Genomic DNA, 115,343 nt, shown 5'->3' on the forward strand with positions numbered 1-115,343 from the left:
GATCTCGTCGAGAGGCAGGCCTTTGCGGACCCGGTCCGGCCAGTCCCTGTTGCCTAGGGCCGCCTTGCCCAGCGCCACGACGTCGGCCGCGCCGTCAGCCAGCATGGACACGGCCGTCTCCGGGTCATCCAGGTGGCCGTTGGCGATCACCGGCAGCCCGGAGTGCTGCTTGGCTAGGGCGGCCAGCGAGGGGCCCTTGTCGCCGAAGGCCGGGGCGTAGGCCTTGTACTCGGTGGTGTGGATGAAGTCGACGCCCGTGCCGGCCAGGGTGGAGAAGATAACTTCCGCCTCCTCGGCCCCGCCGGCCCACCGGTGGTCGTGGTCGCTGACCTTGGACTGGGAGATCCGAATGCCCACAGTCATCTCCGGGCCCACGGCCTCGCGCACGGTGCGGGCGATCTCCGCGGGGAAACGCACACGGTTCTGCGGGGAGCCGCCGTACTCGTCGGTGCGCAGATTCAGATAGTCGGTGAGGAACTGGTCCAGCAGGTAGCCGTTGGCGCCGTGGATTTCCACACCGTCGAACCCGGCCTCCTTCGCGCGCAGCGCGGCGGCCACGAAGCCCTGGCGGACCTCCTCCATCTGCTCCCGGGTAATTTCCGCGGGCACCCGGTAGGGGCCCTCGCCGCGGTAGAAGCCCAGCTGCTCCCCCTTGGGGGCGACCGCCGAGGGAGCGATCGTGGAGTCCACGAAGCGGCTGCCCTGCGCCTGGGACCCGGCGTGCATGAGCTGGGCGAAGATCGTAGACCTGGCTGCATGGACGACGTCGACGACCGTGGCCCAGGACTGGGCCTGCTCGTCCGTGGCCAGACCGGGCTGGTACAGGTAGCCCTGGCTGTAAGCGGTGTCAGGGTAGATCCCCTCGGTAATCAGTAGGGCGAAGCCGCCCCGGGCGAAGGCCTCGTAGTACGAGATCATCTTCTCCGTCACCAGCCCGTCCTCGGTGGCGCTGATACGGGTCATGGGCGCCAGCGCCACACGGTTGGGCAACTGCGTGGAACCGATCTGCAGGGGCGACCAGAGCGGGGCGAGGTTCGTCATGATGATCTCCTTAAAGTCTTTCAGGCCTAGGGTTCACCCTGTGCTGATGTACGACGGGCTTCGTACGACTAGAGTTATCGCACAATCGGTGCGGAGTCAGTCAAGTGGTTAGGAGGCTGGTTGCAGGTGCGCGCCCTCGCTCACCCCGACCGGGGCGAGTTGCAGCCGGATACCGTACTGTCCGCTTGTCGGGTCCAGTGCGGCGACGGATCGTCGGTTTGCCCGCGGATGGCCCTGACGACCAGGCATGCCGTGCCGTCCAGCTGCCGGTCATCAAGTCCACCTCCACGCACCACTTCAGGGTCCTGCACGAGGCCAGCCTGATCGAACAGCACTACAGGGGCACCTCGATCCTCAACACGCTGCGGGCAGACGAACTCGAAGCGAGGTTCCCGGGTCTCCTTCAGTCGGTCCTTCAAGCTTACCGCCGCGAAGCACCCTCCCCCACTGCCGAGCGGCTGCAACCGGCAGCAGGCCTGCCAGCCACCTGCTGAGAGGCATATGATGCCTGGCGCTTCCGCTGTTCACTCACAGCTCACGCTCGCGGACTGCGAACGAGACCACCGATAACGGTGCGTATGACAACTAGACCAAGATCAGGACCGGTTTAGCGGGCGGCGTGGGCCTGGAGGAACTGGTAGACCTCGGTTTCGTCGACGCCGGGGAAGGCGCCGGGCGGCAGGGCGGCGAGGAGGTGGGTGTTGGCGCGGGCGGCCGGCCAGGCCTGGCCGCCCCACTGGGCGGCGAGGTCCGCGGGCGGGCGCCGGCAGCAGGACTCGTCGGGGCAAAGCGACTTGGAGCGTTCGGAGCGGCTGCGGAGGATGTCCGAGATGGCGTGCTGGCCGTCGCTGTCCGCGCAGACCACGCCCCGGTCCGGATGGTGCCGCGCCACGTAGTCGAAGCCGGTCTTCAGGGCCTGGCCCTTGCCGCGGTTGCGCGGGTAGCCGATCACGGTGGCTCCGGCAGACCGCGCGGCGGCGAACACCGGCGCGAAGTCCGGCCCGCTGCCGTCGTCGACCACCAGGACGGTGAGCCGCCGGTCCGCGGCGCGCAGGCCCGCGACGAGGGTGATGAGCTTCCGGTCCGGCTCGAAGGCGGGAATCAGGATGATCATGGCTGCTGCCCAATGTAGAGGATGTCGGAGGTGCCGCGTTCCTCGCCCCGGCCCAGCGGGTTGTTCACCAGCGCGCCGTTGAAGTACATCGTGGAGGAGCCGCCGCCGTCGATGTTGTACGCGGTTTCGGCGCCCAGGTCCTGCAGGATGCCGGCCAGCTCGGTCATGGTGGCGCCGTCGCTGTAGCCCTCGGCGCCCGTCGACGACGACGAACACCAGGTGGTTCTCGTCGATCACGCCGACGGCGGTGCGCGGCTGTTCGCCCTGGATGGAGTGGTTGCCGAAGTTGGTGTCCACCTCGACGTCCTCGATGCCGTCGATGATCTGGCCGTCTTCCAGCAGCGCGGGCCCGAAGGAGAGGGTGTTCCACACGCCGTCGTCCACCAGCTGCTGGGCGGTCGTGGCGGTCTCGTCGTACACTTTGGCGGTGCCGTCCTGGTAGAAGGCGAGGCCCTCGCGGGCGCCCTCGTCCCGGTAGGCCACGCCATTGCGGATCACGATCCCGGTGCTGCGGAAGCCGTAGTAGTCGCCGTTGATGGCGAACAGGGCGTTGTTGTTCTCGGCGATGGCCGACGTGGTTTCGGTGATGTTTTCGCCGAAGCTGTCCTGGGCGAAGGCGGAGCGGAGGGTGGTGGCGTCGGAGAGAACGACGTCGGCAACGTAGTAGGTGACCGTCTCAGCTCCCGTGCCGGTCACCACGGTGGAGATGTCGATGCTGTCGCCGCGGGACCGGTAGGAGGTGTCGGTGAGGGTTTCTTTTATATCGGCAGAGTCGGCTGTGGTGCCGGTGTCGGAAGAGCCGGCCGAGCCGGAATCGTCGGTTCCAGCATCGCCGGAGGCAGAGCCGGCGGAGGTCGCCGCGGTCTGGCTGGCCTCGTAGTCGGAGACGTTCGAGATCTCGACCTTTTCGACCACGAACCGGTCGACGGCCCAGACGGCGGTGCCGCCCGCGGCGAGGGTCAGGGCCAGGGTGGTGGCGAGGACGGTCTTGCGGATGCGCCCCAGCGGGCGGGTGCTTTTTGTTGTCATGCCTCCGTTTTACGGAGGCATCCTATGCCGCAATTGACCGTTCTTGTGCCGCTCCTGTGAAACGTTCGGTTCGTCCGGGACGGCCGCCGGGAGGACCACGGTGAAGCGGGTGCAGCCGGGCCGGCTGTCCACGCCGACCGTCCCGCCGTTCGCCTCGAGCAGGGCCTGGACAATCGCCAGCCCCAGCCCCGAGCTGCCGGTTTTCCCTGTTCCTGCCGTGCCGTCGGCCGGCCCGGTACGGGCCGAATCCGCCCGGCTGAACCGGGAGAAGATGCTGTCCAGGAAGGCCGGGTCAATGCCCGGTCCGTTGTCGGTCACCGTCATACACGCCCTGCCGTCGGCGACCCGCAGCGCGGTCACCACGTCCCCGGCGGCGTGTGCTTGTGAGCGTTGGAGAGCAGGTTGATCAGTACCTGCCGCAGCTCGTCTTCCACGCCGGGAACGACGACGGGGTCCTCCGGCAGCTCCAGCTTCCACTCGTAGTCCGGGGCCGACACCTGCGCGTCGCTGGTAGCCTCGATGATCAGCTCGGTGAGGTCCACGTCGGACGGCTCCCCGCGCTGTCCCTCGTCCAGCCGGGCGAGCAGCAGGAGGTCTTCCACCAGCGCGGACATGCGCTTGGACTCGCTGTCGACGCGCTCCAGCGCGGCCCGCTCGGTTGGATCGACCTGTGCCCGGTCCAGGACCAGCTCGGTGTAGCCGCGGATGGCGGTCAGCGGGGTGCGCAGTTCGTGGCTGGCGTCGGCGACGAACTGGCGGACCTTCGTCTCGCTCGCGTGCCGTGCCCGCAGTGCGTTCGTGACGTGGTCGATCATCTTGTTGAGCGCCAGTCCGACCGTCCCCACCTCGGATCCCGGGTGCGACACGGCCGGCGGAACCCGCACGGGGATCTCCACCTCGCCCGACTCCAGCGGCAGCTGGGAGACGGAATTGGCGACGGCGGCGAGCTCCTCGAGCGGACGCAGGGACCGGCGGATGATGATGGTGCCGACGAGCCCGGTGGCCAGCAGGCCGGCCAGCGACAGGCCCGCCATCGTGATGTCGAGCGAGGCCAGGGCGCTGTCGCGTTCCGCCGTCGAGAGGCCGGTGACTAGGACGGTGCCTTCGGGGGCGGCCTGCGCGGGCAGGTCCGCCGCCACCACGCGGTAGCGTCCGGTGGACAGGACCAGGTCGGTCGGCCCGCTGGCCGGATCGACGGCGCTCAACAGCTCCAGGCCCTCCGCGGACAACGGCTGGGTGCTGCCGTCGTCCTGCACCAGGGCCGAGTTCTGCACCGCGCCGTCCCTGAACACCGCGTTGAGGGTGCCCGGACGCTGGCCGGCGGCGTTTTCCGGGTTCACTCCCCCGGCGGGCGGCTCTATCTCTCCCGACCGCCGTCCGGGAAGCCGGCCCGCCCCGCCGCGTGCGTCAGGCCACCGTCGATCTCCCCTGTCAAATAGCTGCTCATCGACAGATGGCTGAAGACGCCGATCGCCACACAGATGGCCGTCAGCAGGGCCAGCGTGGCGACGATGAGCCTGGTCCGGAGGTGCCCGTTGCGCACCCGCGGCTGGCCCGGGGAATCCGAGGCATGACGGGTGCTCACGACGCGGCGGGTTTCAGGACATAGCCGACGCCCCGGACCGAGTGGATCATGGGCGCGCGGCCGGCATCGATCTTCTTGCGCAGGTAGGAGATGTAGAGTTCGACGACGTTCGCCTGGCCGCCGAAGTCGTACTTCCAAACGTTGTCGAGGATCTGCGCCTTGCTCAGCACGTGCTTGGGATTCTCCATCAGGTACCGGAGCAGCTCCCACTGGGTGGAGGTGAGCGAGATGTCTTCGCCGCCGCGGGCGACCTCGCGGGTGTCAAGGTTCAGCACCAGATCGCCTACCACGAGATCCGCCGAGTCGGTGGCGGCCACGCCCGACCGCTGGACCAGCCGGTGCAGCCGCAGGACGAGCTCCTCCATGCTGAACGGCTTGGTCACGTAGTCGTCCCCGCCCGCCGCGAGTCCCTCAATCCGGTCCCGCACCGCGTCCTTCGCAGTGAGGAACAGCGCCGCACCTCGGGGGGAACGCCCGGATCTTTTCGAGCGCCGCCAGTCCGTCGAGGCCTGGCATCATCACGTCGAGGACCAGGACATCCGGGCGGAAGTCCCGCGCCGCGCTGACCGCCGCCTGCCCGTCCCCCACGGTGACCACATCCCAGCCGATCATGCCCAGCCCCATGCTCACCAGTTCCGCCAGGCTCGCCTCGTCGTCGACGACCAGCGCACGGATCGGGCTGCCGTCTGGGTGCGCCAGACGCGGCAGCTCGCGGGTCGTGGACTGGCGCGGGGAATCGGGCATGTAGAAATCCTCTGGATCGGGTCCTCGTCGGACGTCCTGGCGGACTGCACACTCCGCTGCACAACGGCAGCCGGTACGGCAAGTGCCGGGCGCTGGGTTAACCCTAATTCTGCCCCGCCCACATTGTCCGTTCCTGTCCCGAACCTGTGACGAAACTGTGCGCCGGACGCCCGGGATGAGCATTGTCGGACACGTGCCCGCTGACCGGCACTTCGTGTGCCTCGGAGTTTTTGCCGCCGGCGGCCTCGGGCTCGTCGTCGCCGAAGGATGCATTCATCGTCGCCGAAGGCGGCGTCTCCTACCGGGACGCCGGGCTGTGGAACGACGCGTAGCGAGACGCGCCGAAGCCAGTTGTCTGCCGCCCTGAGGTCAGTTGAGCTTGCGCAGTTGGGAGGGACTGACTGCCACCGCAACGTCCCGCACGAAAGCTTGTCCGGTACCGCAGAGCCGAAGGCGTCCCCTGCAAGAGGCGGTTTCTGCGGTTTCGGCGAGGGCTTCCACCGGGTCGGCCTCGTTTAGGCCCTAACCGGAGGCACGGACCGGACGAACCGGCCGTCCTGTCGGAGATGGAAGGACGTGGTGCCGCCGTAGCCGGCTTTGGAGATCGCCGTCGGCGCCGCCCGCTCCCAGACGGCTGTCTCGTCACTCATCTCCCGCACCACCTGCGATTTGGGCCGATGCCGGACGATCTCCGAACGCGGGCCTCGGTCCGGCGCACCTGTATCCAGGCTATGTGCTCATTCATGTCCACACAGATGTCATCCTTGGACTCAGCGACGTCTAGGCGCCAGTTCAACCGGGCCCACCCGGCGTGAGGTGCGTTGCCGACTTGAGGCGATCGTCGCCGGAATACGCCGCCGGTCGCCGCCTCAGACCGGGAGCGGGTCTGGGCCTTCGTCCTCCTACCGGGTTGCCTTTACGCCATCATCTGCTGCAATTACGATCGTCCATCTCAGTGCGATCAGACCGCAGTTCATACTTATGAACTGCGGTCGGAGTCCGGACCTGCTTTGACGACGTAGTCCCCTATGTCAGAGCAATGCTGGGGATGTGGCGGCCATTTGTTGCCGGGACAGGGGCGTGGGTACTGGCAGATAGCAGCCAGCTGAACGGGTTCCGTGGGCGCTGCGTGCCGCCGCTCTAGCCATAGCTTTGGGCAGGGTTTGCGGCGCCGCACGGAAAGCTATTACGTCGGTGTTACTGGTTAGGCTGGTCCGGTGAGCGTTATCCGTGCGGCGCTAACCGCGCAAAGACTGCTGGCCGAGGAACCGGCCTGGAAAATGCTGCGTGCCCGTAACGCGGCCATGGCCGTAGCACTGCTGGGTGAGCACCTCGGGGGCGAACAGCGCCGTCTCCCGGCACCGGTCCTCTTCGAACGGCTGGAGGAAGACCTCGAGGAATTGCGCGGCAACGGTTTCGACCTGCCACAGACGGCCCAGGCATACTGCACAGAATGGCGGAATGACAATATCCTGATCCGGCGCACCTCGGAGGCCGCCCGTGAGGAGACCTTGGAGCTATCGCAGGGTGCGCTCGCAGCCATTCGCTTTGTTAGCCAGCTCACCGAACCCCGTCAAGCGGTCACAGAGTCCCGCCTTGCCACCATCCTCGACCGGCTCCGTGTGTTGGCCCGTGACACCGATCCGGACTCCACTGCCCGCTTGGCGTCGCTGCAGGAGGAACGGGACCGACTGGATCAGCTGATCGACCGGGTCGCCGCGGGGGACGTCGGTATTTTGCCCATGGAACAGGCCGTGGAGCGTGTCCGGGACATCCTCTCCATGGTCGAAGAGGTTCCCACGGATTTCGCCCGCGTCCGGGGCGACTTGGAGCAGCTCAACCGATCGCTTCGGGAGCGCCTTATCGGGCAGGAAGAATCCCGTGGCACCGTACTCGAGGACATTTTTCGCGGTGTCGATCTCTTGGAGCAGTCCGAAGCCGGCCGCAGCTTCAGCGGATTTTATACCCTGCTGCTGGATCCCGAACGCGGACTCGAGTTCGAGGACAGCATCGCCGGCATCCTGGAGAGGGAGTTCATCGACCGCCTCACCCCGGCCCAGACCCGAACTTTGCGGCGAATCCTGCCCACCTTGCAGGATCGCAGCTCGGAAATCCATGCGGTCATGACGGCTTTCAGCCGCAGCCTGCGCCGTTTCGTCCAGTCGCAGGAACTGCAGGAAGACCGACTGATTAACCAGAATCTGCGCAATGCCCTGAGGGAGGCGATGAACACGGCGCAGACCGTCCGCGCATATGCCCGAACTCAGCTGGTCCTGGACCTGACAAGCGTCCCGCTGGGCTCCGTGTCGGCCCTGAAATTGCATAACCCTGCGGATTTCGAATCGGCACAGGAAGTCGTCGCCCATGAAGCGGCACCTGTCAACATCGAGGATCTGCGTGAGCTCGCCCGCGCCTCGGAAATCGACATGGAGGAACTGACCGTCAACGTGAACCTCGTCCTCGACGAACAGGGCCCGGCCACCATCTCGGACGTCCTCGCCGCGCGTCCTGCGACCCAGGGTGTGGCCAGCGTCGTGGGCTTGCTCGTCCTGGCAGAGGAGCACGCGCGCCAGTTGGACGGACGCGAGGACATCGCTTGGCAGTCGACCCTGGGCGCTATCCGCCGCGGCAGCGTGAGCCGCTACCTGTTCTGCGAAAGGATCAATCCGTGACCGAGCCAGTCACCGCCTCCGACGGCGTGCTTACAAAGCCGAACTCCGACGTCGCAGTGTGGGACGGCGACCCCGGCGCCTTGCGCGAGCCGTCCCGCCGGGCCTTGGTCCAGTTGTTGCGTGGTCCGTACTTATCGGCGGCTAACCATTCCCACCTGTGGACCGCGCTCCTTGCGGACGAGGACTCGATCCGATCCCGGCTGGCGGACATGTTTCTGGAGCTCGTCACGGACGAGGCCGCGCAGGTTGCGTTTGTGCGCAATATCAGCGCAGAAGCCGAGACACCCAAGGTCCTGCGCACCGCCACACTGACGTTCCTTGACACCGCGCTGCTGCTGCATCTGCGCCAGCAGCTGCTCCATGACGCCAGCGGAGGAAAAACCATTGTCGGTGCCGACGAAATAGCGGACCAGCTACAGGTGTATCGAGGTAAGGACAATGCCGACCCGGCCGGGTTTTCGAAGCGGGTCAATTCTTCATGGCAGAAGATGGTGAAGTATGGGCTCCTTGCCACCACTTCCACCGAGGGCCGGTATGAGGTCTCCCCGGTACTGCGGCTAGTCTTCGGGCCTGAGGAAATCGCCGCAGTGCAGCAGGAGTACCGCCGGCTCGCCGCCGAGGCGCGCAAGGATTCCGACGACGGCGAAGCATCCGAGCGTGTGGATGCCGGGGATGAGGAGGGCGAATGAATTCCAGCAATCGCGCCGCCGGCAGCCAGATCCACCCCGGACAATGGCGACTGGACCGGTTAGAGGTACTGAACTGGGGTACCTTCCAGGGCCACCATCGGGTGGACGTTGCCCGCAGGGGCTTCCTGCTCACCGGTCATTCCGGCTCGGGCAAGTCATCGCTGGTGGACGCCATCTCGGCAGTGCTGACGCCCCGGATGCAGCTGCGTTTCAATGCCGCCGCGCAGGACACCGCCGCCCGTGGGGAAGACCGCAGCCTGGTCAGCTATTTGCGCGGTGCCTGGCGACGCAGTGCGAACGAGGAAACGGGGGAAGTCTCCAGCGACTACCTGCGCACCGGGGCTACCTTCAGCGGCATCCTACTGCGGTACACAAACGGCACCGGCGGCAAGCCCGTAGTTCTGGTCAAGCTCTACCACCTGCGCCGCGGCAGCAACACCCCGGCCGAGGTTTCCGAGCTCAGCCTGCTCCTGCAGGAAGAGGTGGCGTTGACGAACTTCGTCGACTACCTGCGCAACGGGTTGGAGACGCGGCGGATCAAGGCGGACTGGCCGGATGCCTCCGTGACAGACCAGCATTCGCGTTTCTCCGCCCGCTTCTGCCGACTGCTGGGCATCCAAGGTGAGAACGCCGTGCTGCTGCTACACAAGACGCAGTCAGCGAAGTCGCTGGGGAATCTGGATGAGCTGTTCCGGTCCTTCATGCTGGATAAACCAAAGACCTTCGCGCTGGCGGAGAACGCGGTGGCGCAGTTCGGGGAACTGTCCGAGGCCCACCGGCTCGTGGTGGAGGCCCGCGCACAGGTGGAGTTGCTGCGCCGGCTGGAGGAGCCGTCCCGGATCTTCGAGGACAGCAGCGCGGCGGCCGCCGCTGCAGAACGGCTGGCACAGGCGCTTCCGGTTTTCAAGAACGCCTGGAAGCTGAAACTAGCTGAGCATGAACGGGGCGAAGCGGAAACGGCCGTGCGGGCCGCCGACCATGAGGTGTTGCAGGCAACGAAACTGGTCGACGAACTCGAAACTGCGCATAGTCTGGCGCGCCAACAGGCGGACCAGCGCGGCGGCCAAGAGCTGAAGCTGCAGCAGGATCGGCTCGACCTGGCCGTCGAGCAGGAACGCGATGTCCGCGCCCGCCGGGCGGAGGCAGCCGGCCGACTGGAGGCTGTAGGGGTTACCTTCCCCGAAACCTTCGCCGAGTTCGAGGAACTACGCGCCACCGCCCGCACGGAACGGGCCGCGCTGGACGCCGCTCAGCAGCAGGGCAAGGCTACGCTGCTGGAGCTGCACGAGGAATTCGCTGCAGCCAAGGGCTCGGTGCGGGAACTCGAGAAGGAACTGGCCTCGCTGCGCAGGAGGCGCTCCAATCTGCCGGACCGCCTGGTCGCGGCCCGTCAACACGTGGCCGCTACAGCTGGCCTGCCAGCCACCGCCTTTCCGTTCGCCGGTGAACTGCTGCAGGTGCGCAGCGAATTCGCTGACTGGACGGGCGCAGTTGAACGCGTGTTGCGGCCGCTGGCCACCGTGATGCTGGTTCCCGAAGCCCACATTGCCGCCGTGCGTGAGGCCGTTGACGGACTCTTCCTCGGCGCGCGGTTGGTGTTCGAGAGCGTGCCTACACACCCGGGACCGGTGCGGACGGTGCATTCCGCCAATTCGCTGGTGCACCGCGTCGAGGTCCAGCAAGGCCCGATGTTCACTTGGCTGTCCTCGGTGCTCTCCCGCCAGTACGATTTCGAATGTGTCGAGTCCGCGGCGGAGCTTGCTGGACCAGATCAGGCCGTGACAAGGGCAGGACAGGTCAAGCGCTCCCGCACCCGCCATGAAAAGGACGACCGGAGCCGGGTCGATGACCGCAGCCAGTGGCTCCTTGGCTTCGACAACGCGGATAAGGTGGAACATCTGGTGTCGCTGGTAAGGCGGGCCCGCGCTGACCAGGCCGAGGCAGAGAGCCGGCTGGACCGCGCCCAGGCGGCACAGGACGCTGAACAACAGCGTGTCCGGGCACTTGAGTTCCTGGACCAACGGGACTGGGACCAGCTCGACGTCGAATCGGCAGTCGAGCGCACCGCAGCCCAACGGGACCAGCTGGCCGAACTGCGCGTAACGAGGAAGGACCTGCAGGCCGCCGAGGCCGCGGCCGAAGCGGCGGCCAACCGGCTGGAGGCTGCCCGGAAGTCGCAGCAGGCGCGCTTAAGGAAGCACGCCGCAGCGGCCGCCGTGCTGGACGGTATCGCCCGCGTCATTGAGCAGCTCTCGGCGACCGTGGATGCCAGGATTCCGGTGCCCGGTCCGCTCGCCGAGGCCCTCGAACAGCGGTTCCTCGCCGTGCGGCGCAGTATTTCGCATCAGGTGATCGACGACGTCGCTCTCAGCGTAGCCAACCGGCTCACCGCCGAGGAGAAGCAGGCCACAGCGCTGGCTGATAAGGCCCGCACCACGTTCATGGCTGTAGCGACTGACTTTTCCCGGAGGTGGCCGGCCAAGGCCGGGGACCTGAGCCCCTCAATCGAGGACCGGGCCGGGTACCTAGCTATGCTCGGCCAGCTCGTCGCGGACCGGCTACCCGACTTTGAATCGCGGTTTTTCGAGCTGCTGGAACGGCAGTCGCAGCAGAACGTGGCACAGCTGGCCAACGAAATCCGGCGCGCGCCAGGAGAAGTGCGGGAACGCATCGCCCCGGTCAATACGTCATTGGGCCGCTCCGCCTTCGATGCCGGCCGGTTCCTGAAGATCGTGGTGAAGGAGAACCGCGGCGAGCTGGGACGCCAGTTCCTGGCGGATCTGCAAACTATCAGTGCCGGTTCCTGGATGGTGCAGGAGCGCGACGCGGCCGAGGCCAAATTCGAAGTCATGCGGCGGCTCATGGAGCGGCTGGCGTCCAGCGAGGCGGCCGATGCGTCCTGGCGGCGGCACTGCCTGGACACGCGCCTGCATGTCCGTTTTACCGCTACCGAGGTCGACGGCGAGGGCCGGACCGTGAACGTGCACGATTCCAGCGCCGGACTCTCCGGCGGCCAGCGGCAGAAGCTGGTCACGTTCTGCCTGGCCGCCGCCCTCCGCTACCAATTGGCGGGAGAGGACGAGGACATCCCCCGATACGGGACCGTCATCATGGATGAAGCATTCGACAAGGCGGACAGCCGGTTCACCCGCATGGCCATGGACATCTTCCAGGAATTCGGTTTCCACATGGTGCTGGCCACGCCGCTAAAGCTGCTGCAGACGCTCGAGGACTACATCGGTGGTATGGCCGTTGTGACCTGCAAGGACTTCCGCGATTCGCAGGTCGGTTCGGTGGAGATCGCCGATTCCAGCGGAGATATTGCTTCCGGACCCGATGAGCCTACGGATCTCAAAGTCGAGCCCGATGCCGCGGAGGTGGCATTGTTTTGAACCCTGCCCCAGTGACTCCCCAAGCGGCCCGTGCACAGGTCCGCAGAAAGTATGAGCGATTGTTCGGCAGCTGGGCCACATCGGAGACCACCAGCCCTCTGCTCGGCATGCCGCTGCATCCTCCGACCGAACGGCAGGCCCTCGCAGACCAGGGCTCGACAGTCGCATGGGTGAAATCATGGACCGGGATAGAACACGTGGTGTGGAGCGAGCGGCAGTGGGCCAGCCTGGGCCGGCAGTCTGTACCCGACCGCCTGATGCTTGACGGGCCGGACGAGGTTGCCCACTTCTGCAGCATGGGATCCCACTGGCGCCGGATCTCAGGCCGCTGCACGCGAATGCTGGAAGCCTTTCCCGCGGCGGACGGCGCTCTCCAGTCCGCCCTGGTCCGGTCCGCGACCGAACTGGCGGCTATGGAGGAAGACGACTTCACCCGGCTTTTCGGAGTGTTGACGTGGCTGGCCGGGAATCCGGATTCCGGACTCTACATCCGCCAGCTGCCGATCCAAGGGGTGGACTCGAAGTGGGTCGGCAGCCGACGGTCCCTGGTGGAGCGGCTCCATCAGGCGATCACCGGACGAAGCAGCCTGGGCCTGGCTGCCAAACCCGAACTCATCCGCCTGCGCTTCCTCGATCCGGAACTCGCGCCCGGCGGGCTAAGGGACGTGTCGGCCCCCCTTGAGGAGCTGGTGGAGCTCGACGTCCGGCCACGCACGGTTTTCGTTTTCGAGAACCTGGAGTCCGTCCTAGCGATGCCGGATTGGGCCGGCACGGTCGTCATCCACGGCTCCGGCTACGCAGTGGACCGGCTGGCACGCATCCCATGGGTACAAGAGATGGGAGTGGTTTACTGGGGCGATCTAGACAGTCACGGATTCGGGATCCTGAACAGATTGCGAGCACAGGACCTTGATGTTCGGACAGCACTCATGGACATCGACACACTGGATGCCTTCACCGACTTGTGTGTGCCGGAACCGAAACCCTATACGGGCGTTACGCAGCATCTATTGTCCGACGAACTCATGATGCTCCAGCAGCTAGCCAAGCGCGGGAACGCGCGGTTGGAACAGGAACGGCTCGCTTGGCCAATCTGCCTCGCTGCGCTGTCCGCTGCGGCCGGAGTGGATGCTGGCGGGGAAACGACGTCGTTGCTCGGGGGCTGAGACGGCACGGCTTGCATCGGCGATATGCGACGGCTGCTACCAACTTGGCCGGTTGCAGCGGACGACCGCTGCATTGTGCAGCTCAGGGTGACATCGAATGTGGGAGAACGGACGAACGACCATACGGTCAAAGCAGACCGCCACTTCATCAAGTGACTGGGCGCTTCGCTCGGACGCATACCGTCGGTCCAAGAAGCGCGGACCCTTCTATCAGGGCTTGGGAAAGAACTAGGCGTCATGCCAATGGGTTGCAAATCATTCCGTCTGGCGTCATCAGACCGGCAAACGGTAGGGATACCCGCTTCCTTGTGAGGGCACGGCCATGCCAGCCAATTTAGCCAAATCGGCCAACAGTTCCTTCGGTTCCCGCGACAGATCCAGCGGAAACTCCGCTATTTCGACGTTAACGTTCTGCACCTTCCGCACCCGGACGGGCCCGGCATCCGCATACACCAGCCACGCCCACCGCACGCCCAGCGCTGTGCAATACGCGAGCATCTGGTACTGGTCTGCGTTCGGGTAACCGGACCACGAGGACGCCTTGTACTTCGCGTCAAACATGGCCACCGGCTTCCCGTCCACTACGTGTACGACGTCGGCAAACATCCTCACCCGGGGCCGGCGCGTTCCGTCCGGTTCATCCAGCAAGCATTCGTACTGGCCCTCGGTTCGGCCGGGAACTCCTGACAGCGCCTCGCGGAGCGCAACGCTCACAAAGTCCTCAAACACCGTAGCCATGTTCACCACGAAAGACGCCACGCGCTGCCGTCCCAAGCCCGCTTCCGCAGACATGTTGCGCAGGACAATCTCTGCCAGCCGGAGTACGGGCCCGTAGTGCGCGTTCGCTCGGGACTCATCCCATGTGGGAAGGGGAGCCCCCCGCACGCAGCAGTGTCACCCCGTCGAGCTTTGCATCTAAGTGGGCAAGCCGGCCGCGCAGCACGGATGAGAGCCGTGGCAGCTGGAGCATCCGGCGCATAGCAGCCCGCAGGATCCGGTTTTCCGGCCCACATGCACTGCCCCGACGCGCCCAGCCGGCAGCACCTGCCAGCCGCCACGCATGTCTGGCTGCACCGAGACCAGGCTCGTACTGTTCAGCAGCGCAGCCGCCTCGGCGTCGAAGGCAGCAAACACCGGCTCCTGTTGGAGCTCGTCCAGAATCAGCTGCTGGGGCGCCTCACTGGCTTTGGGCACCGACGGTCTCCTCGCTGCCTGCCCGGACTCCGTCTGATCTTCCTCTATGTAGTCCACTGCACCAAGCCTCCTCGCGGCCTTCTTCCGGATTGTTGCCAGTCCAAAACGCTCATGTACCTCTGCACGGCTCATCCGGCCGAAGTAATGCTCCTCAAGCAAGGGCAGAAGCTCGTACCGCCAGATCCGCTCCAGGCCGGTGTCGCTTCCGGCGTGCTCCTTCATGAAGTAGGACGGGCCGATCATGAGGTCTCGATCGCCGGCCCCAAGCTCTGAGTTCAGCGCGTCCAACAGATGGGCGCGCAGCGGCTCCTTATCGTGGGCCTGCAGATACCGCCCCAGCATTCCTTCGATCATGCCTTCCTGCGGATGAAGTTCCACGAAGGCGAAGCGCCGGCGGATGGCGGCATCGACCATGGCGATGGACCGATCGGCGGTGTTCATGGTCCCGATGATGAACAGGTTCGGCGGCAGCACGAAGGTTTCGGTCGGGCTGTACTGCAGGTTGATGCTCTGGTCGCGATATTCGAGCAGGAAGTACAGCTCGCCGAAGACCTTGGCCAGATTTCCGCGGTTCATCTCGTCGATGATCAGGAAGAACGGCTTGTCCCGGTTGCCCTCGGCCGACCCTTCGGCCGCGATCTTCCGCAGCGGCCCGGGTTCCAGGCTGAAGCCGACCTGCCCGTCCTCACCCTGCGCCGGCCGATAGCCCTCGAAGAAGTCCTCATAGGCGTACGACGGATGGAACTGCACGGTCTTGACGTGGTCCCCATGTTCCTTTCCCGCGAGATAGCGGGCAATCTTCCCGGCCAGATACGTCTTGCCGGTGCTAGGAGGGCCGTAGAAAACGATCTGGTTCCGGGTCTGCAGCAGTTCCGCAACCTCCCGCAGGTCCTCGCGCTTCACGTGCAGAGACGCGGCTAGCTCGTCGTCGGGCACACGGAGTCGGGGTACGACGGCGGGTTGCGGCAGATTCTCATTCGTGACCTCGCCGGCGTCATCCGGGAGCAAGTCCGGCGTTTCGCGCAGCCACTCTTTGATGACCGTCAGCCCGTCCGTGAAATCAACAATGGCGCCTTGTTCTTCCAACAGACGCGGCAAGGGCGCCGGCAAATCGCGGGCTTCAACCGATTCTCGACGCCAAGCCACCTCCCACCTCAATCTCGAAGTGGGATCCTCCGCGTACTCTGCCTCGTCAACGACCACCCCTAGATAGGTGTGCCGCTTTGATTCTGCCGCACAAGCCAGGCCTTTTGCCCGCCGGTTCGCTTCCCGGAGCCAGACCACTCGCTAAGGTACGGCTCCAAGTACCAGTCCACGGCTGTGCCGGCGGCAGCGTCATGCGCTTTTCGGATTGCCGCCAAATCCCGCGAGATAGCGGGATCGTCATTACCTGAGGACAACCCGCCAATATCCTTCAGGTACCTCTCGCGGATCCGCCACCTGTGATTCCGACTCGTGATCGGCTCGAAGTAGGACGGCCACGCCAGATATTCGACTGAGTACTTGATCCCTTTGGGCTCGTGATCAACACCCTCCGTCAATTGCGCGAAGAGCTCCGGTTCCTGAATGGCTCTGCCTCGAACCTCCACGGACTGGCTACAGGCATGCTGCACGAACTTGGCCAGCCAGACAAAATGCTGCCACTGCCTGACATTGAATCCAGTACCGCCGTTGAAGGCACCTCGTGAATCGAATGCCCCCTCCATCTCGCGCGGTATGGTCGTGGGCGCATCCGTCCAGGACAGAACCTGCTCGACACGATGTCGTTTGGTGCCGCCTCGAACGTTCGACAATGACAGCAGGTGGAGTGCCATGAACTCGGCCGCCAGCACGACTACTCCAGGTTCTGCTCCCCCGAGCTGTTTCTCGAGCTTCTCGACAAAGGACCCTGGGCCCTCGTCGTAGTTCTCGAAAATCCGCCGGATCATTTCGTCCGCATTTTCCTGGGTCCACGCGACGCCGTCCCAGAATGGTGATCGAGCGCCGCGCAGACCTGCTTCTATGATCAGGCGGCCAGCAGCTTCAACTTCGGGCGCCGGACCTGCAAGTAGCTGCACCAACCCAGATGCGGGTATTTTAGTCATCGCGAACTAGACCTCCTTGTGGAAAAGACGCAACTGATGGACGGCGTCATTTTCGACGATCACGTTTTCGTTGTCGCGCTGCAATAGAAAATGTATCTCCCACTGTATTCCAGCATCTAGGCAATGAATCGGTTGATGCAAAAGTGGGCATGATGTCCCGCATTCCCCCAAACTGCTACTCCCGATGCTGTCGAATCGCGCTCCCGCCGCCCCTGGAGCCGTTGTCCTCCCCCTTGTGTTGCGTCTAGGACAATTAATGCGTCGCGGTCAGCACCGGATAAATGCACTAAGTTCACTCGGGTCATGTTCATTCCATAGTTCTCCACGACTTCCGACCTGTCCCGAATGCGGCCCTAACCTCGCCTTGTCGTGTACTACAACTTGAACTTGAACAATCGCTGGCCAAGGCAACCCTTTATGACGAAGACCGCCCGCCTGTCGGGGTTCGGCGGTCCAGGGGCCGCCTTCATTGCACCTCATTGATCAAGCGCTCAGCCTCCGCGAGGTCTTATCAAATCGGGACAACGCTTGATAGGGCGACTTCCAGTACCATAATTAGAACTGAAAGGTTTCGTCAGAGCCTGCTGAGGATAACGGCAAAGCAAGTGCATCAATAGGGGGAAGAATGAGAGCGGTCACAGACGTCGGAACTACTGTGGTACTCCATGACGATGGCACGTGGGCCCCAATGGCCCAATCTGCAGCCACGGAAGGCTTCCGTAAGTCGCCCTGGGGTTCTTCGATGAGCCAAGTCAGGGCTATAGAAGGAAACGACCCTGTCAAGGAAACAGACGATGTACTTGCTTTCGCTGTCAAGCTTGGACGGTTCGATTGTGCCGCGATATATATCTTCGTTAGTGGACAGTTGGCCCGCGGAAAATACCGACTTGTCGAGGAGTACCAGAACCAGAACAAGTATCTTTCTGCGTTTGACGAGCTGAAGGATTCCGTGACCAAGAAGTACGGCGCTCCTAACGAAGATCGAACCTACTGGTTGAATGACTTGTATAGAGATGACTTCTCTGAATGGGGAATGGCGGTTAGTTGCGGCCATCTCAGTAAGTTTGCTAGCTGGGATACCGAGGAGTCATTCATAACGGTAGGAATTCTCGGCGAAAATTTTGACGTGACTGTCGGGGTCGAATATTCTGGTAAAGCCTTTGCCGCTCTTGAAGATAAGCTCAAGGAGGATGCTCTCTTGGAGGACCTCTGATTCGGTTATCCGGCTTGCTAAGACTCGCGCATGGAGAGTCGCAGGGTGCATCTGAATTGACGCCCGCCGGACTAACTGACGGTCCACCTACAATCGGTTCAGTCTCGTTCTCGCCTCGGCCTAGAAAACAAATTGAGTTACATTGCAAGGTTGCATCTAGGGCTCCGGCGTGCCCCAGTACAAATATATGGGTTTGACCGACCAACGCTCGTTGGGTTTGCATCGGCTGAAAGTAGCGCCTACTTATTCTCATTCCTGGCTGCAGTGTGGGCGTTTCGAGGCCCGGAGCAGGGCACTCGCTCAACTCTGCGTTAGCACGAACTCAGACCCGAGGAACGAACGCAGCGCACCCTAAACTGGCTGCCCCTCACGAGCAGAGTAGACAGATTCATAGTGCTGGCTCGGCTAATAAGACCATTACAGGCAAGAAATTTAATTGGACGGCCGACGATTAGAATTAGAGGCGGCTTGCCTATCTGCGCCGCGGGCCGGGTTCATGAAGGGGGACGACATGTCAGTGGACGCTGAAATCAGCCAGCAAGGCGATCTCGCCCAAGTACTGCGGCTGATTGATTTCCTCGCCGACTATGACGCGCAGCGCAACCAGCCGGTGCGCAGCATCAGCGATTATGGGATGTTCAGGCTCACCCAAAAGACACTTCCGGTCCACGAAGCCGTACAGCTTGAACCGTCAGAGGCCGAGTGGCTCGCCATCGACTTCATCGACCTGCCTCTACCTCCACGAGTGCCCGACGAATTCAAAGCCTACGTCGACAGCGGCAAAGCCATCTCTCCGCTCCGCCGGCCAGTGACAACCGTTCCCCTCCCGAAGGGACGGATCGACGATGAACTGCCGCTGACGGAAGAGGAAGAAGCGGAACGTCTGCGATCAGAGGCAGAATACTCGTCCCTTGTAGAGTCCGTTGAAACTTGGATCCGGGACGAGTGGGAATCCTGGTCGCAGACTCATACTCTCGCATCGCGAGTGAAGAGCCTCCATCGTGAGCTCTTCGAGCAGCGGGAACAGCTAATGCTGGAGCGGGAATCTGTCGAACTCGTCTGGGGGTTCGGCCGGGCCCGCTGGATCAAGGACTCGTACACCATTGACCACCCGCTGGTCACGGTACCGGCAGAAGTCACACTGGACCAGCAGACCCAGCGGGTTACCGTCGTCGCCGCGGGGCAGCCGGAAGTGGAGACGCGTTTCCTTGCCAGCCTTGACCTGCATGACCGGCAGTCCCTAAACAGTCAGCGGCAAACCGCCACAGAGTTGGAAATCGACCCGTGGAATGCCGAAGAGATGCCTGCTCTGCTCCGAAGGCTCGCACGCTCCATCGATGACAATGGCATCGTCGTTGCCGAGGCGGGCAGTCCCGGCCCTTCGCTCGTCGTCGACGAAAGCTGGACTCTATACATGCGTCGACGAGTGCCGGATTCACAGGGTTTTCTGGAACAAATGCGCTCCATCTACCTCGCGGGAGGCACGGTTCCCGCTCCGCTCCAGGACATCGTTGCACAGCCTGCGGAGACAAATGTCGCAGGGCATGCTCATTCAGCTTCGACCGGACAGAAGCCTGAGGCGCTGCTCCTGCCCCTCCCCACCAATGAAGAGCAGAAGCGCATCCTGGAACTGGCCCAGACCCACCCCGGGGTGACGGTCCAGGGACCTCCCGGAACTGGCAAATCTCACACCATCGCCAACCTCATCAGCCACTATGTGGCCAACGGGCAGCGCGTCCTGGTGGTCTCGGAGAAGGAACAGGCGCTGAAGGTCCTGGCCGACAAGGTGCCGGCAGGGATCCGGGACCTGACTGTCTCGGTCCTCGGAGCGGACCAAGACAGTCGCAAGTCACTGGAAAAGTCCGTCACGACGATTCAGTCGCGGGTAGGCACGCTGGACAGGTCAGCTGCAGACGAAACCATCAAGCGTCTTCAGTCCGATTTGGCAGCGGCTAACCGTGGAATTGCCGAAACCACGGGTGACATGCTCCGGGCGCGGCAGTCGGAAGTCGAAGAGGCTTCGGGCAGCTGGCTGGCGGGTGTAAGTCCGACGCCGCAGACGGCTGCCGCGTGGGTACGGGAGAATGCCGAACGCCTCGGTTACATCCCCGATGCACTCGACCTCACCATCAAGGTACCTCTATCAGCTGCCGAATTCGCCGAGTACGTGAGCCTGCTGAAGACGGTACGCTCCGATGACGCAGTCCTCGCACTGCATTCGCTGCCGCCCGTCTCGGACCTGCCTTCGGTCGCGGAACTGGGTGAGCTCTTTGACTCAGCCACCCAAGGAGATGCCACCGCGGGCAGCGTCCGTCACGCCTTTGCCGATTGGGCAACTTTTGCCCGCTCGGACCAACTGCGCATCCGTGACGTCCGCTCCCTGCTGGTGGACTACGCAACCAAGCTGGAAGCCATCGAGTCGTCGCCGTATTCCGGTTTGATTCGTCGTTTCGAGGATAGACTCCTCGCCCAAGAGCTCTTCGACTACTTCACCGCTCTAGCCCAGTTGCGCGAGCAGGCAATCGGACACCGGCGCGCGCTGATGTCCTCCAGCGTCGAAATTGCCGAACCCGTTTCTCCCGAGTTCCTCACCCAAGTAACCGAGGCACAACAGAAATGGCAATCCGCAGGAAAGCTCGGCATCTTCGACCGCCAGCACAAAAAGACGATGGCTGCCTTCACCGTGGGGGGCAGACCGCCGCAGAGCGCCGATGAAGCCGCGCTGTGTATCACCGCGACCGCTTTGGAGCTAGTCAGGAGTCAGATCACCCGACTCTTCGACAATCAGTCTCCTCTGGCCGGCGGCATCCAGTTTTCGTCCCGCCCTGAGGACGACGCTGCCGAAGAGGTTCGGCAACTCGAAGAACTGATGAACCTGCCGCAGCTGGGCAACAACCTCTCAGAGCAGCTCAGCAGCATCGGCCTACGGCCCCACAACCTGACCACCTCGACCGGTGCCCGTCCACTGGTCGAAGCTATCGACGCCGCCACTCATCATTTCCGGGCAGAGGAAGCGCGCGCCTCCCTTACAGCCTTGGAGACAATACTCAAGAGTGGCGCTGCGCGTCCGGATGCTTCCCCGCTCTGGCTCCGGCTGCGAGACGCAATCTCCGCTCAGGACCGCGAGCGCTGGACCGCACTGCGCGACGACGTCATCCGCCTTACCGCGCTGCTGGAACCGGCCCGGCGGCTGAAGGCACTCCGTGACGCGTTGCAGGCGGCAGCTCCCAAGTGGGCAGACCAGATCGATCAAGATCTGGAGTCGGCTCCGGACCCGGACTCAATCACAGCTGCTTGGGAATGGCGGCAACTGGACTGCTGGGTCACCGGCAAGACTGCCCTCGCTTCCCCCGCCGAGCTTCAGTCGAGGGTAGACGAACTGGGCCGACAGCGCCGGCGAATTGTCGCTGAGCTTGTCGAGGTGCTGGCCTGGCGCCGACTGGCGGACAACCTCGGGCCTCGTCAACACCAGGCCTTGCAGGGCTACCTCAAGGCAGTGAACCGCTACGGCAAGACCGGCGGCAAGTACGCTCAGCGATGGATCCGCGAAATGCGGGAAGCGCTGGACGACTCCAAGGACGCAGTCCCTGTCTGGATCATGACGACCTCGCGCGCACTCACCAGCTTCCGGCCCGCCGCCGTGCCGCCTTTTGACGTCCTCATCATCGACGAAGCCTCGCAGATCGGGTTCGACGCCCTGCCGCTGCTTTCGCTGGCCAAGAAAGCCATTGTTGTCGGCGACGACAAGCAGACCAGCCCCGAGAACGTCGGGCTGGACCGGCAAAAGGTCTTCGACATCATGGACAACCACCTCATGGGCGTCCATAAGTACCGCACCCTATTCGATCCGGATAACAGCCTCTATGACCTGGCTACGCAGAAGTTTGCGACTCCCGTCATGTTGACCGAGCACTTCCGCTGCCTGCCGGAAATCATCGCTTTCTCCAACGCACAGGCCTACAACGGCAACATCATTCCGCTGCGCGACCAGGCACCGCGGCCCGGCTGGGTGCCTCTCGGGGTCCTGCGGGTCAAGGACGGCTATCGCGAGGGCGACATCAACGAACCCGAAGCCATGCAGGTCGTCAATCTCATTGCCGAGATGTGCCAGAACGAGCAGTACGACGGCATGACCTTCGGCGTCCTCACCCTGCTGGGAAGCAGCCAGGCCAAGCTGATCTGGGACCTGCTTTATGACAGTCTTGGGCCGGAGGTAGTCGAGGAGCGCAAGATCCGCTGCGGTGAGGCCGCCAACTTCCAGGGCGACGAGCGGGACGTCATCATCGTCTCCACCGTGGTCGCCGTGGACCGGAACCACAACACCCGCTTTGCAGCCATGACCAGCGGCAAGGATCTGCGCAAAATCAACGTCGCCGCCTCCCGCGCCCGCAACCAAATGTGGGTTGTGACCTCGGTTGACCCGGACATGCTTCCAAGCGGCGACTATCGAGCAGCCCTCATCCGCCACTGCGCGGGTTTCCAAGCAGAAGCGCCAAGTCAGGAGCGTCTGCTCGCAGCCTGTGAATCCGAGTTCGAGCGTCGTGTGGTCAATGATCTGCTCAACCGCGGCTACCGATCTATTGAGGCCCAGAAGGTTGTCGGGCGGTACCGTTTGGACCTTGTGGTCTCCGGGCCAGAACGGCGCCTTGCCATCGAGTGCGACGGCGATCGCTGGCATGGTCCGGACGTGTGGCATCAGGATCGCGCGCGGCAGGAGGTTCTGGAGCGGGCAGGGTGGACGTTTGAACGGATCCGCGGCTCGGCGTACTTCCGCGACCCGCAGTCCGCCATGCTCCCGCTGTGGGAGCACCTTGAGAAGCTCGGCATCGAGCCCGGCGATGCGTGGGCCGAAGGCGTCAGCCGGTCGTTGGTCCGTGAAGTCACGGTAACCGACCTCCCGGGGCACGAGGCACCACAAGTCAATAACACGGCGGAAGAAACCGTCCCTGCCCCAGGCCCGGTTGCGGATTCTACAGAGGAAGAGCTGGCAGCGGTCTGGCCAGCAGACACCGTTGCCCCGATAATCGCCGCACCCACGCCGCCTGTATGGCTGGGAAACTCCAACGATCACCAGGTTGAAGAGACTGAAGAAGACGTCGAGGATGAGCGTGACATCGAGCTTGAGGATGCTGCTCCCTTCGGGCGGGACACCGTACCGTCCACACAGCACCTGACGCTGGCTCCATACCGGCAGTGGCCGTTCTCTCCCAAGCCACCGGTCACTGATGGCAATATCCGCTACGTTCAGCAGGGGCTGGCGGAGATCCTAGACCACGAGGGTCCGATGATCGCCCGCCAGGCGTATCTGCGCTACCAGAAAGCGGCGGGTGGCTCCAAAGTCGGCAAGGCTCTGCAGAGGATCTTCAACCGCGCCGCCAACCGGGCCATCAATGCCGGGCAGATCGCTCGGATTGACGACGGCGTGCCCGGCCTGGTCGGAGCAACGTTGTACATTCCAGGCCGCAACCAGGTCGAGCTAAGGCAACTGGGGCCACGGTCCATTTTTGACGTTCCTCCATCTGAAATCGTGTCCATGTTCGAGAAACTGGAGGCCGCCGGCGTAGCGGAGGACGACCTCAACCGGGAGCTGCTGAACGCAGTCGGCCTCAAGCGCCTAACTAAGGTGACCGAGCACCATTTGGATAACTGCCGTGACTACACCTGGCGAAGCTAAGTTGAGCAGAAGCGGGCTGGCCCTGAGCGGAGGGTTTGCTCGATTCTGGTACTTCAACAGCTAGAATCGTTTCATTTGCAGTGCTAAGTTCTCTTGGATCGGGGGTTCCAGAATGAGTTGTCTCTGGCAAGCTGCTGGCGTCAGCCAAAATCGGACGGCACGAAACAGAGTTTCTCAGCGCCGATATCTATCGAAACGCCCCGGCCCGTATATGCTGCGATCGAGCGCGTTATTACCAGACCGACTGTCTGCAGCGCCATTCCCAACCCTGCCGCCGCATAAGCTCCTCTGGACGATCTGAAATTAAATGCGCATCATCAACAACGTCACCGACCTGCTCGGCGACGACTTGAGGGCCGAGATCGTGTCCGGTTCCAAGGTGCGCATCGCCGCATCGACCTTCTCGATTTTCGCGTTCGAGGCCCTGCGTAAAGAGCTGGAGCAAGTCTCCGAGTTGGAGTTCATCTTCACTTCGCCCTCGTTCGTGACCGAGAAGGTGACGGACAAGCTGCGCAAAGAGCGGCGCGAGTTCTTCATCCCGGCCGGGCACGCCGAGTCGAGCCTGTACGGTTCTGGGTTCGAGATTAGGCTGCGCAACAGGCTCACCCAGAGGGCCATCGCGAAAGAGTGCGCCGACTGGGTGCGCCGCAAAGTCATGTTCCGCTCGAACGCAACCGGCAATCCGATGCAGCCGCTCGCGGCTGTCGATGACGGCGCGGCCTACTTCCCGATCCAGGGCTTCACGACCTCCGATCTGGGATACGAGCCCGGGCCTGCGGTCTCGAACGTCGTCACCAAGTTCGAAGGCGTCCCCGAGACGCGGCAGTTGCTCGACCTGTTCGACCAAATCTGGAACAACCCCGACCAGCTCCACGATGTCACCCAGGCGGTCCATGATCACATCGCCAGCGTCTACGCAGAGAACTCCCCTGCGCGCATCTACTTCCTGATCCTGTACAACCTGTTCGCCGAGTTCCTCGAGGACATCAACGAGGACGTGCTCCCGAACGACCGCACCGGCTACCAGGACACGAAGGTCTGGCAGAGTCTGTACAACTTCCAGCGCGACGCCGCGACCGGGATCATCAACAAGCTGGAAACCTACAACGGCTGCATCCTCGCCGACAGCGTCGGCCTGGGCAAGACGTTCACCGCGCTGGCGGTGATCAAGTACTACGAGCTGCGCAATAAGTCGGTGCTGGTGCTGTGCCCGAAGAAGCTCGCTGAGAACTGGACAAACTACAACGCCAACCTCACGACGAACATCTTCGCATCCGACCGGTTCAACTACGACGTGCTCGCCCACACCGACCTCTCCCGCACCAAGGGCGAGTCCATGGGCCTGCGGCTCGACCGGATCAACTGGGGCAACTACGACCTCGTCGTGATCGACGAGTCGCACAACTTCCGCAACGCCGACTATGCCGAGGAGAAGGAGTCCCGCTACCAACGGCTCATGCGGCAGGTCATCCGTGAGGGCGTGAAGACCAAGGTACTGATGCTCTCGGCAACCCCGGTGAACAACCGGTTCAACGACCTGAAGAACCAGCTCCAGCTCGCCTACGAGGGAGAGTCGCAGAACCTCGCCCAGCATCTGAACCTGTCCACCACGGTCGAAAAGGTCTTCAGCGACGCCCAGCGGGTCTTCAACGAGTGGTCCAAGCTCGACCCGGAAAACCGCACCACCGACCGCATCCTCCAGATGCTCGACTTCGACTTCTTCGAGCTGCTCGACGCGGTCACGATCGCCCGCTCACGCAAGCACATCCAGGCGTTCTACGACACCACCGAGATCGGCGCCTTCCCCGAACGCCTGGCGCCGAGGTCGATCCGCGAACCGCTCACCGACCTTGCGGACGTGCCGGGCTTCAACGACATCTTCGAACAGCTCCAGTTGCTCACCCTGGCGGTGTATACGCCGCTGGCGTACGTGTTCCCGAGCAGGCTGTCCAAATACGAGGACCTTTACAACGTCACCGCAGGCAACGCCCGCTCCAACATCGGACAGCAGGGCCGTGAACAGGGCCTGAAGAAGCTCATGACCGTGAATCTCCTCAAGCGGCTGGAAAGCTCGGTCGAGGCATTCCGCCTGACACTGGCCAAGATTCAGGACGCGGTCGATGCGAAGCTCCGCCGTCTCGACGCCCATCAGGGCTCGACGACGGGTACGGTCGACCTCGAGAACTTCGATTTCGACGTAGACGACGAGGACGATGCGAACATCGAGGCGCTCTCCTTCGGGGAAAAGATCAAAATCGACCTGGACGACCTTGACGTCGAGTCCTGGCGGCGCGACCTGCGAAACGACCGCGCGACGCTGCATGAGCTGCTCGACGAAATGCACAAGGTCACTCCGGACCATGACCTCAAGCTCCAGAGGCTCAAACAGCTCATCACCGACAAGGCCACACACCCGATGAACCGGGGCAATCGCAAGGTGCTGGTGTTCTCGGCCTTCGCGGACACCGCCGGCTACCTCTACCGCGAACTCGCACCCGCTTTGGCGGATGCCGGACTGGAAACAGCCGTCATCACGGGCGGCAGCCACGGCGCGAAGACGACGCTTGGCACCGGGTTCGACTTCCAGCAGGTCATGTCGATGTTCTCGCCTCGATCAAAGCAGCGCCACCTCACTATGCCGAAGGAGACCCGCGAGCTCGACGTCCTCATCGGCACCGACGTGATCAGCGAGGGCCAGAACCTCCAGGATTGCGATTATTTGGTCAACTTCGACATTCACTGGAACCCGGTCCGGATCATCCAGCGCTTCGGCCGCATCGACCGCATCGGCTCCATCAACCAGGTGATCCAGCTGGTCAACTTCTGGCCTGACATCTCCCTCGATGAGTACATCAACCTCAAGGAGCGCGTCGAGAACCGGATGGTCATTGCCGACCTTGCCGGCACCGCCGACGACAACGTCCTTACCCTCGAAGACTCCGACGCCGCGTTCCGCAAGGAACAGCTCCGCAAGCTCCAGGACGAGGTCATCGAACTCGAAGACGTCCGCACCGGCGTCTCAATCACGGACCTGGGCCTGAACGACTTCCGGATGGACCTACTCGGCTACATCAAGGAGTACGGCGACCTCGCCGGTACCCCCAAGGGCCTGCATGCCGTCATCCCCGCGGATCCCGACAAGGGACTCAAGCCTGGAGTGATTTTCGCGCTGCAGAACGTCAACGCAGACGAAAACATCAACCGCGGCAACCGACTCCACCCGCACTACCTCATCTACCTCGGCGACGACGGCAACGTCATCGCCGACCACACCGAAGCCAAGCACCTGCTTGACCTCCTCCGTGCCGGATGCCGCCCGCATGACGAGCCCGTCGCCGAGGTCGTGCACATCTTCAATGCGGCGACCCGCGAGGGTGCCGAAATGAACGAGTACTCGCAGCTACTCACCGATGCGATCCACTCGATGATCGACGTCACCGAGGAACGCGACATCGACAGCCTCTTCACCGGTGGGCACACCACCGCGCTCACCCAGGCGATCGCGGGCCTGGACGACTTCGAGCTGATCGCCTTCATCGCCGTCGTCGACCCCGCCCAAGGGGTGGCAGCCGATGTCTGACGTGCTGTACCGATGGCCCGCCGCGGCGAGGTTCGGCAGCCGCGTGCCGAAGGAGAAATTCTACGAGCACGGCACCGTCACCACCACCGTGCGGGAGAAATTCGTCGCCGAGGTCCAGCGCATCACTTGGGCGTACAAGCTGGCCGAGGCTACCATCAACCTCGCCGGCAGCCGGGAAGTTCCGGAGGTGCAGGTCTTCCAGATCGAGGCCAAGGGCAACGATGTCTCCGAGCCCGCACTGACCGCGATTGATAAGGCGATCCCGTTCCCTATCATCTTCGAGATCACGCGCGACACCGGCAGTGGCCGGCAGGTCAGGATGGTCGCCGCGCACAAGCAGCTCGGAGGCAATGCCCCGAAGCTCAGCGCCTACTACTCGACCGGCTGGCAGCCCGCCGATGCCGAACGGCAGCCGCTCCCGACCGCGATCGCCCTGACCTCCCTCTACACCGCGATCCTGGGACCCCTGACCCCGGTTGCGATGAGGCCGGGCGAAGAAATGTCAGAAGTCGCCGCCAGACTGAGGGCCGTGGACAAGCTCAAGGGCGAGATCGCCGCCCTGGAGCGCAAGCTCCGCACCGAGCCACAGCTCAACCGCAAGATCGAGCTGCGCCGCACGTTGAAGACCAAACAAGCAGAACTGACTGCGCTGATTTAAGGACAGGACAAAAATAACCCGTGGATAAGCTGCGCATGACGTCGCCAGATCTGACCGAGACCAACATCAATAAACTCGCCGAGCTTTTCCCCAGCGTCGTCACCGAGACGACAGATGCCGACGGCAACACCAAGAGGGCCATCGACTTCGACCTGCTGCGCCAGGAACTCTCTGACCACGTCGTCGAAGGACCCCAGGAACGCTACCGGATCGACTGGCCCGGAAAGCGCGCCGCCGCTTTCGCCGCCAACGCACCGATCGCCAAGACCCTCCGCCCCGTCCGCGAGGAGTCTGTGGACTTTGACACCACCAAGAACCTCTTCATCGAAGGCGACAACCTCGACGCCCTCAAGCTCCTCCAGGAGTCCTACCTCGGCAAAATCAAGCTGATCTACATCGACCCGCCGTACAACACCGGCAACGACTTCATCTACAACGACGACTTCGCGGAGACGGCCGACGCATATCTGGTGAGGTCGGGACAAATGGGCGACAGTGGAGCACGGTTGAACGCTAACCCCGAGTCAAACGGGCGGTTCCACTCGGACTGGCTCAGCATGATGTATCCGAGGTTAAAGCTCGCGCGCAATCTTCTTTCGGATGACGGGATTATTGCGATCAGCATCGACGACAACGAGGTGGCAGCCCTACGCCTTCTGGGCGACGAAGTCTTTGGCTCATCGGCGTTCCTCGGTGCCTTGACCTGGCGTCGTCGGCCGACCCCGGACAGCAGGAATTACAGCCGAGTCTCGGTGGATCACGAGTACGTTCTGCTCTATGGACGCAGCAATGCCGCTCGGCTCAACGGACGCGGAATCGATGAATCGAAATACAAGAACCCAGACAATGATCCGCGTGGTCCATGGACAAGTGAGAACCTGACAGGATTGGCGAGCGCGGATCAACGCCCGAATCTCCATTACGACCTTGTAAACCCTGCGAATGGACTGGCTTATCCCCCGAGTCCAAGTAGAGGGTGGAGCAAGGGCAAGGAGACTATGGATCGGTTGATCGCAGAAGGGCGTATCCTGTGGCCTTCATCGCCCGATGGCCGCCCCAGAGAGAAGAAGTTTCTGAGCGATCTCAAGTCGGCAGTCACAGGCTTCTCGACTTGGTTGACATCGGATGAGATTGGATACAACTACACTGCAACGCGGGAAGTTCGAGATTTACTGGGAGGGAAGCTATTTGACTTCCCAAAACCAGTCTCCCTCGTCAAGACGCTTTGTGAGCAAGTAACCCAAGACGGGGACATCGTCCTCGACTTCTTCGCGGGCAGCGGGTCGACGGCTCATGCGGTCATCGCCGCTAACGCGGGTGATGAGTCTGCGCGCTGCTTCATCCTTGTGCAACTAGGAGAAGCCGTCGAGCCTGAGTCCGAAGCAGCCAAAGTAGGGTACACAAGCATTGCGGAACTTGCTCGGGAGCGTGTTCGCCGCGCAGGTCAGTCCGTAGTTCAGCAAGCAGGATTGACCGGTGATGTTCTGGACGTCGGTTTCCGCAGCCTCAAGGTTGACACCACCAACATGGCCGATGTTCTCCGATCTCCTGATGAGACAGTTCAGCTCGCGCTCGACCAACTGGAAGACAGCGTGAAGCCTGACCGTTCGAGCGAGGACCTGCTGTTCCAAGTGCTGCTCGACTGGGGCCTTGAACTGACTATGCCCATCAGTGTTGAGCAGATTGAGGGGCATGAAGTGTTCGTCGTTGAAGACGGTGCGCTGATTGCTTGCTTCGACGAGCACGCCGGCTCAGAGCTTGTCTACTCGATCGCCAAGCGCGAGCCGCTACGCACTGTATTCCGGGATTCTGGGTTCGCATCGGATGACGCGCGGATCAACGCGGAGCAGGTTTTCCGTGAGGTGTCCCCGGCGACCGATGTGAAGGCGATCTGATCGGGATGAAACTTAAGTTCAAGGTCCAGAGGTACCAGACCGATGCCGTCGACTCCGTCGTGGAGGTTTTCGAGGGCCAACCCAAGCACGACGGCATCTCGTACCGGATCGACCCCGGCAAGGTGAATTCTGTCGCCAACCCGGCGCTGTTCGAAACAAACGAAACGCCCGATTCGGGCCTGCGGAACGCCGAAATCGCACTGACCGGGTCGCAGCTATTGGAGAACGTGCACAAGGTGCAGCGGTCTCGCAACCTGCCGCCGTCGCCGAAACTGGTCGACAGTAAGGCGGCCCCGGGAGCGCCGAACCTGGACGTGGAGATGGAGACGGGGACGGGCAAGACGTACGTCTACATCAAGACGATCATGGAGCTGAACAAGCGGTACGGCTGGAGCAAGTTCATCATCGTTGTGCCGTCAGTCGCGATCCGTGAGGGCGTCAAAAAGTCGTTCGACGTGACAGCCGAGCACTTTCAGCAGCTCTACGGCACCAAGCCGCGCTCGTTCATCTACAACTCTTCGCAGCTGCACGAGCTGGAGCGGTTCAGCTCCGACGCCGGGGTGCAGGTGATGATCATCAACATCCAGGCGTTCAACGCGACCGGCAAGGACAACCGGCGCATCTATGACGTGCTCGACGACTTCCAGTCGCGTCGCCCCATCGACGTCATCAAGGCGAACCGCCCGGTCGTGATCATTGACGAGCCGCAGAAGATCGGCGCGGAAAAGTCACTCCAGGCTCTGGCCGAGTTCAACGGGCTGATGATGCTGCGCTACTCGGCCACGCACAGGGTACAACATACGAAGGTGCACCGGCTGGATGCACTGGATGCGTACAACCAGAAGCTGGTCAAGAAAATCGCCGTGCGCGGCATCACCGTCAAGGGCCTCGCCGGTTCGACCGCATACCTGTACTTGGACGCGATCGAAATCGCCAAGGGCGCCAAGCCGCGCGCGCGGGTGGAGATCGAGGTACAAACCAAGGGTGGCCCGATCAAGCGGCAGGTCAAGCGCCTCGACGTGGGCGCGAACCTGCACGACGTGTCGAATGGGATCGAGGCATACAAGGGCCTGTTCGTCACCGAGGTCGACGCGAACCGCGACGTGATCGAGCTAAGCAGCGGCGACGTGGTGGTCGCCGGCCAGCTGGCCGACCGCGACGTGACTGAGGAGACGAAGCGCCGCATCCAGATTCGCGAGGTCATCCGCGCTCATCTGGACAAGGAGCGGGAGCTGTTCAGCCGAGGCATCAAGGTACTCTCGCTGTTCTTCATAGACGAGGTCGCCAAGTACCGCGACTACGACCGCGAGGATACCCTCGGCGACTACGCCCGCGTCTTCGAGGAGGAGTACGCGACCATCCGCGACGAGGTCCTCGGCGAACTCGACATCGACGACGCCATTTCGGCGTACCAGAAGTATCTGCGCCGCGACGAAGTGCGCGCGGTGCACGAGGGGTACTTCTCGATCGACAAGAAGACCAAGCGGCAGGTGGACGGCAAGGTCAGCGGTCGCGGCGACGACAAGGGCCAGTCCACCGATACGGATGCCTACGACCTGATCCTCAAGGACAAGGAGCGCCTGCTGTCCTTCGCGGAGCCGGTGCGGTTCATCTTCTCCCACTCCGCACTGCGCGAGGGCTGGGACAACCCGAATGTTTTCGTCATGGGGATGCTCAAGAAGAGCGATAACACCGTCTCCCGCCGCCAGGAGATCGGCCGCGGGCTGCGCCTGGCGGTCAACCAGCACGGTGAGCGGATGGACAACCCCGTCACGGTGCACGATATCAACGAACTGACCGTGGTCACTGACGAGTCCTACACCGACTTCGTCGAGGGTCTCCAGAAGGAAATCTCTGAGTCCCTCGCGGCCCGGCCGCGCAAGGCAAGCGTCAAGTTCTTCACGGGCAAGACAATCCAGACGCCGTCCGGCGAGTCGGTCGTGGAGGAGGAGCTCGCCACCGCGCTCTACTTCCACCTCGTCCAGAGTGGCTACGTCGATGAGGATGGCTTGGTCACCGAGAAGTACAAGGACGACAAGGCCGCCGGTACCCTCGCACAGCCAACCTCGAAAGTGCTAGGTCCGGTCGTCGATTTCGTCTGGCCCCTCGTCGACGGGCTCTACATTGACGTGCCCCTCCCGCCGGACGGCCGTAAGCCCAAGAAGATCCCACTCAACGAGACAAACTTCGCCCGGAAGGAGTTCCAGGCGCTCTGGGGCCGGATCAACCACAAGGCCGCCTACCAGGTCGAATTCGACTCGGCCGAGCTAATCCGCAAGTCCGTCGGGCACCTCGACAAGTACCTGAACGTCGCCGCGATGCAGTACGTCGTCCAATCCGGACGGCAGCGCGAGAAGCTAGAGGCGGACGAGCTGGCGAGCCGAGCCGGGTTCACAGTGTCGAGCACGCAGACCCACACGGAGACCGTCAGCGCGGGCTCGCAGATCAAATACGACCTGCTCGGCGAGATCACCGAGAAGACCCAGCTCACCCGCCGCACGGTCGCAGCTATCCTGCGGAACGTCGCGCCGGGCACGTTTGCGAAGTTCCGACTCAACTCCGAGCAGTTCATCACCGAGGCCGCGCGGCTGATCAACGAGCAGAAGGCGACCGTTATCGTTGAGCACCTGACATATGACGCCATGGAGGACCGCTTCGACTCGGCGATCTTTACGGAGAACCAGACCAAGCAGGACCTCACGCACGCGGGTGGCAAACTGACGAAGCACATCTACGACTACGTCATCACTGACTCTAAGATAGAACAGGCGTTCGTGTCCGGGCTAGAAACCAGCAAGGAGGTCGCGGTCTACGCGAAGCTCCCGCGCGGGTTCTTCATCCCGACCCCGGTCGGCGACTACAACCCTGACTGGGCCATTGCCTTCATTGAGGGGAGCGTCAAGCACGTCTACTTCGTGGCCGAGACCAAGGGCTCGCTATCGACGCTCCAGCTCAAGGGCGTCGAAGACGCCAAGATCGAATGCGCCCGCAAGTTCTTCGCCGCCCTCAATGAGAAGAGCGGCCAGGACGTCACCTACGACGTCGTCACTGACTACACCGAGTTGATGCAGCTCGTCACGGCATAAGGAGTATCACCGTGTCTTTCCAGACCCCGCGAAGCATCGAGGAGATGCTCAACGCCATCCACAAACGTGAGTACCTAATGCCAGCGATCCAGCGCGAGTTCGTCTGGGGCCCCAATCAGATTGTGAAGCTCGTCGACAGCCTTATGCGCGGCTACCCGGTTGGTTCCTTCCTGCTGTGGGATGTGGAGCCGGAGACTGCCCAGTCGTACACCTTCTACGAGTTCCTCACGAACTTCCATGAGCGCGACAACCCATACGCCGATAAGGCAACTGTCCCGGCCGGCAACGGAACCATGGCCGTCCTCGACGGCCAACAGCGACTGACCTCGTTGAACATCGCACTTTACGGAAGCTTGGCCGAGAAGCGGAAGTATGCCTGGTGGAACAGCCCTGATGCGTTCCCTGTCAAGCGTCTTTATCTCAACCTCGTTGATGACCCCGAAGACGAAGAACTGGGTCTCAAGTACGACCTCCGCTTCCTCACAGACAAGGACGCAGCCCCGGCTGGAGGCGGCGAGCACAAGTGGTTCCGAGTTGGCGCAATTCTTGACCTTGCGAACTCCGGCCCGGCGATTATGAAGGAGCTTGAGCGGCGTAACATCGCCAATTCAGGTGACGCCTTCCAGAGAATGTACGACCTCTACGAGGCGGTCCGCATTCTCAAGCCGATGAACTACTTCCTGGTCACAGATCAGGACCCCGACAAGGTCCTTGAGATATTCGTGCGCGTCAACAGCGGCGGCACGACGCTCTCCTATTCCGACTTGCTGCTGTCCATGGCCACCAACCAGTGGAAGGAACTGGACGCTCGTGAAGAGGTCCGCTCCTTAGTCAGCGACCTCAACGGCAACGCCGGGCGACAGTTTTCCTTCTCTAAGGACGTCGTTTTGAAAACGGCGCTGACCATCGCCGATGTCGATGTGCGCTTCAAGGTCACCAACTTCACGCAATCCAACATGGCGAAGGTTGAAGCCGCCTGGCCCCAAATCAAGAACGCCTTGCTGCGTGCAGGAATCTTGCTCCAGCAATTCGGATACAACGAACGCAATCTCACAGCGAACAGCGTCATCATCCCGATCGCACACTACCTTCACCTGCGCGGCGCGGGCGACGCCTACCTCGACTCCAGCTCCCACGCAGCCGACCGGTTGGCGCTCCAGCGCTGGGTTACCCGATCCCTTATCAAACGCGGTGTATGGGGATCAGGACTCGACACGCTGCTCACGCGAATCCGTGATGTCCTGCGTGCCAACACCGTGCCAGAATTCCCCGTGGAGGCACTCGAAACGGCCATGGCTGCTGTCGGCAAGGGCCTAACGTTTGACACTGCCGAGATCGACGAGCTGCTCAATCTCAAGTACGCCGGGCAACGCACCTTCTCCGTGCTCTCAGTGCTGTACCCGGGGCTCGACCTGAGCAAGAAGTTTCATGAGGATCACATTTTCCCCAAGTCCCGTTTCACGAACAAGAAGCTGGCGGAGGCAGGAGTCCCCACAGAAAGAGTTGACGATTACCTCGCCTCTTTCAATCTCCTGCCCAACCTCCAACTTCTCGCAGGTACGGCAAACATCGAGAAGCAGGACGCGCTTCCAATCGACTGGATCGCATCAGCTTTCCCGACCGAGGAGAGGCGCGCGACGTACCTACAAGAAAATGACCTTGATGGGCTGCCACTCGGCTCCATCGACTTCATGGAGTTCTTCGAGAAGCGGAAAACAAGAATCAGGGACCGACTCGTCGAGGCACTTGGATCGAATCTAGCCTGAACTCGCTGCGATGCGAGGTCGGCTGCCGTCCCTGGAACTTGTACAGGCCTGATCCTGCGCTGCGGGACTCACGGGTGCAAGACCGGGTTCTTACCAGGATGCAGTGTTACCGCTCAGAGAGCCCACTCAGCGTTTTGCGCTTTCCTCCTGTTGGACAAATCTTTCGCGAAATCCCTGATGTCTTTCAGACGCAGAGCCATCTCAGCAGGTGTCGGAAGAGACTTTTCGTTCCCCTCAGCAGTGGAGTGAACATAGAAATTGTTGACATTCATGCCATCGTTGATGGCCACGATGTCCTTCTCTCTTAGCACTAGGAGCGTCCTCAAGTGCTGAGTGGACACTCCCGGTTTGTTCCGTGCCACGATGCCGTTGACGACCAGTTCCTCGACGACGTACTCCCAAACCTTACGGAGGTTGTTGGCGAAGTTCTCGCAGGCCCGCGCATATGCTGCATGGTTATGTGCCTCATACAGAGCCTTCGCCTGGGGATACTGCTCGTTTTCGAGCAGTTGCATCAGGGGCTTGTAGCCGCCTTTGGGTGAGCCTGTGCCGGCAATCTGCTGCCCCGTGCCGGTTTCCTCCCGCTGAGTGATTTCGATGAAGTTGTACTCCACCTTGACCGGTTCCTCAATGCCTTCCCGGATCTGGTCTTCCCTGTCCTTAGTGATGCCCTCGTGCCACAGAACGCTGGCGAATGGCATGGAGTGGGTAAAAATGATGACCTGTCGGGTACGGGCTTCCTTCACCAGACGTTGAGCAACCTTGATTTGAAATGCCTGGTCCAGGGAGGTGATGGGGTCGTCAAGGATGATTGCCGAGCCGTCACCGCTAGAAGAAACATCACTGAGGAACGCGGCAATGGACACGGCCCGAAGTTCCCCTTCGCTGAGAACCCCGTCTGCGGGAGTTTTCTTGGTGCCTAGGATATTGAAGGCAATGTTGCTGACGCCCTTGTTGACGCTAGTGGCAATGAGGTCGACCTTCAACTGGGGTTCGTTGCTTGCTCCCCGTGGACGGTCTTCCAGGATGCGGAGGTTGTCCTTGAAGTCCGTGGCTACCTGCTCCACATATTCTTGGCATACTTTGCCCGAGAAGTCCGAGAGCCCCCGTGTGCCGCATTGCCCGATGACTTCCTGCAATGCCTCGATGTGAATCAACCGGTTGTGCAGTGTCTTGAGTGCTGGAAGCGCCTTGGCAACTAGGGAACGCTCCTGCAGGTTGATCAGTTTTGCCTGTATTTCCAGGAGGTCTGCCCCGTCTGCGGATTCTTCCTGGATTTTGTGAACGTCCGCTTCGTAGGTTTGTACCACCTTCTCAATGAAGATGACCGCCTCACCTAGGCTGTCCTGGATGGTGAAGCCCTCGATGGAACCGGTGTCCCCCTCGGCGACCGCTGAGCCTTTGATGAACGGTGCGACCTTCTCGTCAATGGCTTCAAGGCTGTCGTCATCCGTGGGCAGGTTTTCGAGTAGGTCTGTGATCGTGTGCAGGTCCAGCCGCAGTTGCAGGATGACTGCCATGTCTTCTTCTGCCAGCACTGTCAGCAGGGCATCATCAATCTGCTCCGGTGAGACAGCCTTCTTGATACCGGTAACGACATCCATGGCAACCGCGGTCAGCTTCCGCCGCTCTGCGGCAAGATCCTGTTTCATTGCCTTATCGAACTGGCGGAACCGTTCGTGGGCTTCCTCGGTCAGGGGCTGATGGCACAGCAGGCAGTTCTCCATTGCGTCGGAGGGGAACTGCTCGTCAGGGTAGGCAATCTTGTCGGCATAATCCTTGGCCGCGTTCCACATCACGTGCCAGTGACTGCTTAGGACACCGGGAACGACCTCTGCCGAGAAATCATGCTGTTCCTGTGCCGCCTCCTCCAGCTTGATGGTCCGCAAGCGTTTCCAGATGGCCCGCAGGACTTCGAACTGTTCGGGGCTGACTTTCTCAGCAAGGGTCTGAATCCTGTTTGCCTGGGTCCTGGTCTGGTTCATCCGGCTCTGCGCCTGTGCCAGCCGTGTGCTCTTACTACTATTTTTGCGGTGGCTGATGGTTGCCGGAAGGGTTTCGAGTTCCACAAGTTCCTGCTCGGTCAGCTTCCCTAGTGCTTTGACAGCCATAAAGCCGCCGAACTTGCCCACTACCTTCATAACCTTGCGGACTTCCTCATCCGTGGCTTGGTGGTAGATGGCTGGTGCTGGCGCCGCTTTCAGCGCAGCTTGTCTGCGTTTCGCGTCACCTCCGACGGCGTCGTAAGTATTGATTAGGCTTTGCAGGAGTTCCAGACCGTCAGGGGTAACGGTTAGGGTGGTGCCCTTGGCATTCACATGCGACGCAGCGGTTTTGGAATCGTAGACGGCCACTCGGGATAGGTTGGAGTCCTCGCTGGCGTTCCTGAGGTTCCAGTTGTGGCTGGTTTCCTCCTCCCCCAAGAGGTAGTCCACGGTGGCAAGGGGTTCCATATCTTCCTGCTTGAAAACATTGCCCAAGATGGTTTCGGGATGCCGTGAGTGGCAGGAGGATTTGAGAATCCTCGTGTAGCCGGACTTGCCTACCCCGTTGAGACCGTAGATGATGACGATGCCCTTGGCCTCCAAGGTGAGGCTCGTGTTTTCACGCATCCTGTTGACGCCCTGATGGTGAGTAATTTTCTTGATGGTGACAGGTGGGCTATCCGAGGAGCTAGTGGGAATGTGGTGCTCTGTGAGTGGCTTCGGCGTGGACGGGTTCAGCCTCGTTGTTTCGTCCTGGTGCTCGATCCTAAGACTCAAGTCCGACAGGGCTGATGCGTATGCCATGTCTGTGAGGTCGGTTACGTCAGTGTCTGGAAGTGTGGGGCTTGAGGTGTGCCTCCGAAGCGCATCACGTTGCCATGGCAACAGATTCTGAGAGTAAGTGAGCACTTGCGAGTAGATGGAACCAGCGATGACTTCCCCCAGGAACTATGTGACGACAAGGTTGGAGGCCATCCGATGGGTGACTTCCTGCAATCCATTCTGCAGGGTGGTCCGACGTTTAAGCGGTGGCCACGCCTGGAGCGGCAGCTAGCCCTGATCTTTCATGGTGAGCCCGTCGCGTGCCGGAGCCTCGGTGAATGGCGGGTTGGCTGTTCAGCTGGTTCCCGGCACGCTGAGGGGCCCTTGACGCCGGGTTCTGCGCGGGTTTCCACGTGCCGGTGCTTGGTCTTTCTGCTCGTGGTGGTCAGGGTGCCGCCGGTGTCAGGTCCGGAGGGCGGCTACGGCTTGGGTGATTCGCGCGTGGATGCGGGCGGTGGCCTCAATCAGGGTGTTGCACAGCAGCCGCTCCGGGGCGGTGTCGGGCAGCAGCAGATGGTGCCTGTGGGCGCGGATGATGATTTTCCCGGCGGTGGCGAAGAGCCGGTAACGCCAGCGTTTGATGTCCCCTGCCCTGGCCTTGTGACCCGCCGGGAGAGCCGCGAGTAGGAGCCAGGAGATGAGGTTCGAGGCCAGGGCGGCGAGGTTGGCCCAGCGATCCGAATGAGTAGCCGGACGAACTTGCGGCCATCCATCTCGGGTTGGATCAACGGCCCGACAGCGATGGTCTTGCCAGCTGTTGCGTGCCAATCATGGGGCGGAGTATGGGCAACTCGGGCGCACTGCAGATGCTCCAGCGCTAAAGCCCATGCGACAAGCGCCAGAGTTTGTTCCTTTGAAGAGGGTCATAACTTTCATCAGCAATCAGCCTTCGAAGATGGGGGTATCCCTCCAGCGGGGCGTTATGCATTTCAGTTTGTATCGCCGCAGTGCTGCACATGGAACGCATATCGCGTCCCCAATAGCTCCAGGTATGGTCTGTGACTCGGCCAAGGCCGCGCAGAGCTATTTGGTCTTCGCACAATCCTATGTACTCCTGGATAAGGATCTTGTCGGCACGTTTCGGAATTCCCTTCAACATGAATTTCTCCGATCGCCTGTCCATGAGTGTCCAGAATCGAAGCAGGTACTGCATTTCTAGCTCTCGGTGCATTTGGCGGTTTACATGACGTATCTGAACAGCGGCTAGAACGACAGCCAGCAACGTGGCCAACGACAGTACAGAAGTTAGCGCCTCCGCCCAGTTCGGAGGTTCACTAGCGATCATATTTTTATTCACTCTCGGATAGGAAATCAGTGTGCACATTTGACATATGCATCGCTCATTCAACCGCGTCATCATTTAGTCGCTTGTTATTCTCAAGCTCGGCCCAGTGATGCTCGAGCCGTATATACCGATCGTGAGCTCACACCAGAAGCACCAGACATTTCGCGCGGGAACCGCTCTTAGGAGGTAAGTGCGGGTTTTGTGAGCGACTCAGGGCGCTTTGACAGAGCTGTCGTCCACTAACCTAGGCATCCGCACTTGTATCCCTGCGGGCCCTCCAGTCAGGCAGAAATCCGTTCATGAGTTGGGTAACCGCTCGTTGTGGTGTCGCTCAAGTAGGTGAGTCATCTCGTGCACCGCAATGTACTCAAGACAGTTCGGGTGCTTCTTGGCGAGCTCCAGGTTGAACCAAACGTGAGCAGACTCCCTGTTGCAGGAGCCCCACTTGGTCTTCATGCGGCGGACCGACCACTTGGCGACCTCGCGTCCTGACTGGCGTCCATACCGCCGCGCAACTCGTCGCAGCTCTTCCACAGCGAGCTGTAGAGGTCGGATTTCTTGAGCGCCACGGCGCGTCCCCCTTATAGATCCCAATTCACTCATAGCGACTATTCAAACGCCGCCGGAGCAATGCCCGGCGACCAGCAAAGCGCTACTTTCAATCTACCTATCGGATAGGACGTTTCATGGCAGCGAAATGACCATGACTCGGAGAGCGCCTCTGGATCCAGGCGCTGGCTCCTCCTGCTTCGACCTGACCGACTTCATTACCGACCCCTGTCGGTCCAGCGCGTTCAGTTACCGCCCCGCGTGGGCTTGGAGGAACTGGTAGACCTCGGTCTCGTCGACGCCGGGGAAGGCGCCGGGCGGCAGGGCGGCGAGGAGGTGGGTGTTGGCGCGGGCGGCGGGCCAGGCCTGGCCGCCCCACTGGGCGGCGAGGTCGGCGGGCGGGCGGCGGCAGCAGGACTCGTCGGGGCAGAGCGACTTGGATCGCTCCTGGGTGTCGCGGCCGCGGAACCATTTGACGTCCTTGTAGGGCACGCCGATGCTCAGCGAATACTCGCCCGAGGAGTGCCGTTCGGTGATGGCGGTGCACCAAAACGTGCCGGCGGCGGTGTCGGTGTACTGGTTGAAGGCGCGGAACTTGTCGGGGACGTCGAAGACCGCGCGGCTGGTCCAGAACCGGCAGACAGGCTGGCCTTCGATGGCGCCGGTGTGGTCCGCCGGGAAGTTCACGTCGTCGTTCTCATACGCCTTATGGATGATCCCGGAGACGTGGACCTTCTGGAAGTGGCAGCGGATGCCCAGGTGGTGGGTGGCCAGGTTGGTGAACCGGTGGGCGGCGGTTTCATAGGAAACCGAGAAGGCGTCGCGCAGGTCCTCGATCGCCAGCTCCTTGGAGGCCTTGGCCTTCTGCAGGAAATCCACGGTGGCGTGCTCGGGCATCAGCAGGGCGGCGGCGAAGTAGTTGGTGTAGACGCGCTGGCGCAGGAAGTCGGCGTAGTCCGAAGGCGTCTCGTGGCCGAGCACGTAGTGGCCGACGGCCTGCAGCAGCACCGAGCGCGGGTCATGCTCCGACCGGTGGCCCTGCGTCAGGTAAATTCTGCGGTTCTTCAAATCCGTCACGGAGCGGGTGGAATGCGGCAGATCCCCGACGTACTGGAGGCTGAAACCGAGGTGCTCAGCGATGTCCGCGGCGACGTGGTGGGACAGCGGGCCGCCCTTGAAGCCGACCGCCTTGAGCAGCTCCTGGGCCTGGGCCTCGATGTCCTCGTAGTGGTTGTTCCGGGCGCGCATTTCGGCCCGCAGTTCGGTGTTGGCGCGGCGGGCTTCCTCGGGCGTCGCGGACTGCTCGTCGAGCCGGCGCTCGAGCTCGTGCTGCAGGCCGACGAGGGACTCGAGTACATCCATGGGAAGCCGCGAGCTGATGCGGACTTTGGGCAGTCCGAGGGACCCGTAGAGCGGGCCGCGCTGGGCGCGTTCCAGTTCGATTTCCAGCGCCGCGCGGCGGCTGGGAGGTTCGGCGCCGAGCAGCTGGTCCATGCCCACGCCGAGGGCCTTGGCGAGCGACTGCAGCATGCCGAGTTTGGGCTCGCGCTTGCCGTTCTCGATCAGCGACAGCTGGGAGGGCGCGGTGCCGACGGCGTCGCCCAGGTCGTCGAGCGTCATGCCCTGCGCCTTACGCAGGTGACGCACGCGGCGACCGAGGCTGATCAGGTCGATGTCGCCGTCGTTCTCCGCCTCCGCTGCAGGCTTCGCGGGACGGTGCCAGCTTGTAGAAGTCATTTCTTGAGGATACGCGAAGAAACGCGAATCTTTCCAGCATTTTCATCTATCAGCCCCCTTGCACATGCGGAATAGTCGTTTTTACGAAGAAGTTCGGCCCCACAGCCGTAACCCACGTCACTCGGTGAAGACGCCGGGACTACCAAGGAGAACAGCAATGACCGCATCATTTGAGCCGGCCCCGCAGACCCCCGAAGAGGCAGCTAAGGCACTGGAGCTCGAGTGGGCTGCCAACCCCCGCTGGGAGGGCATAACTCGCGACTACACCGCGGCCGATGTCGTCCGCCTCCGCGGCCGCGTCCAGGAGGAGCACACGCTGGCCCGCCGCGGCTCCGAGAAGCTGTGGAAGCAGCTGACCGAGGAAGCCAAGACCGGCCAGTACACCAACGCCCTCGGCGCGCTGACCGGCAACCAGGCGGTCCAGCAGGTCAAGGCCGGCCTGCGCGCCATCTACCTCTCCGGCTGGCAGGTCGCCGCCGACGCCAACCTCTCCGGCCACACCTACCCGGACCAGTCGCTCTACCCGGCCAACTCGGTGCCGCAGGTGGTCCGCCGGATCAACAACGCGCTGCTGCGCGCGGACCAGATCGAGTTCTCCGAGGGCAAGCAGAGCGTCGAGGACTGGCTAGTCCCGATCGTGGCCGACGCCGAGGCCGGCTTCGGCGGCCCGCTGAACGCCTACGAGCTGATGAAGTCGATGATCGCCTCCGGCGCCTCGGGCGTCCACTGGGAGGACCAGCTCGCGTCGGAGAAGAAGTGCGGCCACCTCGGCGGCAAGGTGCTCATCCCCACCGCGCAGCACATCCGCACTCTCAACGCCGCCCGGCTCGCCGCGGACGTGGCGGGAACGCCGTCGGTCATCATCGCCCGGACGGACGCCGAGGCCGCGACCCTGATCACCTCCGACGTCGACGAGCGGGACCGCGAGTTCATCACCGGCGAGCGCACCCCGGAGGGCTTCTACAAGGTCCGCAACGGGATCGAGCCCTGCATCGCCCGCGCCAAGGCCTACGCCCCGTACTCCGACCTGATCTGGATGGAGACCGGCACGCCGGACCTGGAGCTGGCCCGCAAGTTCGCCGAGTCCGTCAAGGCCGAGTTCCCGGACCAGATGCTCTCCTACAACTGCTCGCCGTCCTTCAACTGGAAGAAGCACCTGGACGACGCCACGATCGCCAAGTTCCAGCGCGAGCTCGGCGCCATGGGCTTCACCTTCCAGTTCATCACCCTCGCCGGCTTCCACGCCCTGAACTACTCGATGTTCGACCTGGCCCACGGCTACGCCCGGGAAGGCATGAGCGCCTACGTCGAGCTGCAGGAGCGCGAATTCGGCGCCGAAGACCGCGGCTACACCGCAACCAAGCACCAGCGCGAAGTGGGCACCGGCTACTTCGACCAGATCTCCACTGCCCTGAACCCCAACGGCAGCACCCTGGCCCTGGTGGGCTCCACCGAAGAAGGCCAGTTCCACTAAAGGAACGCTTACGACGGCGGTGGTGCGGTGCGCGCGAAGGCCGCACCGCCGTCGTCGTACCCCAAAATTTTTAAGGAGTGAGTCCCATGAACGACCCGATCACCTTGAACGGCATCACGTTGACCGCAACCCCGGTGCGCCGGCAGGAGGAAGTCCTGACCCCGCAGGCGCTGGACTTCGTCGCCAAGCTGCACCGCGCCACCGCCGAGCGCCGCCGCGAACTGCTCGAGCAGCGCGAGGACCGCCGCCGCCGGATCGCCCGCGGCGAGGACCCCCGCTTCCTCGAGGAGACCCGGCAGATCCGCGAGGACTCCTCCTGGCAGGTCGCGCCGATCGCGCCCGGGCTGGAGGACCGCCGGGTCGAGATCACCGGCCCGGTGGACCGGAAGATGACCATCAACGCGCTGAACTCGGGCGCCAAGGTGTGGCTGGCGGACATGGAGGACTCCTCGACGCCGAGCTGGTCCAACGTGATCAACGGGCAGCTGAACCTGACCGATGCGCTGGACCGCAAGATCGACTTCACCTCCGAGGCCGGCAAGGAATACAAGCTGCGCGGCGAGAAGCTGACGGACATGCCGACTATCGTGATGCGGCCGCGCGGCTGGCACCTGCCGGAGAAGCACATGCTGATCGGCGGCGAGCCGGTGGCCGGCGGGATCGTGGACTTCGGCCTGTACTTCTTCCACAACGCGCAGCGGCTGATCGCCCAGGGCCGCGGCCCGTACTTCTACCTGCCGAAGATCGAATCGCACCACGAGGCCCGGCTGTGGAACGACGTGTTCATCCTGGCGCAGGACCTGCTGGGCATCCCGCAGGGCACCATCCGCGCCACCGTGCTGATCGAGACGATCACGGCCGCCTTCGAGATGGAGGAGATCCTCTACGAGCTGCGCGACCACGCGTCGGGACTGAACGCCGGCCGCTGGGACTACATCTTCTCCGTCATCAAGAACTTCCGCACCCGCGGACCCCGGTTCGTGCTGCCGGACCGCACCCAGGTCACCATGACGGCGCCGTTCATGCGCTCCTACACCGAGCAGCTGGTCCGCGCCTGCCACCGCCGCGGGGCGATGGCGATCGGCGGGATGGCCGCGTTCATCCCGAACCGCCGGAAGCCGGACGTCAACAAGATTGCGATGGAGCAGGTCCGCGCCGACAAGACCCGCGAGGCCGGCGACGGCTTTGACGGTTCCTGGGTGGCGCACCCGGACCTGGTGCCGGTGGCCCGCGAGGTCTTCGACTCCGTGCTCGGGGAGCGGCCGAACCAGATCGACCGCAAGCGCGAGGACGTCACCCCGGATGACCGCGGGCTGCTGAACATCGCGGGCACCGAGGGCTCCATCACGGAGAAGGGCATCCGCACCAACATCGAGGTCGGCATCCAGTACATCGAGTCCTGGCTGCGCGGCCACGGCGCGGCCGCCATCAAGAACCTGATGGAGGACGCCGCCACCGCCGAGATCTCGCGGTCGCAGATCTGGCAGTGGATCAACGCCCACGCCATCACTAACGACGGCGAAATCGTCACCGAGCGCTGGGTGCGGGAACTGCTGGACGAGGAGTTCGGCAAGCTGCCCCGCTTCGACGGCGACCGCTTCGACGACGCCCGCGAAATCTTCGAGACCGTCTCGCTGGGCCGCGACTTCCCGGCCTTCCTGACCGTCCCGGCCTACACCGAGTACCTGGCCGAGAAGGACGAGCAGCCCCGCCGCCGGACCCGGCCGCAGCCGCAGCCGGAGCGCGAGATGGCCGCCGCGTAGGTCCTTGGCCGGAGTGGCCGCCTCGTCATAGGGGCGGCCGCTCCCCCAACCCGTCCGGCGGGCGGTACCTTCCATCCCGCCCGCCGGCCCCACGCTTTCCGCGGAGCCGGCGCTCCACGCTTTCTTCGCCATCAGCAGCCCGACAGCCGGGCGGAGCGGCGGTCCCGCGGAAGCACAGAAGACAACGTGATCCCCCGGTTGTCCGACTAACTCAGTCGGACAACCGGGGGTGAGTACGTCCCGTGGGTTTCCGGCAGCAGAGCCCACACCGTGGCCGGATAATGCTGCCCACCTCTACCTATAGACCTCGCGTCGATGACCGATTCGAAGCACAAGGATGAGCAACTCGCCGTCGTGGATTTCGTAAATGATCCGATAGTCACCGGTCCGGACCCGCCATTCCTCGCTGCCGCCAACCAACTGCTTGGCCAGCGGCGGCCGGGGGTTGGTGCGCAGAATTTCGATGGTGCGCAGGATCCTGGTCTGGGTGCCCCGGTCCAGCTTCCTCAACTGCCGGGCTGCCGAAGCCGCATACCGAACCTCGAAGGGCTCGCTCAAACCTCGATCCCGAGTTCGGCAAGGAGCGCCTCATGCGAGACCGTCGGCTCGTTCTCCTGCCGAGCAGCCTTGGCACCCTCTACATCCTCTGCGTCTTCGAGTGCCTCGACTGCGCGGCGGTAGAACGCAATGTCAACGACGGCGGCAACGTCCCGCCCCCGGCGCGAGATGGACACGGGCTCTGAACGGACAGCGTCGAGCAGTTCGGCCCAGTGCTGGCGCGCTTCGTTGGAAGGAACCGACCTCATGGATCAATCGTAAGCTTCGTACGATTCGTAAGCTAGCATTCCCTCATTCAGCCGGGGTTGGCTTCGGAACGAACATCCCGAATGAGATGGTTGATCCGTTTGAGCATCTTGCGGTCCTGGACTTGCCACCACTCATAGTCGGCCCAAGCGTCCTCGTCCCAGACCAGCCTCATTCGATGAGGTCGTGTTCAGCGCCTCGACCCTTTTCCAACCGCTCAATGGACGCAAGCAAACGGCGGGCGTTAGCCGGGTTTCGAAGGAGATACGCCGATTCCTTCAGGGATTCGTAATCCTCCAAGGCAACCATCACGACTGGTTCGTGTCCGGCGCGCGTGATCACCACTTCCTCGCGGTCATCCACCACCGAGTTCAGGGTTTCGGCGTATTTAGCCCTGGATTCCGAGTAAGACATCGTGCGCACGACAACCTCCTGACGTTCTCGGAATCGTACGTCGCGGCATCTCCGCAGACAACGAGTACGACCGCCGCCTTCTGCCGGCTTGCGGGATGCGTAAGGCAAGGCCGGCCGAACGACCGGCGGATGCACTCAGCCGATCGAGGCGAGGACCAACTGCTCCTGGCCGTGCCAGCTGCCGGTGAGTATGTGGGCGCTGGCGGGGCTGTCGGTGGCGGCGGGGAGATGGTCGACTGCGAGGGTTGCTTCGCCCGCCTCGATGGTGGTGACGCTGCCCGCGGTGGAAGGCGCCGCCGTCGTTATTTCCGGTGCCGGCGCGCCCGGGGTGCCGCTGCCCTGGACCGTGACCGCGGCGGGAACGGGCTCGAGTGTGCCGTCGACATCGCGGAACACGTCGGCGGCGGGCTGGCCCTGCAGGATGGCGGCCGCAAGGGCGGCGGCGTAGACCGGGTCGGCGCAGGCGTCGTAGATCCAGCGCTGGCCGAGGACGGAGTGCTCCATGGTCCCGGCGAGTGCGGTTTCGGCGCCGGGCAGGGGCGCGCCGCGGTAGGTCAGCGGGACGTGGACGATGCCGCCGTCGAGCCGGAGCAGGTGGGATTCCATGCCGACGGTGCCGGCGGGGTCATCAAAGGGTAGGCGCCGAGATATGCCAGGTCCGCGGCGTCTGCCTCCAGCGGGAACCAGGACTGCTTCGGCAGCCAGGCAGACAGGAACTCCTGCTTGGTCGGGTTCAGCACTGCGTCGTAAATGATCGCCATGGCTGTAGCCTACGGCGCGTAAGGCCGCGCTGGCGTGACTGCCTTCACTTGGGATTATGACGCCGCACGCTCGGTGAAAGACGTCGCATCTGGGGAGCCGGCGCGGTCGCCGGGTTGGGGGCTGAACAATCACGGCAAGCCTCTGACCGGCAGAACTGGATCCTTTTTTCACGTTGCATTTTTGTACTGGTCATAACCGAGGTTATCGGCACTTTAGCGTGAGGCACGTGGATGCGGTCCGTACGGACGTTATGGCAGGTCTTCCTCGTGGATACTTCACCGCGGCACCTCCACTCCACCGTACGACGATAGCGCCGGGGCCACGTGGCATGATCGGCAAGATAGGTCTGCACATTCCTCGCGTCGGAACTGGCAGAGAGCAATGTCGCGAGAACCGTTGACAGCTAGGGGACCGAACGCTACCGTCTGTTATATATCAGTTGTATGTTCAGTCGGAGCGGGCCCGCCGGACTCCACCACGGCCGGGGCTTCGCTGCCGTCACGACTTTCGCTCTGATCCCTAAGGAGGAACCAGACGCCATGAGCGCTTCCCTCACCCTGCCCCGCCCGGCCGCACAGGTGGCCGGCAGCCCGCCCCAGCCGGCGGGCGTGCTGACCCTGTCCTGCCAGCAGCGCAGCGGCATTGTCCACGCCGTCTCCCGCTTCCTGGTGGAACACAGCTTCGACATCACCGAACACCAGCAGTTCGACGACACCGTGGACGGACGGCTGTTCCTGCGCACGGCCTTCTCCGCCGCGGAAGCGGTAGACGCCGGCGTCCTGGCGGATGAATTCGCCCCCGTCGCGGCCGAGTTCGACATGGACTACAGGTTCCATGACGGCGCCCGGCCCAGGGTCCTGGTCATGGTCTCGAAATTCGGGCACTGCCTGCACGATTTGATCTACCGCTGGCAGACCGGAAGCCTGGCCGCGGACCTGGTCGCCGTGGTTTCCAACCACGAAGACCTGCGCCCCATGGCCGAAGCGGCGGGCCTGCCCTTCATCCACGTGCCGATCAGCGCGCAGACCAAACCGGCCGCCGAAGCGCGGCTGCTCGAACTGGTCGGGGCGTACCAGGCGGACCTGGTGGTGCTGGCCCGCTACATGCAGGTACTCTCCAATGACCTGTGCCGCAAGCTCGCCGGGCGGGCTATCAACATCCACCATTCCTTCCTGCCCGGCTTCAAGGGCGCCCGCCCGTACCACCAGGCGTACGAGCGCGGGGTCAAGCAGATCGGCGCCACCGCCCACTACGTGACCGCAGACCTGGACGAAGGCCCGATCATCGAGCAGGAAGTCATCCGGGTGGACCACCGGCTCAGCCCCGACCAATTGGCCACCATCGGCCGGGACGCCGAAGCGCTGGCACTGGCCCGGGCCGTGCGCTGGCACGCCGAAAAGCGCGTCCTGCTCAACGGCCACCGCACCATCATCTTCACCTGACCATCCGCCCGGCCCCGTCCCGCCGCCAGCGGCTCCCGGGAATCCACGTACCTTCGAAAGGCCCCATCATGCAATCACCCCGCGTCGTGATCATCGGAGCCGGCATCGTCGGCGCCAACTTGGCCGACGAGCTGACCGAACGAGGCTGGACCGACGTCACCGTCCTGGACCAGGGCCCGATCCCGCTGACCGGCGGTTCTACCTCCCACGCCCCCGGGCTGGTCTTCCAGACCAACCCGTCCAAGACCATGGCCGAGTTAGCTGCCTACACCGGCCGCAAGCTTGCCTCGCTGACCCGCGACGGCGCCCGGGCCTTCAACGCCGTCGGCGGCCTGGAAGTCGCCACCACGCCGGAGCGGCTGGAGGAGATCAAGCGCCGCCACGGCTACGCCACCTCCTGGGGGCTCGAGGCCCGCCTGGTGGATCCGGCCGAGGCCAAGGCGCTGCACCCGCTGATCGACGAGAACCTGGTGCTCGGCGGCCTGTACCTGCCCGGCGACGGGCTTGCTTCGTCCCTGCTCGCGGTGGAACTGCTGCGCGAACGGGCCGAATCCCGGGGCGCCCGGTTCATCGGCCGGACCCCGGTCACCGGCATCGAACGTGCCGCCGGCCGGGTCACCGGCGTCCGCTCCGGCGACGCGGTCTTCCCGGCGGATATCGTGGTTTCCGCCGCGGGCTTCTGGGGTCCGGCGGTCGGGGACCTGATCGGGATGCCCGTGCCCCTAGTGCCGCTGGCCCACCAGTACGTGACCACCACCTCGCTGCCCGAGCTGGCCGGCGAGTCGGAGCAGGCGATCGGTACCGGCAACAATGCCCGGCTGCCCATCCTGCGCCATCAGGACGAAGACCTCTACTTCCGCCAGCACGGCTCGCGGCTGGGCATCGGCTCCTACGCGCACCGGCCGATCGCCGTCGGATACGACGAACTGCCCGGTGCCGAACAGATCAGCGAGCACGCCATGCCGTCCCGGCTCGCCTTCACCGCCGAAGACTTCGAGCAGCCGTGGAAGGCCTGCCGCCAGCTGCTGCCGGCCCTGAACAACACGGAGATCGACGACGCATTCAACGGCATCTTCTCCTTCACCCCCGACGGCGGATCGCTGGTCGGCGAGTCCCGGGACCTGAAGGGCTTTTTCATCGCCGAAGCGGTCTGGGTCACCCACTCGGCTGGAGTCGCCAAGGCCGTGGCCGAGCTGCTGGTTACCGGCCGCTCCGAAACCGACCTGCGCGAGCTCGACGTCGCCCGTTTCGAGGAGATCCAGCTGCAGGACGACTACGTGCTGGAGACCTCGAAGCAGAACTTCGTCGAAATCTACGACATCCGCCACCCGCTCGAGCCCCGCTTGTCGCCGCGGAACCTGCGGGTCTCCCCGTTCCACCGGCGCCAGACCGAACTCGAGGCCTTCTTCCTCGAAAGCGGCGGCTGGGAACGCCCGCACTGGTACGAGGCCAACGCGGGCCTGCTCGATACATTGCCGCAGGAGTGGCAGCCGCCGGCCCGCGATGAGTGGTCGGCGAAGTTCGATTCTCCGATCGCCGCGGTGGAGGCCCATGCCACCCGTACCAACGTCGCGATGTACGACATGACGGCGCTCAAGCGGCTGGAGGTCTCCGGCCCCGGCGCGCTGAACCTGCTGCAGCGCCTGACCACCGGTCAGCTGGACAAGAGCATTGGCTCGGTTACCTACACCCTGATGCTGGACCAGGCCGGCGGCATCAAGAGCGACCTGACCGTGGCCCGGATCGAGGACAGCCTGTTCCAGGTCGGGGCCAACGGCGGGCTGGACCTGGACTACATCAGCCGTCAGGCAGCCGCGCAGACCGAGGCAGACCCGCAGCAGTGGGTCCAGGTCCGGGCCACCACCGGGGCCACCTGCTGCATCGGAGTCTGGGGCCCGCGCGCCCGCGATCTGGTCCAGCCTCTGACCCCGCAGGACATATCCAATGACGGGCTGAAGTACTTCCGCGCCGCCAGCACCACGATCGCAGGCATCCCCGTGCGGGTCATGCGCCTGTCCTACGTGGGCGAACTGGGCTGGGAAATCTACACCAGCGCCGAGTACGGGCTCCGGCTCTGGGACGCACTATGGGCCGCTGGCGAACCGCTCAATGTCATCGCGGCCGGGCGCAGCGCGTTCAACAGCCTGCGGCTCGAAAAGGGCTACCGCTCCTGGGGCACCGACATGGACACCGAACACGATCCCGTCCAGGCCGGCCTCGGCTTCGCTGTCCGCGGCAACAAGGACAACTACGTCGGCAAGCAGGCCCTGGAACAGCGCACGTCCCGGCCTCCGGCCACCCGGCTGCGCTGCCTGACCATCGACGACGGCACCTCCATGGTGCTGGGCAAGGAACCGGTATTTATCAACGGAGAACGGGCCGGCTACGTCACCAGCGCCGCCTACGGCCACACCGTCCGCAAACCGGTCGCCTACGCCTGGCTGCCCGGAACTGTGGCCGAGGGCGACACCGTGCAGATCGAGTACTTCGGCCGGCACATCGACGCCACCGTGGTACCCGAGCCCCTGGTCGATCCGGAAATGAAGAAGATCCGCGCCTAAGCGGCACCAAAGGCTGAGGCCCGGACCAGTGGTCCGGGCCTCAGCCGTGTGCGGGCAGCTGCACGGCAGCTACAGCGCGTTGCGCACCAGCCCTTCGAAATGCGTGACATGCTCCTCGGCCAGGGCCGCAGCCCGGTCCGCGTCGCCGTCGATGATTGCCTGCAGCAGCGCCTCATGCTCCCGCACGTTCCCGGTGATCGGGGCCAGCCCGGACAGGACGAAATTCCACATCCGCTGCGAGAGACTGAAGTACTGGACCAGCGTGGCTTCCACATAACTGTTGCGCATGACGGCGTACACCATGAGGTGGATCCGCTCGTCCAGGTCCATCGAGGTCTGGTTGGACTCCGCCGGGGCTTCCGCCAGCGCCCGCAGGCACTCCTTCAAGCGCTGCCGGTCCTCGTCTGTGGCCAGTTCTGCCGCCCGGCGCGCGGCGAAGCCTTCCAGCACCCGTCGAGCATCGGAAATCGCCTTCAGGTCTCTGATGTTTACATCGGCGATGATCGTGCCACGGCGCGGATAGACCGTGAGCAGTGCAGGGCCCTTCCCTCGATCCAGCGGGCCGGATTCCGGCTCCTCCCCTGGATATATCAGACGTAACACGAGTCGGCCCTTCCCCAGCCTTAGTCACGCGGTAGTGAAACCCAGTGCGTTCCTCCGCGGCCCAAGCCCGGTAGATGTCAACCTTTTCAAAAAGCCGGCGGCCCTCAACCGGGGACCGGACCTAAAGGAGTCTTCTGGGCGCTGGAACTCGTCCAGGACCGCAGCACCCGGACACCCGTCACGCCCGAATACATGGGCAAACTCAAGACCAAACTGCTGCGGCCGGGCCTGCAGTCGTTCATCACTGACACTCGCATCCACACGGTCCCGCCTGCCATCGTTACACCGGAAGAAGTAGCCAGACGCTGTCCACTTACGACCAAGAGTCGCGGGCCATCGCTCTGCGACTCTCGTATAACACGGTTGAACCTTCCGCTCAGGAAGGTTCAACCACCCAGGAATCGAGCGGGCTATGTGCCGCACAAGTCGAGTGAAGATTCATGAGTGCTGGCAGCCCTTGTCACAACAGCATGTTGAACTACATCCAAGCTGACCCAGTTTCCCGTCGGTCTGGACGGCGGTGAGCTGCCGCTGCTTGACGGAATCGCCCTTACCGGCGTCTCGCTGACGGGGATGGAAGGAGGGCAGTTACGCCATTTAGCGTCCCACGCTGTCGCACCTACCCGTACTGCAATGTCAAGGCATTTCTATGGCCTCGGGCCGCGTCATTAAAAGCTTGACACCCAGCGTGGGATACGTCACGATGTTGCACATCATGATTGTCGTTGCGTATTACGCATGAAGGGCTAGACGTGGAGACTCTTGCGGTGATGGGAGCATCCTTGGGTGATGTTTCGCAGCTAAGCAGCCCCCTCTCAAGGCTTCACGGGCCACCCGCTCATTATTTGCCATCTGCGACAGGCCCCTATTGCTCATCGGTCCTCCCTAATCTCGTGACTACAACATCTCGACAACACCAGTTGCCCCCACTAACTCCGTAATCCCCACCAATCGCACATTTCCAGTCCTCCCGGGAGAAAAATGTCCACTCCAGTGAACGTGCCCCTCAACTCGCGCGGAAAACTCGCTTCATCACTGCCTGCCCATCAGCTGGCGGAAATCGCAGAGCTGTTTGAGTTCCGGCGCACGGGCTATTCCCTCGATGCCCCCTTCTACACAGACCGGTCGATTTTCAACATCGACATGGAGGCCATTTTTGGCCAGCACTGGATCTTTGCTGCCAGCGTCGCCGAACTGCCGGAGCCGGGCGACTACGTCACCGTCGACTACGGGCCCTACTCCCTGATCGTGCTGCGCAACGACGACGGCGACGTGAACGTCCTGCACAACGTGTGCCGCCACCGCGGCGCCCGCGTCCTGACCGAAGCAGCGGGATCAACGGGAAACCTGGTCTGCGGTTACCACTCCTGGACCTACTCGCCCAGCGGCGATCTGATCCACGCCTCGGCTCCCGGGGAAACGAAGTTCGACAAGAGCTGCTTCGGCCTTAAGCGCGCCCACAGCCGCGTGGTCGCCGGACTCATCTTCGTCTGCATTGCGGACGAACCGCCGACAGACTTCGACGAAACCTCAAAGATCTTTGAGCCCTACCTCGCGCCCCACGATCTGTCGAAGACGAAAATCGCCTACCAGCAGAACATCGTCGAGGAGGGCAACTGGAAGCTCGTCATGGAGAACAACCGTGAGTGCTACCACTGCGACGGCCACCCGGAGCTGGCCTGTTCCCTCTTTCCCACCTGGGGCCTGACGGAGGGCCTGATCCCGGCCCATCTCGAGGAAGTGTGGGACCGTAACAAGGAAGCCCAGTCCTCGCTCGAGGAGCGCTGCCGCCGCTATGGCCTTCCCTACGAGGTCGTCGAGGAGCTTGACACGCGCATCGCGGGAATCCGAATTTCCCGGGAATCGCTCGATGGAGAAGGCGAATCGTTCTCGCCCGATGGGCGCAGGCTTTCCAAGAAGCTGCTCGGTGACTTGCGGGACTTCCGCCTTGGCCGCTGCTCGATGCACCTGCAGCCCAACAGTTGGTTCCATTTCCTCGGGGACCACGTCATCACGTTCGGCGTCTTCCCCATCAACGAGCACCAGACTCTGGTACGCACCACCTGGCTGGTGGCTGACGACGCCGAGGAAAACGTCGATTACGACCTGGAGAAGCTCACCTACACGTGGAAGCAGACAAATCTGCAGGACAAGGCCTTCGTGGAGCTGTGCCAGCAGGGTGCCGGCAGCCCAGCCTACGAGCCCGGCCCCTACATGAAGAGCGAATACCAGGTCGAGGCTTTCATCAACTGGTACGTGCAGCGCGTGCAGGAGCACTTGGCATGATTGAACTCCGCACCGACACGGCAATCCAGGAACCACAGCGCATTCGCGGTCTTGAGATGCCGTGGAACAGGGTGATGGGCAGCACCGAAGGGCCCGCCGGCGCCGCCCGCGCGTTGGGCCCCTGGCATCCGCAGGAGTTCGTGGCTGAGTGTGTCGAGACCGTTCCCGAGGCGGGCGGCATGATGACCTTCGTGTTCCGCCGCTGCGACGGTGCGCCCCTCGCGTTCCGTGCGGGCCAGTACGTGAACATCGCCTTTCCCGTGAACGGCGAGGACAAGGATCCGGTGGACCGCAGCTACTCGCTGTCCAGTTCGCCCACCCAGCCGTGGACCTTCAACATCACCGTCAAACGCGACCCCACGGGACTCGTCTCACCCTGGGTGCACGAGAATGTCAAACCCGGCACCGTCCTGGACATGCTGGGGCCGGTCGGGGCTTTCCACCTGCCCGACGCCGACCGGCGGGCCCGGTACCTCTTGCTGGCCGCCGGCGCCGGCATCACCCCCATCATGTCGATGGTGCGGACCATCCACTCCCTGCCCGGACAGGCTGACGTAGTGGTGCTCTACCACGGAGCGGAGGCCGGAGGATATGCCTTCCACCAGGAGCTGGCCTACATCGCCTCCGTGGACTCGCGCGTCAAGGTCTTCTACTCCCTGGGCGACCGCAACAAACCCGAAGGGTGGGAATGGCTCAGCGGAAGGCTGACGGCGGCCATGATCGACGAAGTGGCCCCCGACGCCAATGGCCGCCAGGTCTATGCCTGCGGCCCCGAGGGTTACCTGAACACCGCCACCGAGCTCCTGGAGAAGATCGGCGTCGACGACACCTCCATCAACATGGAATTCTTCTCGGGAGATCGCCAGACGCTCCTTGAATACCAGGCAGAGATCGCGCTTGCAGTGGACATTGCCGAGGAAATCGCCGAGGAAATTGCCGATTCCGCCGAGGACTACTATGACAGCCAGCCCACAGCGTTCGGGCTATACGAGCCCGGCTACAACGCCGAGGGACCCCTGAAGGCCACGGGGCTGCCGCTGGAAACCGTCGACCCGGACGCGCCCGGTTCCGAAGACGGCAGTTCGGGTGTGGGAGAGGAGCCCGGTTCCTCTGATGCCTCGAGTTTTGACACGGTGGGAACGGGAAGCCTGACCCTGTCCTTCATGCGTACCGGCATCAATGTTCGGATTGACCCCGACGAACACATCCTCGAGGTGGCCCAGCGTGCGGGCGTCAGGATCGGTGCGAACTGCAAGGAAGGCATGTGCGGCTCCTGCAAGGTCGTCAAGCTTTCAGGGGAGGTCGAGATGAACCACCAGGGCGGGATCCGGGCACGGGAAATCGATGCTGGCAAGTTCCTGCCCTGCTGCTCGACCGCGCGCACCGATATGGTGATCGATGCCTAGCCGCCTTTAACTGCTCTGGGTCGAACAGCTTCAATCTTCGGACCGGAGAGGTAGATGCGCCTCCGGCCAAGCTCCCCGTGCGTGTGCACGAGGTTCAGGTCATCGACGGGGACATCGTGGTCATTGAGTCCGACGCACCGCCGAACCTGCCCCCGGGCCTCTCACCCGGAGGGCACATCTAGCGAACGTTTCGAGCGGCGCCGAGCCAGGCTGTTCAGTTCCGCATCCATCCGATAAAGAGCGGTTTTCCGCCAGAAGGACCACCATGCCTTTGAATAAGGAACGTGCCGCTGGGGACGGCCATCTTGAGGAAGAGATCCGGACTGTAGTCCGGGAAGAAACTGCCTCTCCCAGTCCGGCCGTAGCGGTGGAGGGCGATGCGCAGATCCTCCAGGAGCTGCGGGAGAGCGTAACCGAACATGAGGCGGCGGAACTTAGCCGAGGGCCGGGCGTTCTGGACAAAACCGTGTTCGTCGTCGCCGGGGCTGCGGCCCTGGCATTCGTGATCTGGGGATTCGCGGGAAGGGACAATCTCGCGGCAACGTCGACCGCGGTGCTGAACTGGGTCATGGCGAACACCGGCTGGCTGTTCATCCTGCTCGCCTCGCTCTTCGTCGTCTACGTCGTGTGGCTGGCCGTCAGCCGGTTCGGGAACATTCCGCTGGGCAAGGACGGTGAGAAGCCGGAGTTCCGCACGGTCTCGTGGATCTCCATGATGTTCGCCGCCGGCATGGGCATCGGCCTGATGTTCTACGGTGTCGCCGAGCCGATGTACCACTACGTCGCGCCGCCGCCCGGCACCGTGGACGGCCAGACCCCCGAAGCCATCCAGACCGCCATGGCCACCTCACTCTTCCACTGGACGCTGCACCCGTGGGCGATGTACGCCGTCGTCGGTTGCGCGATCGCCTACGGAACGTACCGGCTGGGCCGCAGACAGCTGATCTCCTCGATTTTTACCTCGCTCTTCGGCCGCAAGACGGTGGAGGGGCCGGCGGGCAAAGTCATCAACATCCTGGCCATCTTCGCCACCCTGTTCGGCACCGCCGCCTCGCTCGGCCTCGGCGCCCTGCAGATCGGCAGCGGCCTGGCCGCCAACGGCTGGGTCGGGGACCTGGCCACGCCCGTTCTTGTCGTGATCGTCGCGGTCCTGACGGCCTGCTTCATCGCCTCGGCCGTCTCCGGGATCAGCCGCGGCATCCAGTGGCTCTCCAACATCAACATGGTCCTGGCCGTAGTCCTTGCCCTCATTGTCTTCATCGCCGGGCCCACGCTGTTCATCCTCAACCTGGTGCCCGCCGCCGTCGGCGACTATGCGCGGGACCTTGCCGAGATGGCCTCCCGCACGGAAGCCGTCGGCGATGAGGCGCTGCGGACCTGGATGTCCGGCTGGACCGTCTTCTACTGGGCGTGGTGGATTTCCTGGACGCCGTTCGTCGGCATGTTCATCGCCCGGATCAGCCGCGGCCGGACCATCCGCCAGTTCGTCGCCGGCGTGCTGCTGGTGCCGAGCATCGTCAGCGTCATCTGGTTCGCCATCTTCGGCGGCGCCGGCTTCGGCGTCCAGGCCAGGGCCGATGCCACCCCCGATCCCACCGACGGACTCGTCGAGACCACCAACGGTGTTCCCGGCATCTCCTTCGACGGCGCGCTTTTCGACCTGATCCAGAACCTGCCCCTGCCCAACGTCCTCGCCGGCGCCGTCGCGATCCTCGCCATGGTCCTGGTCGGCATCTTCTTCGTCACCGGCGCCGACGCCGCCTCCATCGTGATGGGCACCCTCAGCTCCAACGGCAGCGAACCGGCACGCGGCGTCGTGATCTTCTGGGGCGCCCTGACCGGCGCCGTCGCCGCGGTGATGCTCCTCGCCGGCGGCGACGAACCCGCCGAAGCGCTGAACGGCCTCAAGAACATCACCATCGTCACCGCGCTGCCCTTCGTCCTGGTCATGCTCCTGATGTGCGTCGCCCTGACGAAGGACCTCCGCCGCGATCCCCTTTCCCTGCGCCGGCGCCTCGCCGACTCCGTCGTCGAACGCGCCATCCGCTCCGGAGTCGACCAGCACGGCGGCGCCACCTTCGACCTCGTCACCAAGCACGACTGTGACGAGACGTGTCCCCCGGCCAAACCACACCCGCCTGCCTCAACCGAACCGTAAGGATATGCCCGGGAACGCGCTGCCGCTTTATCATCGACACGGCCACCTGGAGCCCGCGGAAAGGACACAAGCGTGCCGGAGATTCGTTTCAGGCCGAAGTACATCTCGTTTGACTGCTACGGCACGTTGATCCATTTCCAGATGCGCGAGGCAGTCGAGCCGTTCCTCATCGGCCGGCTCGCCCCCGCGGAGCTGGACCGCTTTATCGCGGTCTTCCGGGCGTACCGGTTCGACGAGATCCTGGAGTACGCACCCTACGACCAGATCCTCGAATCTTCCTACCGCAGGACCTGCCGCAGGTTCGGCCTCGACGCCGAAGCCGCGGCGATCAAGGCCATCACGACGGCGGTGCTCAACTGGGGCCCGCATCCCGACGTCCCGGGCCCGCTGGCAAAAATCGCGGAGCATTTCCCGCTGGTCATCCTCTCCAACGCGGACGACCGCCACCTTGCCGCCAGCGTCCCCAGACTGGGTGCCCCGTTCCACGCCGTCCTCAGCGCGGAACAGGCCGGGGCCTACAAACCCCGCCTCCAGGCCTTCGAGTACATGTTCAACGCCCTGGACGCCGCACCGGAAGACTTCCTGCACATCTCATCGCACCAGCGCTACGACATCATCCCGGCCTACGACCTGGGCATCCGGAACAAGGTCTACCTGGACCGCGGCTACGACCCTGAACTGCCTCCCTACGAGTACTTCTCTGCCCGCACCCTGGCTGACGTCAACACCGCCCTGGGGATCTGACCCGAAGCGTCGCGCGGCGGCGCCCGGCGCCGACATGACAAGCCGCTCCGCTGACCGGAACCGGGCCCCCGGACGCCGCTCTACCGGCGAACGGCAAGGTCAAAGCGGCACCGGCGTTTCCCGGACGCAGGCTCCGGCAAGGCCCGGACGGCCAATTGTGACAAACACTGCAGTACAGACTGGGCCGCGAAGCCGCAGGTGCTCCCCTGGCTCAGTACGGCTGGACGCCGATAACGGCTGGCGCTTAGGTCGCGAACGGGTTCCGCGATTCAATTCTCACGCGTCTCAAGATCGCGCGACGATGATGCAGGGCGTCCGGGCGAGACCGGGAACCCTTGATGCGTGCGGGAGTCCGTTTAACGGCGGATTCTCGAGGCACGTCCATCTCCACCGGGCCGATTTTGTCAGGACGGTCTTCGCGCGCATGCCGTTGCGGGAATTCTCGCTTCCGTGCCCGCTCACGTCGTGTTTCTCGTACCCGAGGTGCTCGTCCATCTCCGCTTCCAGAGCGGTGTCCAGAACATTCTTCGTCAGGGGTTCAATAATCCGCCCTGCCCGACGAGCTCGACGCCCTGCTCTTTGGCCTAGGTCAGGAGATGCTCGCCAGCTCTTGCTGATCCTCATCCGTCGGCACGAGCTCAATGTGTCGCTCATGATCAGTCTTCCCGGCCAAGCAAAGCCTGGCGTGTCAGACCAACCTCGAATCCACCGTCATTCACACACTCTCCGCTAAATGAGACCTCGACCTTGTCTGTCGTGGTCTGAAAGTTCTAAAGTTCGCGGCGATCTCAACTGGGACGTCTGATATATCTAGACGTAGGCCGGGACAGGGCCAATGGAACGGATGGAGGGGCCCGGCATGGCAGAGGGAACGATTGCAGTCGGCCGGACGCGCGCCGAGCATGCTTATCTTGAGTTGCGCGAACGCATTATCGACATGCGCCTGCCGCCGGGGGCGGCCTTGGACGAAGAGGCGCTGATGACCGAGCTCGGGGTGGGACGCACTCCTATGCGCGAGGCGGTCAAGCGGCTGGAGTCGGACCGGATGCTCACGGTCTATCCGCGCCGTGGCACGATCATCGCCGATGTAAACATCAGAGACCTGAAGGCGATTTCCGATGCTCGACGCGTGCTGGAAGCCTTCGCGGCGCGCCGGGCGGCTGAGCTGGCCACGGATGAGGACCGGGTAAGACTGAAGGAGTGCTTGCAGTCTCTGGCGGAGGCTGCGTCAGAGTCCAACCGGGCATCCATCGACTTGGATGAACAGATCCACCGGACGGTATATGCGATCATGCGCAACAGCTACGTGGAAGCGACGCTGACCCAGTACTTTAGCCTGTCCCAGCGGATGTGGAACTTCGTGCTGTCGGGTATGGCACCGATTACCGGCAATGTGCAGGAGCATGTTGCCCTGCTGAGTGCGATTATCGACGGCGATGCGGACCTTGCAGCGGCAATCGCTGAGGAGCATGTCACGCATTTTGAGGAGCTGGTGCGCAGCGCCCTGTAGCCTGCGTACCAGGCTCACCAGGGGCTCGGGCAGCCGGTGGCGTCGATGCGCCGGCCGAAGTACTCGACGCAGGTGCTCGCCCAGCCGGGAATGGCGAAGCCCACCAGACCGTGTCCGACTGATTCGATCAGGCCGACATCGATGAGTCTTGCCCGGTAGTTGCTCACGGTGCTGGGGGCATCCCCGAGTGGTTGACCAAAGTCTCTAGATTCTATCGACGCGCAGATCGCGATGCTCGGTGTAACCGAAAGGCACAGAGCGGCTAAGACTTACCACTGCCCGTCCGTTCTCAAGACGTGAGATCAATACGCCGCATCCCCGATCCTCCATTGCCTGCTCAATCATGCAGTCAACGGCAAATTCGATATTCATGTCCATGGTTTGTCGATCGCTGAAGACAACTTCAAGACCGCCGATTCGGCTTGTTTCCAACTTTTCACCTCGCGAGACCTGGTTTTGCGAAACGCTATCAATGATCAGGTGATCTGAACAGTGAACTTGGTATAGCTCCCACAACGAGAGTGCGCGCTGCGCCAAGTGCCTTGACAAGGATCAGCGAGGAGCCTAGTGTTCAGACCACCTGATCACCTGCTGTGTACGCGGTGCGGGCCTATTGCTTTCTTGCCATGCCTGTTTGAGGAGGAAAAGATGTCGCTGGACTTCACGTACGAAAACATTGACAAGGTTATTGACCGTTCGCACTGGGTTGCTCCGGAGATCGATCCGCAGAGGACGATGCTGTTGGTGCTGGATATGCAGAAGGCCTGTGCCGAGCCCGGCGGTGCGATGTACATCCCCAGTGTCGGCGGCGCGCCGGAGGGCAAGGACACCGTTCAGCCGGTCCTCAACGTGCTGGAGGCCTGCCGGGCCAAGGGCATCCCGGTGGTGTGGTCGCTGTGGGGCCTGCGCGGTGACGGCAAGGACGCCGGGTTCGCCGACCGCAAGTGGGGCCTGGAGGGGCAGCTGGCCGAGTTCCCCGGTTCCTGGGGCAACGGCGGCGACGAACTGGTGGCGGAACTGGTTCCGGCCGAGGGCGAGCCCGTGATGCGCAAGCACCGGTTCTCCTCGTTCTACGGCACCGCGCTGAACGAATACATGCGCCGGGCCGGCGCCGACACCCTGGTCATTGCCGGGCTGTCCACCGCCTGCTGCCAGATCACCACCGCGATCGACGGGGCGAACCAGGACTACAAGATCATCGTCCTGGCCGACACCACCGCCGCCGTCCCGGCCGGCGATATCGAGAACACCCCGGAGGGCTACGGCCAGCACTGGGAGTTCCTGCGCAATATCCAGGCCCACCACGGCGACGTACGCACCAGCATCGAGTTCCTCGAACTCATCGGCGCCTGACCAGCAACCCCCGGCCGGCACCGCCCGGTTCACATGCAACCCTGCAACACGCAAAGGAACACCAAGGATGTCTCTTAACGGCAAGCACGTCGCCCTGCTGATCGAGGACGAGTACCAGATCCTGGAAGGCTGGTACCCCAAGCTGCGGCTGGAAGAAGCCGGTGCCCGCGTCTCGGTCATCGGTTCCGGAACGAAGAAGAGCTACGGATCCAAGGAACACTACCCGATGGATGCCGATGCTTCCGCGGCCGAAGTCGCTGCCGCCGACTTCGACGCGGTCATTGTTCCCGGCGGCTTCGCACCCGACAACATGCGCCTGCACCCCGAAATGGTCGCCCTGGTACGCGACGCCCACCAGGGCGGCAAACTCGTCGCCGCGATCTGCCACGGCGGATGGATGCTCGCCTCCGCCGGCGTCCTGGCCAACGGTACCCGCGCCACCGGCTACCAGCCCATCCGCGACGACGTGGTCAACGCCGGAGGCACCTGGGTCGACGAACCCGTTGTCATCGACGGCAACGTCATCACCTCCCGCACCCCCGTGGACCTGCCCGCCTTCGGCGCCGCCCTGGTCCACTACCTCGAAAACAACTAACCCCAGCAACCCACAGGCCCACCCGGCTGGCCGTCCCTGGCCCGCCAGAAGGAAGCATCATGAAAATCACCAGCGTAACCGCGACTCCACTCGGAGTGCCTCTCGATGAGGAACTCAGATGGGGCGCCATGGTTGTTAATGTCAAGGGCGGAGTCGTCGTCAGGATAACTACCGACGAGGGGGTCGAGGGCATCGGCGAGGCTGGTTTTTCGGCCGCCTATTTCCCCACCGTCGGTCCGATCATCAACGGGCAGCTCGGGCCCATGCTGGTCGGTCGGGATCCCCGGGACATCGGCGCTCTTTGGCAGGAAATGCTCAATGCCACTCATATGTGGGGACGCCGCGGCATCGAAACCTATGCTTTGAGCGGCATTGACATCGCCCTGTGGGACCTGCTGGGTAAAACAAGCAACCAGCCCGTATACCGTCTGCTTGGTGCATCCAAACCGAAGGTCCGCGCGTACTTCGCTCCCTCACTGAAGCCCACGCCAGCCATCGTCGAAGAAGTCAAGGAAGCCGTCGACAACGGCTTCACCGCCATGAAGCTGCGCGTGACCGGCGATCTGGCCTCCGCCGTCGAACTCATCGGCTCGGTACGCGATGCCATAGGCCGGAACCCAGACATCATGGTTGACGCCAACATGTCCTACGACCGCCGCGGCGCCTACGAACTGGCCAAGGAGCTCGAGCCCTTCCGCCTGACCTGGCTCGAGGAGCCGATCCTCGCACGCAGCCTGAGCCAGTACGTCGAAGACAACACCTGGCTCAGCGACCGCATCAATATCCCTCTGGCTGGCGGGGAATCGTTGTTGACACGGTACGAGTACATCGACCTGCTCAGCCGCCGAACGTTCGACGTGCTCCAGCCGGACTGCACGAGCGTCGGCGGCATCACCGAGGCAAAGCGTGTCGCCGATATGGCCAGCGCCTGGAACATCACCTGCGTTCCCCACATCGCCTGCTCGTCGGGAACCGGGATCGCCCTGGCGGCAGGTCTGCACATGATCCTGGCCTGTGAGAACTCCCCCATGATCGAGTTCGACGCCTACGGCGGTCCGGGCTGGGACGGCCTGCTGGTGGATCCGTTGGAGGTCAAGGACGGATTCGTGCAGGTTAAAGATGCTCCGGGCCTGGGAGTGGAACTGAGCCCCTCCGCCTTTGACGTCTACCACCTCGACCTCTAGACCAGACCGCTCCCCAGCATTAGGAAGGCAATGATGACTACCGCCCCTACCGCCGAACAGGTTGCCGAGTGCATCGGCGCTGCCCGTCTCCTTCCGGTGCTGCGGACCCGCAGCGCTGAGGAGGCGCATGGATTGGCTATGCGCCTCCTCAGCCTGGGTTTGACCTCGGTCGAGCTGACTACCACCACCCCAGGATGGCAGCAGGTGGTTGCCAGCGTGCGCGCGGAGGCGCCCGAGGCTTTGGTAGGCGTTGGGACCATCGGTTCCGTGTCGGACGCTGAGGCGGCAGTGAGTGCCGGGGCACACTTCCTCGTCAGCCCTTACCCTGTGCCGGGCGCCCGGCAGGCCGCCCAGGAGCAGGGCACGCTTTTCATTGAAGGCAGCTTTACCCCGGGAGAGCTGGCGGCAGCCTCCAGCCGGGGCGTCACCAAGCTTTTCCCTGCACACGTCGGCGGAGTCTCATATCTGAAATCCATGCTGGCGGTCCTGCCGGGCGCGCGCATTATTCCCACCGGCGGCATTCCCCTGGCGGAGGTTTCGGCCTGGCTGAACGCGGGTGCCTATGCCGTCGGCGTGGGCAGCGACCTGTATAGCGGTGGGGATCTGGACGGAAAGGTTCAGGCCCTGCTGAGCAGTCTGGAGGCAAGGCCATGACCCGGATCGCGGCGATCGGCGAGGCCATGGTCGAGCTGACACACCAGGACGAGCGGACGCTTGCCCTGAACTATGCCGGTGACACGCTGAACACGGCAACGTACCTGGCCAGACTGAGCGGGCCGGAAGTCCAGGTCGACTATGTCACCCGTGTGGGCAACGACTGGTACAGCAGCCAACTGGTTTCCTGGATCGAAAGTGAAGGACTCGGCTCCGCGTTGATTGACCGGGTGGAGGGCGGAACCCCGGGCCTATACCTGATCCGAACGGCATCCAACGGAGAACGCAGCTTCACCTACCACCGCTCCGAATCCCCGGCCCGCGGCCTATTCGGTCCCGATCACGACCCGGAAGTGGCCGAAGCCCTCCAGGCCTACGACGTCGTCTACCTGTCGGCGATTACCCTGCAGATCCTCAGCCCGGAAGCCAGGGAGTGCCTCTGGCAGACCTTGGACGGCGTCCGCCGGTTCGGGGGGAAGGTCGCTTTCGATTCAAACTACCGCCCGGCAGGATGGACCAGCGCGGACGAGGCCAGAAGCGCCATCACTACGACCCTGAAGCGTACGGATTGGGCATTTCCGACGTTTGACGACGAGCAGGTGCTGTTCGGCGACTCGAATCCCGATAGCTGTGCCCGACGGATTCTGGAGTCGGGCGTCGGGGAAGTAGCAGTAAAAACCGGGGCGTGCGGCTGCCTGGTGCGCACGAATTCCCTGAAACAGACGGTCCCAGCCGAGCACGTGCCGGCAGTCGTTGACACTACCGGTGCCGGCGATTCATTCAACGCCGGGTACCTTGCCGCACGGATCAGGGGCGAGGCCCCGGGCGCTGCTGCCCAGGCAGGACATCGGCTGGCAGCCAAAGTTATCCAGTCGCCGGGAGCGATCATCCCGGCCACCGGCCACACTCGTTCTTGCCGGACCGTCGCGCCGTGAGGCGGCAGAAACCCGAAGTCGCCCTGGACGCCGACGCAGATCTGGCCGAGGGCCCCTGGTGGGATGAATCGACACAGCAGCTCATATGGGTCGATATCTTTGCCGGCCAGATCCATTACTTCGACCCCTCGAAGGGTAGCGACAGCAGCATCAATGTTGGACAACCTGTGGGCATGGCCGCCGGACGTGAATCAGGCGGACTGGTCTGCGCCCTCAGGGACGGTATCGGAGTGATTGAACCGGATGGGACCACGGTGTCATTGACTGTGGAGATAGAGGCCTCGCGCCCTGGTAACCGGATGAACGACGGGGCCTGCGACCCGGCCGGCCGGCTGTGGGCAGGCACGATGGCTATGGATCTTAGCCCCGCAGCCGGCGGCCTGTATCGGATCGGCCCGGATCTCGAATCCAAGAAAATGATTGACCGCGTGTCGATCTCGAACGGGCTTGATTGGAGCCCGGACGGCCGCACATTCTATTTCATTGACTCGCCTACCGGCCGCATTAACGCCTATGACTTCGACGTCAGCACTGGAACCATCAGCCGGCCACGCGTCCTCGCCGAGGTACCCCATCCGGTGGCGACACCGGATGGCATGGCCGTGGACGCAGACGGAACGCTGTGGGTCGCTATCTGGGACGGCGCCTGCCTGCACCGCTACAGCCCTGACGGGGAACTGCTGGAAGTAGTACAACTGCCGGTCTCCCGCGTCACCAGTGTGGCGTTCGGAGGCAGCAGACTGGATCAGCTCTTCATCACCACAGCCCGTCACGGCGTTACCGAACACTCGCTGGCCGCAGAGCCGTTGGCCGGGGCCATTCTCTGCCTGGACCCAGGCGTCTGCGGCATCGCGCCGCACCGGTTTGCCGGGTGACCCACCCCTCCCCCGGCACCCTTTCATCCCGGCATAGGCCACAAACCTTTTCCACGATTTCAAGCGACATAGACACAGCCCGCGTTGCTAATGGGATGCGGAGGGAACCGGTGAGGTCTTCCCGTTACCCAGGCCCGGAGCCGTCGAAAAAATCGTTCCTTCTGGTTCCATCAGCGTTGGATCCGTAAGATGGGTCGCCAGGGTTTGGCTGCCGGCATAGGTCTTGACCGGGAACGCGAACCAGGAGCTCCTTTTTGAGGACGGGCCCCGGCGGCAGCATGGGTGGGATGGGAATGCCAATCAGATGTCGAGCCGAAGGCAAGACGGATCGCGAAATCCGCCGATGCCTCAAGCGCTGTCTCGCCCGTTATCTCTCTACCGACGCCTCAACGGCAGCCACAACAAAATCAGGGGTTGACGGGATTATAGAAGTTTCATAGAGGCAATGCCGGACCGTTCGGAGCCCCCGGTGCCGTCGCGGCTGGTGGACGTCATCCGGCGGCCGAGGGACGTCGCCGGGACGATTTCATCCCAGTGTCTTGGCAGCTGCTGAAATGAGAAGCGCCATTGAGGTTGACCCGGCATCCGCGTAGCCGAGCGTCCGTTCGCCCAGATAACTGGCCCGGCCCTTGCGGGCCATCATGTTTTCGGTCGCGTCCCGGCCGCGCTCGGCTGCGGCCGCGGCAGCGTTTAGGGCGTTGCCCACTTCCTCTCCGGAGGAGATTGCACGTTCGAAGGCGTCAACGGCGGGGGCCAGTGCGTCGTAAAGGGTCTTGTCGCCGACCGTTACCTGTCCGCGGTCGACAATGCCTTGGGCGGCCGCTGCCAGGGCCTTCCCAAATGCGGGGCCGTCCAGAACTGCCAGGTCACCGCAGGCCAGGGCCATACGCAGGAAAAACGTGCCGTAAAGCGCCCCGCTGGAACCGCCGACCTTGCCCACCAATGTTACGCCCACGGTCTTGAGTAGCTCGTGCGGGGACGAACTGGAGTCTGTCGTGAGCGCAGTGGTGACCGCAGCGAATCCTCTTTGAAGGTTTGAGCCATGATCGCCGTCTCCGCTTGTGGAGTCGAGTTCGTTCAGCGCGTCCTTGTTCGTCTCAATGAGCCGGGCGCTTTCGTGGATCCACTCCCGCAGGTCCTGGACGTTGATTATTTGGGCCATGGTCATACTCCCCACCGGATCGAGGGGGTGCACACGGGTGCATCCCACAGTTGCTTCAGTTCATCGTCAAGTTCGAGCACGGTCAGCGCAGCGCCGGCCTGGTCGAGGGAGGTCAGGTAATTTCCGACCAGGCTGCGGACCGGTTTGTGCCCTTCTGCTTGGAGAGCGCGCTGGAATTCGCCGTAGAGCAGGTAAAGCTCGCTTTGGGGGGTGGCACCCATTCCGTTGACGAACACGAGCAGATCTGAGCCCGCGGCCGGCTGCAGATCCGTGAGTACTTCGCCGATCATCGTGGCGGCGATTTCTGCTGCACCGGATAACGGGACCCTTTGCCGTCCGGGTTCGCCGCTGATGCCTATGCCCAGTTCCATTTCTCCGTGCGGCAGGTCGAAGATCGGTTTGCCCCGCAGGGGCGGTGTACATGAGGAAAGACCAACGCCGAAGGTCCGGGCCCTGCTGTTGACCCTGCGGGCGATGTCGGCAACGGTGCCCAGGTCGTCGCCGCGCTCGGCAGCGGCACCGGCGATTTTCTCTACCAGGATCGTCGCTCCCAAGCCGCGGCGGCCGGCGGTCCCGGGAGTGTCTTTGACGGCAACATCGTCATTGACGAGCACGGACTCGATCCGGACGTCTGTGAACGCGAGCAGCTCGGCTGCCATCCCGAAGTTCATGACTTCGCCGGTGAAGTTCTTGATGATATGCAGCACGCCGGCGCCCGTGTCTGCAGCCTGGGTTGCTGCGATGATCTGGTCCGGTACAGGAGAGGTGAAGATCTCTCCTGGACAGGTGGCATCGAGCATGCCGACGCCGACATAGCCGTTGTGGAGCGGCTCGCAACCGGAGCCGCCGCCGGCAACCAGCCCGACTTTTCCAGGCGTGGGGCCCGAGGCGCGCGTGACAATACGATGCCCGGCATCAAATTGCACTAGGTCAGGGTGCGCGCCGGCAAATCCGGTCAGGTAGTCGGTGACGGCGTCAGCGGGATCGTTTAGGAATTTCTGCATGGTGGGTGGTTCCCCTCTGGCGGGTGACTGCGTGAATCGGAACGGGCGGGCCGCGGAAAAGGATGCGGGCCCGGCCGTTCCCGTTCAGTGTTCAGTAGGTCTTGGACGGGTGCATATTGCCTTGGATGTAGGCCTTGGCTGCGTCCACGTTTTCCTTGGTCACAACTTTGGTTGGCACCTCGATGACTTTTGCGACGGTTTCGCCGAGGACCACGCTGCGGAAGATCGTGTCGATGAAGGTCCTGCCCTGGTCTACAGAGCCGACATCGATGCTGGCGGTGAGTTTGCCTGCCTTGATGGCATCCATTCCTGATACCAGGCCGTCGGCCCCAACGATGACAACACCCTCGGAACCGTTCCACTGCTTCAGGCCGGCGGCATCGACGGCCTGGGAAGCACCCAGGGCCATGTCTTCATTTTCGCCGTATATGGCGTCGATGTCGCGATAGCGGGTCAGCAGGTCCTGGGCGGCGTTCAGGCCTTTGTCCCGGACATAGCCGCCGTCGGCGCTGCCGACGACCTCCAGCCCCGGATTCTCCTTAAGCGCCTGCTCGAATCCGATCTTCCGGGCCTTTGCCCAGTCCGAGCCCGAAGGACCCATAATCTGGATGATCTTTCCTTTGCCGCCGAGTGTCTTGGCTATGAAGTTGCCGGCCAGGTATCCGGACTGCCAACGATTGTCGTAGCCGATGTTGGAGACGGTCTGGACGTCTTCCTCGGGATAGATTTCGACCGGCTGGTTGAACTGGAAGATTTTCGTCCCGCCTTCTGCCGCCTGCTGGTAAACGCTTTGCATGGTGGCGAAGTTTGCGCCGGTGCAGACGAGAACGGCATCGAATTTGCGGGCGGTCCAGCCCCGGACGGTACTGATCTGTTGCTCGACGGCGTCGAAGTTTCCTGTGGGTGATGACCGCTCCCACTTCCACTGGACGCCGTAGGCCTTCTCTAGTTCGGCCATGCGGCCAAAGGCCGCCTTTTCCATCTGGTCATACCATTCGGACAGGATCGGAGGCGTCCATCCCAGTTGGAGGCTGCGTCCGTTGACCAGTTTCTTGACCTCCGCGTCGTAGGCGGCACCGCCGGCACTGGCCACGCCACCGCTGCCGCCGGCGCCTCCGGCAGCCGCGGTCGGGGTGCTGACCGTCGAGCACGCCGAGAGCAGCCCGGTCCCGGCCAGCAGACCGGCACCAATGCCCATCTGGGTCAGGATGTTCCGGCGGGAATACCCGCCCTTGGCTTGATTTTTTTCGGTTGCGGACATGATGCGCCTGCCTTATCACTACGAAATGGGTGAGGTGGGATGTGCAGCGTCCGTGCTGCGGGTTCAGGTATGGACAAGTCGGGTCTTCAGCCGGGTCGAGCGTTCCCTGAGCAGGGTGCTGACCCGGTCGAAGACCACCGCGGCCAGAAGGACAGCTCCGGTGACGACCTGCTGCCAGGTTGAGCTGACTCCTGAGATGTTGATGGCGTTGGCCGTTATGCCCAGGACCAGTGCGCCGACGACGGCGCCGAAAGCGGTGCCCCTTCCGCCGGTGAGAGCAGCACCGCCGATGATGGCGGCGGCGATGGCCGCGATTTCGTATCCGATGCCCATGGTCGGGGCGACCGTAGAGGTCCGGCCGGCCATGAGCATCCCGGCGATTCCTGCCATCAGGCCGCTGACGACATAGGCCTGCACCTTGATGCGGTTGACGGGAACGCTGGAAAGCAGCGCGGCCTGGGGGTTGCTGCCGACACCGTAGGCATGGCGTCCGAACCGCGTCCATTTCAGCAGGATGCCGATGGCCAGCACCGCGGCGAAAGCTATGAGGATCGGGACTGTGATGAACCCGAACGGCTGTTCCAGCCCCGCGATTACGTAGTACTCGGGCAGCATGTAACCGTTCATCGGCACCCCGTTTGTCCAGAGGAACAACAGACCGCGGGCGACTCCAAGCATGGCCAGGGTCGCGATGAAGTCGGGCAGGCCGAGCCTGGTGATCAACAGGCCGTTGATCAGGCCGAGGAAGGCTCCGGCCGCGACTGCTGCCAGCAGGCCGATGATCAATGGCAGTCCGTGGAGGATGGTGTATGCCCCTACGGCGGCGCTGAGTCCCATGACTGAACCCACCGAGAGGTCGATACCGCCGGTAATCAGCACGACCGTCATGCCGAGAGCCAGGAGCAGGACGAAGACCATTTGATTGGCGACGTTGCCGGCATTGGTCCCGGAGGCAAAGCCTGGGAATGTCACGGACATGATGATCACCAACGCGGCGACCAGGACCAACGCGCCGGAACTGGGGTTCTGCAAAGCTCGGCCCAGCCGGCCGGTCGGGGCATTCGTTCCTGTAATGGCGGCCATCATGCCTTCCTAGCGGTTGAGAGGGAAGATTCAGGTTTTTGCCCCGCGTCGCCCGTCTGATCAGCCGGCGGGGCGGCCTGCTGCGGATCCGGACCGGAAGCTGGCTCCCGGTCGGCCCGGTTCGCAGAGGACAGCACCCTCGGCCCCCGCAGATGGCCGGCGGTCCCGACGAGTTGGGCGGCGACCAGGCGCTGCAGACCGCGGTCGAAGGCGACGGCAATGACAATGCTGGCTCCGGTTACGATGTTGAACCACATTGGATCTACGCCGATAAGTTGCAGTCCTTGGCTCAGCGTGGCCAGGAACAGGGCGCCGACCACGCTCCGCCAGACACTGCCGCGGCCTCCCGAGAGGGCGATGCCGCCGAGTACGGCCGCTGCGATGGCGCTGAGTTCGTAGCCCTGTCCCAGCCCGGGCTGGACGGAGTTCAGATGAGATGCCAGCAGGACGCCCGCGGCTCCGGCCACAGTACCCGAGATCAGGTAGACGCTGAAGGTGAGCCGACGGACGCTCAGGCCCGCAAGGAAGGAAGCTTCGCGGTTCGTGCCGACGGCGAAGAGTCCTCGCCCGAAGGAAGTGGCAAGCAGGATCCACTCGAGTAGCCCCACAACGGCCAAGGTGATCCAGAATCCGGTCGGAACACCAAGGAAGCTGCCTTTGGTCAGGGCAGCGAATGCCGGGGAGTCGATCCCGGTCAGCTGCACGTGGGAGGTAATGACTTGCAGGGCACCGGCACCGATGCTGAGACTGGCCAGCGTGACAATGAACCCGTTTATCTTGAGGACTGCGATAAAGAACCCGTTGATGGCACCGGTGACCACGCCCGTGGCAATGCCGGCCAAGATTCCGGATACCAGGGAAGCCCCGTTCATCAACGTCATCAGGGTCATGGCCGCACTGAGTCCGGTCACTGAACCTACCGACAGGTCGAAGCCGCCGGTGATCAGGGTAAAGGTCATCCCGGCCGCCAACAGGATGATGAACAGCGACTGGATGAGCAGGTTCCGGATGTTTTCTCCGGTCATGAAGAACGGAGAGGTGATGCTGAAGTAGAAGACCGCGGCGGCCAGCGCCAGTGCGATGGGAAGCCCGTCGATGGAAGCGGCACGAGTAAGGCGGTAGCGGATGCTCATGCCATGTTCTCCTCACATGTGTTTACAGCCACCCCTGTGCTGCCGCGGGCGGCCATGGCCATGACGGCCTCTGCAGTTTCGTTCTCGGACTGTTCATTTCCGGGCCGCCCGACCCCGGGCAATTCGCCGACCAGCCGTCCCTCCCGCATGACGACGACACGGTCACTGAGGCCAAGCAGTTCAGGCAGTTCGGAGGAGATGACGACGGCCGCACCTCCTTTATCTACAAAGTCGTAGATGAGCCGGTAGATTTCGGCCTTGGCCGCAACGTCCACGCCTTGGGTCGGTTCGTCGAAAATCAGCAATGAGGGGTTACTGAAGAGGCACCGGGCCACGATTGCCTTCTGTTGGTTGCCTCCGCTGAGGTTGGTGATTTTCTGCTGCGGTCCGCTGGTCTTGATCCCCAGGTCTTGAATGTAAGCACGGGCCAGAGCTGTTTCACGGCGACCGTCCAGAACACCCAGGGCGCGGGAAACCCTCGAAAGGTTGGAAACGGAGATGTTCTTCGCAACCGAGAGCGATCCCAGAATGGACTGCACTTTGCGTTCCTCGGGCACGAGCGAGATACCTCTTTTCATCGCCTCCCGGGGGCTGGCGATGTCGACCTTGCTCCCTTCGACAAAAATGCTGCCTCTGTCAGGCTTGTCGGCCCCGAGGATGACCCGGGCCAATTCGGTCCGTCCCGCTCCTGCGATACCCGCGATCCCCAGAACCTCGCCCCGGTTCACAGTCAAGGAGACCTCCCGCAGAAGCGGATACCGGGTGACTGCTTCCAGCCGCAGGTATTCGCTGGGCGGTGGCCGGTGTTCTCCCACACGGCCGTTGTGGACGGTTGTGTGGCCGGAGGAGCGCTTCCGTCCGACCATGAGACGGACGAGGGAATCGGCGTCGTGGTCGGCCGGGTCGACAGTCGCTACCCATCTGCTGTCACGCAGGACAGTGATCACGTCCGCCAGGCCAAACAGCTCATCAAGGCGGTGGGTCACCCAGAGCAGGGCCACCCCCCGGTCGCGCAGCCGGGCCATGTGCCCGAAAAGCATCTGACGTTCGCCGTCTTCCAGACCCGAGGTCGGCTCGTCGAGGATGACGACCCTGGCGTCGAATGCCAGCGCCTTCAGAATCTGCACAACATGCTGTTTGAGAGCGCCCAGGCTGCCGGCCGGGCTGTCCAAGTCCTCGGCCGTCAGCCCGAACTCGCCGCTAAGCTCAGCAACACGGCGCCGCATGGCGGCCTCGTCCAGCAGGAATTTGGACCGCCTGAGCTCGCGCCCGAAAAAGACATTCTGCACTACGGTCAGGTCAGGGGCGAGGGTCTGTTCCTGATAGATGGTGCTGATGCCCAGCTGCTGCGCCTGCTTCGGTCCTGCAAAACTGCGGGGCGTCCCATCCACCAGCAGCTCGCCCGAATCGGGTTGCTGGGTGCCGGACAGCAACCCGATCAGCGTTGACTTTCCCGCCCCGTTTTCCCCCAGAAGGGCATGAATCTCACCCGCCCGCAGCTGCAGGCTCACATCGTCCAAGGCAACGACGCCTGGATATTTTTTGCCCAACCCGCGCGCCTCCATGAGGACGGCAGGTTCCGCCTGCCCTTCTGGCGGGGCTGGTTCCACCGCGTTGTGGGACATTCCGGCTCCTTTTAAAGATGGTTGGAAAAGTTGACAGAAAGGAAAGAGATAGGGTCAAAAGGTGATCAGGTGGTCTGATCTCTTAGAATGCTGTGTGCCCCCGCGGGTGCCACCCTCGAGGCGTTTACCGGTGAAAAGGGATGGTCTAGCTGCCCATGGAGTGGATGATGTCCTGCTCCACTTCACGGAGGTGCTCGGTGACAGCTTCCTGGGCCGCTTCGGGGTCTCCCGCGAGTACCGCGTCCAAGATCTTCAGATGGCCTGCGTGGGCGGTTTCGCGCCGGCCGGGCAGGCCGATGACCTGGTGGGAGTACTCTTCGAAGAGCGGTCCGATGCTCTTTGAGAGTTCAAGGAGCAGCGGGTTTCCGCTGGCACCCGAAATGCCCTTGTGGAACTCCTTGTCCAGTTGCACGAACTCAGCGTCGCTGATTTGGGCGACGCCAGCCTTCTCCAGGATGTCCAGGAGTTTGTCGCGCTCGTCTTCGTCGATGCGCCCGGCCGCCAGGCCGGCCGCCTTGCATTCGAGTGCCAGGCGGACTTCGAACAGGTCGGAGACCGTGTAATCCCCGGTCAGACGCATGTCTGCCGGACCTTTAAGGTTCCTTTTGTCGCTGATAACGAAAACGCCGACGCCGTGGTCGGTGCGCAGCAGCCCGTTGGCTTCAACCATCCGCAGGGCCTCGCGCATTGAGCTGCGTCCGACACCGAATTCATCGGCCAGCACGCGTTCGGGGGGCAGCTTGTCCCCGATACTGTAGCTGCCCTCGGTGATCAGCCGTTCCAGCTGCTCTGCCACTGAATCTGCCAGCTTGAGCCTCTGGACCCGCTCGATAGGTTTGGTGGGGCACATCGGCTGCTCCTAACTGCCCTGGCATGCGGTGAGGTCATGCGAGAGGTCTGGTGGTGTGAACACCTGAAACGTTACCTGCTGGTCTCGGATTTTGCCGCCGCAAGGACGGCTTGGGAAGTGCTGTCTTGCTGAAGGGGGCCGTCTCCCGCCGGAGCAGGAGACGGGCTCCGCACGTCAGCTTCCTGATGCCTCGCGCCACGTCGAAACCTTCAAATGCGGAATCAGTTCCTCCCAGTCGTAGTCGCCTTCGTGGAAGTACTCGTGGGTGTTGTAGGTGCCGTCCATGGTGTCCTTGAGCGACTTGGGTCCCGGGAAGCCAATGAAGTTCCACCCCATCTGATCCTTGTTACCGCCGTAAACGGGATCGCAGTAGAACCCCTGGCGGGTGTGGAGGCACAGGGCCGGGAAGAAGGCCAGTCCCTCGTCAAAGGACCCCTGGAGGAAGGTAGTCACGGCTTCCTTCGTCCCGAGCGTGACCTTCCCGGGCTTAGGCGCACCGGAAACCGTCTCCAGCATGTCATCCTGGTCCGCTTCAGACAGTTCCTTGAAGCGGGCTCCCTTTTCCAGGATGGACCGGTCATCGAGGTCCCGGATCCCTTCGCGGTAGGTCTTCTGCATATCTGCCATCCGTGCACGCCAGGCGTCGGCGTAGCGGCCGCTGATCTTCAGGAAGCCGCTGCCGTCAGCGGCTGCGTAGACGTAGTCGATCCCGGACAGGTACCGGTCGATGAAGACGACGACCCGTGCCTCCCGCGCCCCCGGGTCCTGGTCCGTGGGAATGATCCGTGCGGTGGCCGCCTCAACGGTTTCCCATTCGTGTTCGGTGAAGAACAGGCCATCTGCGGTATCCGGATCCACCGGGGCTCCGATGACCTCCCAGTCTGCTTTGAGCGTCACGATTTTTCTCCTTCGGACTTGGAAACGGTTATTTGACCAGGGCTAGGTGCTCTTCGCGGCCCTTTGAATAGACCTCGGCGATGTATTCGCTGCACCGCCACGCGTTGGCCATCATGGTCAGGGTCGGATTTACGCCGGTCGCCGTCGGGAAACCGGAACCATCGACGACGAACACGTTCTCGACCTCGTGCGCCTGACCCCATTCGTTCAGCACGCTCTTCGACGGGTCGGTACCCATGCGGGCCGTCCCATGCTGGTGGCAGGTGTTGCCGGTCATCTTGTCCAGATACACCGGGACGGTTTTGCGGGCTCCCGCGGCGTCCAGGATTTCGATGTTCTTATCAACCTGCCATTTGCCCATGGCGACGTCGTTGCTGTGCGGGCGGTGGGTGATACGGGCTACGGGAAGGCCAAATGCGTCCTTGACGTTCGGGTCAAGGTCTACACGGTTGGATTCCACCGGCAGGTCGTGCAGGATCAGGCCGATCTTCATCGCGTAGTTGAAGTAGTTACGGTCCGCGTCTTTCAGTGCTTCCCCCCAGCTGGGCCGGCCGGGGAAAACCCAGTTGATCGGATGGCAGGTCTGGGAAGCGGAGATGATGCAGCCGCCGATATGTCCGCGGCTTTCGTCCGTTTCATAGAACTCCAGCGAGCCGCCACTGATGTAGTTGCCGGTCCAGCCGTTCAGCGGCTCATCGATGTCCTTATCGAACAGGCCGACCGCGAACAGGTACTCGTGGAAGGTAGCGTTCTTGCCCAGCAGGCCGCTGCCATTGGCCAGACCATCCGGGAACTGCGACGACTTGGACAGCATCATTAGACGCGCCGACTCAATCGCACCCAGGGCAAGGATGACGACTTTTGCGTCCTGTTCGACTTCGTTGCCGTCCGGGTCGATGTAAATGACGCCCGTGGCCTTGCCGTCCCTGCCCAACTTCACCTCGCGGACGAAGCTCTCGGCCCGGACTTCGAAATTGCCCGTCGCCAGCGCCTCCGGGATGAAGGTCGTCAGGATATTGGAGCGGGCTCCGCTGGGATCACCGTACTGGTTCCAGAAGCTCGTCTGGTTGAACGGGTCCCGGCCGTTGTGGTTGTTCGTCACCATGGCATGCGGAATCGGGAAGGCGTTGATGCCAAGCTTGTTGCAGGCGTCGTAGAACCGCTTCCCGTACCGGGTGGGGCGCAGCGGCGGGCTGGGGTAGCCCTTGCTGCGGTACGGCTCGTACTTGTCGGCGCCCGCGATACCGGAAACTCCAAAAGCCCACTCGACCTTGGTCAGATACGGTTCCAGGTGCTCATAGCGGAACGGCCAGTCAGCCAGGCTCGCCCCGTCGATGTCACCATGCAGCGAACGCATCATGAAGTCGGATTCCCTTGGCCGCGGAACCCATCCCGCCCAGTGGTTGGTTCCTCCGCCGACCATCTGCGGCGTCGGCGAGAACGGGAAGCGCTCGGCCTCCGAGTTTTCGTCATACCGGATCGTCCGCGGGAACATCTTGGGGTCGGGCCACATGTAGTCACGGTTGACGAACTTCAGTTCATCGCCCGAGTAATGTTCGTGGGCGCGAAGCCAGGGGCCGCGGTCAAAGCCAATCGTTTTCAAGCCTGCTTCCGAAAGAACCTTCGCAGCGGTTCCTCCGTTGGCGCCGAGGCCGACAACGATCGCGTCAACCGGCTCTGGCTTCCTCTTGAATGCCGACATTATTCTCTCCTCTTCGAGACCCAGAAGCTGATGGGCAGGGCAGGGCAGCCCCTCGAAAACCTCTGCCGAAGGACAGTCCCCGGCGGGCTTTCGGTTGGGGTGGGCCTGTGGGTTGCTGGGGTTAGTTGTTTTCGAGGTAGTGGACCAGGGCGGCGCCGAAGGCGGGCAGGTCCACGGGGGTGCGGGAGGTGATGACGTTGCCGTCGATGACAACGGGTTCGTCGACCCAGGTGCCTCCGGCGTTGACCACGTCGTCGCGGATGGGCTGGTAGCCGGTGGCGCGGGTACCGTTGGCCAGGACGCCGGCGGAGGCGAGCATCCATCCGCCGTGGCAGATCGCGGCGACGAGTTTGCCGCCCTGGTGGGCGTCGCGTACCAGGGCGACCATTTCGGGGTGCAGGCGCATGTTGTCGGGTGCGAAGCCGCCGGGAACAATGACCGCGTCGAAGTCGGCGGCAGCGACTTCGGCCGCGGAAGCATCGGCATCCATCGGGTAGTGTTCCTTGGATCCGTAGCTCTTCTTCGTTCCGGAACCGATGACCGAGACGCGGGCACCGGCTTCTTCCAGCCGCAGCTTGGGGTACCAGCCTTCCAGGATCTGGTACTCGTCCTCGATCAGCAGGGCGACGTGCTTGCCGTTAAGAGACATCCTTGGTGTTCCTTTGCGTGTTGCAGGGTTGCATGTGAACCGGGCGGTGCCGGCCGGGGGTTGCTGGTCAGGCGCCGATGAGTTCGAGGAACTCGATGCTGGTGCGTACGTCGCCGTGGTGGGCCTGGATATTGCGCAGGAACTCCCAGTGCTGGCCGTAGCCCTCCGGGGTGTTCTCGATATCGCCGGCCGGGACGGCGGCGGTGGTGTCGGCCAGGACGATGATCTTGTAGTCCTGGTTCGCCCCGTCGATCGCGGTGGTGATCTGGCAGCAGGCGGTGGACAGCCCGGCAATGACCAGGGTGTCGGCGCCGGCCCGGCGCATGTATTCGTTCAGCGCGGTGCCGTAGAACGAGGAGAACCGGTGCTTGCGCATCACGGGCTCGCCCTCGGCCGGAACCAGTTCCGCCACCAGTTCGTCGCCGCCGTTGCCCCAGGAACCGGGGAACTCGGCCAGCTGCCCCTCCAGGCCCCACTTGCGGTCGGCGAACCCGGCGTCCTTGCCGTCACCGCGCAGGCCCCACAGCGACCACACCACCGGGATGCCCTTGGCCCGGCAGGCCTCCAGCACGTTGAGGACCGGCTGAACGGTGTCCTTGCCCTCCGGCGCGCCGCCGACACTGGGGATGTACATCGCACCGCCGGGCTCGGCACAGGCCTTCTGCATATCCAGCACCAACAGCATCGTCCTCTGCGGATCGATCTCCGGAGCAACCCAGTGCGAACGGTCAATAACCTTGTCAATGTTTTCGTACGTGAAGTCCAGCGACATCTTTTCCTCCTCAAACAGGCACGGCAAAACACCACACCGACAGTTAGTAAGAACCCCAACTGAAAACGTCAACTATTGCGATAGGCATAGAATCGTTGCCAGCCCGCTAGATATGAGATACGCGTCTCAATTCAGGTGATCAGGTGGTCTGAACACTATCGATGCTCGGGGTGGAGTGTCAATACTTTCGCGGCAACATTATTTCCACAGCGAAACCCGTGAAGGACCGGCGGTGATACGGAGTTGCTCATTCCTTCAGGTCGCAGAGCAAGTTCAAGACCTGCTCAAGGAGCGCGCTCACCAGAGAGCCGTAGAACAAGTCGCGGCCGCCAGCGGGCAAAGACTACCGAAATGGCCTTACCCATGCTCGAAACAAGCACCACCCGTTACATGCATTCCGTCGCCGATGGCCGGGGATATGGTCGCTGGGGACTGTAATAAGAACGGTGCGTGAAGGTCCGGCCGTGTCGAATGGCAGCCCGGACTGGATGTCACCGCGGAGGATGCGGAACGGCTCCTCGACCGCCTCCAGGAGCTGAGTCCGAACGAATCCCCCCGATGCTGGCCTACCTCAACGGCATGGCTTCTCTCAGCCGCGATGCCTTTCGGACCTTTGCCAGCAGACTAAACGTCCGGGCGTTGGCACTGGTCGGGCCATCTGGCGTAGATCGACTTATCGCCAGCTTCTTCCTGGATGTTCACGGCCCAAGGTATCCGACCCGGTACTTTGAGGACACAGCGGAAGCCCGGCAGCGGCTGCTGCGGCCTTCCCGCTGACTGGCTCCGCCGCCATCGGACATAAGAACGGTTATCTCTCTATCTGCCCTCATCGGGGAGCTTCTGCGTCCGGGCCTGTCAGCCGACGTGAACCGGGGCAGGCCGGCCGTCGAAGCCGCCGGGCTGTGCTTGCTGAGTCGGGCGGACCGGAGGACAATCCATCCGGCCGGGCGCCGGTTCCGGCCCGACGCTCGGAGCCGATGCCTGCGGAGACAACCCAGGCATCGCCCAAGCCGGTGCTTTGGCGCACTACTCCCCCGGCAATTCGAACCATTTCTGTGGGAGCGTTCCGGGACCATACCTTAGCTTCGTGCTCAACGCAGCAGCACCGGCTCGGCATCAACCCGTATTCGGAACAGCGTGTAGGGCTTAACCCGCAGGTCTTCACCATTCTGATAATCCGATTGCCGATGCAGTTGGTTCGCGATGACATAGAGATATCCGTCGCGGGCGAGCGAGAGCGTATCGGGCCACAACAGCCGGGTATCGTGTGTCACTGTCTCCCAGGCGCCGTCGGAACCGGAAGCCCAACGGAGGACGGCATTGTGCTCGTAGTTCGTCGCGTAAACGTAGCCTGCCGCATCCGATTCGAGCCCATCACCGGCGCCGCCTTTGTCCCCTTCCTCCGTGACTGTGGCAGCCACGGCAACATCGTCGAGTGAGCGGTCCACCAGCGCATCAGTCGCCACGCTATAAAGCCGACGACTGGCGAGTGGACAGTAGTACAGCCGGCCGCCGTCGCTGCTGATGGCAATACCATCCGAGCCCATCGCTATCGCGGGCCCGGCAGAGCCGTCCGGCTGGCGTTCCAGCACAGGCCGCCCCTCAACCACCGGCACGAAATCAGACAATTCTTCCGCTTTCGTCGAGGGGTGGTCGTGCAGCCGCCGCCAACTTTCGCCGGTGGCCAGATCGACGACCACGATTCCGTTTGGTCCCTGGTCCGAGGAATCGGTCAGGTACGCGATACCCTCCTGCCCGCGCCTGAGATCGAAACGGACATCGTTGAGATAGCTGGTCGACAAGGCCACATCCTTCGGAAACAGAAGGGTCTTCACCACTGTGTCGATTGCCAGGTCGACGCAGACCAACTTGGGACCGCCATGCTCCGCCGGCTGGAACAAGGGCCTACCGGTGTCCAGAATCCATAACCGGTTTGCCGGATCCACCACCACGCTTTGCACCGAGATCAAGGTGCCCGCCGGATTATCCGGATCACTCCGGTTTATCTCCTGGTTGGGATAGGCACCCGCCTTGCCGTCGACAACTTCGGCGACGCTGTACTCCACGTCGTCGCCCCATTTGGGATAGTTCACAAAGACCCGGCCCTCGTGCGATACCGTGACGCCCGTTGGCATCGCCCCATGGAAGTAGGCGACCTTCTCCAACTGGCCCAGCGGCTGCTCGGCGGGAAGCTCCTGCATCTGATCAGTCATGACATACCTGCTCCGGTCATTTTTTGCGGTCTCCGCTCACTGAGGCGCTCAAGGAATCGTTTGATGAGCCGTGCAAGAGCGCCGATGATGAATCCGGCCTTCTCATTTCTTGTATCGTCCCGGTTTTCGCCGGCAGATGTGTATGCCCTGTTACCGGCGCTGCCTTACAGCTCACGGGCGACCCATCTGCCTGCCCCAGCCAGGTGCCGTCGCCGCCGGAGGCGGAAGTAGTGTTCCGCCCGGAGTCCGCGGCTCGGACCGGTGCTGCACCTGCGTCACGGCTGTTCGGTTGCAGATGCCCGTCGGACGGGAATCCCGGTGCAACCTCCCGGGAGTCCCGTCCGTCAGCGCGCAGCGGATTCGATCCGCCGGAAACCGCCGGGCACGTGCTGCTTTTGACACCCCGGCCGGTCTCCGCGGCAGACCCGGGGTCAGGCCCCGCCGCGTTTTCGCAGAGTCCTGGCTGCGGCAACTGCGGCAACTGCGGCTCCTGCGGCCAGTAGCCACGGGCCTGCGATGATGACCGGGTCGATCCACTGGTGGGACAGGTCCGCGCGTTTTTGGCCGAAGCGGGAGGAGAGCCCGTGGCGCGGGAATTCGCTGAGCACCCCGGTTTCGGTGATCGGGTTGTCCGGGTGCAGTGTGGCGAACGAGCGCAGGTGGCTCTCCCCCGCATCGACCCGGTCGGCGGCGATCAACATCAGCCAGTGGGCCGCGCGTCCCTCACTGTATTTGCGGTAGGCGTACTTGCGCATGGCCCCGGACAGGCCCCTAGGCGGGCAGGCGGTACCGAAGACCGGTGTGAGGAACTTGTGTTCGATGGACCTCTCGCGGGGCCATTTCTCTTCCTGGCGTTCGGGGAAGTCCCAGTGGGCGCCGGTGTCAAGGTCGAACCGTTCCCGGGGAACCGCGGGGCGGTCCTTCGGGTCGAGGTCCGCTCCCCACCCCGGGATGCGGGCACGCAGCTCCTCCGCCGGGGGATTCTGCGGTGTGTCTGCGGTGTAGGCCATGGTCGTGCTCCTTCCTCAGCCGCCGGGGATGACGATCGGCTTAATGCAGTTATCCAGCTTGGCCGAGAAGATGTGGTAGCCCTCGGTGATGTGCTCAAGCGGGATCCGGTGCGTGATGATGTCGCTGGGCTTGAGGTAGCCGTTGCGGATGTGTTCGAACAGCCTGGGCCACTGGCGCTTGACCGGGCATTGGTTCATGCGCAGGGTCAGGCCCTTGTTCATGGCGTCGCCGAACTTCACGGCGCTGAAGATCGGGCCGTAGGCGCCCATCACCGAGACGGTGCCGCCCTTGCGGACCGAGTCGATGGCCCAGTTCAGTGCCACCGGGGAACCGCCCTGCAGCTTGAACTTGGCGGCCGTGATGTGCTGGGTGAGGTTGCCGTCGGCCTCGGCGCCCACCGCGTCGATGGCCACGTCCGCTCCGATGTAGTCGGTGATCTTCTTCAGGTGCACGACGATGTCGTCGTACTCGGTGAAGTTGTAGGTCTCCGCCTGGGCGAACGTGCGGGCCTTCTCGAGCCGGTACTCCAGGTGGTCGATCACGATGACGCGTCCGGCGCCCATCAGCCAGGAGGACTTGGCGGCGAACAGCCCCACCGGACCGGCCCCGAAGACCACGACCGTGTCGCGCTCGGTAATGTCACCGAGCTGGGCCCCGAAGTATCCGGTGGGCAGGGCGTCGGTGAGCAGCACCGCGTCCTCGTCGTCCATCCAGTCCGGAATCAACCCCGGCCCGACGTCAGCGAAGGGTACCCGCACATACTCGGCCTGGCCGCCGTCGTACCCGCCGCAGGTGTGCGAGTAACCGTAGATCCCGCCGACGGCGGTAGCGTTGGGGTTCACGTTGTGGCAGTTCGAGTACAACCCGCGCGCGCAGAAGTAGCAGGAGCCGCAGAAGATGTTGAACGGCACCATCACCCGATCCCCGGGCTTGACCCGCTCGACCGACGGCCCGACCTCCTCCACCACGCCGATAAACTCATGGCCGAACGTCATGCCCACCCGCGTATCCGGCATCATCCCGTGGTACAGGTGCAGGTCCGACCCGCAGATCGCCGCCCGCGTCACCCGCACGATCGCATCATTCGGATGCTCAATCGGCGGCATATCCTTTTCCTCCACGCGTACCTTGTAGGGGCCGCGGTACACCATCGCTTTCATCAGCGCCGCCTCCGGGAAATCGCTCGTTCCGGCATCGAATTCTCCCGTCCTTGCTCTCTCAGGCCCCGGCCGGGTGGAGGACAACTTTGGTCCAGCCGTCTTCACGGCTGTCGAAATTCCTGTAGCCCTCGGGTGCCTGGTCCAGCGGCAGCTCGTGGCTGACGATGAAGGAAGGGCTGGCCTTTCCGCCGGCGACCAGGTCGCGCAGGGCCCGGTTGTATTTCTTGACCGGGCACTGGCCCGAGCCCATCGTCTGGCCCTTGAACCAGTAGTTTCCATAGTCGAAGGCCACCTGGCCCTGCTGGGCCAGTTTGTCGGGGGCCCCGGGGTCCTGGGGCAGGAACACCCCTACCACGCCCAGGCCGCCGACGAACCGGACGGAGTCCACCAGCCGGTTCAGCGTCAGGTTGGGCTGTTCGTTTCCGCCCGGGTCGTGCGCCTGATAGCCGACGCATTCACAGCCGCAGTCGGCCCCGAACCCCATCGTCTGGTCCTTGACGAACTCGACAGGGTCAGTTGCGGAATCATCCACCGGGATCGCACCGATCTGTTCCGCCAGCTTCAGGCGGTCGCTTTGACGGTCCACGACCATGACTTTTCCCGCGCCCTTGATAATGGCCGAGTAGGCGGCCATGAGTCCGACGGGCCCTGCACCGTAAATGACCACGGAGTCGCCCGGGTACACCCCGGCCAGCTCGGTGGCATGCCAGCCGGTGGGGAAAATGTCGGCGAGCATGACATAGTCGAGCTCTTTCTCCTCGGCGTCCTCGCCCAGGCGCAGACAGTTAAAGTCCCCGTACGGCACACGCAGGTACTCGGCCTGCCCGCCCTGGTACGGGCCCATGTCCGCGAACCCGTAGGCTGCGCCGGCGAGCTGGGCTTCGGGCTGCATGGTCAGACAGTAGTTGGTGAAGCCGCGTTCGCAGTTTTTGCAGAATCCACAGGCGATGTTGAACGGCAGCACAACACGTTCGCCGACCTTCACCTTGCTCACCGCCGGGCCGGTCTCGACCACCTCACCAAGGTTCTCGTGCCCGAAAGTACGTCCGGGTTCGAAGCTGGTGCGGCCCTCGTACATGTGCAGGTCCGAGCCGCAGATATTCGCCGAGGTGATCCGCACCAGCACGTCGGCCGGGTGCTCGATCTTGGCATCCGGTACGTCCTCGACGCCGACGTCGTTCGGGCCCTTATAAATTACTGCCTTCACTGTTCCACTCTCTTCTATATGCCATTCCGCTCCTGGCCAAGTAGCTGCAGCGTCCGGGGCATGCAGAGCAGACTGTTGCAGGGAGCCCCGGAAAAGGCGGCAGGGACGCCACCTTCGAATACGCGTAAGTCGAGCAGGCGAGGAAATGGGCCAATCAGGATTGTGGCCTGTAAAGTCCCGCCCAACCGGCGGGAGGCCATAGGTTTTCAGACGGCAGGCTGGCCGGAAATCCGCGGCTGGCCCGGTCTGTACACAAAAGAAGAACCGATCGGACCTTAAGGCTAATCATGCTTGGCAGAAGGTGTCGAGGGGGACACCCGATAAACGTGCATGGGATAAATGTGCAGATAGTGCCGTTGCGCTCGTCATGTATCCGCCGGTAGCGTTTGCGCCGGCCCCCTGCAGTGCGGTGACGGCCCGGCGGCGTACTGGCAGCTCGGCGCTTTGATAACCGGCATGTCGAGGCCAATTCCTCAAGCTTGCCGCTGGTAAGGCGGTCCCGGTTCTGCCGGAGCCTACCGGCACGCCGTTCAATGGTCGGGGGACTGCACGCCACCCCAAAGGCACCCTCCGGGCGCGCCCGTGAACCGGCGCAGTTTCGGACTCAGCAGGGCGCTCCCTGCCCGGCCTCCAGCACGCGCCGCAGCAGCAGCGCAGCGGCCTCCCGAAGGTCTCCAGAGACGCGAAGGGCAGGCCCGGCCTGGTGCAGCCGGCTAGGTCCGTTCGTGTGCGAGGCGGTTGCGGCGCTCCTCCTCGCGCTTTGAGTACGCGGCGGCGCGGATCGCTTCGTCCGATTCCAGGCCGCTGCCGAGGGCGCCGCCGACGGTCGCCGCGGACGCGACGAACCAGGTCAGCACGAACAGGTCACCGTAGCCGAGCGATGTCTGGAGGTAGCCGCCCATCACAGCGGGGTCGAGGACGAACAGCGCCCAGGCCAGGTTCACGACGTAGAGCGCGAGATAGCAGATGAGCACTCCGATGGTCAGGGTCACCAGCGTTGAGGTGTTGTAGAGACGGGACCTTTCCCTGGCCTCGGCGGAGTTACCGTCGGGGCGGTCCCATAGTTCGCCGTCGATCACGAGCCAGGCGACGACGAGCGCGATGGAGGCGATCGTCGCGACCAGGAGGCGCCACCACGACAGGGAGCCGGCCAGTAGCCAAACCGTGGAGTTGATCGTAGCGACGGCTCCGGTTGCCAGTGCCGCGACGAGCGCGGACTTGAGCCCGGGCACGAGGCGCCACGGACGGTTGGCGAGCACCATGCCCAAGAGCAACCGCCAGCGGCCGCTGAGGCGGGGCAGCGGCACGCGGTGCTCGTCCCGCGGGGTGGGCTCGGCCATGCCGCTGACGAGCGCGCGCACTGCCTGACGGGAGCGCGCGTGCATTCGGAGCCCGCCGAGCGCGGGTAGCGACAGCACAGCCGTGCGCCGCTGCGGGTCAATTTCGGCCAGTAGGTACCGGCCGTCGTCGTCGTGAATCGGAAGCTCGGTTAGTCCGATGACGAGGTCCCATTCGTGCTGGCGGGCTTGGTCACGCAGCCGCGCCATCGCGGTGTCGACGTCCTCGGAACCTGTGGTGAATGGCTCGCTCACGACCTCGATGTCCCAGACGTCGCGATCCCCGCCCGCCGGGTGGAGGTCGGTCATCCGGCGCGCAATCTCGGTGGGTGTGGCCGGGTCCGCCACGAGGCGGACGTGGATCGGCTTCATCACGGCAGGCTATCCACAGCGCGCCATGACCGTCAGGTGCGTCCTACGCATGCAGCGAGTATCACCTAGCCATCATCGAATATCAAGCGATAGGAATCGAGGGGCAACCTGGAAGGCCCCTCTTCGTAGCCCGCGCTGTCCCACCCGACTCCGGCGCGGGGTATCAACGGCAACGGTGGCAACCAGCCTAGCTGCCCAATTACCGGCGTCCACCGCAACTCCTTCGGGCCGGTGACGCCCGGGCTTGCCGGATTTGAACATTCCAAGCGGTCTCTGAGGGATCTCCGGGAGCAGGTTCAAAAGTGCAGTCGCGCCCGGAACAACCTGATCCGGGCGCAAATCTCGTTCGAACGTTTCTAACGCGGCAACTACTCCTTGAAGATGTGCAGGATCGGCGTGCTAGGCGGCAGTTACCATGGGCGCTATGGGTGCACAAGAAAGTCCGCCCGTCCGCGCAGGTGCCGCTCCCGTTGACGGGACGGCCCTGGGGCGGCTTTTGTCGCTCTTGGTCGACGGTGTTTCTGCTGAGGATCTGGAAAAACAGCTGGCAGGGCTGCACGCGAAAAACCTGATCGATCCGGTGACGGCAGCAGCCGCACGCAGCCTCAACGCTAGGCTTTGGGAAGCGGGCAGGCGGGAAGGGCTGCTTCGGGTCTTGTATGACACCGCCACCGATCTGACGGGTATCCGCGATGTCGAGGCTGTCCTGAAAGCCATCGTGCGCAGGACCCGCTCACTCATCGGCAGCGACATCGCCTACCTGAGCCTGAATGATTACGGGACCGGGGAATCCTATATCCGGGTGACCGACGGGGCAGCGACGGCGCTGTTCCGGAACATCCGGATGCCACTCGGAGAGGGCGTCCTCGGCGCAGTGGCTACCGGAGAGGCACCTGCGCAGAGCGCTCACTACCTGATCGATGAAACCAAGTCACACCTTGAATCGAGCGACGCCGCCGTCGCTGCTGAGGGCGTCAAAGCTATTATGGGCGTCCCGTTGCGGGTCGAAGGCAAGGTGATCGGCGCGCTCCTCGTCGCCGACCGGCACGCACACAGCTTCAGCAGTGACGACGTCGCCCTCATGGAGTCCATCGGTACCCATGCCGCCGTCGCCCTCGAAAATGCCCGCCACTTCACCGAAATGGCTGATGCCCTCGCCCGGCTGGACCAGGCCCAACGCGAGAACCTGGCGCATGTGAGGGCGCTGGAGGAGCTTTCATCCCTTGATCAGCGGCTCATGGAAACCCTCGCTTCCACTGACAGCCTTCCCAGCCTGCTGCGGCTACTGGCCGAATCCATGGACAGCGAGGTTTTCGTGGTCTCGCCAATGGGTGAACCGATGGCGGGGACCGTACACGGTTCCGACTTCGGCAGCCCGCCGGCGTTGAGCGCTGCCGAGATGTCGGCGGCGCGGACGCTGCCCGTGCCCTTCACGGTCAACGGACGCGCCTACACGGTGATGTCCGCCATTGCCGGCGATCAGCATCTGGCATCGCTGATCGTTGCGGGGCATCTGAGGCAAGACCGGAGCGCCGTACTCGAGCGCAGCGCCCTGGTCCTCAGCGCAGCGCTGCTTTTTGAGCGCACGTACCAGGACGCGCAGTACCGTCTTCAACTGGAACTCATTGATGAGCTCCTGAACCCGCACCCCGAAAATATCGAGGCCATGAAACGGAGGGCAAGCCGGTTCGGGCTCGCTGAGAACCTCCAGCTCGTGGTCAGAGTCGTGGGAGTCAGGGAAGACCAGCGCCAGCGGGCTTTGGCAGTCCTGAAGCGGCATACCGAGGGCCGGCCCGGAATTACGGCGCTGCACGAATCGCATCTGTGCGTTATTGAGCCCCCTGCGCGCTACCGTGCCGCACCGGGTTCCACGGCCTTGGACGGGAGTGCTGATAGCGGGCAGGCAATTGTCGACGTCCTTAAGCGGCAGCGCATCGAAGCCAGCGTCGGCTCCTCGGAAACGGTGACAGGGTTCTCCCGGCTGCCGGCGGCCCACGCCGAGGCCCACGCTGTGCTGGGTGCACTGCAGGCGTTGGCGCGTCATGGAGAGGCAGCGGACAAGGCCGCACTGGGCACCACCGGGATGCTCCTCGGTGCCATGGAGAGCCCCTTTGCCGCCCAACTGCTGGCGGCACAGCTCGGGCCGCTCCTGGACTATGACAGACGGCGCGGTACCCAGCTGGTTCCGACGGCCTGGACTTTCCTGGAGAACGATGCCTCCATTGCCACCGCTGCAAACGCCCTGCACATCCATGCCAACACCCTGCGGCAGCGGCTGGAACGGATCGACACCCTCCTGGGTGAGGGCTGGCGCCGGGGCAGCCGGTCGTTGGACGTGCATGTCGCCTTGCGGCTCTGGCGGCTGCAATCGGTAGGAGTGGGCGGGCGCAAACCCTGACAGCCGCCCCTCAGTCCCTAACAGTGTTACTTGACCACACGAGAACCGATTCAATGTGGCACTGATATCCATATGCTGCATCACACGACTCTGGAACGATGAGATCTGCGGCAGCTTTCAGGTAGCCGCAGCCCCCCACGTTTAGGAGTTAGTCACAATGTCGTGTGCGCATGCCGCGGGCATTAATCCCACAACCTTCGGCGTTCTGCGGCTGCCGAGGAACATCGTCGTCGGCGCCCAGCAGCGCTTCGCTGTCGTCGATATCGCAGCGGAAATGGGCAGTAACGTCCTGGTCTGCACCGATCCGCGGCTTGCCGCCTCGGAGGAGCTGCAGGCACTGGTCCTGAGCCTTAAGAACCGGAACTTGTCCGTCCGCGTCTTTGGCGATACCGAGGCAGAACTGCCGACGCCGGGCATCATCGCCTGCGTAGAACAACTCAAAGGCCAGGACATCGACGTCATCATCGGGTTCGGCGGCGGAAGCTGCATGGACATGGCCAAAGTGGTGTCGGTGCTGCTGACCTACGGCGGCGAGCCAAGCGACTACTACGGCGAGTTTGCTGTGCCGGGGCCCGTCAAGCCCGTCATTGCACTGCCGACGACGGCAGGCACCGGCTCGGAGGCCACAGCCATCGCAGTGGTGTCCGACCCCGGGCTTGGCATGAAGATGGGCATCTCCAGCCCGCATATCATCCCGTTCGCTTCCGTGTGCGACCCCGAGCTCACCTACTCCTGCCCGCCGTCACTGACTGCGGCGACAGGCGCCGATACCTTCGTGCACCTGGTCGAATCGTTCACCGCAATCACCCGCGAGCCCACCCGCACCCTTGCCAGCGAACGCGTCTTCGTCGGCAAGAATGTCCTGACGGACTCCCTCGCGCTGGACGGGATCCGACTGGTGGGCCGAAGCCTGGCCACCGCCTACAAGGATGCAGGCAACGTCGAGGCCCGCGGGGACATGATGCTGGCTGCACTCTACGGCGGCATTGTTCTCAGCAACGCCGGAACCGCCGCCGCACACGCCATTCAGTACCCGGTCGGCGCGCTGACGCACACGCCCCACGGCGTCGGCGTCGGACTCCTGCTCCCGTACGTCGTCCGCCACAACTTCAGCGCGATTATGCCCCAGCTCGGACAGATTGCCGAAACCCTTGGACGCGACACCGTGGGCCTGGACGCCAGGAGCTCAGCAATCGCCGGCGTCGAGGCCATCGACGAAATAATCGCCGCCATCGAACTGCCCTCCACGCTGGAGGAACTCGGTGTGAAGGAAAGCGACCTTTCCCGGATCGCCGCACTGTCGCTGAACTCCAAGCGGCTCATCGACAACAACCCGGTGCCGCTCGACCTCGAAGCCGTCAGCTCCATCGTGCAGGCCGCCTTCACGGGCGACCGCACCATCCGCTGACCCAACTCCACCAACACCAGAAGCAAAGGTTTACCCATGACTCTCCTTTCCACCCGGGAACCGCTTAGTCTCGAAGGACTAACAGTGCCCCGCCAGCTGCTCATCGCGGGGCACTGGCGGGACGCCGCAAGTGGCGGAACCGTCGACGTCGTCAACCCCTCCGACGCCAGCGTCATCACAGCGATCGCCGATGCCGACGTAGCGGACGGTCTCGCCGCCGTCGACGCTGCCGCGGCTGCACTAGCCGAATGGGCCGCCACGGCCCCGAGGCGGCGCGCCGAAATCCTCAGCCGCTGCTTTGACCTGATGACCGAACGCAGCGAAGAACTCGCCCGCCTCATCTCCCTCGAAAACGGTAAGGCGCTTCCCGACGCCCGTGGAGAGGTGGCCTATGCTGCCGAGTTCTTCCGCTGGTATGCCGAGGAGGCCGTCCGGATTATCGGCGACGTGTCCGTCTCGCCGTCCGGGGCCAACCGCATCCTGGTCCAGCACCAGCCCATCGGCGTGTGTGTCCTGATCACGCCGTGGAATTTCCCTGCCGCCATGGCCACGCGCAAGCTGGCTCCGGCGCTTGCCGCCGGCTGCACGGCCGTGCTCAAGCCGGCTACCCTTACTCCCCTGACGTCCCTGGCAATCGCCCAGCTGATGGTCGACGCCGGGGTCCCGGCCGGCGTCGTGAACGTCGTAACCACGAGCAGGACCAGCGACGTCATGACGCCGATCCTCGCCGATCCCAGGGTGCGCAAGCTGTCCTTTACGGGTTCCACGGGCGTAGGGCGGCACCTGCTGCGCCAGGCGGCCGACAATGTGCTCAAATGCTCGATGGAGCTCGGCGGCAACGCGCCGTTCCTGGTGTTCGAGGACGCCGACTTGGACAAGGCCATCGACGGCGTCATGGTCGCCAAGATGCGCAACGGGGGCCAGGCCTGCACGGCGGCCAACCGGATCTACGTCCAGCACGGGATCCAGGCCGAGTTCGCCAGCCGCCTGGCCGGCCGCATGGCCGCCCTCACCGTCGGCCCGGGCACCGATCCTTCCACCGAAGTTGGCCCTCTCGTGGACGAAGCCAGCGTCCTGAAGGTTGACGCCCTGGTGCGGGATGCCCTCGACCAGGGTGCGCGCCTGCTCACCGGCGGACAGTTGCCGGAAGAGGACGGCTACTACTACCCGCCCACGGTGGTGACCAACGTACCGCTGCACGCGCGCATGGTCAGCGAGGAAATCTTCGGACCTGTTGCATCCATCATCGGGTTCGACACCGAAGAAGAAGCCATCGCAGCCGCCAACGACTCCGAGTACGGCCTCGCAGCGTATGTGTTCACCGAGGACTTCCGCCGCGGGCTGCGGGTCTCCGAACGCATCGAAAGCGGAATGGTTGCCCTGAACCGCGGCTTGGTCTCGGACCCGGCCGCCCCGTTCGGCGGCGTCAAGCAAAGCGGGCTGGGCCGTGAAGGCGCGCACCAGGGCCTGCTGGATTTCACAGAAACCAAATACATCGCCCTGGACTGGTGAACCGGGGCCGCACCGGTACTTGACCGTCCAGCAGCACCCTTATTCACCATCGAAAGAAAGACCAATGACGCTTCCTGCAACAACCGCGCCCAACTCGAAGCGAGTGCCCTGGCGCGTGTCCCTCGCCAGCTTCGCGGGCACCACCATCGAGTGGTACGACTACTACATCTTCGGCCTCCTGGCGGCCACCGGTGTCTTCAGCCGGCTCTACTTTCCGGAACAGGACCCCGCCACCGGGCTTCTGCTCGCCTTCCTCACCTACGCGGTGGGCTTCGTGGCCCGTCCCTTCGGCGGCATGTTCGCCGGGCATTACGGGGATAAGATCGGCCGCAAGCCGATGCTGGTGCTGTCCCTGCTCCTGATGGGCTTCGCCACCCTGGCGATGGGTCTGCTCCCGACCTACTCACAGATCGGTGTCTGGGCTCCCATCCTGCTGACCGTGCTGCGGCTCATACAAGGCTTTGGCGCCGGCGCCGAATGGGCAGGAGCAGCCATCATTTCCACCGAACACGCCCCTGAGGGCCGCCGCGGATTCTTCGGCAGCTTCACCCAGATGGGTGTCCCTGCAGGCATGCTGCTCGCCAACGCGTCAGTCCTCGCTGTCAAGGGCATCGTTCCGGCAGACGTCTTTGACGCCTGGGCGTGGCGCGTTCCCTTCCTGCTGAGCGTGCTCCTGATCATCGTGGGCCTGATAGTGCGGGCGAAGCTCGAGGACTCCGACGACTTCAAAGACCTCATCGCGAAAAAGCAGACCGCTCACAACCCGCTGGGCGAAGCCCTGAAGAAGGAAACCAAGGGCGTCTGGCTGGTCGTTTGCATGCGTCTGGCGGAGAACTCCGCCTTCTACCTGTACACCACCTTCTCCGTGGTCTACATCATGCGGACCTTCGGCGCCGAGCGTGCCAACCAAGGCTCCATGTCTGTGCTGATCGCCTCCGCCATCGGCGTCATCGCGGTGCCGCTGTGGGCCGCGTTGTCGGACCGCATTGGGCGCAAGCCGCTCTACCTGTTCGGCTCCATCGGCGGACTGCTGTTCTTCCCGCTCTACTTCGTCATGACAGACACCGGAAGCGCACTGCTGGCCACACTCGCCATCGTCATCGGCCTCGCGGTCTTCCACAACTCGATGTACGGTCCGCAGGCGGCATTCTTCAGTGAGCTCTTCTCCACGAAGCTCCGCTACAGCGGAGCCTCCATGGGCTACCAGTTCGGATCCGTCCTGGCCGGCGGCATTGCACCGCTCGTCGCCGTGGCCCTGCTCAACGCCGGAAACGGCGAACCCGGCTGGGTGATCCTGTACTTCAGCGTCATCGGTGTCATCACCGTGGCAGCGGCGATCATGGCACCTGAAACCGTGAAGCGTGTCCGCCGTCACCTCGATGCGGCGCAGCCTCCGGCATCTGCCCCCTCTGCGGAACCAGCTGACAAGGCCCGCGCGCACTAAACGACCTCCCACCCCCATCAATATGCCGGTGCCATCCGCAGAGCAATCAGCGGATGGCACCGGCATATTTTGTGACGGGGGCGTCGTGCGGCTCTCACCTCGGTACCGGCATGGCATCAACAGCCGTAAAAGGCAATTGGAGGAGGGTGAACTTGTTACGGGGGCTAGGGCAAGAATTGCTGACCGCGGTCGCACTGCGGCCTCTACGGCGGAGCGAGGCCGGCTCATATCTAGTTGAACTACCCCAAGCTGGCGTCAGAGGAGTGGCCGAAATCCCGTCAGATTAGAGTGCCGTTACCCTATTTCTGACACTCCGGCTCCAGTCTGAGATCGCACTCTGACTATATGTGCAAGGCCACACGCTCCGGCCTACCAGACAGACGGCGGCGTCGGCCGCGACGGGACCAGCAACCTTGTGGCCACTCCGCCTGTCTTGTCGTCGAGGATTTAATTCCCGGGATGGCGGCGAGTGGTTTTCGCATAGTGGCATAGGGCCGCGTGCTCGTCATTCCGTGACGCTTGGGGATTTACCAGAGCGGCTGCTTCCCCGGGCGCTTAGAGGTATTCGCTCGCTCGTTCACGGGCGATCTCCAGGAGGGTGGAGTGGAAGGCGACCTCGGCCGGGGCGTAGATCTTGTCCTGGCGCTGCGCCAAGAGCACCCGCCGCATCGGGGCTTGGGGCCCGAGGTGAAGCACCGTCACGTCGGGATGTTGCAGGGCGACGGCTGTCTTGGGCACCATGGCGATGCCCATTCCGACGCTGACCATGGCCTGGGCCTCCTGGTAGTCGTTGGCCAGGAACGCTATCGTCGGTTCAAAGCCAGCGTCGTGGGCGGAGCGCTGCAGCACTTCCACCACGGGGTGGGCCTCGGCGCGCACGATCCATGACTCGTCGCGCAGCTCCTCCATGCTCACCTGTTCCCTGCCGGCGAGGGGATGGCCGCGGGCCACCAGGATCACCGTGCTCTCGCGGAAAACTTCGGTCACCCGCACGGCTTCGTCGTGGAAAGGATTCCACGGGTAGTCCCACAGCAGGCACAGACCGGTCACTCCGGACTCGAGATCCGCTACGAGTTCGTCGAAGCGGGCGCTGCGCACCGCCAAGTTGACGGCCGGATAGCGTTTCTTGAAGACCCGGATGACGATGGGCAGGAAGGACGCGGCGAGGGTGGGAAAAGTGCCGATGGTCAGGGACCCACGCTTCAGGCCGGCGATCTGGTCCAGATCGGACTGCGCGGCCTGCATCTGGCGAATGATCTTGCGGGCGTGGCCGGCGAGCACCTGACCGGCCTCGGTGGGAGCCACACCGCGGGAGCGGCGATTGAGCAGGGGCTGACCGACCTCCTGTTCAAGCTTGCGCAGCTGCTGGGAGACCGCCGAGGGCGTGTACATCATAAGGTCGGCCGCCGCAGTGATCGATCCCTGCTCCACGACCTCAACAAGCAATGCCAGCCGCCGGATATCAAATAAATCCAGGCCCTCATCCTTAAGCAACGCTTAACCCTTCTGTCGAATGAGTTCATTCTATGCAATTTTCGTCGCTCAGGTGCCGCAATGAACCTCTATCTGCGGCTACGGCCTACAAGATCCAGCGAACTGACGCCTTTGAACTGCTGTGAGTTAAGAGATTCTAAATAGTGGATCAGAAATTCAACATTGTCTTCATTTGTGATCTGCCTCAATCTCGAAACAGGCCCTTAAACATTTGGCAGCAGAGAAGCAAGGAACAGGCGATGAAAATCGAAGCGGAATGGATGCGTGGAGGTACCAGCAAATGCTGGGTCTTCGAAACCGGACAGTTCGGGGAGGCGACAACCAGCCCGGATGCGCTGCTTCCCCGGCTATTCGGCAGTCCCGATCGGCGGCAAATCGACGGTGTTGGTGGGGCGACTTCAACGACCAGCAAGGCGATGATCCTTCACCGCCCCGCCGGCGAGGACGTCGACGTCGAGTTCACCTTCGCCCAGGTGGGCATCGAAGAGGCGACCGTGGATTGGGGCAGCAATTGCGGCAACTGCTCGGCCGTGGTCGGCCTATACGCCATCGAAAAGGGCTGGGTGACGCCCTCAGGTGACGTCACGCGGATCGTTACCCGGAACACCAACACCGGCCAGATCATCATCCAGCGCGTATCCACGCCGTCCGGTGCCCTGCCGATCGTCCCGCAGGCGCAGATGCCGGGCGTGCCGTTCCCCGGGTACCGCGTCGGTCTCGGCTTCCAGGACCCGGCCGGCAAAACCACCGGCATGCTTCTTCCTACAGGATCAGCCTCCGACACAATCGTCGCCGGCGGAACCCGCTGGATCGTCTCCATGGTGGACGCCGGAGCGCCGGTAGTTATCCTCCGCGCTGAGGATCTTGGCCTTGACCCGGACCGCTACGAGGGCTGGCTCCCCGGGGTAGAACTGCAACTGGACACCCTGGAACAGATTCGTCGCCAGGCAGCAGTACGTATGGGTCTGGCAGCCACCACGCGCGACGCCGCCCGCGCCATCCCGAAGGTCGCGATCGTGGCTTCCCCCGCCCGGTCCGACCGGGACAGCGACGTCAGCGTCATGATGCTCTCGATGGGCAAGCCCCACCCGGCTTTGGCCATCACCGGCAGCATCGCCCTGACGCTCGCCGCCCGCACCCCGGGCACCGTACTCAACGACGTCACGGGTGACGCCCTTCAATCCACCCTGCGACTGCGCACACCGGCCGGGGTCATCGAGACCTGGAGCGAGGAACGGGACGGCTCGCTGCTCGTCGGCGTCGACCGGACGGCCCGCACCATCGCGACCACCATCATCCACCTCCCCGAGGCCCTCGGCAGCGCCGTCGACGCCTCCCTCACCAGCTCCGTTCATTGAGGAGACAGCATCATGACTAAGATCGCAGAACAAACTGCACCCCAACGTAACGAGACCGGCGCCCGGCGTCCCGACCATCGCCGCCGTATCCTGCTGATGACGGTCGCCGCCATCACTGTCCTGGGTCTGGCCGCCCTCCTGTTCGGGGGTGTCATCTTCAGCCCCGCGGCCGCCTCGGAATCGGAGCCGCGCATGACAGCCACCCAAATCATCCCGCTCGTCATCCTGGTCGTGATGTTCATCGTCGCCACGAAATGGCCGGTGAATATCGGCATCATGGGGCTGGTCGCATCCTTCGGCGTCGGCTACTTCATGCTCGGAATGAGCGATAAGGAAATTCTTGGAGAGTTTCCCGCCAGCATCGTCCTGACCATCATCGGCGTCACCTACTTTTTCAGCATGGCCCAAAGCAATGGGACCATCGACATTATTGTCCAGACCTGCGTGCGCATGGTCAGGGGCAAAACAGTGCTCCTGCCATGGGTGTTCTTCCTCATGGCTGCCGCGCTGACAGCCCTAGGCACTTTCTCCCCGGCCGCGGTCGCGCTGCTGGCACCGGCGGCCCTCGGGCTTGCCTACGAGTCGCGCATCCACCCGGTCCTCATGGGCGCCTTCGTCATCAACGGGGCCCATGCCGGAGGCTTCTCCCCGCTCTCCGTTGCCGGCGTTCTCGTGCACGACATAGCACTGAAAAACGGATTCCCCATCTCGCAGGGCGCGCTGTTCACGGCCAGCTTCGCCCTTAATCTCATCCTTTCCGCCCTGACCATTGTGCTGTTCGCCCTCTTGGGCAAGCTGCGCGACAACCACTCCAACGAATATGCCGGTCTCGACGCACTGCGCGTCACCCGTCCCCGCGGCCAACAGATCTTCACTCTGGCGCTGATCGTTGTGATGCTCGTCTGCACTCTGGGCTTCCACATGCCCATCGGATTCGTCGCCCTATCGGCCGGCCTCCTCCTGGCCTTCGTCAACATCAAGGAACACAAAACGTTCATCGGCGGCGTTTCCTGGTCCACCGTCCTGCTGGTGGCCGGGATGATCACCTACGTCTCACTGCTCCAGCACGTCGGCGTCATCGACACCCTCGCCGAGCAGGCTCTCGCACTGGGTGCACCGCTCCTGATCGCCCTCGTCCTTTGCTACGTCATCGGCGTCGGGTCCGCCTTCGCCTCCTCCACCGCACTGCTGACCGCGTTCATCCCGATGGCCGGTCCGCTGCTGGCCACCAGTTCCCTAAGCGCCTCCGGGACAGTCGCAGCACTGGCCATCGCGGCCACCGTCGTGGACGTCTCCCCCTTCTCCACCGACGGCGCGCTGGTCGTCGCTAATGCCCGGGAAAACGACCGCCAACGCGTCTACCGCCAGCTCATGGTCTACGCCGGAGCAGTCGTTCTCGCAGCCCCCGCACTAGCCTGGGCCCTGCTCGTACCCACCGGCATCATGTGACATCCACGGGGTGTACGTCCCGCACATCAGGCAACGGTCCGCCGGCAACAACCGACGGACCGTTGCCCGTGTTGGCAAAGCAATCGCCCCGCAGACCGTGGCGGAGCGGTACCGGGAATGATCCCCGGGATCATCGACTACCGCCTCACTAGAATCGCTCCGCCATACCCCAACACCAACCACTACCCTCCAGGAGACACCGGTGAACGATAACCACAAGGCCCGGGACGGGCGATCCGGCAGCCCCACCAAGACGAAGAAACCGGACGACGATGGCTGCAGCATCGACCGGGAACCGGCGCTCAAATGCCACTACTGCCTGGGACCTGAAACAGACTAGACGCCGCAAGCCGGACATCAGTCACCCGCTGCGGCCAGATAACTCGCCGATGCCAGAAAGTCGTCGCACAAGCCGGTCAGTCGCCGCGATACCTGATCCCCGCTCCCCTGTCGATAAAACTCCTATAAACACTGGCTGCTCCTGTTCGCGTATACGCCGCCCGCATAAAGACCCGGCGCATGGCGCAAATGCAGAGCTGCTGCTGCTCCTGGCGGGAGAGGGGTATCGCGGAGGTCAGCAGGGGCATCTCCCAGGCCGGCAGGCCGCCGCAGATCACCATGCCGGAGCGTTCGACGAAGCCGCGTGCTTTCATCCGGTCCTCTTCCGCCGGCAGCGCCAGCAGGTCCGACATGGTGTGGGAATTCATGATCTGCCGAACACTCACGGACCGGTTCAGCCGGGCCTGGGCCTTTGTCATCCCCGAAGGTCGATGGTGGCGGTGCGGTGGATTCCGCGGCTAGCAGGTGTGGCGCCGGGCACGGAAATCGGCGTGGCATGCAGGCCGGGCGTAGAATTGATTGGCCGCATTTGAAGGCCACTCCCCTTTTCTGCCGAAACTAGGTTTGTTGCCATGCCTCAATTCGCCCAGGCTCTCGCCCGCGGCTTGAATGTCCGCCACATCCGCTTCATGGCCCTCGGCTCTGCGATCGGGACGGGCCTGTTCTACGGCTCCGCCGCGGCGATCCAGGCGGCCGGGCCGGCGGTGCTGCTGGCCTACATGATCGGCGGCGCGGCCGTCTTCCTGGTCATGCGGGCGCTCGGCGAGATGGCGGTGCGGCATCCGGTGTCAGGCTCGTTCGGGCAGTACGCCAGCCGCTACCTCGGACCGTTCGCGGGGTTCATCACGGGCTGGACGTTCGCGTTCGAGATGGCCATCGTGGCGATCGCGGACGTGACGGCCTTCGGGATCTACATGGGCTTCTGGTTCCCGGAGGTGCCGCGCTGGATCTGGATCCTGGCCGTGGTCTTCCTAATCGCGGCGCTGAACCTGATGCGGGTGAAGGTCTTCGGCGAGGCGGAGTTCTGGCTCTCCATCATCAAGGTCTCCGCCATCATCGCGATGATCGCCGGCGGGATCGCCATTGTGGTCTTCGGCTTTGGACTGCCCGACGCCGCGAATCCGGGCTTGGGCACGATGCTCGGCGAGGGCGGGTTCTTCGCGAACGGTTTCTGGGGCCTGCTGGCGTCCTTCTCGATCGTGATGTTCGCGTTCGGGGGGATCGAGACGATCGGCATCACGGCGGGCGAGGCGGAGAACCCGAAGAAGGCCATCCCGGCGGCGGTCAATACCGTGCCGGTGCGCATCCTGCTCTTCTACGTGCTGACGCTGGGCGTGCTGATGATGATCTTCCCGTGGAACCAGATCGACGGCGAGACCAGCCCGTTCGTGCAGATTTTCGATGCGCTCGGCATTCCGGCCGCGGCGCACATCCTCAACGCCGTGGTCATCACCGCCGCGCTCTCGGCCATCAACTCCGATACCTTCGGTGCCGGCCGGATGATGTACGGGCTGGCGCAGCAGGGACAGGCACCGGCGTCGTTCGCCAAGATCTCCCGTCACGGAGTGCCGTGGATGACCGTGGCGACGATGACCGCGGTGCTGCTGGCCGGCGTCGTACTTAATGCCCTGCTGCCCGAATCCCTGTTCCTGATCATCGCTTCGATCGCCACCTTCGCGACTGTCTGGGTGTGGTTGATGATCCTGCTCTCGCACATCGCGATGAAGCGCGAGATTGCCCGGAAGAACCTGCCGGCGTCCGAGTTCGGCGTGCCGTTGTGGCCGGTGGCGTCCTACGCGGCGCTGGCGTTCATGGTGTTCATTGTGGTGCTCCTGGGCGTGATGCCGGATACCCGCGTGGCCATGGTGGTCGGCGCGGTGTGGATCGGCCTGCTGTTCGTGGCCTACCGGTTCGGGGTCAAGGGCAAGGGGCACGCCCGCGCGGAGCTGGCGGACGAGACCGCCGCTCCGGCGCATGGGGCCGGGGCGCAGGTGGACTCCGCACGGTAGCGGCCCGCTGTCGGCCGGCCTGCCAGCCGGCGACGGCCGCGGCTGTCTGTCCGACGGGACGGTTGCGGACCGGGGCGAGGCTTAGCGCTTTTTCGTGGCGGCGGTGATCTCCGATGCGGCGCTGTCGGCGGCCTTGGCCTTCTTCTCGCTTCGCTTTTCCTTGATGGACTTGCCGGATTTCTTCGATGCGGTCTGGCGCGGGGATTTATCAGCCATGTCGGCCTCCTTGGCGGCAGCACTCACGTGCGCCTTCACGGGAGCAACAGTTGCTCCGTACAGCCGACCCTACGCCACGCCACCTAATCCGGCCGCGGGGTACCCTGAGACATGGCGACAAACTACGTCCGCGGTGCCTCGATCACTTGCGCGGCGTCACGGGCCGAAATCCAGGAGATGCTCAGCCGGTACGGAGCAACGGGCTTCCGGACCGTATCCGAGAACGGCAGGACGATCATCGCGTTCACCGCGAATCGCCGAAGGTTCCGGTTTTTGTACGAGCCACCCGGCTCCCCCGAGCCCGCCGACGGCATGCGCAGCCCCCAGAAGCCGCGGTCGCTCCCGCCCCCGAAGAGCCACGAGGAATTATCCCGCCGGTACTGGCACAAGCTGTCCATGCTGATCCGGGCCAAGCTGGAGGCCGTGGACGCGGGGATCGTCACCTTCGAGGAGGAGTTCCTCGCCTACATGGTTCTCCCCGGCGGCGAGACCGTTGCGCAGAATGTCCGGCCGGGATCGCCAGTCCGTACGCTACCTGCGTCTGGCCCGCGTCGCTGAGCGACGGCGGTCGGTAGGGTCTGCCTGCCTGAGGCTAGTACGTCCGCTCGACGCCGAACTCGAGCGGCGGCAGTGCGGCCCGGCGGCGGACCAGGTCCAGGGCGTGTGCGTCCAGCCGCCTGTCCTCGTCGGTGCGCAGCACGAGCTGCGGAACCTCGGCGGCGTGGCCGTCCGGGTTCCGCGTGACGAACACGGTCATGCATTGGGTGGTGTCCCGCCACTCGCCCCCGCGCGGGTCGCGGGCCCGCACTCGGACGGCGATGTGCATGGAGTGCGGGCCGGTATGGATCATCCGCGCGGAAAGATCCACCAGGTCTCCAATGTGGATGGGGCTCAGGAAGTGGATGCCGCCCGAGTACACGGCCACCGCATCGGCGCCGCACCAGCCCATGGCGCAGGCCCGGGCCACCTCGTCGATCCACCGCATGACGATTCCGCCGTGCGCGTTGCCGCCCCAGTTCACGTCGCCCGGGGCGGCCAGGAAGCGGAAGCGTTCTGACGGCGTCGTCCCGGCATCCGTGTACTCCTGGGCGCGCATGACATCCCGGATGTCGCGCCGTGCCTCGACCCGGCCGGCGATTCCGCGGGCCAGGCGCCCGGAGGCTTCGTCGGCCGGTGCCCACGCGGGAATCTGGCGCGGCCGGCCGTCCTCGTCAACGGCGACGAAAACGAGGATGCAATCCATGGCGGGCTTGAACTCGCGGGAGCGAACGTCGGCGGCGTCGACGGTGACCACCACCTGCATGCTGGAACGGCCGGTGTGCGCGACGCGGGCCGTGACCTCGATCAGGTCGCCGTTGACGATGGGCCGGGTGAAATGCACGTTGCCCACATAGGCGGTGACACAGTAGCCGCCCGAGTAGCCGACGGCGCAGGCGTAGCCTGCCTTGTCGATCCACTCCAGCACCCTGCCCGCCTGCACCGTGGTCCCGTCCGACGCCACGTCGGCTGGTGCGGCAAGGAAACGGAGCATGATCGAATCTTCCATGCCGACATGCTAGCCCCACAGGAGTGGAAGTAAGGCTCCTGCGCAAAGGAGGGATAATGGAATGTTGCTTAGGGCAAATACCAGATAGTAGGTCGAGGAGAGGAACCAGCGGCAAACGTGGGCATTGAACAGACAAGCAGGCTGTGGACCAAGGACTTCATCCTCGCTATCGTCACCAACCTGTTCATCTCGATGGTCTACTACCTCCTGATGGTTTCGATGGCGCTCTACGCCGTGGAGCGGTTCCAGGCCTCGGACAGCGCGGCGGGCTTCGCGTCCAGCTCCTTCATCATCGGGGCGGTCGTGGCCCGGCTGTTCAGCGGCAGGCTGATGGAGGTGGTGGGCCGGAAGCGGCTGCTCATTGTGAGCCTTGCCGCCTACACCATCCTGTCCTACCTCTACATTCCCAGCGGCTCGCTCGGGCTGCTGCTGGCGCTGCGGCTGCTGCACGGCATGGCGTTCGGCGCGGGCAGCACGGCGCTGGCGGCCGGCGTGCAGGGGCTGATTCCGGCGGCGCGGCGCAGCGAGGGCACCGGCTACTTCGGGGTCTCGACGACGTTGTCCACTGCGGTGGGGCCGTTCCTGGCGGTGCTGCTCTCGGCCGGCGGCAACTATGACGGCATCTTCTGGTTCTGCACCGTCTCCTCCATCGCGGCGCTGGCGGTAGGCCTGCTGGTCCGGCTGCCCGAGCGCCGCACCACCGCCGTCGAAATTCCGACCCCGGAAGACCCGGCTGCGCCGGCCCCGGTTCCGTCCGCGAAGAGGCGGCGCCGGCTGGGCCTGACGTCCGTCGTCGACCCGGATGCCCTGCCGATCTCGCTGGTCACGCTGCTGGGCGGCTTCGCCTACTCGGGCATCGTGGCGTTCCTGACCTCCTACACGCGGGAGGAGGGGCTGGATTCGGCGGCCGCCCTGTTCTTCCTCGTCTACGCGATCGCCGTCCTGGTCTCCCGGCTTTTCGCCGGACGGATCCAGGACCGGCGCGGCGACAACATGGTCATTTATCCGATGCTGCTGGTCTTCGCTGCGGGCCTCGCTCTGCTCGCGTTCGAGCCGAGCTTCGCCACGATCGTGCTCGCGGCGGCTTTCAGCGGGCTGGGCTTCGGCGGCCTGATGCCCGCCGTCCAGGCCATCGCGGTCAATACCGTGCCCGAGGCCCGGATGGGCATGGCGACATCCACGTTCTTCGTGATGCTGGATATCGGCGTGGGCTTCGGTCCGGTGCTGCTGGGCGTCTTCCTGCCGATGACGGGCTTCGGCGGGATGTACGCGGGGCTGTGCGCGCTGGTGGTCCTCAGCATCGGCGTCTACGTTCTGGTGCATGGGCGGACGCCGGCGGCCCGTCGCCCCGTCGCGGCCTGACGTCGCTCCGGGGACCGGCGAGGGCTGAACCGGTCTCGCAGCGGCAAGCACTCCCTTGGAGCCCCGCCGACGCGGGGTGGGCGCGTTCGCATGGGCGCCCCGCTCCCCGGGCCGGCATGGCACAGGGCGGAATACGGGCGCCCGACCGAATGTTGACGTGTCCATGAAGATTGAGATCTGGTCTGACGTTGCCTGCCCCTGGTGCTTCATCGGCAAGCGCCGCTTCGAGAGCGCCCTGGAGAACTTCGAGCACAAGGATGAGGTCGAGGTGCAGTGGCGCAGCTACCAGCTGGACCCCACGCTGCCGGAGCACTATGACGGCACTGAGACCGAGTACCTGAGCGAGATCAAGGGCATGCCGCAGCAGCAGGTCCGGCAGATGTTCGAGCACGTCACGGCCCAGGCTGCCGGCGAGGGCCTGGCCTACGACTTCGACAAGATCGTGGTGGCCAACAGCTTCATGGCCCACCGGTTCATGCATCTGGCCAATGAGCACGGCAGGATAGACGCGGCCAAGGAGGCGCTGCTCTCCGGCCATTTCGAACATGGTGAAGACATCGGCGACATCGATTACCTGGCGCGCACCGGCGTCGTACTTGGCCTGGATGAGGCCGAGGTCCGCGAGGCACTGACCAGCGACAAATACTCCGCGGAGGTCCGTGCCGACATCGCCGAGGCGCGGGCGCTGGGTGTGAACGGCGTGCCGTTCTTCGTGCTGGACCGCAAGTACGGGATTTCCGGGGCGCAGCCGGCCGAGGTGTTCGGGCGCGCGCTGCAGCAGGCGTGGGCGGAGCGTTCTCCGCTGACCGTCCTGTCTGGCAACACGAACGACGGCGCGACCTGCGGCCCGGAGGGCTGCAACTGAACCATCGGGGTGCTTCGGGCGGCTCTCTCCATTCCGGGCGAGTCGCTCTCATCCTCGCCGGATGATTTGAGGTACATCGCTCCGGACCACAATGGCGGTTACGGAGCCGGTGGTGCTCCGGGGCCCGCCGAGAGGATCCTGGGATGACGGGAGGCGCCTCCATACCGCAGGGAGTCGTTTTGGGCGCTTCTGCTGCCGCCACTTCCTTTGTCAGGGTGAGCGACTAGGCAGGAGGACGTCGATGCTGGAGGCACTTGGCTGGGGATTGCTGGCAGGCTCGTCCTTTCTCCTGGGCGGCCTGATCGCACTGCGCTGGAACGTGGGCAACAGTGTCTTCCTCGGCGCGCTGACGGGGCTTGGCGCAGGGGCCCTGCTGTCGGCTGTGTCCTACAAGCTCATTGCAGAAGCTGGACGGATGGCCGGCGGGAGCGGCTACGTCGGCGCGGGATTGCTTGGCGGGGCCGTGGCGGCTGCGCTGGTGACCTCCGGCAAGCTGCGGGGCGGTAGCTTGTCAGGGCCTCCCCGCCACTATCCCAGTTTCTGGATAGTAGGGTTGTCCGTGATCGCGGAAGCCATCATCATCACCGGAGGCCTGCTCGGAAGCACCGGCCTCAGCGCCGCTGTCCTTGCCGCGGTCTTCCTGTGCGGGTTCCCCGAGTCCATGGCCGACACCGGGCCGTTGCGCTCCGCGGGCTATACCAAGAGCCAAGTTATCGGCGGCTGGCTTTCGATGATGCTCCTGTGCGGAGTGGCTACTGCCGCATTCACGGGGCTGCTAACCCCGGCACCGGCGGTACTTGTGGCGTTTGTACTGGCGTTCGCCGGCGGCGGCATCCTCACGTATGTGACCGTCCACATGATTCCGGAGGGGATCAAAGACGCCGGCGCCATCACCGGAATCACAATCGCAGTCGGCTTCGGCCTCTCCTTCTCGCTGATCGAGATTCTCGGCGGACACTGACTTAGTGCAGCGTGGTTTAGGGATCCTTGGGCAATTGGGTCGACGGGCCATTGAGGCGACGCATCAGGGCTTCGACGAACCATCGGGCTCCGGGCTTTGATTGCCGCGCCGCGTCCGACGTGCGCGGATCTCGTGGTCTTCCTGCTCGAGGAGCGCTTTGAGCTCCGTCCTATCTCCGGTAAACGGCCGCCACCAGGCCATGGACGGGTCCATGTCGAGAAGGATGGTACGGGCCAAGAGGGTCAGCGGGACGGCAAGGATGGCACCGACAGGCCCGAGGACCAACGCCCAGAACAGTACGGAGACGAAGGTCAGCGTCTCGCTCAGGGCCACCGCGTTACCGACGAATTTCGGCTGGATGATGGACTGGACGACGCTGTTGACCACCCCATAAAGCACGATGACTGCGGCGGCGGTCGGCCAGCCTCCCGTGAGGAACCCGAAGAACAAGGGTGGGACGATGGCGATGAAGTAGCCGATATTGGGGATGAAACTGCAGATGAACGACAACAGGCCCCACAGCAGGGCACCGGGGACCTGCAGGACGAGCAGGACGAGCCAGTTGATCAGGCCCTGTGCTGCTCCGAGGATCGTTGTGGCCACCATGTAGCGGCGGACCCCCGTTGCGAAGTCATTGAATGCCGAGACGATGGATGGCCTGCGGTACTCCAGGTGGGTCAGCAGGGCCGGCACGCGTGAACCGTCGATCGCCATAAGGATCAGCGTCGTCAGAATGACGACGAGGACGCCCACGACTGCCGTGATGTTGCCCAGCAAGCCGGCGACGAAGCCGATAATACGGCTCGGGCTGAATCCTTGGAGGACGGCCTGCACCTGTTCGGTGCCGAATCCGATCTTTTCCAGCAGCCCGGCGATAGAGGCGCCGAGCTGGCCGAGCTCGGCGGCGTACTGCGGCAGCAGCGCGGAGAACTGCGCGAGCGCGGTAATGAGGATCGCCGTGAGGCCGGCCAGCAGGGCGAAAACGGCGACGATCGTGGTTCCGGTGGCCACCCCCCGGCGGATTCCGTGTGCTTGCATCCAGTGCCGCAAGGGGTGCACGCAGAGCGTCAGCACAAACGCCAGGAAAACCGGAGTGAAGACCCCTCTGGCTGCGGAAATGCCAAACGCTGCGATGGTCGCGCCGCTGAGGGTTAGCAGGATAGTAGTGCTGCGGGGAAGGACGGGACGCGGCTCAGGTTTAGTTGGTTCCGAGCTCATTGGTCCCTCCTTTATTCCGTTCGCCGGCACCCGATGGAGCAGGCACCGGGCCCTGGCTGCTTCACGTCAGCAGTCTGGCTTTCGCGGCGGCGAATTCCTCATCGGTCAGCACGCCGGAAATGCGCAGCTCGGCGAGTCGGGAAAGCTGATCGGCGAGCTGGTCACCGCCAGCCGGTGCGGCCGCCGGAATTTCAGCCGCTGATATTTCAGGGGGTGTGGTTTCAGCCGTCGGCGACCCCTGCTCCCAACGCGAACGGGCCCGGCGATTGACGATCTTCGACGTCGCCTGCGCCGTACCGGATATGACAGCTGTCCGCGCGATGGTTCCAAGCAGACCGGGTCTTCTGCTCCTGGCTGACGGCATGGGAATTCCTCCTGTTGGTTTCGGAGTCAGGTCGCCTCGACCCCGTCCGCCTCAAAGGCCCTCACGACTGTTTCATGGGGAATCCGGGCGTGCAGGGCAACAACACCTCCGGCGTTGCGTACGTCTTCCGCAAGGCGCTGTGCCCAGCGGTGTTCGAGAGCTGCCACCAGGGCGGTCTCGTTGTTGCCTATCGATTCCGCCGCGATCCCGATGTCCGTATCGCTGAGCAGCGTCAACGGGCGGGAACCAACGACCATGGCGGACCATGCCGGAGGCAAGTCATCTTCCAAATCGCGCACGTGCAGAACGCCCTGCCCGTCCCGCATGACGAGGACCAGATCAATCAGGGCGATGGCTCCGGACAGCACCGCCCTGCTGAGCGATACGATGACCGGCTCATCAACTTCCGGCTCCGGGAAGGCGCAGACGATGACTTCAACTGGACCGACTTTCATGTGCAGCTCCTGATCCCGTCGTACGGCAGTCGAGCTCTTGCCCTATCGCCGATTATCCGCAGAGAGTCCTGGTGCAGCCTCACCCGCACCGGATGGTCTATGGGCGGACCAGGTTTTCCCGGCTTCTCCGCAGTCCGTCATACGCGGGCCCGGTACCGGCGGGGCAAAATCATTCACGGGAGATGAGCCGCGAGCGCTTCAGCAGTGTTGGAATGGCCTCGGAAAGGACCATGTTATGTGTCGATGGCTCGCGTATTCAGGTTCACCTGTGAGCTTGGAGGATCTCCTCTTCAAACCCACCAACTCGCTCGTCGTGCAAAGCAAACACTCCCGCTTAGGCGCGGAAACCACCAATGGGGACGGTTTCGGTGTCGGGTGGTACTCGTCCCAACCGAATCCGGGTGTATTCCGCAGCACCGAACCTGCATGGAACGACCGCAACCTACGGGAGCTTTCGGCCCACGCCAGATCCGGCCGCGTTTTCGCGCACATTCGTGCCTCCACCGGTTCTGCGGTCCAGCAATCGAACTGCCACCCCTTCCGTCACGACCGATGGCTGTGGATGCACAACGGGCTCATCAGGGACTTCCCGGTGGTTAAGCGCGAACTCGCCCTGGCTGTGGAACCCGGGCTGTACCCGGATATCGAAGGGTCAACGGACTCAGAAACCTTTTTCTTCCTTGCGCTGACGTTCGGCCTTGAGCGGGACCAGCCGGCAGCTGTCGCCTCCGCGGTCGGCTTCATCGAGGACGTCGGACGGCGCCACGGCATCGAGAACCCGATCCAGATGACAGTGGCGACCACCGACGGCGACACGACGTGGGCCTTCAGGTACTCCAGCGAGGGCGTCTCCCGCTCGCTCTTCCGCAGCACCGACATTTCGACCTTGCAGGCCCATTTCCCGGACAACGTCCTGCTGCAGGGGCTCTCCGAGGACGCACGCCTGGTGGTATCCGAGCCCTTGGGGGACCTCCAAGGAGCATGGGAGGAGGTGCCGGAGTCCACGTGCCTCGTCGTCCACGGCGGCGAAGCGGAGTTCCTCCCGTTCTCACCGTCAGCTTCCTGATACCCCCCAAGAACGAGCATTGTCGGGTCTCTTGGGTGCGCCTACTATGACGCACGTGAGAGAGATCCCGTCCTCTGCGGACGTGTCTTGCCCGCAGGCCAAAATCCGACCACCTAAACGGAACGCTGACGCGCTGGAGCGTCCGCGTTTAGAGGCTGCATTGTCCAAGTCCACGGCGGCCCACCGGTTGACTCTCGTCGTCGCCCCCGCGGGATACGGCAAATCCACGCTGCTGGCCGACTGGGTCCATGCCACCGGCTTGCCCTCCGCATGGTTGTCGCTTGATCAGTTCGATGTGCGGCCCGGGCGGCTGTTCCATGGGGTGGTCACTGCCCTCCAGTCAGCCGCAAGGCCCCTTTCCCGCTCCGAAAGTAGTGCGCTGCTGGCACTGGACCGCACCCTCGCACAAGATCCGGCTGAATCCTACGACCTTGTGCTTAAGGCCCTCGAGCAGTTGGCGGAGCCAATCGTCCTGGTGATTGACGATCTCCAGATGGCCGATCCGGAGCTGGCGCACGGGATCGTCGCTGTCCTTGCGGAGTCGGCGCCTCCTACCTTGCGGCTTGTCCTCTCCGGCCGCTGCTATCCGTCGATCCGGCTGGAAAGGTTGCGTCATGGGGAAGGCATAGGTGAACTCCAGACTGCCGACCTCGCCTTCACGCCTGACGAGATCGCCCGCGTCGCTTCGTTGCTGGCTCAGGACCCCGGGTCCGATCCGGAATCCCTTTGGAAGGCGACGGCCGGATGGCCGGTCGCCGTACATGAAATGCTCACCGTTCCGGCTCGTGCCGATTGCCCGCCGGCCGGGCGGAGAAGCGCAGTGCCGGCCGGGGTGCCTCTCGCGGACTACGTCGCCGAGGAAGTCCTGGGCCAGTTGACCCCGCAACTGGCGGACTTTGTCCTTCGGGCCACGACGTGCGACAGGCTTGACAGCCGGCTCGCCGCGGAGCTTTACGGCCGGCCGGGTGGTGGGGCGCTGCTCCAGGAATGCCGCCGCTGCGTACTGTTCATAGAAGAGCAGGGCTGCGGAGGGGAGTCCCAGTACCGCTGGCCTTCACTCTTCGCGGTCCAGTGCCGGGCAATACTCGAACGGCGGGATCCCCTTCTGGCGGAACGGCTGCACCGAGTGGCCGCCAGGCACTACCAGGACAGCAACGTAAGGCTGTGTGTGTCCGAGGCACTGCGCGGAAACGATCCCCTGCAGGCGGTCACCTCCCTCGGGGAACATTGGCTGGAGTTCGTGCTTCGCAATGACACCCGGACTCTGGAGCACCTGTGTCTTGAACTTCCCGCTCGTTGGAGCGACGACTCCGAAATACTCATGATCAGGTCCGCGTGCCGCAATCGTGCCGGAGAGAGCCTATCTGCGTCGGAGTTTAAGCAGCGCGCACTTGCGGGACTCCCGTCCCTGGCCGCCTTCCGCCAGCGTCGCGTCGAAATCAATATGGGAATCTTCGAACTGTTCCTGATGGAAGGCCACCCGGATCTGGCCGCCGCGGCCGAAGAAGGCCGCGTGCTGATGGACGCGGCTGACGGCCATTCCGCCGCGCATGCGACAGGCCTCTTCCTCCTGGGGCAGGCTGAAATGCGGCTGTTCAAGGGTGAACCGAAGGCGGTCTCCCTGCTGGAGGAGGCGATGGCTGCCGGGCGGGCAAACCACCTTGAGATCATCGAGGTCTGCTCCGCTGCAGGATTGGCATTGGCGTTGGTTGAATCCGGTGATTTGCGGGGCGCTGACGATCAGGGTGTACACGCGCTGGAACGCGCCGGAGCGCTGGAGTGGAGATCTCCGGAACAGCTGGCCTCCGTCTGGCTTGCCCGCGGAATCAGCTGTTACTGGAAGAATGAACTGCCAAAAGCGCGCGCGTACCTTGCCGCGGCGCTGCGGTCGCGCCTGTTCCCCTTTGGCCCGCTGGCGCTCATCTACCAAGTCCTCGTCGATTGTGCCACCGGCAATCCGGCCCATCTTGCCGAGTCCAGCGCGATACTGGATGCAGTCGACGGCCGGGGCCTGTTCCAGGGGCCGTTGAGCGCTTTCCGGAACCTCGCGCTGGCGAAAGTTTCCGAAGCCAAGGGGGATCTGGACACAGCCATGAGGATCGCCCGATCGCTTGGACCGGGCGGGAACCCGCCGCTCGTGGACACTTTCTTGGCAGAACTCCTTCGCCGTGGAGACGAGACCACCGCTGCACAACACTGTGTCGAATCGTTGGCGAACCGCCGGCGTGCCTCATTCGTCGACACCAGCGTTTCACTCACCGAAGCGCTCCTGGCCCACGCCCGCGGCGAAACAGCGGCCGCGCACGAACGGATAGAGCGTGCGCTGAATCGTGCCGAACCGCAGTCCATCCTTCGCCCCTTCGCTGAGCGGCGCGACAACCTCGCAGAACTGCTCGTCCAGCACACCGCCTGGGGCACCGCCCACCAGGCATTCATCGCGGCACGGACGGCACCGCAGGTACAGGACCAGCCTCATCACACGCGCTCGTACTGGGACCTCACGGTACGGGAACTTGAGGTCCTTGCGTACATGCGTTCCATGATGACGGCTGCCGAAATGGCCGAGGCACTCTATGTTTCGGTCAACACGGTCAAGACCCACCAACGGTCCATCTACCGCAAGCTCGGCGCATCGGGCCGGCGTGAAGCCCTGACCATTGCCGTGGAACGTGGCATGTTCGAAGGCACGGCCTCCAGCGCCCGGCCTGAGGATGGCCAGTACGATTTCACCGTCAACGGATGAGGCACGTGTAGCCGGGCGGGTCCACAATGACAATGCCTGCCAATGTCAGGCGACCGCCGGCATCAGCCAACGGTCCGTCCGTGAGAGGAGTTTCCCATGTCGAGGACAACGCCGATTCTTGCCGGAGCAGCCACCCTCGGAACAGCCGTCATGCTGCTCACGGGCTGCACCAGCAGCCCACAGGAGGACGTTTCGACGGCTTGCACAGCCGCAGCGGCCCATGGCGCAGCTCTGAAAAGCTTCCAGGAAAGCCTGTCCCCGGACGCGACGGTAGAACAGGTCAAGGCGGCGCGCGATGAAGTCCAGAAGACTTATGACGACATGGTCGACGCGGCCGAGGAGGTCTCCCAAGACCGGGTCAATGCGTTGGAAAAAGCCTGGGATGAGCTGGACAAGGCCGTCGAGGACATTCCCGATGACGCCACGCTGCAGCAGGCCGCGGACAGCCTGAAAAATGAAGCGGCGGATGTCGAGAGCGCGCGCAGTGATGTGGCGAGCGAGCTCAACTGCACGTGACGGGGCCGGCTGGATCGCATGGGCGGTCCTTCCAGAGGCAGGGCTCAAGCGCAAGCGGAGGACTCTCTGTTATGGGTAGAAACAAGAGCAAGGCCGGGAGCAGCAAGTCCAACAGCGACCAGGCAACCGCCGCCATGAAGCGGCGGGAATTCGAGAAACTCGTCAAACCACTGCAGGGCGAGCTGGTGGCCCTTCAGGAGTGGACCAAGAGGACCGGCGCCAAGATCATCATTGTCTTCGAAGGCCGGGACACCGCCGGCAAGGGCGGGGTGATCAAAACGATCACTGACCGCGTCAGCCCCCGCGTGTTCCGCGTGGTGGCCCTGCCGACCCCGACCGAGCGGGAAAAATCGCAGATGTACGTCCAGCGGTATGTGTCGCACTTCCCGGCAGCGGGAGAGATCATCATCTTCGACCGGAGCTGGTACAACCGCGCCGGGGTGGAGCGGGTCATGGGCTTCTGCACCGATGAACAGGCGAAGAAGTTCCTTGAGATCGTTCCGGCCTTCGAGCGGGCCATGGTGGAATCGGGAATCCTCCTGCTGAAGTACTGGCTGGAGGTCACGGCCGAGCAGCAGACCCTGCGGTTGCAGAGCCGGATCGACGACCCGCGCAAATACTGGAAGCTTTCGGACATGGACCTGAAGTCCTACAGCCGCTGGTATGAATACTCGCGCGCCCGGGACGACATGTTCCGGGCTACCGATACCGCGTGGGCACCGTGGCACATCGCCGACACCAACGACAAAAAGCGTGGGCAGCTCAACATCATCAGCCATATCCTGAGCCAGATTCCGTATGAGCCGCTCAAGAGTCCGGATGTCAAGCTGCCTAAGCGGCAGGCACCGAACGGCTACCAGGAGCCGACGTACCTTCCCCGTGAGGTTCCAGCAGCCTACTGACCGCCGCCCCGTGCTGGTTACGAATCCGGCGGACTCCTTGAACCCATGCGACCGCAGGCCGCGCCCAAGAGTAAGGGCTACCGTCATGGCAACCCAGGAAACATCCTCCGGACCGGCTGTCTCCGAGTCCTGGCACACGAAAGACTCCAGTGCCGCGGTCTCCATGCTGGAAACGGACGAGCAGTTGGGGCTCGCGGCTGCGGAGGCTGAACAACGGCTGGCGCGGTACGGGCCCAACGCGATCGCGGCCGAGCGGCCTGCTTCGCCTTGGAAGGTCGCGCTGCGGATGCTGCGGGACCCAATGAACCTGATGCTCGTGGGCGTCGTGGTGGTCAGCCTGCTCATCAACCAGATCCCGGTCGGCATCGTCGTTGCGGTGCTCGTAGTGCTAAACCTCGTCCTGGGGACCCAGCAGGAACTGAAGGCCCGCGCCAGCGTCGATGCCTTGGCCAAGATGCAGATTCCGCAGGCGCGCGTTACCCGAGGCGGATCGCTCCTCCAAGTAGACGCGACCGAGCTCGTCCCGGGCGACATCGTCAACCTCGAAGCTGGCGACCTGGTGCCCGCGGACGGCCGGCTGCTGAGGTCGGCCACCCTGGAGACCCAGGAAGCCGCGCTGACCGGCGAAAGCGCGCCGATCGCCAAGGATCCCGGGACGCTGGGGGTGGCCGACGCCGGCCTCGGTGACCGGACCAACATGGTCTTCCAGAACACCGCCGTCACGCGCGGGACGGCGACGATGGTCGTCACCGCAACCGGCATGCAAACCGAAATGGGAAAGATCGCGTCGATGCTCTCGGCTGTGGATCCCGGGAAGTCCCCGCTGCAGCGGGAGCTTGACGGACTCACCAAAGTGATCGGCATCATCGCCTGGTCCGCGGTGGCGATCATCATCATCATCGGAGTGATCCGGGGGCAGACGCTCGGGACGGTCCTGCTGGTGGGCATGTCGATGGCGATCGCGGCCATCCCGACAGGCATGCCGACGTTCGTCCAGGCGATGCTGGCCTACGGGGCCAAGCAACTGGCCGAGCATAAGGCCGTTGTCAAGAACCTCAGCGACGTCGAGACACTCGGTGCCACGAGTGCGATCAACTCGGACAAAACCGGCACCTTGACCATGAACCAGATGATGGTGCGCCAGCTGTACTTCCGCGGCAACTGGTACAGCGTGCAGGGCGAGGGCTATGCCAAGACAGGCGCCATCCGGCAAAAGGCCGGTTCACCCGTGCCCGACTTCACCCAGCTGGCGTACGGCCTGTGCCTGGACAGCGACGCAACGGTGTCGGATACCGGCGAGGTCATCGGCGACCCGACGGAAGCCGCGCTGGTGGTGCTCGCCGCCAAGATGGGCGCCGATGCCGAGACGACGCGCCGTTCCTATCCGCGCGTTGCGGAGGTTCCGTTTGATTCCGCCTACAAGTTCATGGCGACCTTCCACCATCTTGAATTTCCGGACGGACCGCACTTCGTCGGACTGGTCAAGGGCGGCCCGGATGTGGTCCTGGCCCGGTGCAGTCAGGCGATGCTGCCGGATGGGCCTGTCGACATCGACACTGTCCGCAGCGACATCATTGAAGCCAACGAGTCGCTGTCCCGGCAGGGATTGCGCGTTCTGGCCTTCGCCGCCAGAATCCTGGATGGCCAGGAGTCCCAGGTGACTGCCGAGCCGATGCGGTTCGTGGAGGAGCTGATCTTCGTGGGCATGGTCGGTATCATCGACCCGCTGCGGACGGAGGCGGCGGAGGCCGTGCGCGTGGCCCATGCAGCGGGCATTGACGTGCGGATGATCACCGGTGACCATGCAATTACCGCGGCCGCCATCGGGGCCGAGCTCCAACTGGGCCCCGGCGCCGTTAGCGGCGCGGAAATCCAGGCGATGTCCGATGAGGATCTCGCCAGCGCGCTGCCCCGGCTCCACGTCTTCGGCCGGGTGACGCCCCAGGACAAGCTGCGGCTCGCCCGGCTCATGCAGCAGGGCGGCGACGTCGTCGCCATGACCGGCGACGCCGTGAACGACGCCGCCGCGCTGAAGCAGGCCGACGTGGGCGTGGCCATGGGTTCCGGGAGCGAGGTGACCAAGCAGGCCGGCAACATGATCCTCACGGACGACAACTTCGGCACCCTGGTCTCCGCCATCCGGCTTGGACGCAGCATCTACGACAAGATCGTTTCCTTCGTCCGCTACCAGATGTCGGCGCTGTTCGCGCTGGTGCTCCTGTTCCTGACCGCAAGCATATTCAACATCAACCAGGGCGTCGCGCTAACGCCGACGATGGTGCTGTTCATCAACTTTTTCATCACCATCTTCCCGGTGATGGTCATCATGACCGATCCCCCGGCCCCGGACCTGATGTCCAGGCCGCCGCGGAACACCAAGGAACCAATCACGAACGCGGGCGCTGTCACCCAGTGGCTGGTCTATGGCGTGGTTGGATTCGCGGTGACCCTGGCAGCCCTGTTGCTGGCCCCGGGACCGATGAGCGCCACCGAACCCAATATCCCGCTGACAATGGCGTTCGTTGTGCTTTCGCTCAGCTCGATCCTGGGCAGCTTGGCCAAGCGGCGGGACCCGGAGTCCGGCCTGCGGGCTCCGATCATCAGCGCACTGAAGATCCTCTCGGTCCCGGTGCTCTTCACGGTGGCAGCCGTGGAGATCGGCTTCCTGCAGAACCTGCTGCTGACCACGTCGCTGAGCGGGGGCCAGTGGCTGGCCTGCCTCGGCCTGGCGCTGATCGTGCCCATCGTCGTCGAACTGGACAAGGCCATCCGCCGCAACCAGGCCCGCCGCCGAAACCCCGCCGAACAGCCCGTCACCGAGGTGGTTGGCGGCGGCACCGTCCGCCCGGTGCCCCGGCCGCTCACCTGAACGGCCGGATTCGAGGCACCCGGAGCGAAGCGCGGCCCCGGGCTCAAGTGACGCGCCCAGCCCGGAGACGCGATCAGCCCGGCGTGGCGCCGGGCTACCCGCCTGCAGCGGGCTGCGGGGTGAGCAGCGGGCAGCTGATCGAGCCAGGGGTCTGGTCCACCAGCTCCTCCGGCACCAGTTCCCTGAAGCCCGTGCCGACCAGCAGGTCAACGCTGTTGTCCCCGCGCGCGTCGGGCTTGTAGCTGGTGCCCTTGAGGTTCCGCTGCAGGTTGAAGGCGCCGGCCTCTCCTGCCGGTCCGGCCACGATGACGGCGACGACGCCGGGGCGGATGAGGTCCACGGACTCGACCTTGCCGATCTTGTAGCCCCGTTCCTTGAACACCTCGGCGGCCTGGCCCGCGAGCCCCTCCAGCCGGGTGCCGTTGTAGATGTTGAGCGTGAAGGAGCCGTTGTCCGGGTAGTCGTAGGTTCCCGTCGGGCAGCCTTTGGGCCCGCCAGCGGTCTGGCGCGCCTCCCAGCCCGGAATGACCAGGTCCCCGCGCATCACGGCGAGCGCGGCCAGCACGGCGGCGACCAGCAGGGCGACCAGGAATACCAGGACGGTCCCGTGGAAGATGTGCCGGCGGCGGTCCCCGTACTCCGTCTCCACGCCGTCCTCCTCCGGGAAGGTCCGGTCCAGGTCATCCTCGGTGATGATCCGCTCGCCGCGGAGCCGCAGGATGTCCTTCGGCTTGCGCCTGGGGCGGGGCGGCTGCCCGCCGGTCTCAGTCATTGAGCACAAGCACGCGGGCGTGGAGCAGCGCGCGCTGGTGGAGGGCGGTTCGGACGGCGCGGTGCAGGCCGTCCTCGAGGTAGAGCTCGCCGTGCCACTGGACCACGTGCGGGAAGAGGTCCCCGAAGAAGGTGGAGTCCTCGGCCAGCAGCGCGGCCAGATCCAGCGTGCTCTTGGTGGTGATGAGCTCATCCAGCCGTACCTGGCGCGGCGGAACATTGGCCCAGTCCCGCGGGCTGTCGTATCCATGGTCAGGGTAGGGGCGGCTGTCGCCCACGGCTTTGAAGATCACCAGACCAGCGTAGGGAAAGCACGCGCCGAACGGAACTCGCCGCTCGGCGCGTGCCGCCGTCGTACTCAAAGAGTTACGAGGCAACCAGCTTGACCGTCCGGGTCTCGATCACCTCGTCGGTGATCCAGTTCCGGAATTCGACGACCACCTGGTACTCCCCCGCGGCCGGCGGGAAGAGCATCAGGTCCCAGCGCTCGGCCGACCCGGAGCGCAGCATGCTGGTCATCATCTCCTGCCCGACGTCGCGGCAGGGCTTCGAGGGCCCGGTCGGGTTGGAGGTGTCGCGGAACGGCCGACCGTCATGGGCGATGACTTCCGCCATCGGCACCGGGTTGCCCGAGGAGTCCAGGAACCGCAGCACCGTGGGCAGATAGTTGGCGTTCAGCAGCCGCAGCAGGGTCGGCTTCTTGCTGCCGCCCGTGACGTTGGCCCGCAGCTGCTTCAGGCTCCACACAGACTCCCGCCGGTTGGGCCTCCGGGCCAGCTCGCCGCCCAGGAGGTAGAAGTGGTTCGGCTCGAAGTGGTTGAGCCCCGCGTCCTCGCCGGAGAGGCCGGCCGCGTGGTTCATCCCGTGCCAGCGGGTCGCCATCGAGTACGGGACCAGAAGGGCCTCGGTGTCGATGTCGTACTCCGGCCCGTCCACGAACGCCCGCCGCGCGCCCGGGCTGACCGGGTAGGCCGGGTCCTCGATCGGGTCGATGATCAGCGGCCCGAACATGCCCATCTGCACGTGCAGCGTGGTGTTGACGTGGCAGTGGTAGAAGTACGTGCCGGCGGTGCCCCAGTTGGGTTCTCCCGGACGGCCCTTCTCCGGCTGCCACTGGTAGGTGTACTCGCCGGCGATTTCGAACGAGGTGTGCCCGACGCCGTCGTTGCGCGGGTCCGGCTCCATCCCGTGCCAGTGGATGGTGTGGTTGCCCTTGCTCGGCTTGAAGTGTGCCTGGAAGATCTGGCCTTCCTTCGGCCGGATCAGCGGGCCGGGAAACTGCTCGCGCTGGTTGGCGGTTTCGAAGCTCCACATCTCCACTTCGGCGCCGTCGTCGAACCGCAGGTCCGTGCCGTAGAACGAGAGGTCCACGAACAGGTTCGGCGTCTGCTTGAACTCGGTGATCGGGTTCTCCAGCTCGTTCTGGTTGGAGCTGAAGTCGACCTGGCTGTCGAAGTGGTGTCGGGCCTCTTCCTCGGGTTCCACAGGGTCCACGGGGTCCGGGGACGACGGCGGATCGGTCGGCTCGGGCGCAGCCGTTTCCGTGGGCGTCGGGGCCGGAGCCGTGGTCTCGACCGGTTCCGGAGACGTGGTCTCCACCGGGTCAGGGGACGACGGCGGATCGGTGGGATCCGGAGCGGCCGTCTCGGTGGGCGTCGGTGCCGGAGCCGTGGTGTCCTGCGGATCCGGCACCACCGGCGGCGGCGTGACCACGGGCGACGGCGACGGCGAGGGCGACGGCGGCTTGGGCCGGTTGGCTTCGGCCTCCTCGCGGCGCTTACGGGCTTCCTCTTCCCGCTTCCGCCGCTCCTCCTCTTCGCGCCGGCGCTTGGCCTCCGCCGCGGCCTTGCGGCGTGCCTCCTCCTCCCGCCTGCGCTTGGCTTCGGCCTCCCGCCGCTTCTTCGCCGCGGCCTCGCGCTTGCGCCGGTCCTCCGCCGCGCGGCGCATCGCCTCGTCGTGGCGGCGGCGGGATTCTGCCCGCTTCTTGGCCTCCGCCTCGCGCTTGCGCTTGGCCTCGGCCTCCCGCTTCTTCCGGGCGAGGGCTTCCTTCTTCTTGCGCTCGGCTTCCTTTTTCTGCCGGGCGGTCAGCCTGGTCGGAAGCAACGATTCGATCATGATGCTGCCCCTTTGAATGGTCCCTTGATAATCCAGTGGGCG

The 115,343-nt window shown here is 63.8% G+C and carries 92 protein-coding genes and 6 pseudogenes (2 of these 98 running past the window's edge); 45 read left to right on the forward strand and 53 right to left on the reverse strand.

Features of this window, described 5'->3' with window-relative positions; genetic code table 11:
• On the reverse strand, nt 1-1,041 hold the 5' portion of the coding sequence (locus OC550_RS19170; protein ID WP_262107538.1) for an NADH:flavin oxidoreductase. It extends 63 nt beyond the left edge of the window; 1,041 of the gene's 1,104 nt are visible here — the first part of the coding sequence; the start codon lies at nt 1,039-1,041; its stop codon lies off the left edge, out of view.
• A gap of 218 nt (nt 1,042-1,259) precedes the next feature.
• On the opposite strand from OC550_RS19170, the gene OC550_RS19175 reads away from it, so the two are divergent.
• On the forward strand, nt 1,260-1,535 hold the full coding sequence (locus tag OC550_RS19175; protein ID WP_262107539.1) for a helix-turn-helix domain-containing protein: 276 nt from the start codon (nt 1,260-1,262) through the stop codon (nt 1,533-1,535).
• A gap of 113 nt (nt 1,536-1,648) precedes the next feature.
• Here the strand turns inward: OC550_RS19175 and OC550_RS19180 are convergent, their stop codons facing one another.
• From OC550_RS19180 to OC550_RS19210, 7 genes and pseudogenes are all read right to left on the reverse strand, one after another.
• On the reverse strand, nt 1,649-2,155 hold the full coding sequence (locus OC550_RS19180; RefSeq protein ID WP_262107775.1) for a glycosyltransferase: 507 nt from the start codon (nt 2,153-2,155) through the stop codon (nt 1,649-1,651).
• Nucleotides 2,152-2,322 (reverse strand): phosphodiester glycosidase family protein, encoded by a 171-nt coding sequence (locus tag OC550_RS19185; RefSeq protein WP_262107776.1) that lies wholly within the window; start codon nt 2,320-2,322, stop codon nt 2,152-2,154. Before OC550_RS19185 ends, OC550_RS19180 begins: the two co-directional genes overlap by 4 nt.
• Before the next feature lie 82 nt (nt 2,323-2,404).
• Nucleotides 2,405-3,184 (reverse strand): annotated as a pseudogene (locus OC550_RS19190) (phosphodiester glycosidase family protein); the annotation flags it as partial.
• A gap of 9 nt (nt 3,185-3,193) precedes the next feature.
• Nucleotides 3,194-3,508 carry an ATP-binding protein gene (locus tag OC550_RS19195; RefSeq protein WP_262107540.1) on the reverse strand — a complete coding sequence of 105 codons (315 nt, stop codon included), beginning with the start codon at nt 3,506-3,508 and terminating at the stop codon, nt 3,194-3,196.
• Between the two features lie 32 nt (nt 3,509-3,540).
• Nucleotides 3,541-4,524 carry a cell wall metabolism sensor histidine kinase WalK gene (locus OC550_RS19200; RefSeq protein WP_262107541.1) on the reverse strand — a complete coding sequence of 328 codons (984 nt, stop codon included), beginning with the start codon at nt 4,522-4,524 and terminating at the stop codon, nt 3,541-3,543.
• 17 nt (nt 4,525-4,541) lie between these two features.
• Entirely contained in the window at nt 4,542-4,769 is a 228-nt protein-coding gene (locus OC550_RS19205; protein WP_262107542.1) for a hypothetical protein, read from the reverse strand.
• Nucleotides 4,766-5,513, reverse strand: a pseudogene (locus OC550_RS19210) (response regulator transcription factor). Before OC550_RS19210 ends, OC550_RS19205 begins: the two are co-directional and overlap by 4 nt.
• Before the next feature lie 182 nt (nt 5,514-5,695).
• On the opposite strand from OC550_RS19210, the gene OC550_RS19215 reads away from it, so the two are divergent.
• Nucleotides 5,696-5,845 carry a hypothetical protein gene (locus OC550_RS19215; protein WP_262107543.1) on the forward strand — a complete coding sequence of 50 codons (150 nt, stop codon included), beginning with the start codon at nt 5,696-5,698 and terminating at the stop codon, nt 5,843-5,845.
• 183 nt (nt 5,846-6,028) lie between these two features.
• Here the strand turns inward: OC550_RS19215 and OC550_RS19220 are convergent, their stop codons facing one another.
• Entirely contained in the window at nt 6,029-6,163 is a 135-nt protein-coding gene (locus OC550_RS19220) for a hypothetical protein (RefSeq protein ID WP_262107544.1), read from the reverse strand.
• Between the two features lie 567 nt (nt 6,164-6,730).
• Here OC550_RS19220 and OC550_RS19225 point away from each other — a divergent pair.
• From OC550_RS19225 to OC550_RS19240, 4 genes are read left to right on the forward strand one after another with little or no spacing between them, the layout of a single operon-like run.
• Nucleotides 6,731-8,185, forward strand: coding sequence for a DUF3375 domain-containing protein (locus OC550_RS19225; RefSeq protein WP_262107545.1), 1,455 nt, complete (start codon nt 6,731-6,733; stop codon nt 8,183-8,185).
• On the forward strand, nt 8,182-8,874 hold the full coding sequence (locus OC550_RS19230; protein WP_262107546.1) for a DUF4194 domain-containing protein: 693 nt from the start codon (nt 8,182-8,184) through the stop codon (nt 8,872-8,874). The genes OC550_RS19225 and OC550_RS19230 overlap by 4 nt, the downstream gene beginning before the upstream one ends.
• Nucleotides 8,871-12,266 carry an ATP-binding protein gene (locus OC550_RS19235; RefSeq protein ID WP_262107548.1) on the forward strand — a complete coding sequence of 1,132 codons (3,396 nt, stop codon included), beginning with the start codon at nt 8,871-8,873 and terminating at the stop codon, nt 12,264-12,266. The genes OC550_RS19230 and OC550_RS19235 overlap by 4 nt, the downstream gene beginning before the upstream one ends.
• An 11-nt stretch (nt 12,267-12,277) precedes the next feature.
• Nucleotides 12,278-13,432: a Wadjet anti-phage system protein JetD domain-containing protein gene (locus OC550_RS19240; RefSeq protein WP_262107549.1), complete on the forward strand. Its 1,155-nt coding sequence runs from the start codon at nt 12,278-12,280 to the stop codon at nt 13,430-13,432.
• A 273-nt stretch (nt 13,433-13,705) separates the two neighbouring features.
• On the opposite strand, the gene OC550_RS19245 is transcribed toward OC550_RS19240, so the two are convergent.
• The 3 genes from OC550_RS19245 to OC550_RS19255 are packed head-to-tail and all read right to left on the reverse strand — an operon-like array spanning nt 13,706 to nt 16,710.
• Nucleotides 13,706-14,317 (reverse strand): McrC family protein, encoded by a 612-nt coding sequence (locus OC550_RS19245; protein WP_262107550.1) that lies wholly within the window; start codon nt 14,315-14,317, stop codon nt 13,706-13,708.
• 30 nt (nt 14,318-14,347) lie between these two features.
• Nucleotides 14,348-15,910, reverse strand: coding sequence for an McrB family protein (locus OC550_RS19250; RefSeq protein ID WP_262107551.1), 1,563 nt, complete (start codon nt 15,908-15,910; stop codon nt 14,348-14,350).
• Complete coding sequence (locus OC550_RS19255) at nt 15,832-16,710, reverse strand: hypothetical protein (RefSeq protein WP_262107552.1); 879 nt, start codon at nt 16,708-16,710, stop codon at nt 15,832-15,834. The genes OC550_RS19250 and OC550_RS19255 overlap by 79 nt, the downstream gene beginning before the upstream one ends.
• 742 nt (nt 16,711-17,452) lie before the next feature.
• On the opposite strand from OC550_RS19255, the gene OC550_RS19260 reads away from it, so the two are divergent.
• The 7 genes from OC550_RS19260 (at nt 17,453) to OC550_RS19290 (ending at nt 34,582) form a co-directional block, all read left to right on the forward strand.
• A complete protein-coding gene (locus tag OC550_RS19260) occupies nt 17,453-17,923 on the forward strand; it encodes a hypothetical protein (protein ID WP_262107553.1) in 471 nt (156 codons plus the stop codon).
• Between the two features lie 511 nt (nt 17,924-18,434).
• Entirely contained in the window at nt 18,435-23,597 is a 5,163-nt protein-coding gene (locus OC550_RS19265) for an AAA domain-containing protein (RefSeq protein WP_262107554.1), read from the forward strand.
• A gap of 307 nt (nt 23,598-23,904) precedes the next feature.
• Nucleotides 23,905-27,177 carry a helicase-related protein gene (locus tag OC550_RS19270; RefSeq protein WP_262107555.1) on the forward strand — a complete coding sequence of 1,091 codons (3,273 nt, stop codon included), beginning with the start codon at nt 23,905-23,907 and terminating at the stop codon, nt 27,175-27,177.
• Nucleotides 27,170-27,835, forward strand: a complete 666-nt coding sequence (locus OC550_RS19275; protein ID WP_262107556.1) for a DUF4391 domain-containing protein — start codon at nt 27,170-27,172, stop codon at nt 27,833-27,835. Before OC550_RS19270 ends, OC550_RS19275 begins: the two co-directional genes overlap by 8 nt.
• Before the next feature lie 20 nt (nt 27,836-27,855).
• Nucleotides 27,856-29,730 (forward strand): site-specific DNA-methyltransferase, encoded by a 1,875-nt coding sequence (locus OC550_RS19280; protein WP_262107557.1) that lies wholly within the window; start codon nt 27,856-27,858, stop codon nt 29,728-29,730.
• Between the two features lie 5 nt (nt 29,731-29,735).
• The gene (locus OC550_RS19285) at nt 29,736-32,816 is read left to right on the forward strand and encodes a type III restriction-modification system endonuclease (protein ID WP_262107558.1); all 3,081 of its coding nucleotides are present in this window, start codon (nt 29,736-29,738) and stop codon (nt 32,814-32,816) included.
• Between the two features lie 11 nt (nt 32,817-32,827).
• Nucleotides 32,828-34,582 (forward strand): DUF262 domain-containing protein, encoded by a 1,755-nt coding sequence (locus OC550_RS19290; protein ID WP_262107559.1) that lies wholly within the window; start codon nt 32,828-32,830, stop codon nt 34,580-34,582.
• A 113-nt stretch (nt 34,583-34,695) separates the two neighbouring features.
• On the opposite strand, the gene OC550_RS19295 is transcribed toward OC550_RS19290, so the two are convergent.
• From OC550_RS19295 to OC550_RS19310, 4 genes and pseudogenes are all read right to left on the reverse strand, one after another.
• Nucleotides 34,696-37,194 (reverse strand): ABC transporter ATP-binding protein, encoded by a 2,499-nt coding sequence (locus tag OC550_RS19295; RefSeq protein WP_262107560.1) that lies wholly within the window; start codon nt 37,192-37,194, stop codon nt 34,696-34,698.
• A 597-nt stretch (nt 37,195-37,791) separates the two neighbouring features.
• Nucleotides 37,792-38,061 (reverse strand): annotated as a pseudogene (locus OC550_RS19300) (IS1380 family transposase); the annotation flags it as partial.
• 910 nt (nt 38,062-38,971) lie between these two features.
• Nucleotides 38,972-39,277: a M48 family metallopeptidase gene (locus OC550_RS19305; protein ID WP_262107561.1), complete on the reverse strand. Its 306-nt coding sequence runs from the start codon at nt 39,275-39,277 to the stop codon at nt 38,972-38,974.
• Nucleotides 39,278-39,472: 195 nt separating this feature from the next.
• On the reverse strand, nt 39,473-40,960 hold the full coding sequence (locus OC550_RS19310) for a helix-turn-helix domain-containing protein (RefSeq protein WP_262107563.1): 1,488 nt from the start codon (nt 40,958-40,960) through the stop codon (nt 39,473-39,475).
• A gap of 157 nt (nt 40,961-41,117) precedes the next feature.
• Here OC550_RS19310 and aceA point away from each other — a divergent pair, with 157 nt between their 5' ends.
• On the forward strand, nt 41,118-42,434 hold the full coding sequence (gene aceA / locus OC550_RS19315) for an isocitrate lyase (protein ID WP_262107564.1): 1,317 nt from the start codon (nt 41,118-41,120) through the stop codon (nt 42,432-42,434).
• 86 nt (nt 42,435-42,520) lie between these two features.
• Complete coding sequence (gene aceB / locus OC550_RS19320) at nt 42,521-44,197, forward strand: malate synthase A (protein ID WP_262107565.1); 1,677 nt, start codon at nt 42,521-42,523, stop codon at nt 44,195-44,197.
• Between the two features lie 294 nt (nt 44,198-44,491).
• Here the strand turns inward: aceB and OC550_RS19325 are convergent, their stop codons facing one another.
• The 6 genes and pseudogenes from OC550_RS19325 to OC550_RS19350 form a co-directional block, all read right to left on the reverse strand.
• Nucleotides 44,492-44,755, reverse strand: coding sequence for a type II toxin-antitoxin system RelE/ParE family toxin (locus tag OC550_RS19325; protein WP_262107566.1), 264 nt, complete (start codon nt 44,753-44,755; stop codon nt 44,492-44,494).
• Nucleotides 44,752-45,003 carry a type II toxin-antitoxin system prevent-host-death family antitoxin gene (locus tag OC550_RS19330; RefSeq protein WP_262107567.1) on the reverse strand — a complete coding sequence of 84 codons (252 nt, stop codon included), beginning with the start codon at nt 45,001-45,003 and terminating at the stop codon, nt 44,752-44,754. The genes OC550_RS19325 and OC550_RS19330 overlap by 4 nt, the downstream gene beginning before the upstream one ends.
• A 71-nt stretch (nt 45,004-45,074) precedes the next feature.
• Nucleotides 45,075-45,176 (reverse strand): annotated as a pseudogene (locus OC550_RS19335) (type II toxin-antitoxin system YoeB family toxin); the annotation flags it as partial.
• Nucleotides 45,173-45,424 (reverse strand): type II toxin-antitoxin system Phd/YefM family antitoxin, encoded by a 252-nt coding sequence (locus OC550_RS19340; RefSeq protein ID WP_262107568.1) that lies wholly within the window; start codon nt 45,422-45,424, stop codon nt 45,173-45,175. The gene OC550_RS19340 and the pseudogene OC550_RS19335, both read right to left, overlap by 4 nt.
• A gap of 126 nt (nt 45,425-45,550) precedes the next feature.
• Entirely contained in the window at nt 45,551-46,021 is a 471-nt protein-coding gene (locus OC550_RS19345; protein ID WP_262107569.1) for a hypothetical protein, read from the reverse strand.
• Nucleotides 45,970-46,176, reverse strand: a complete 207-nt coding sequence (locus OC550_RS19350; RefSeq protein ID WP_262107570.1) for a hypothetical protein — start codon at nt 46,174-46,176, stop codon at nt 45,970-45,972. Before OC550_RS19350 ends, OC550_RS19345 begins: the two co-directional genes overlap by 52 nt.
• A gap of 540 nt (nt 46,177-46,716) precedes the next feature.
• Between OC550_RS19350 and purU the strand changes: the two genes are divergently transcribed.
• Together purU and OC550_RS19360 are read left to right on the forward strand one after the other, a co-directional pair.
• Nucleotides 46,717-47,619 carry a formyltetrahydrofolate deformylase gene (gene purU, locus OC550_RS19355; RefSeq protein ID WP_262107571.1) on the forward strand — a complete coding sequence of 301 codons (903 nt, stop codon included), beginning with the start codon at nt 46,717-46,719 and terminating at the stop codon, nt 47,617-47,619.
• Between the two features lie 65 nt (nt 47,620-47,684).
• The gene (locus OC550_RS19360) at nt 47,685-50,180 is read left to right on the forward strand and encodes an FAD-dependent oxidoreductase (RefSeq protein WP_262107777.1); all 2,496 of its coding nucleotides are present in this window, start codon (nt 47,685-47,687) and stop codon (nt 50,178-50,180) included.
• Between the two features lie 69 nt (nt 50,181-50,249).
• Here OC550_RS19360 and OC550_RS19365 read toward each other — a convergent pair whose 3' ends face one another.
• The gene (locus OC550_RS19365; protein WP_262107572.1) at nt 50,250-50,783 is read right to left on the reverse strand and encodes a GntR family transcriptional regulator; all 534 of its coding nucleotides are present in this window, start codon (nt 50,781-50,783) and stop codon (nt 50,250-50,252) included.
• A gap of 981 nt (nt 50,784-51,764) precedes the next feature.
• Between OC550_RS19365 and OC550_RS19370 the strand changes: the two genes are divergently transcribed.
• The 4 genes from OC550_RS19370 (at nt 51,765) to OC550_RS19385 (ending at nt 57,377) form a co-directional block, all read left to right on the forward strand.
• A complete protein-coding gene (locus tag OC550_RS19370; RefSeq protein ID WP_262107573.1) occupies nt 51,765-53,069 on the forward strand; it encodes an aromatic ring-hydroxylating dioxygenase subunit alpha in 1,305 nt (434 codons plus the stop codon).
• Nucleotides 53,066-54,475, forward strand: coding sequence for a ferredoxin reductase (locus OC550_RS19375; protein WP_262107574.1), 1,410 nt, complete (start codon nt 53,066-53,068; stop codon nt 54,473-54,475). Before OC550_RS19370 ends, OC550_RS19375 begins: the two co-directional genes overlap by 4 nt.
• 265 nt (nt 54,476-54,740) lie before the next feature.
• A complete protein-coding gene (locus tag OC550_RS19380) occupies nt 54,741-56,633 on the forward strand; it encodes a BCCT family transporter (RefSeq protein WP_262107575.1) in 1,893 nt (630 codons plus the stop codon).
• A 72-nt stretch (nt 56,634-56,705) separates the two neighbouring features.
• Nucleotides 56,706-57,377 (forward strand): haloacid dehalogenase type II, encoded by a 672-nt coding sequence (locus OC550_RS19385; RefSeq protein ID WP_262107576.1) that lies wholly within the window; start codon nt 56,706-56,708, stop codon nt 57,375-57,377.
• 367 nt (nt 57,378-57,744) lie between these two features.
• On the opposite strand, the pseudogene OC550_RS19390 reads toward OC550_RS19385, so the two are convergent.
• Nucleotides 57,745-57,984, reverse strand: a pseudogene (locus OC550_RS19390) (transposase); the annotation flags it as partial.
• Between the two features lie 252 nt (nt 57,985-58,236).
• On the opposite strand from OC550_RS19390, the gene OC550_RS19395 reads away from it, so the two are divergent.
• Complete coding sequence (locus OC550_RS19395; protein ID WP_262107577.1) at nt 58,237-58,887, forward strand: GntR family transcriptional regulator; 651 nt, start codon at nt 58,237-58,239, stop codon at nt 58,885-58,887.
• Between the two features lie 14 nt (nt 58,888-58,901).
• On the opposite strand, the gene OC550_RS19400 is transcribed toward OC550_RS19395, so the two are convergent.
• On the reverse strand, nt 58,902-59,054 hold the full coding sequence (locus OC550_RS19400; protein ID WP_262107578.1) for a hypothetical protein: 153 nt from the start codon (nt 59,052-59,054) through the stop codon (nt 58,902-58,904).
• A 37-nt stretch (nt 59,055-59,091) separates the two neighbouring features.
• Nucleotides 59,092-59,424 carry a hypothetical protein gene (locus OC550_RS19405; protein WP_262107579.1) on the reverse strand — a complete coding sequence of 111 codons (333 nt, stop codon included), beginning with the start codon at nt 59,422-59,424 and terminating at the stop codon, nt 59,092-59,094.
• Nucleotides 59,425-59,535: 111 nt separating this feature from the next.
• Here OC550_RS19405 and OC550_RS19410 point away from each other — a divergent pair, with 111 nt between their 5' ends.
• The 6 genes from OC550_RS19410 to OC550_RS19435 all read left to right on the forward strand — a co-directional run bounded on the left by OC550_RS19410 (nt 59,536) and on the right by OC550_RS19435 (nt 64,483).
• The gene (locus OC550_RS19410; RefSeq protein ID WP_262107580.1) at nt 59,536-60,240 is read left to right on the forward strand and encodes a cysteine hydrolase family protein; all 705 of its coding nucleotides are present in this window, start codon (nt 59,536-59,538) and stop codon (nt 60,238-60,240) included.
• A gap of 67 nt (nt 60,241-60,307) precedes the next feature.
• The gene (locus OC550_RS19415; RefSeq protein ID WP_262107581.1) at nt 60,308-60,835 is read left to right on the forward strand and encodes a type 1 glutamine amidotransferase domain-containing protein; all 528 of its coding nucleotides are present in this window, start codon (nt 60,308-60,310) and stop codon (nt 60,833-60,835) included.
• Between the two features lie 59 nt (nt 60,836-60,894).
• Nucleotides 60,895-62,019, forward strand: a complete 1,125-nt coding sequence (locus OC550_RS19420; RefSeq protein WP_262107582.1) for a mandelate racemase/muconate lactonizing enzyme family protein — start codon at nt 60,895-60,897, stop codon at nt 62,017-62,019.
• A gap of 30 nt (nt 62,020-62,049) precedes the next feature.
• Nucleotides 62,050-62,673: a bifunctional 4-hydroxy-2-oxoglutarate aldolase/2-dehydro-3-deoxy-phosphogluconate aldolase gene (locus OC550_RS19425; RefSeq protein WP_262107583.1), complete on the forward strand. Its 624-nt coding sequence runs from the start codon at nt 62,050-62,052 to the stop codon at nt 62,671-62,673.
• Nucleotides 62,670-63,608, forward strand: a complete 939-nt coding sequence (locus OC550_RS19430) for a sugar kinase (RefSeq protein ID WP_262107584.1) — start codon at nt 62,670-62,672, stop codon at nt 63,606-63,608. Before OC550_RS19425 ends, OC550_RS19430 begins: the two co-directional genes overlap by 4 nt.
• Complete coding sequence (locus tag OC550_RS19435) at nt 63,605-64,483, forward strand: SMP-30/gluconolactonase/LRE family protein (protein WP_262107585.1); 879 nt, start codon at nt 63,605-63,607, stop codon at nt 64,481-64,483. The genes OC550_RS19430 and OC550_RS19435 overlap by 4 nt, the downstream gene beginning before the upstream one ends.
• A 526-nt stretch (nt 64,484-65,009) precedes the next feature.
• Here the strand turns inward: OC550_RS19435 and dhaL are convergent.
• The 16 genes from dhaL to OC550_RS19515 form a co-directional block, all read right to left on the reverse strand.
• Nucleotides 65,010-65,645: a dihydroxyacetone kinase subunit DhaL gene (dhaL, locus tag OC550_RS19440; protein ID WP_262107586.1), complete on the reverse strand. Its 636-nt coding sequence runs from the start codon at nt 65,643-65,645 to the stop codon at nt 65,010-65,012.
• 2 nt (nt 65,646-65,647) lie between these two features.
• A complete protein-coding gene (gene dhaK / locus OC550_RS19445) occupies nt 65,648-66,649 on the reverse strand; it encodes a dihydroxyacetone kinase subunit DhaK (RefSeq protein ID WP_262107587.1) in 1,002 nt (333 codons plus the stop codon).
• A gap of 91 nt (nt 66,650-66,740) precedes the next feature.
• Complete coding sequence (locus tag OC550_RS19450) at nt 66,741-67,910, reverse strand: sugar ABC transporter substrate-binding protein (protein ID WP_262107588.1); 1,170 nt, start codon at nt 67,908-67,910, stop codon at nt 66,741-66,743.
• 63 nt (nt 67,911-67,973) lie between these two features.
• Entirely contained in the window at nt 67,974-68,993 is a 1,020-nt protein-coding gene (locus OC550_RS19455) for an ABC transporter permease (protein ID WP_262107589.1), read from the reverse strand.
• On the reverse strand, nt 68,993-70,126 hold the full coding sequence (locus OC550_RS19460; protein WP_262107590.1) for an ABC transporter permease: 1,134 nt from the start codon (nt 70,124-70,126) through the stop codon (nt 68,993-68,995). Before OC550_RS19460 ends, OC550_RS19455 begins: the two co-directional genes overlap by 1 nt.
• Nucleotides 70,123-71,751 carry a sugar ABC transporter ATP-binding protein gene (locus OC550_RS19465; protein WP_262107591.1) on the reverse strand — a complete coding sequence of 543 codons (1,629 nt, stop codon included), beginning with the start codon at nt 71,749-71,751 and terminating at the stop codon, nt 70,123-70,125. Before OC550_RS19465 ends, OC550_RS19460 begins: the two co-directional genes overlap by 4 nt.
• Nucleotides 71,752-71,896: 145 nt before the next feature.
• Nucleotides 71,897-72,601 (reverse strand): FadR/GntR family transcriptional regulator, encoded by a 705-nt coding sequence (locus OC550_RS19470; protein WP_262107592.1) that lies wholly within the window; start codon nt 72,599-72,601, stop codon nt 71,897-71,899.
• Between the two features lie 174 nt (nt 72,602-72,775).
• Nucleotides 72,776-73,498: a gluconate 2-dehydrogenase subunit 3 family protein gene (locus OC550_RS19475; RefSeq protein ID WP_262107593.1), complete on the reverse strand. Its 723-nt coding sequence runs from the start codon at nt 73,496-73,498 to the stop codon at nt 72,776-72,778.
• A 28-nt stretch (nt 73,499-73,526) separates the two neighbouring features.
• Nucleotides 73,527-75,200: a GMC family oxidoreductase gene (locus tag OC550_RS19480; RefSeq protein WP_262107594.1), complete on the reverse strand. Its 1,674-nt coding sequence runs from the start codon at nt 75,198-75,200 to the stop codon at nt 73,527-73,529.
• A 121-nt stretch (nt 75,201-75,321) separates the two neighbouring features.
• A complete protein-coding gene (locus OC550_RS19485) occupies nt 75,322-75,849 on the reverse strand; it encodes a type 1 glutamine amidotransferase domain-containing protein (RefSeq protein ID WP_262107581.1) in 528 nt (175 codons plus the stop codon).
• A gap of 67 nt (nt 75,850-75,916) precedes the next feature.
• A complete protein-coding gene (locus tag OC550_RS19490) occupies nt 75,917-76,621 on the reverse strand; it encodes a cysteine hydrolase family protein (RefSeq protein WP_262107580.1) in 705 nt (234 codons plus the stop codon).
• Nucleotides 76,622-77,712: 1,091 nt separating this feature from the next.
• Nucleotides 77,713-78,834: a major royal jelly family protein gene (locus OC550_RS19495; protein ID WP_262107595.1), complete on the reverse strand. Its 1,122-nt coding sequence runs from the start codon at nt 78,832-78,834 to the stop codon at nt 77,713-77,715.
• 431 nt (nt 78,835-79,265) lie between these two features.
• Nucleotides 79,266-79,844, reverse strand: coding sequence for a hypothetical protein (locus tag OC550_RS19500; protein WP_262107596.1), 579 nt, complete (start codon nt 79,842-79,844; stop codon nt 79,266-79,268).
• Between the two features lie 15 nt (nt 79,845-79,859).
• Nucleotides 79,860-81,005, reverse strand: coding sequence for a zinc-dependent alcohol dehydrogenase (locus tag OC550_RS19505; protein WP_262107597.1), 1,146 nt, complete (start codon nt 81,003-81,005; stop codon nt 79,860-79,862).
• A gap of 58 nt (nt 81,006-81,063) precedes the next feature.
• Nucleotides 81,064-82,212, reverse strand: a complete 1,149-nt coding sequence (locus OC550_RS19510; RefSeq protein WP_262107598.1) for a glutathione-independent formaldehyde dehydrogenase — start codon at nt 82,210-82,212, stop codon at nt 81,064-81,066.
• A 713-nt stretch (nt 82,213-82,925) separates the two neighbouring features.
• The gene (locus OC550_RS19515; RefSeq protein WP_262107599.1) at nt 82,926-83,804 is read right to left on the reverse strand and encodes a hypothetical protein; all 879 of its coding nucleotides are present in this window, start codon (nt 83,802-83,804) and stop codon (nt 82,926-82,928) included.
• A gap of 541 nt (nt 83,805-84,345) precedes the next feature.
• Here OC550_RS19515 and OC550_RS19520 point away from each other — a divergent pair.
• The 4 genes from OC550_RS19520 (at nt 84,346) to OC550_RS19535 (ending at nt 90,683) form a co-directional block, all read left to right on the forward strand.
• Nucleotides 84,346-86,319, forward strand: a complete 1,974-nt coding sequence (locus OC550_RS19520) for a GAF domain-containing protein (protein WP_262107600.1) — start codon at nt 84,346-84,348, stop codon at nt 86,317-86,319.
• A gap of 157 nt (nt 86,320-86,476) precedes the next feature.
• A complete protein-coding gene (locus tag OC550_RS19525; RefSeq protein WP_262107601.1) occupies nt 86,477-87,727 on the forward strand; it encodes an iron-containing alcohol dehydrogenase in 1,251 nt (416 codons plus the stop codon).
• A gap of 36 nt (nt 87,728-87,763) precedes the next feature.
• Complete coding sequence (locus OC550_RS19530; protein ID WP_262107602.1) at nt 87,764-89,239, forward strand: NAD-dependent succinate-semialdehyde dehydrogenase; 1,476 nt, start codon at nt 87,764-87,766, stop codon at nt 89,237-89,239.
• Nucleotides 89,240-89,303: 64 nt separating this feature from the next.
• A complete protein-coding gene (locus OC550_RS19535) occupies nt 89,304-90,683 on the forward strand; it encodes an MFS transporter (protein ID WP_262107603.1) in 1,380 nt (459 codons plus the stop codon).
• Nucleotides 90,684-91,238: 555 nt separating this feature from the next.
• Here the strand turns inward: OC550_RS19535 and OC550_RS19540 are convergent.
• Entirely contained in the window at nt 91,239-92,177 is a 939-nt protein-coding gene (locus OC550_RS19540; protein WP_262107604.1) for a LysR family transcriptional regulator, read from the reverse strand.
• 239 nt (nt 92,178-92,416) lie between these two features.
• On the opposite strand from OC550_RS19540, the gene OC550_RS19545 reads away from it, so the two are divergent.
• From OC550_RS19545 to OC550_RS19555, 3 genes are all read left to right on the forward strand, one after another.
• Nucleotides 92,417-93,535 (forward strand): PrpF domain-containing protein, encoded by a 1,119-nt coding sequence (locus tag OC550_RS19545; RefSeq protein WP_262107605.1) that lies wholly within the window; start codon nt 92,417-92,419, stop codon nt 93,533-93,535.
• Between the two features lie 12 nt (nt 93,536-93,547).
• Nucleotides 93,548-94,984: an SLC13 family permease gene (locus OC550_RS19550; RefSeq protein WP_262107606.1), complete on the forward strand. Its 1,437-nt coding sequence runs from the start codon at nt 93,548-93,550 to the stop codon at nt 94,982-94,984.
• 202 nt (nt 94,985-95,186) lie between these two features.
• The gene (locus tag OC550_RS19555; protein WP_262107607.1) at nt 95,187-95,324 is read left to right on the forward strand and encodes a hypothetical protein; all 138 of its coding nucleotides are present in this window, start codon (nt 95,187-95,189) and stop codon (nt 95,322-95,324) included.
• A gap of 193 nt (nt 95,325-95,517) precedes the next feature.
• Here the strand turns inward: OC550_RS19555 and OC550_RS19560 are convergent.
• Nucleotides 95,518-95,724: pseudogene (locus tag OC550_RS19560) on the reverse strand (ATP/GTP-binding protein); the annotation flags it as partial.
• A 171-nt stretch (nt 95,725-95,895) separates the two neighbouring features.
• On the opposite strand from OC550_RS19560, the gene OC550_RS19565 reads away from it, so the two are divergent.
• Complete coding sequence (locus OC550_RS19565; protein ID WP_262107608.1) at nt 95,896-97,332, forward strand: amino acid permease; 1,437 nt, start codon at nt 95,896-95,898, stop codon at nt 97,330-97,332.
• Between the two features lie 81 nt (nt 97,333-97,413).
• Here OC550_RS19565 and OC550_RS19570 read toward each other — a convergent pair whose 3' ends face one another.
• Nucleotides 97,414-97,587, reverse strand: coding sequence for a hypothetical protein (locus OC550_RS19570; protein WP_262107789.1), 174 nt, complete (start codon nt 97,585-97,587; stop codon nt 97,414-97,416).
• Nucleotides 97,588-97,659: 72 nt separating this feature from the next.
• Between OC550_RS19570 and OC550_RS19575 the strand changes: the two genes are divergently transcribed.
• A complete protein-coding gene (locus OC550_RS19575) occupies nt 97,660-98,106 on the forward strand; it encodes a hypothetical protein (protein WP_262107609.1) in 447 nt (148 codons plus the stop codon).
• A gap of 34 nt (nt 98,107-98,140) precedes the next feature.
• On the opposite strand, the gene OC550_RS19580 is transcribed toward OC550_RS19575, so the two are convergent.
• Nucleotides 98,141-99,094 (reverse strand): acyl-CoA thioesterase, encoded by a 954-nt coding sequence (locus tag OC550_RS19580; RefSeq protein ID WP_262107610.1) that lies wholly within the window; start codon nt 99,092-99,094, stop codon nt 98,141-98,143.
• A gap of 117 nt (nt 99,095-99,211) precedes the next feature.
• Between OC550_RS19580 and OC550_RS19585 the strand changes: the two genes are divergently transcribed.
• The 3 genes from OC550_RS19585 (at nt 99,212) to OC550_RS19595 (ending at nt 102,282) form a co-directional block, all read left to right on the forward strand.
• Nucleotides 99,212-100,456 (forward strand): MFS transporter, encoded by a 1,245-nt coding sequence (locus tag OC550_RS19585; protein WP_262107611.1) that lies wholly within the window; start codon nt 99,212-99,214, stop codon nt 100,454-100,456.
• Between the two features lie 163 nt (nt 100,457-100,619).
• Complete coding sequence (locus tag OC550_RS19590; protein WP_262107778.1) at nt 100,620-101,321, forward strand: DsbA family oxidoreductase; 702 nt, start codon at nt 100,620-100,622, stop codon at nt 101,319-101,321.
• A gap of 241 nt (nt 101,322-101,562) precedes the next feature.
• Complete coding sequence (locus tag OC550_RS19595; RefSeq protein ID WP_262107612.1) at nt 101,563-102,282, forward strand: ZIP family metal transporter; 720 nt, start codon at nt 101,563-101,565, stop codon at nt 102,280-102,282.
• 63 nt (nt 102,283-102,345) lie between these two features.
• Here OC550_RS19595 and OC550_RS19600 read toward each other — a convergent pair whose 3' ends face one another.
• The 3 genes from OC550_RS19600 to OC550_RS19610 form a co-directional block, all read right to left on the reverse strand.
• Complete coding sequence (locus OC550_RS19600; protein ID WP_262107613.1) at nt 102,346-103,500, reverse strand: AI-2E family transporter; 1,155 nt, start codon at nt 103,498-103,500, stop codon at nt 102,346-102,348.
• Nucleotides 103,501-103,561: 61 nt separating this feature from the next.
• Complete coding sequence (locus OC550_RS19605; protein ID WP_262107614.1) at nt 103,562-103,864, reverse strand: SHOCT domain-containing protein; 303 nt, start codon at nt 103,862-103,864, stop codon at nt 103,562-103,564.
• Between the two features lie 26 nt (nt 103,865-103,890).
• Nucleotides 103,891-104,319, reverse strand: coding sequence for a DUF6325 family protein (locus OC550_RS19610; RefSeq protein WP_262107615.1), 429 nt, complete (start codon nt 104,317-104,319; stop codon nt 103,891-103,893).
• Nucleotides 104,320-104,554: 235 nt separating this feature from the next.
• Between OC550_RS19610 and OC550_RS19615 the strand changes: the two genes are divergently transcribed.
• From OC550_RS19615 to OC550_RS19635, 5 genes are all read left to right on the forward strand, one after another.
• Nucleotides 104,555-105,385 carry a class II glutamine amidotransferase gene (locus OC550_RS19615; protein ID WP_262107616.1) on the forward strand — a complete coding sequence of 277 codons (831 nt, stop codon included), beginning with the start codon at nt 104,555-104,557 and terminating at the stop codon, nt 105,383-105,385.
• A 55-nt stretch (nt 105,386-105,440) separates the two neighbouring features.
• Nucleotides 105,441-108,128 (forward strand): LuxR C-terminal-related transcriptional regulator, encoded by a 2,688-nt coding sequence (locus OC550_RS19620; protein ID WP_262107617.1) that lies wholly within the window; start codon nt 105,441-105,443, stop codon nt 108,126-108,128.
• A gap of 96 nt (nt 108,129-108,224) precedes the next feature.
• The gene (locus OC550_RS19625; RefSeq protein ID WP_262107618.1) at nt 108,225-108,644 is read left to right on the forward strand and encodes a hypothetical protein; all 420 of its coding nucleotides are present in this window, start codon (nt 108,225-108,227) and stop codon (nt 108,642-108,644) included.
• A gap of 71 nt (nt 108,645-108,715) precedes the next feature.
• Nucleotides 108,716-109,546 (forward strand): polyphosphate kinase 2, encoded by an 831-nt coding sequence (gene ppk2, locus OC550_RS19630; protein ID WP_262107619.1) that lies wholly within the window; start codon nt 108,716-108,718, stop codon nt 109,544-109,546.
• A gap of 85 nt (nt 109,547-109,631) precedes the next feature.
• Nucleotides 109,632-112,415 carry a cation-translocating P-type ATPase gene (locus OC550_RS19635; protein ID WP_262107620.1) on the forward strand — a complete coding sequence of 928 codons (2,784 nt, stop codon included), beginning with the start codon at nt 109,632-109,634 and terminating at the stop codon, nt 112,413-112,415.
• Nucleotides 112,416-112,509: 94 nt separating this feature from the next.
• On the opposite strand, the gene OC550_RS19640 is transcribed toward OC550_RS19635, so the two are convergent.
• The 4 genes from OC550_RS19640 to OC550_RS19655 form a co-directional block, all read right to left on the reverse strand.
• Nucleotides 112,510-113,187, reverse strand: a complete 678-nt coding sequence (locus tag OC550_RS19640) for a LytR C-terminal domain-containing protein (protein WP_262107621.1) — start codon at nt 113,185-113,187, stop codon at nt 112,510-112,512.
• Nucleotides 113,180-113,479 carry a type II toxin-antitoxin system VapB family antitoxin gene (locus OC550_RS19645; RefSeq protein WP_262107622.1) on the reverse strand — a complete coding sequence of 100 codons (300 nt, stop codon included), beginning with the start codon at nt 113,477-113,479 and terminating at the stop codon, nt 113,180-113,182. Before OC550_RS19645 ends, OC550_RS19640 begins: the two co-directional genes overlap by 8 nt.
• Nucleotides 113,480-113,552: 73 nt before the next feature.
• Entirely contained in the window at nt 113,553-115,301 is a 1,749-nt protein-coding gene (locus OC550_RS19650; RefSeq protein ID WP_262107623.1) for a multicopper oxidase domain-containing protein, read from the reverse strand.
• Nucleotides 115,298-115,343, reverse strand: the final stretch of a protein-coding gene (locus OC550_RS19655; RefSeq protein WP_262107625.1) for a multicopper oxidase domain-containing protein. 1,619 nt of this gene lie beyond the right edge of the window; only the last 46 of its 1,665 coding nucleotides appear in the window; the start codon falls outside the window, past its right edge; its stop codon occupies nt 115,298-115,300. The genes OC550_RS19650 and OC550_RS19655 overlap by 4 nt, the downstream gene beginning before the upstream one ends.

It is taken from the genome of Arthrobacter sp. Marseille-P9274, from assembly GCF_946892675.1.
Classification (GTDB): Bacteria; Actinomycetota; Actinomycetes; order Actinomycetales; family Micrococcaceae; genus Crystallibacter.

What these genes read in the sequence shown, in the direction of transcription:
- OC550_RS19180 (WP_262107775.1), bottom strand. Translation starts at nt 2,155, where the DNA reads ATGATCATCCTGATTCCCGCCTTCGAGCCGGACCGGAAGCTCATCACC.
- OC550_RS19185 (WP_262107776.1), bottom strand. Translation starts at nt 2,322, where the DNA reads ATGACCGAGCTGGCCGGCATCCTGCAGGACCTGGGCGCCGAAACCGCG.
- OC550_RS19195 (WP_262107540.1), bottom strand. Translation starts at nt 3,508, where the DNA reads ATGACGGTGACCGACAACGGACCGGGCATTGACCCGGCCTTCCTGGAC.
- OC550_RS19220 (WP_262107544.1), bottom strand. Translation starts at nt 6,163, where the DNA reads ATGAGTGACGAGACAGCCGTCTGGGAGCGGGCGGCGCCGACGGCGATC.
- OC550_RS19235 (WP_262107548.1), top strand. Translation starts at nt 8,871, where the DNA reads ATGAATTCCAGCAATCGCGCCGCCGGCAGCCAGATCCACCCCGGACAA.
- OC550_RS19255 (WP_262107552.1), bottom strand. Translation starts at nt 16,710, where the DNA reads ATGACTAAAATACCCGCATCTGGGTTGGTGCAGCTACTTGCAGGTCCG.
- OC550_RS19260 (WP_262107553.1), top strand. Translation starts at nt 17,453, where the DNA reads ATGAGCCAAGTCAGGGCTATAGAAGGAAACGACCCTGTCAAGGAAACA.
- OC550_RS19265 (WP_262107554.1), top strand. Translation starts at nt 18,435, where the DNA reads ATGTCAGTGGACGCTGAAATCAGCCAGCAAGGCGATCTCGCCCAAGTA.
- OC550_RS19270 (WP_262107555.1), top strand. Translation starts at nt 23,905, where the DNA reads ATGCGCATCATCAACAACGTCACCGACCTGCTCGGCGACGACTTGAGG.
- OC550_RS19275 (WP_262107556.1), top strand. Translation starts at nt 27,170, where the DNA reads ATGTCTGACGTGCTGTACCGATGGCCCGCCGCGGCGAGGTTCGGCAGC.
- OC550_RS19285 (WP_262107558.1), top strand. Translation starts at nt 29,736, where the DNA reads ATGAAACTTAAGTTCAAGGTCCAGAGGTACCAGACCGATGCCGTCGAC.
- OC550_RS19295 (WP_262107560.1), bottom strand. Translation starts at nt 37,194, where the DNA reads ATGCGTGAAAACACGAGCCTCACCTTGGAGGCCAAGGGCATCGTCATC.
- OC550_RS19305 (WP_262107561.1), bottom strand. Translation starts at nt 39,277, where the DNA reads ATGAGTGAATTGGGATCTATAAGGGGGACGCGCCGTGGCGCTCAAGAA.
- OC550_RS19310 (WP_262107563.1), bottom strand. Translation starts at nt 40,960, where the DNA reads ATGACTTCTACAAGCTGGCACCGTCCCGCGAAGCCTGCAGCGGAGGCG.
- aceA (WP_262107564.1), top strand. Translation starts at nt 41,118, where the DNA reads ATGACCGCATCATTTGAGCCGGCCCCGCAGACCCCCGAAGAGGCAGCT.
- aceB (WP_262107565.1), top strand. Translation starts at nt 42,521, where the DNA reads ATGAACGACCCGATCACCTTGAACGGCATCACGTTGACCGCAACCCCG.
- OC550_RS19330 (WP_262107567.1), bottom strand. Translation starts at nt 45,003, where the DNA reads ATGAGGTCGGTTCCTTCCAACGAAGCGCGCCAGCACTGGGCCGAACTG.
- OC550_RS19345 (WP_262107569.1), bottom strand. Translation starts at nt 46,021, where the DNA reads ATGGAATCCCACCTGCTCCGGCTCGACGGCGGCATCGTCCACGTCCCG.
- OC550_RS19350 (WP_262107570.1), bottom strand. Translation starts at nt 46,176, where the DNA reads ATGGCGATCATTTACGACGCAGTGCTGAACCCGACCAAGCAGGAGTTC.
- purU (WP_262107571.1), top strand. Translation starts at nt 46,717, where the DNA reads ATGAGCGCTTCCCTCACCCTGCCCCGCCCGGCCGCACAGGTGGCCGGC.
- OC550_RS19370 (WP_262107573.1), top strand. Translation starts at nt 51,765, where the DNA reads ATGTCCACTCCAGTGAACGTGCCCCTCAACTCGCGCGGAAAACTCGCT.
- OC550_RS19375 (WP_262107574.1), top strand. Translation starts at nt 53,066, where the DNA reads ATGATTGAACTCCGCACCGACACGGCAATCCAGGAACCACAGCGCATT.
- OC550_RS19380 (WP_262107575.1), top strand. Translation starts at nt 54,741, where the DNA reads ATGCCTTTGAATAAGGAACGTGCCGCTGGGGACGGCCATCTTGAGGAA.
- OC550_RS19395 (WP_262107577.1), top strand. Translation starts at nt 58,237, where the DNA reads ATGGCAGAGGGAACGATTGCAGTCGGCCGGACGCGCGCCGAGCATGCT.
- OC550_RS19410 (WP_262107580.1), top strand. Translation starts at nt 59,536, where the DNA reads ATGTCGCTGGACTTCACGTACGAAAACATTGACAAGGTTATTGACCGT.
- OC550_RS19415 (WP_262107581.1), top strand. Translation starts at nt 60,308, where the DNA reads ATGTCTCTTAACGGCAAGCACGTCGCCCTGCTGATCGAGGACGAGTAC.
- OC550_RS19420 (WP_262107582.1), top strand. Translation starts at nt 60,895, where the DNA reads ATGAAAATCACCAGCGTAACCGCGACTCCACTCGGAGTGCCTCTCGAT.
- OC550_RS19425 (WP_262107583.1), top strand. Translation starts at nt 62,050, where the DNA reads ATGATGACTACCGCCCCTACCGCCGAACAGGTTGCCGAGTGCATCGGC.
- OC550_RS19430 (WP_262107584.1), top strand. Translation starts at nt 62,670, where the DNA reads ATGACCCGGATCGCGGCGATCGGCGAGGCCATGGTCGAGCTGACACAC.
- dhaL (WP_262107586.1), bottom strand. Translation starts at nt 65,645, where the DNA reads ATGGCCCAAATAATCAACGTCCAGGACCTGCGGGAGTGGATCCACGAA.
- dhaK (WP_262107587.1), bottom strand. Translation starts at nt 66,649, where the DNA reads ATGCAGAAATTCCTAAACGATCCCGCTGACGCCGTCACCGACTACCTG.
- OC550_RS19450 (WP_262107588.1), bottom strand. Translation starts at nt 67,910, where the DNA reads ATGTCCGCAACCGAAAAAAATCAAGCCAAGGGCGGGTATTCCCGCCGG.
- OC550_RS19455 (WP_262107589.1), bottom strand. Translation starts at nt 68,993, where the DNA reads ATGGCCGCCATTACAGGAACGAATGCCCCGACCGGCCGGCTGGGCCGA.
- OC550_RS19460 (WP_262107590.1), bottom strand. Translation starts at nt 70,126, where the DNA reads ATGAGCATCCGCTACCGCCTTACTCGTGCCGCTTCCATCGACGGGCTT.
- OC550_RS19465 (WP_262107591.1), bottom strand. Translation starts at nt 71,751, where the DNA reads ATGTCCCACAACGCGGTGGAACCAGCCCCGCCAGAAGGGCAGGCGGAA.
- OC550_RS19470 (WP_262107592.1), bottom strand. Translation starts at nt 72,601, where the DNA reads ATGTGCCCCACCAAACCTATCGAGCGGGTCCAGAGGCTCAAGCTGGCA.
- OC550_RS19480 (WP_262107594.1), bottom strand. Translation starts at nt 75,200, where the DNA reads ATGTCGGCATTCAAGAGGAAGCCAGAGCCGGTTGACGCGATCGTTGTC.
- OC550_RS19485 (WP_262107581.1), bottom strand. Translation starts at nt 75,849, where the DNA reads ATGTCTCTTAACGGCAAGCACGTCGCCCTGCTGATCGAGGACGAGTAC.
- OC550_RS19490 (WP_262107580.1), bottom strand. Translation starts at nt 76,621, where the DNA reads ATGTCGCTGGACTTCACGTACGAAAACATTGACAAGGTTATTGACCGT.
- OC550_RS19495 (WP_262107595.1), bottom strand. Translation starts at nt 78,834, where the DNA reads ATGACTGATCAGATGCAGGAGCTTCCCGCCGAGCAGCCGCTGGGCCAG.
- OC550_RS19500 (WP_262107596.1), bottom strand. Translation starts at nt 79,844, where the DNA reads ATGGCCTACACCGCAGACACACCGCAGAATCCCCCGGCGGAGGAGCTG.
- OC550_RS19505 (WP_262107597.1), bottom strand. Translation starts at nt 81,005, where the DNA reads ATGAAAGCGATGGTGTACCGCGGCCCCTACAAGGTACGCGTGGAGGAA.
- OC550_RS19520 (WP_262107600.1), top strand. Translation starts at nt 84,346, where the DNA reads ATGGGTGCACAAGAAAGTCCGCCCGTCCGCGCAGGTGCCGCTCCCGTT.
- OC550_RS19525 (WP_262107601.1), top strand. Translation starts at nt 86,477, where the DNA reads ATGTCGTGTGCGCATGCCGCGGGCATTAATCCCACAACCTTCGGCGTT.
- OC550_RS19530 (WP_262107602.1), top strand. Translation starts at nt 87,764, where the DNA reads ATGACTCTCCTTTCCACCCGGGAACCGCTTAGTCTCGAAGGACTAACA.
- OC550_RS19535 (WP_262107603.1), top strand. Translation starts at nt 89,304, where the DNA reads ATGACGCTTCCTGCAACAACCGCGCCCAACTCGAAGCGAGTGCCCTGG.
- OC550_RS19545 (WP_262107605.1), top strand. Translation starts at nt 92,417, where the DNA reads ATGAAAATCGAAGCGGAATGGATGCGTGGAGGTACCAGCAAATGCTGG.
- OC550_RS19550 (WP_262107606.1), top strand. Translation starts at nt 93,548, where the DNA reads ATGACTAAGATCGCAGAACAAACTGCACCCCAACGTAACGAGACCGGC.
- OC550_RS19565 (WP_262107608.1), top strand. Translation starts at nt 95,896, where the DNA reads ATGCCTCAATTCGCCCAGGCTCTCGCCCGCGGCTTGAATGTCCGCCAC.
- OC550_RS19575 (WP_262107609.1), top strand. Translation starts at nt 97,660, where the DNA reads ATGGCGACAAACTACGTCCGCGGTGCCTCGATCACTTGCGCGGCGTCA.
- OC550_RS19580 (WP_262107610.1), bottom strand. Translation starts at nt 99,094, where the DNA reads ATGGAAGATTCGATCATGCTCCGTTTCCTTGCCGCACCAGCCGACGTG.
- OC550_RS19590 (WP_262107778.1), top strand. Translation starts at nt 100,620, where the DNA reads ATGAAGATTGAGATCTGGTCTGACGTTGCCTGCCCCTGGTGCTTCATC.
- OC550_RS19595 (WP_262107612.1), top strand. Translation starts at nt 101,563, where the DNA reads ATGCTGGAGGCACTTGGCTGGGGATTGCTGGCAGGCTCGTCCTTTCTC.
- OC550_RS19600 (WP_262107613.1), bottom strand. Translation starts at nt 103,500, where the DNA reads ATGAGCTCGGAACCAACTAAACCTGAGCCGCGTCCCGTCCTTCCCCGC.
- OC550_RS19605 (WP_262107614.1), bottom strand. Translation starts at nt 103,864, where the DNA reads ATGCCGTCAGCCAGGAGCAGAAGACCCGGTCTGCTTGGAACCATCGCG.
- OC550_RS19610 (WP_262107615.1), bottom strand. Translation starts at nt 104,319, where the DNA reads ATGAAAGTCGGTCCAGTTGAAGTCATCGTCTGCGCCTTCCCGGAGCCG.
- OC550_RS19615 (WP_262107616.1), top strand. Translation starts at nt 104,555, where the DNA reads ATGTGTCGATGGCTCGCGTATTCAGGTTCACCTGTGAGCTTGGAGGAT.
- OC550_RS19625 (WP_262107618.1), top strand. Translation starts at nt 108,225, where the DNA reads ATGTCGAGGACAACGCCGATTCTTGCCGGAGCAGCCACCCTCGGAACA.
- ppk2 (WP_262107619.1), top strand. Translation starts at nt 108,716, where the DNA reads ATGGGTAGAAACAAGAGCAAGGCCGGGAGCAGCAAGTCCAACAGCGAC.
- OC550_RS19635 (WP_262107620.1), top strand. Translation starts at nt 109,632, where the DNA reads ATGGCAACCCAGGAAACATCCTCCGGACCGGCTGTCTCCGAGTCCTGG.
- OC550_RS19640 (WP_262107621.1), bottom strand. Translation starts at nt 113,187, where the DNA reads ATGACTGAGACCGGCGGGCAGCCGCCCCGCCCCAGGCGCAAGCCGAAG.
- OC550_RS19650 (WP_262107623.1), bottom strand. Translation starts at nt 115,301, where the DNA reads ATGATCGAATCGTTGCTTCCGACCAGGCTGACCGCCCGGCAGAAAAAG.